Raw genomic sequence first — 115,343 nt, 5'->3', positions numbered from 1 at the left:
TTGCTGGCCGCTGGCCTGAACCATGCCAAGGGCGATATCAAGAACAAGGATACCGTCATTGAGGGGATGGAACAGGCCAAGGTGGATAGCCCGCGCGGGCCATTCACCATGTCCAAGGCGCACAACCCGGTGCAGAATATTTATCTGCGCGAAGTCGTGGGCAACCATAACAAGAACCTGGGAATCGCAGTAGCCAATCTGGAAGATCCGGCCAAAGGCTGCAAGCTGAGCAAGTAAACCGAAAATGCAGGCGTACGGCTGAACCGCGCGCCTGCATTTTTCTTCGGATCACATATGGATATAACAACATTTCTGATTCAGTGTCTGAACAGTGTGCAGTACGGGCTGCTGCTGTTTCTGATCGCCAGCGGGCTGACACTGATCTTCGGCATTATGGGTGTCATCAACCTGGCGCACGGCAGTTTCTTTATGATCGGCGCGTATCTCATATACGCACTGGGCATGTATATCGATAACTTCGTCGTTGCGCTGATGCTGGGCATTATTCTGGCCCTGGCTTTCGGTTACCTGCTGGAGTGGGGCTTTTTCAGCTTTCTGTACGAGCGTGAGCATCTGTTGCAGGTGTTGATGACCTACGGGCTGATTCTGGTGTTTGAAGCGCTGCGCAGCATTCTGCTGGGCGATGATGTGCATGGTGTCAGCCCGCCAGGCTGGCTCGCCGGCTCTATCGCATTGGGCAATGGGCTGAGCTATCCGGTCTACCGCCTGTTCATATCGCTTGTCTGCCTGGTTATTGCGATTGGCATGTACCTGTTGATCAAGCATACCCGGCTGGGTATGAAAATCCGCGCCGGCGCCACCAATCGCGAGATGGTGCAATCGCTGGGAGTCAATATCTCGGTGCTGTACCGCACCGTGTTTGCAGCCGGCGTTGCCCTGGCCATCTTTGCCGGCATGCTCTCGGCGCCGGTGTCATCGGTCTACCCTGGCATGGGCGGCAATGAACTGATTATCTGTTTTGTGGTCGTGGTCATTGGCGGTATCGGCTCCATCAAGGGCGCGCTGGTCGCAGCCCTGCTGATCGGCTTCGTAGACACGTTTGGCAAAGTGCTCTGGCCCGAAGGTGCAGGCGCACTGGTCTATCTGCTTATGGTGCTGGTGCTGCTGTTCAAGCCCCAGGGCCTGTTCAAACAGGGAACCTGACCATGATTACAAAAAACAATCTGTTCTGGTGGGTAGTCGGCCTGGCCCTGCTGGCACTGCTGCCGCTGCTGCCCGAGCCCATTGGCAGCAAATACCACGGCGATCTGGTCACGAAAATCATGATTCTGAGCATCTTCGCGCTCAGCCTGCAGTTGCTGGTGGGGTTCACTGGCCTGGTGAGCCTAGGACACGCCGCCTTTCTTGGCTTTGCCGCCTATATGGTCGCGACCTTCTCGCCCGAGTCGGAGGCGGGCAATGGCTGGCTGCTGATGGCCATCTGCATTGGCGGCGCCGGGCTGCTGGCGCTGTTAATCGGCCTGCTGGTCATGCGCAGCTATGGCGTCTATTTCATCATGGTTACGCTGGCCTTCGGTCAACTGGTCTACTTCGTCTTTCATGACATCAAGATCTTCGGCGGCTCCGACGGCACCTATATTTATTTCAAACCTGATTTTTCCATTTTGCAGTGGCAACCCTTCAATCTTGAATCGGGCAATACCTTTTACTGGTTCACGCTGGTACTGCTTATTATCACCGTTATCATTCTGCAACTGATCCTGCGTTCCCGCCTGGGTCATGCCTTTGTGGGTATCAAGCACAACCAGCTACGTATGCGTGCCGCCGGGTTCGAGTCGACCTCATACAAGATTGCAAGCTTTGTCATCAGCGGGATGCTGGCCGGCCTGGCTGGATTCCTGTACGCATGCCAGTACGGTTATGTCAATCCGGAATTGTTGTCCTGGCATCAGTCAGGCAATGTATTGCTCATGATTATTCTGGGTGGCCTGGGCAGCCTGGGCGGGGCCATTATTGGCGCCTTCGCTTTCGTGCTGCTATCAGAATGGTTTACAACCATCACCAAGCACTGGCAGTTGCTGTTGGGCGGCTTTATTATTTTCGTGGTCATGCTGATGCCCTATGGCCTGGCTGGACTGCCCCGGCAACTGCGGGAATGGCGCGTTCGCAGCGCAAGCAAGGGAGGCACAACCCGATGACAACTGCATTGCTTGAAGCCAGGAATGTGACCCGCAAATTCGGGGCGCTGGTCGCGGTAAACAATGTATCGCTGCAACTGTTCGAAGGAGAAATCCTGGCGGTGATCGGCACCAACGGAGCCGGAAAATCGACACTGACCTATCTGCTGTCAGGCGAACTGCCTCTGAGCGATGGTCAGGTGTACTTGCGCGGCAAAGATATCAGCAAGTGGTCACAGCCGGCAAGATCACAAGCAGGCCTGGGTCGCAGCTATCAGCGCAACAATATTTTTCTGCCACTGAGCGTGCGCGAAAACTGCCGCCTTGCTGCTCAGGCAAAAATCCAGAAACCGTGGCAGTTCTGGGCGGCCGCGCAACAATGCCAGCGCAGCCTTGAGATGGCCGACCACGCACTGGAACAGGCCGGCCTGAGCGGACAGGCCGCGAGCATTGCAGCCAACCTGTCGCACGGGCAGAAACGACAGCTTGAAGTGGCCATGTGTCTGGCCCAGCAACCCGAGGTGCTGCTGCTGGACGAGCCGCTGGCAGGCATGGGGGCTGAAGAGTCTGAACGCATGCTGGCGCTACTGCACCGGCTGAAAAAGAATCTGGCTATTTTGCTGATCGAACACGACATGGATGCCGTTTTTGCCGTTGCAGATCGCCTGACGGTGATGGTCAATGGCGCGGTGCTCGCTAGCGGGCTGCCCCATGACATTCGCAACAATACTGCCGTACAGACCGCCTATCTTGGCGAGAGTGATCACGCCACAGACCACTCGAACACCTTACCGTTATGAGCAATGCAACGATGACAGATGACATCATTCTGGCCCGCGATATCCATGCCTGGTACGGTTCCAGCCACGTGCTGCACGGCATTGACTTTAACCTGCGACGCGGTGAGACGGTCGGCCTGTTGGGTCGCAACGGCATGGGAAAATCCACACTGATACGCAGCCTGCTGGGTCATGTCAAACAACGCAGCGGACTGATCGAACTGCAGCGGCAGCAGATGTCTGGCGCCCGCCCCTATCAGGCTGCCCAATTGGGCATTGCCTACGTACCTGAAGGCCGCGGCATTTTTCCCAACCTGACGGTCCGAGAAAATCTGGTGATGTGCGCTCGCGCCAGCCGCGACGGGCATATGGCATGGGACCTCAATCGCATACTGGAGACCTTCCCCCGGCTCGCAGAGCGCCTGGACAACATGGGCGATCAGCTCTCCGGTGGCGAACAGCAAATGCTCTCGATTGGCCGGGCGCTGATGACCAATCCGGATGCCATCATTCTGGACGAAGCCACTGAAGGCCTGGCGCCGCTGATTGTGGAAGAAATCTGGCGTGTCATCGGGCTTATCCGCAGCAGTGGCCTGGCCACCATGGTGGTCGATCGCAATTATCGCAAAGTGATGGAGCAGGCGGACCGGTTGGTTGTGCTGGAAAAAGGCCGGGTTGTGCTCGAAGGCGACGCCAGTCAGCTACGCGAAGACCCTTCGCAGATCCATCGGTATCTGGGCGTCTGATAGTCAGGGCGTCAGGAAAAAATAACCGTAGCCTGGCGGGCCCAAGCCTTGCCAGGCATCAACCAAAGCGCTGCCGGCGATCGGCGATAGCGCCCTGGTCGCGGGCACAGTTCTGAGAGACAGTATAAAAAAAGGAGAGAATGATGAACAAAACGGGCACACTCACATGGGCGACAGGCATGCTGCTTGCCTCGACAGGCGCGACGCATGCCGCCGGCATCTCCGATGATGTCATCCGTATCGGTTTTCTGACCGACATCTCGGGGGTTTACGCCGACTATGATGGCCAGGGCGGTGTGCAGGCCATCCGCATGGCGATCCGCGATGCCGGCGGCAGTATCGACGGCAAGAAAATTGAACTGCTTTATGCCGATCATCAGAACAAGGCCGATGTTGCTGCCGCCAAATCGCGCGAATGGGTGGACGTGAACAAAGTAGATATCCTGATTGGCGGGACCAATTCGGCGGTCAGCCTGGCCATGGCCAATGTCGCCACTGAAAAGAAAAAACTGTTTATCTCTACTGGCGGCGGCACATCGGCCCTCACCGGCAAACAATGCTCGCCTTACATTATCCACTACACCTATTCGACCGATGCATTGGCCAACGGCACGGGCAAATCTGTCGTCAAAAACGGCGGCAAGGACTGGTTCTTCATTACCACCGACTACGCCTTTGGCCATGCCCTGGAAGCGGCCACCTCCAAAGTCGTCAAGCAAGCCAACGGCACCGTCAAAGGATCGGTCAAAGTGCCGCTGGGCGCCTCCGATTTTTCTTCCTACATATTGCAAGCGCAATCATCAGGCGCCAAGATCCTGGGCATGGCCAACGCCGGCGGTGATTTTGTAAACGCAGCAAAATCTGCCAACGAATTTGGCTTAAATACCCAGATGAATCTGGTGGGCCTGACGGTACTCATTCCCGACATCCATTCCCTGGGCTTGCAGGTCACCCAGGGCATGTACCTGACTACGCCGTTCTACTGGGACCTGGACGATGACACCCGCAAGTGGACCGCCGAATACAAAAAAATCACCAATCGCATACCGACCTACATTCAGGCAGGCACTTATTCGGCAGTCAGCAATTATCTTGCGGCAGTCGCCACATTAAAAACCGACGATGCCGACGCAGTCATGAAGCGGTTCAAGACCGAACGCATCAAAGACTTTTTCGCCAAAGACGCCATCGTGCGTGCCGATGGCAGACTCACCAATCCGATGTACCTGATGCAGGTAAAAAAACCGGACGAATCCATTGCCCCCTGGGATTATTACCGGAAAATTGAAACGCTTTCGCCCGATGATCTTTACGGAAAACTGGAAGACTCCGCCTGCAAACTGGTGCAACAATCTGCAGGAGCGCAATCATGAGTACACCCAAAGTCATTATCACCATTGCCCCGACCGGCGGCATGGCCTATAAAAGCCAGAACCCGAACTTGCCCACGCAACCGCAGGAGATTGCAGACGACGTTTACGACTGCTATAACGCCGGAGCGAGCATTGTGGCGCTGCATGCGCGCAATCCAGATGACGGGGCCACCTGCAATCCCGATATTTATTACGACATGAATACACGCATTCGCGCCAAATGCGACATCATTTTGAATAACTCCACCGGTGGTGGTGTCCATGGCGAGATGATCGGACAAAACGAAAACGGCATGTGGGAGCTGCTTTGGGAAGAACGCATCAAAGGCATGGAGGCCGGCGCCGAAATGTGCACGCTGGACGCCACCACCATTATTGCCAGTTTCGATAACAAGGAAATTCTGATGAACACCGCGCCCTCGCGCTGCCGCTTCTTGGCCGACGAGATGAAAAAGCGCGGCATCAAACCCGAATGGGAAGTGTTCAGTCCCACGCATATTTTGCAGGACACAGCGACGTTGCTTGCGATGGGCGCAGATGAAGAACCGGCCTATGTCAATTTGGTCATGGGAGTCCACCGGGGTTTTCAGAATGCCATGCCCTACTCGCCGAAAAATCTGCAGTTCATGGTGGAGTGCCTGCCGCCGGGGACCATCTTCGGCGCCAGCGGCATCGGCCCGGCACAGTTGCCCTGCGCCATCAACTCGTTGCTGCTGGGTGGACACGTCCGGGTCGGACTGGAAGACAATCTTTATTACTCGCAAGGCCGGCTGGCCAGCAATATCGAATTGACTGAACGAATTGTCCGGCTGGTGCGTGAAATGGGCTATGAGCCGGCAACGCCAAAGGAAGCCCGACAAATGCTCAATTTGCCACGACCTGGCGCGCCCGTCAGACCGACGTTTGCGCTGTGATCGCTGAGGCCGGCGCCGACTGACACCCGGTCTTGCACTGCACAGGAAGACGCCACAAGCAAGCTTATTGCTATGCTTGGGGCGTCAAACAATCAGAGGTGTTCTGCTCAGTTGCTAAAGCGTTCGATGGCCAGCAAATAGGGTGCAGGATTCGCGCGATTAATGAACTCATATTTGAGCACCCGGTATTGCTCAGGCGACAGTTGTGCAACGAACGGTTCAAGCGCTTCTTTCTCGCTGGCGCCTGCCGGATGTCCCCAGTAAACGGCAATCAGCAATAGACCGCCGGGCGCAAGCAGTGTCAAAGCACTCCTGACAGCAGCCAGGGTGTTGGTGGCCTGCGTGGCGCAGGCTTTATCGGTGCCAGGCAGGTAGCCCAAATTAAAGACGATGGCACTGACCGGATCCGATACGTGCTCGTGCATGCAGGCATGGTTATCTTGAATCAGGGTGGCACGCGCTTGCAGATGCTCGCGATCCAGACGCGCGGCCGTGGCCGCCAACGCCTCGCTCTGGATATCGAAGGCGTACACATGCCCGGCGTCCCCTACAAGCCGGGCAAGTGCTAGCGTGTCGTGTCCATTTCCCATCGTCGCATCAATGACGCGCGCCCCGGACACCACGTGGCCGGCAAGCAGCATATGAACAAAGGCAACAGTCTTCAGTAGCGGCATGGTGTTTTTCCTGGTGCCTTGCGCTACGCAATATCGGGCTGCATCGAACCGGGCTGCGCCAGTTCGCGCTGCATCAACACCGCATCGCCGCCAAACGCCGGATCTGTGTTGCCGGTTGGGAGCGCGACAAAGCCCAGTCGCGACCAGTACCCTTGCGCGCCTTCGACCGCAATCAATATGGCACGCGACAGACCAAACTGTTGCCCCTGTCGCATCAGTTGCGACACGAGTTCGTTTGCAATGCCCCGGCCCGCATAGGCAGTCGATACCGCTACATCATGCAGATAAAGCACATCGCAATCCTGTTGCCGCGCAAGCGGACGATTCCAGCAGGGCTGCTGGTCCGAGCGCCAGGGGTAGCCTAGCGCATAGGCGCATAGCGTATCGCCATCGGTGGCCGCCAGTGACATCCAGCCAGCCGGAACGGCGCCGATCTTGCTGGCCAGCACCTGAGCGCTTTCCAGCAGCGCCGACGGATACACGCTGGCCTGCAATGCTAGCATCTGCGGCAGGTCATCGACGTGCAGCGCTCGCATGTCGATGGACGGCGGCCACACACGGGTACGTTTTTCAATTGACATTATCATTCATTCGACATAATCAGCAGGTATGCGTCGTATCGCCTGACACGATCACCATGCCTGACCCCAACATGGAGTCGCACATCAGCGCCCTATTTTTTATCCAGACTTTTAAGAATATCGATCAGATGGCTATCGCGATAGCGCAGCAGCGATTCAAACGATTTATCTTCCCTTGCCTGTTTCGTCCCCTGGACCATACGCTCTCGTAACTCAGGGGTCATGCGTGGATTGCCCAGATCATCCATCCAGGTTTCAATAGCCGGCTGCAAATGATCGATCAGATGCGCCAGCCCTGCCCGGCCGCCAGCCAGATCAAAAACCATTTGCGGACCGAAGATGGCCCAGCGCAGGCCCGGGCCCTTGCTCATGGCCGCGTCGATATCCTGCACGCTGGCCACGTTTTCGTTGACCAGGTGCATGACCTCCCGCCACACCGCTGCCTGCAGGCGGTTGGCGATATGCCCGGCAATTTCCTTGTTCAGACGAATCGGATGCTTGCCTATGGCGCGATAAAATTGCAGCGTACGCTCGATCGTGTCTTCAGATGTCTGCTCGCCCCCGACCACTTCCACCAGCGGAATCACATGAGGCGGATTGAATGGATGGCCCAGCACACACCGTTGCGGATACCGGCACTGCGATTGCATGCGACTGACCAGCAGACCCGAAGAGCTGGAAGAAATAATAACGTGTTCTGGCAGCACTGCGTCCATTTTTGCAAACAGCGATATTTTAAAGTCTTCACGTTCCGGCGCATTCTCCTGCACGAAATCGACATTTTCCAACGCCTTGTTCAAATCGGACTCAAAGCGAAGATTATCCAGAAATGACTCATTCTTCACTTTTCCCAGTTCACGCAGGGTCTGCCAGGCCGAATCGATCAGCGTCCGGGTATTGGCCTCAACGTCTGGTGCCGGATCCGACACCACCACGTGATAACCATGGGCAAGAAAAAGGGCAGCCCAGCTGCTGCCTATGGTTCCGGCGCCGATAATGGCGATTGTTTTGATGTTGCGATTGTCCATGACTGAATTTGTTATTTGCTTCGTATTGCAATAATAGTGAGAGAGACCACGGCATTGCTGTGCCGGCATCCATCAACGGTCGTACCGTGCAGCCGCTGCAAGCGTTTGGCGAACGCCCGCTTCGTGTTGCCATGTGAACCGAACCAGCGCTACCAGCTGCGTACGCGCCCGGTATCCATGTGTACGAACCCGTCTTTTGGGTAATAGCCAACGCCGCCCAGCGCAAGTTCCTTGGCCGCATCCCGCAATTCATCAAGCGGTACGCCTTTCAGACGCAAGTCCATGGCCTGTCCTACCATGTGAAGGCTGCGTTTGGCTACGCCGCCGCCACGCGTCTTACGCAGACGTTCGTTGGTATGCGGGTCGCGATAGCCTGAAATGACCTCGATGGCCACATCGGTCTTGAGCGATGCCCTGACCTTGTTGATCAGATCAAACAGCGTCGGATCCATGTGTCCGACCACACCCGAATAATGGTCCCGCAAGAAACGGTTCAGCCGTTGCATCGCGGCGGGAATATAGGCGTCGCCGTTGGCGTAAGCCAGGGTGATTTTCTCATTGGTATGCAGGTGGTCGAGCGAGATTTGCCTGAAACCGCCCCCGCCGATACTGGCGCGGGCGGAATTGGTGCCAATGGAGAACATGGCACCGGCAACAAGCAGAGAAGAAGAACTTCTTAAAAACTGGCGGCGGTGTAACTGAGGGGGCGTAAACGTCATACCGTACTGGCTCCTGAAAATATTACGAGGCAGGTGGAATGTTACGTGAGGCGGCCATCTTCTTGATGGCATTGTCCAGAATCTTGTCCTGTCCGTAGATGTCGGGGAAAAAGTGAATTTTATTGTTTTTAACTACCACGGTACTATAACCCAATACAACAGGAACAGGCTCCAATACGTTGATTGTTTTGGATTTTTTTGCTGTCATGGCCTTCTCAATAGCGCCTGCAGTCCACTGCGGTTGTTTTTCCAACACAAATTGCGCCAGTTTCACCGGTTCTTCCACCCGGATGCAGCCGTGGCTCAGATCGCGCCGCGTGCGGTCAAACAGCTGCGTGCTGGGGGTATGATGCAGGTAAATGGCATCGTTGTTGGGGAAAATGAACTTGATATCGCCCAGCGAGTTTTTTGGCCCGGGGCGCTGACGAATACGCGCCTGGCCATTTAACACCGCGTTCAGGTTGGCGTCGCTGACGGTTTGCGACACGCCCGACTGGGTGACAAACTCAAATCCCTGGCTCTGCAGATAAGAGGGATTACTGCGCAAACGCGGGATGAGTTCCTTGCGGGAAATGGAGATAGGCACATTCCAGTACGGGCTGAACTCGATTTTGCTGACCGCGCCATCGAACAGCGGCGTGCTGGTGTTGAAGGATTTGCCCACAATCACTTTCATTTCAATGATGTTTTCCGCCTTCTGATTGCGGATGTGATAGGCGCGCAGCACGAACTCGGGCACATTGACAACAATGCGGCGCTCGCCTTCTATCAGCGGGGTCCAGCGTAGCCGTTCCATACTGATCTGGATCTGGCGGATGCGGTCAATGGGACGCGTATTCAACTGCTCCAGCGTTCCCTTGCCGATCACGCCATCGGGCTCCAGCCCATGGCGTTGCTGGAAATTTTTGACGCCTGCCATGACCGCGGCGTCGTAGATCGGCCGCGCCGGTGTGCCTTGCGGCAGGTCACCCAGCAGGACCAGTCGCTCAATCAGTGCGGGCATACCCGGATAGGGCTGGCCTTCGGTCAGTTTGCCGCCAGGTACCGCAGGCAGCGCCTGGTTCATTGTCGGATTTTGCTGTAATTGACGAAATACAACCAGCGCCTGCATCAGCGAGTTGTACATGGGAATGCTGTCGGTGAGCGCCTTGATCGAGGCCTTCAGATTGCCATTGCTGATCGCCGTCGCCAGAAACAGATCGGCATCGGCATCAGAAAACATCGGTTTGGAATAGCGGTTTTTGATCAAGGACGGCGAAATACGACCGTTTTTCAGAAATTTGACATAGGTACGCATCTGCGTGGTCAGATTGCCGTCAAACTGCGCCGTTTCTTCGGCAGAAGCGGCGTAGCTGACCCGTTCCCATTGCGACTGTAATTGTGCAATATTAAACCAGCGAGGATCCAGGCCATGTTTGTCTGCGGTTGCCAGCAGTTCAAGGGCATCTTTGGCCTGTTCGATCGGACGCCCGTCTTCAATCCAGCTTACTGCAGGTGCATCAAAGGTCGCGCTGGAAAAGTCCGGCGGGATGGTAATCCCGCTATCCGGAACTTTAAACGGCGCTGCTTCACTATTCTGCGGCGCCTGCGCATGCACGGTGGTGGCAAGCATGAGAGAAAATGATACCGCAGACAGCATTGTCGAAAACGTCATAAATTTTTTCACCTGTCGTGATTTAATGGCCGGCCGGGACACACCTGCGCCCGACGCCTGCACAGCGCCGATAATCGGGCGTATGACATTGCATTGGCTGCAAGGCAAGGTTACAGATGCGCCTTGAAAAATTCCACCGTGCGCGTGCGCGCCAGTTCACTGGCAAACGGATCGTAAGAGCCGCGCTGGTCACATCCGAAGCCGTGATCCGCATCATAGATGCAAACATCGACGTCTGGCTGGGCAGCGCGGATAGCCTGGACATCTGAAGGCGGAATGGATTTGTCTTTTTCGCCGAAGTGCATCTGCACCGGGCATTGAGCCTTTTCCTCGCGCAACTCGGCAATGCCGGCGCCATACCAGCAGGAAGCTGCCGAAAACGCGGCGCTTCGGCAGGCTGCAAGCCATGTCAGGGTGCCGCCCCAGCAAAAGCCGACCACGCCGATTTTTTTCTGCGTCGACAAGGCCGCTGCCGCAGCCTCGATGTCCTTGAGCGCATCCTCGTAGCTTACCTTGGCTTTCAGTTCTTTGCCGCGCTCGACGTCCTGGGCGGTGTAGCCCATTTCTAAGTCCGGCTCGATGCGGTCAAACAGCGCCGGCGCAATCACGCGATAACCCTTTGAAGCATAGAAATCACAGACATCGCGAATGTGGCTATTGACGCCGAAAATTTCCTGCAGGACCACAATGCCCCGTTCCGCATCTTCGGCGCCGGCTGTATAGGCCTGCAGAATATGCCCGTCTGCTGCTGTCAGTGTAATGGTCATGCATGTACTCCTTCTGGAAATCAGGTTGTCACAAATCACTTTTCAATTGTCATTGTACCTGCTGCACCGGCATCCTGCCCTGTACCAGCAATCGGTTATTTCCTATGATGTCACATAAGTGTTCCGAAAGCATCACAATACGTTTCAGCCGTTTCAGTTCTTCATGATAGTAAATCCAGAAACTGCGCGTGATCCCGATTCTGTCCTGCAGCACCGGAATAAGCTGCGGATTCTGGCCGGCCAGAAAACACGGCAGAATGGCCAGCCCATGGCCTTGCAGACAACTGTAATATTGCGCAATGACACTTGTGCTTTTTATGACAGGTTTGGTAAACGGCAGGATATCCTCAAGATAGCGCAATTGGTCGCTGAACAGCAGCTCATCCACATAGCTGATAAAACGATGATGATGCAGATCCGCTTCGGTATTGACCACGCCGTAGCGATCAAAGCAGGACTGAGTGCCATACAGCAACAGCGTATAGTCGGTCAGTTTGCGGGTTACATAAGGCCCGCGCGCCGGGCGTTCTATGGTAATGGCGATATCGGCTTCGCGACGGGTCAGACTGACAAAGCGGGGAACCGGCAGCACGTCTATGGTCATGTCGGGAAACTGGCTCTGGAACTGCGCGCACAGGGGCGCAATAATGCACGAGCCGAAGGCTTCTGTCGCTGCCACCCGCACATGCCCGGCCGGACTCTGGCTGACCCCCAGAATCTGCTCCTGCGCATTGTATAAATGCGTTTCCATCTGCTCTGCATGCGTGAGCAGTTGCTGCCCCGAGCGCGTCAGGGTAAATCCGGAGCTGCGCGATTTATCGAAAAGCAGCTGCCCCAGATCCTCTTCCAGACGGCCGATGCGTCGGGTGACGGTGGTGTGCTCTACCCCCAGCCGGGCTGCCGCGGCACTGGCTCTGTGTGTTCTGGCCACTTCCAGAAAATAGCGGATATCGTCCCAGTCAGGCATGCGTTGTTGTGTAAAGGTTAGGTAACGGGGTTATGCAATGGTTGTGCAAAAATGAACATTAAATGTGCAAATATTCTATTGCAAAATTGATTTATACACATCAAACTGGATACGTTTTGCAAACAAAACGATAAAACTATTAAAAAATTCAGGAGACCCCTTTATGTTGATCAGGAAAACAGTACTGGCAGCAGCGTCATGCTTGGCGCTTAATGCCTGGGCCGCCGATGCGCCCGAAGTAAAAGTGGGCGTGCTTACCGATATGTCGGGCACCTATGCATCCATGGGCGGCGCCGGTTCGGTTGCGGCAGCGCAACTTGCCATCGATGAATGCCTTGCAGGTCCATGCAAGGGCATGAAAATCGAGCTGGTGTCTGCCGACAACCAGAACAAGGCCGACGTAGGCGCGGCCAAGGCCCGGGAATGGTTTGACCGCCAGGGTGTCACCGCCATTGCCGATCTGACCAATTCAGCGGTAGCGCTGGCGGTGCAGAACGTAGCCAGGGAAAAAAACCGCATTGCGCTGTTCTCGGGGCCGGCCACCACTGCCCTGACCAATAAATCCTGCTCTGCCGTGGGCTTTCACTGGATGTTCGATACCTATTCCCAATCGGTGGGCGGTGCAAAAGCCACGGTTCAGGCCGGCGGCAAATCCTGGTTCTTTCTGACAGTGGATTACGCATTTGGTCATTCGCTTGAAGCCGATACCGCGAAAATGGTCAAGAAACTGGGCGGCACGGTGGTTGGCCAGGTGCGCCATCCATTGAACAACAGCGACTATGCCTCGTTCCTGTTGCAGGCGCAAAGCAGCGGCGCGCAGGTTGTCGCCTTGGCCAACGGCGGCCAGGACACGGTCAATGCTGTCAAGCAGGCTAAGGAGTTCGGCGTCAGTGGTGGTGACCAGCGCCTGGTTGCGCTGCTGATATTCCTGTCGGACCTGCGCGCGCTGGGCAACGACAACGCTCAGGGCCTGACCTACGTGGACGGCTTTTACTGGGACTTTGATGACGGCACCCGCCAGTGGTCCGAGCGCTTTGCCAAAGCCTATAAAGGCCTGAAACCCACCATGACCCAAGCCGGCGTGTATTCAAGCGTACTGCATTACCTCAAAGCCGTGGCCGCTGCCGGCACCACGGACGGCGCCAAGGTTGCAGAACAGATGCGAAAGCTGCCGATCGAGGATCCGATCATGCATAACGCCTCTATCCGTGCCGATGGCCGGGTTATTCACGATATGTACCTGTACGAAGTCAAAAAGCCGGGTGAGAAGAAAGGCGAATGGGACTATTCGAAACTGATCGCCACCATTCCGGCTGCAGAAGCATTTAGCCCCCTGTCCGAATCTACCTGCCCTCTTGTAAAAAATTAAAGGATTGATGTTATGAGTGCCATACCCAATATTCCGCTGCTGATCAACGGAAAAAAAGTCCAGTCTTCGGCCAAGGATTGGCTGGATGTCGTTAACCCGGCCAACCAGGAAGTGGTGGCCCGCGTCCCGCTGGCGCCGATCTCGGAAGTGGATGAGGCGGTTGCCAGCGCCAAGGCCGCATTTGCGACCTGGCGCAATACCAGCCAGGGCAACCGCATGCGCGTCATGCTCAAACTGCAGCAACTGGTACGCGACAACACGGCAAAACTGGCCGAACTGATCACGCTGGAGCATGGCAAAACGCTGCCCGATGCAGAAGGTGAAGTGGGCCGTGGTCTTGAAGTCATCGAACACGCATGTTCAATCGTCAGCCTGCAGATGGGAGAATATGCAGAAAACGCCGGCACCGGAATCGATGTATATACCTTGATTCAGCCACTTGGTGTGTGTGTCGGGATTACCGCTTTCAATTTCCCGGTCATGCTGCCCTGCTTCATGTTTCCCATTGCGGTGGCCTGCGGCAACACATTTGTGCTGAAACCATCAGAACAGGACCCCAGCGCATCGCTGTATCTGGCTGAACTGGCGCACGAAGCGGGCCTGCCACCCGGCGTGCTCAATGTAGTACACGGTGGCCCGGACGTGGCCAACCGGCTTTGCGAACATCCAGATGTAAAAGCAGTGTCGTTTATCGGTTCCACGCATGTGGGCACGCAGATTTATCAGCGCGCATCCAATGCAGGCAAACGCTGCCAGGCCATGATGGGCGCCAAGAATCACTGCGTCATCCTGCCCGATGCCGATAAGGAAGTGGCCCTTAACCAACTGGTCGGCGCCGCATTCGGCGCAGCGGGTCAGAGATGCATGGCCACGTCGGTAGCCGTCATGGTGGGCCAGGCCCGCGAATGGATTGACGAGTTTGTAGAAAAATCCAAAGGTCTGAAAGTCAATGCCGGCATTGATCGCCAGGCAGATCTGGGCCCGCTGGTCTCGCCCCGCGCAAAGCAGCGCGTCGCACAGCTGATCCAGAGCGGCATAGACGAAAAAGCCACCTTGCTGCTGGATGGCCGCAACGTCGTTGTCAGCGACTATAAAGACGGCAACTTCATTGGCCCAACCATTTTTTCCGATGTCAAAGAGAATATGGCGATTTATCGCGAAGAAGTTTTCGGCCCGGTCCTGTGCATCGTGTGCGTCGATACTTTGGAAGAAGCCGTGGAGTTCGTCAACCGCAATCCGAATGGCAATGGCGTTGCCGTATTCACGCAAAGCGGCGGCAATGCGCGCTATTTCCAGAACAATATCGATGTGGGACAGATCGGCATCAATATTCCGATCCCGGTTCCCGTCGCATGGTTCAGCTTCACCGGTTCGCGCGGCTCCAAACTGGGCGATCTGGGGCCTAACGGCAAGCAGGCGGTCATGTTCTGGACCCAGACCAAGTCGATTACCGCGCGCTGGGCTTCGCATGATACGGGTGTCAACACCACCATCGCGCAAAAATAGCGTTTTATCAACATAATTGCATTTATACCGACCCGGTTGCCCCAGGCAGCCGGGTTTTTTATCGACCGAGGAAAAGTGCTGCGCCCGCAAACAGCCTGGCGGCCAAAAAGGCAAGCCTGTTTCGACATGGCGAGCGCTTGTACGCCTTTACCTGCAAGACCGCGCAGTAGCTTTCTCTATTCGTATCAGTCCGACACATTTTATAATTTGCGTCAATTCATATTCATGCCACAATACGGTCATAAACTGTTCATCTGAACCATTGAGAGAAAGCCATTTATGAATAAAAATATTGACTTGATCTATTTCAATGCGGGCGGCGGTCATCGGGCATCGGCCCGGGCCCTTGAGGCGGTGCTGAAAAACAGCCATCCTCACTGGAACGTCAGGCTCGTCAACCTGTTTGAAGTACTCGATTCACGGCAGGTATATAAACGGGTTACCGGCGTCGCTCCCGAGGAATTTTATAATCGGCAACTGGCCAAAGGCTGGACCATGGCCATGACGCCGGAACTGCGTATTCTGCAGGCATTTATCCGGCTGACCCACCAGGTGATGGTCAAACGGCTGCAGGAACACTGGATTGAAACCGAGCCAGACATGGTAGTCTCGCTGGTCCCCAATTTCAACCGGGCCATGTACGAAAGCTTGGTTTCATCGCTGCCAGGCGTGCCTTATGTCACGATTCTGACCGATCTGGCTGACAATGCACCCCATTTCTGGATTGAAAAGAACCAGCAACAACATTTCATCTGCGGTACGGACAAGGCACTGGAACAAGCGCGTGCCGCAGGCCATCCCGATTCCCATATCCATGCAAGCTCGGGTATGCTGCTGCATCCTGATTTCTACAAAAAGCCCGAGATCGATCGCCGCGAACAGTTGATCGCAGCAGGCTTTGATCCGGACAAACCGGTGGGCCTGGTCATGTTCGGCGGTCACGGTTCAAAGACCATGATCAAGATCGCCAAACAACTGTCTGATGTACAGATGATCTACATTTGCGGCCACAACGCGGCGCTGGCCAAGAAAATCAGCAAGATGCAGACGCGCGCGCACAAGCTGGTGGAAGGGTTCACCACGCAAATGCCCATCTTCATGGAAATGGCCGATTTCTTTATCGGCAAGCCCGGCCCCGGTAGCATCAGTGAAGCCATCCGCAAAGATATGCCCGTCATTATCGTCTGCAACAAATGGACCATGATCCAGGAGCGCTATAACGGCGAATGGGTCACGAAGAACGGCTTGGGCATTGTGCTGCCCAGCTTTGCGAAAATCAACACGGCGGTGCATTACTTACTGGAAAATCTCGATAGCTATCGGCAACGGGTTAAAGCGCAAGACAACCAGGCCGTATTCGAAGTACCCGACATTCTCGCGCGCATCCTGGCGCAAAACGAGATCGCAGAACAGGCGCCCCTGCCCTCTGCCAGCACCACCGACTGAACTCGAAGGGGGCAAAAGCCTCCTTTTTTTTCGGCTACATTATGGGCTACTGTTATGGAGCACATTAAGAGCCACGTAATGGGCCGGGAACGAAGGGTTGCCATTTAACGGCTGCATTACGGGCCGCCGATGGGAATATCCACATTGAACTGCAATAAGCCGTTGTCGCTGTTCACGGCGCGTTGTGCCTTCAATTTGAGCAGAACCGACTCCAGCTTGTAGCTTTGTTCCACACCGAAGCGCTGTTCTGAAGCACCGTTAAACACCCGGCTGTTTTCAAACGTGCCCGACACTTGCGACTGCGTATCCAGCGGATAGGTCAGCTTGACCTGGTTGCGAATGGCGCGGTCCGACAACGGATCCTGCGACAGCCTGGACAAATCCATGTAGTGAGCGCTGGTCAGCTCGTTGGAGAACTGCAAGGTGGCCAGATCGAACACTTTGGCCCGATAGGCAAACATTGAGCGCCAGTTTGAATCGTCCTCGTACTTGCCCGCATTCACGGTCAGTCGCAAATCACCCATGTCATCCAGGGCGTAGCTGGCGCCAAGGCCAACGTTCTTGAGCGAGCGGGCCAATTGCACTTGCGTGTCTACCGAAGCCGAATCGCTCAATCCATAGCGCACAGCGGTATTGGCGGCGCCACTGCCGAAGTGAAAGCTGGCATTATCGCCAGAGGCAGCCGAATAATCCATGGCCCCCGCCGCCGTGGAATAGGCCAACTGGTTACTATCGATAAACCAATTGTCCTGCGTGCCATCCGGCTGTCGGCTCAACTGCATGCCGCCGATTCGAAAGCCACTCTGGCCGATCGGGTTCACGACCTGATTGGACCCCAGTGAGATCCGGTTTCGGTCCTCGGTCGTCAGATTCCAGCTGCGCGTACCGGTGGAAAAATTTTGCACGGGCTTGAGCGTTATTCTGGATGAAGGCCTGCGCAACTCGACGGCGCCCGGGTTCGTCATGAACGGACCGCCACCAGATTCGTACTGATAATTTTCCCAGTTGTCTACGCCACGCAACGCATCGGCAGTAACCAGTTGCTCAAGCGGCACGGCCTCTCCAGGCACAGGTGCATCGATTGGTTCATCCACTGGAAGCAGGATAATTTTGTTTTTTTCCGGATCGAATGGCCAGGCGGGCTGCAGCTCGGTCGCAGCCCCCGATGCACTCTCGGGGCTAACAGTCTGCACACTGCGCGGCGCATCATCGCCCATTGCATATGTGATGGTTTGGGCGGACAATGAGCCGGCAGGAAAAATCAGAAAAGAAATAAAGCTAGCAAAAATTGTCCTAAGTTTCAAACTTGTCACTATCCTCGTTTATAGACTTACTATAAAACGCCGCTATGACACTGGCGCTACACCGCGATTAAAACCGGTTGCGCAAGCTCATCAAGGCATTTTTATAGACGGAAAGATCAACGCCAACACCCACGAAGCTAAAGCCCTGCTGGATATAAGCGGCAGCCTCATCCGGCACGACCGCAAGGATACCACTGGCTTTGCCGGCGGCGGCGGCCACTTTATGAACATGGGCAATGGCCTGTTGCACTTCTGGATGCTGCGGTTGCCCCAGATACCCATATGCGGCCGACAGATCGGAAGGACCAATGAATATGGCATCCACGCCATCTACGGCAACAATGTCTTCTACCGCTTCCACGCCCGCACGGCTCTCAATTTGCAAGATCACGCCGATATGGTCATTGACCTGCTTGAAATAATCTGCCTCGGTGCCATAGGCACTGGCCCGGGTCATGCCGGCAACGCCACGTACCCCTGCCGGCGGATAGCGGGTTGCCGCCACGGCATATTCAGCCTGCTCGCCAGACTCAATGAACGGAATCAGCAAGTTGTAAAAACCGATATCCAGATACTGCTTGATCAAGGTCTGGTCATTGACAGGCGGACGGCCGATACCCGCACTGTTGCTGGAGTTGATGGCCTGCAGCTGAGCGGTCAGCGAAGGGATATCGTTGGGCGCATGCTCGCCATCCAGCAGCAGCCAGTCATAACCGCAAACGCCCGCCACTTCAGCAAGCATGGGACTGGTGGTGCTCAGCCACGTGCCGATGAGTGTTTCACGGGCCAGCAATTTCTGGCGAAAGGTATTGGGTATCTGCTGTTTCATGTTAAGACGTATCTGCTCGGTTAATAGAATATTGACTAATGAATGTTAAATGCCCGGCTGCCACTTGCATACCGGGCGCAGGGTTTTATCAGATACCGCCCATCAACATATACTTGATGACCAGGTAATCGTCGATACCGTAGTGCGAGCCTTCACGACCCAGACCGGATTGCTTGACGCCGCCGAACGGGGCTACTTCGGTCGAAATCAGACCCGTATTGATACCGACAATGCCGTATTCCAGCTGCTCTGCAACCCGCCAGACACGTCCCAGATCGCGCGCATAAAAATAGGCAGCCAGGCCGAACTCGGTATCGTTAGCCATTTTGATGACATCTTCGTCCGTTTCGAATTTGAACACCGGCGCCAGTGGGCCGAATGTCTCTTCACGGGCAAACGCCATATCCTGCGTGGCACCACCGATGACCGTAGGTTCAAAAAACAACCCGCCCAGCTTGCTGCGTTTACCGCCCGTCAGAACCTTGGCCTTGTGTCCCAGGGCATCGCTGATGTGGCTTTCCACTTTTTCCACCGCCTTCTCGTCGATCAGCGGACCAATCTGCACATTCTTGCCGGTGCCGTCGCCCACGACCAGTTTTTCAACTGCAGCTACCAGTTTTTTGACAAATTCCTTGTACACGCCTTTTTGCACATAGATACGGTTGGCGCATACGCAGGTCTGACCGGCATTCCGGTATTTGGAAATCATGGCGCCTTCGACCGCCGCATCAATGTCGGCGTCGTCAAAAACGATGAATGGCGCATTGCCGCCCAGCTCCATGGACACTTTCTTGATGGTGCTGGCCGACTGCTCCATCAGAAGGCGCCCCACTTCAGTTGATCCTGTAAAACTGACCTTGCGCACCAGCGGGTTAGTGCACAGCTCCGTGCCAATTTCAGATGAATTACCGGTAATAAGAGACATAACGCCAGGTGGAATGCCCGCCTGTTCGGCCAGTTCGATCAACGCCAATGCGGTAAGCGGGGTTTGCGATGCCGGCTTGATCACGACCGTGCAGCCGGCGGCCAGCGCAGGCGCTACCTTGCGGGTAATCATCGCCGCCGGGAAATTCCAGGGTGTGATGGCGGCACATACGCCGATAGGTTCCTTGGTCACGACAATGCGCTGGGAATTTTGCGGCGCAGGGATCGTATCGCCATAGACACGCTTGGCCTCTTCGGCAAACCATTCGACGAACGAGGCGGCGTAGGTGACTTCGCCTTTTGCTTCGGCCAAGGGTTTGCCCTGCTCGGATGTCATGATGTAAGCCAGGTCATCCGCATTTTCATTGATTAGCGTGAACCACTTGCGAAGAATGGCCGCACGCTCTTTGGCCGTCAGCCCCTTCCATGCCGGCCAGGCCTTATCGGCCCCCTTGATGGCCTCTGCCGTTTCCTTTTTACCCAGTTTGGGTACCGTGCCAACGCGCTTGCCGGTTGCCGGATTGGTCACCTCGATGACCTCCTTGCCACCGATCCATTTACCGTTGATATAACATTTGTCTTTAAGCAGACTGGCATTCTTAAGCTTCATAGATTGACTCCCGATCCTGTTATTGAACGACTCTATCACTGAATATTCAAAGAGTACCATATCCCCCGGGCCGAACTCACACCGATGCGCAATCCTGATTCGGGAGCCGCCGCAGCAAGGCAACGATGAGCGCTTTTATCGACAATGGTGTGCCCTTTGATCATTAACTTTAAGTAAAAAATATACTGATTGCACACCCAATATTACCTTCTTAAGAAGAAAGTATAATGGAGCACCCTTCTTACCTTTGTCCCAGACAATTGACGCTCATGCTCGTATCTCTCCTTGTGATTGCAGTTTTCTATTTTGCCGGTGAAGGTGTCAGCCGCGTGCTGCCCCTGCCTCTGCCCGGCCCTATTGTGGGCCTGCTCCTGCTACTGCTGGCGTTTAAACTTCGGCCAGCCCTGTTTACGCTGATGGCCAGACATATACCCGCCCTGCTCTCGCATCTGGCACTCCTGTTCTTACCTGCGACGGTAGGCATCATGGTCAGCTACAGGCTGCTGGATGGATACTGGCCCGCCGTTATCACAGCTGTCATTGTCAGCACGGTCCTCTCGCTACTGGCGGGTATTCTGGTATTTCGTTATGCAGACAAGCAGCGTTAAAACCTGTCGACACCTGCCCGGGCTGATCGCGCCGCAGCGGCAAACCTGTCGACCCTGGCTCGCTGCTGCGGCTCCCTCACGTTCGTGCACAACGGCTAGCCAGGCGCAACTATGCGCTGAGCGTGAACAGATGACAATCTTATTATTGGAGTTACCGTGCTTGCCGTTCTAACTGGTTTGCTGCTGACGATCATGGCCTATTGTCTGGCGTCCTGGCTGTTCGCCCGCAGCGCTTACTTCCCGTTGCTCAATCCCGTGCTGGTGGCCACCACCCTTATCATTCTGAGCCTGCAGCTCCTGAATATCGAGTACAGCAGCTATCTGCTGGGCGCCCATTATCTTTCGCTGTTGCTGGGACCTGCCACCGTCGGACTGGCGGTGCCGATCGCCATGCACAGCAGGACCATCAAGAAAAAGCTGCGTCCCATTCTGCTGGCTCTGGTGGTCTCTTCGCTGGTTGCCGTGTGCACTTCGGTCGGTCTGGCCTGGTTGATGGGAGCCGATCGCAACATTTTGGTCGGCCTGTCGGTCAAAGCAGCCACCATGCCCATTGCACTGGAACTGGCCCGTTCGCTCGATGGTGCAATTGCACTGACCGCCGCGTTTGTTTTTTTTACCGGTATTCTGGGAGCCACCATCGGCCCGTTCATTTTCAAATGGATGAACATCCAGCATGATGACGTGCGCGGCCTCGCCATGGGCGTGACCTCACATGTGATCGGTACGGCCACGGAGTTCAAGCACAGTCAGGAGGCCGGCTCTTACGCCAGTCTGGGAATGAGCCTGAACGGCATCTTTACCGCCATTGTGATACCGGTGCTGTACTTCCTGTTCTTCTGAGTGCAGGCCAGTAGCAAGCCGTCGGATCACGCGCGATCATTTCTATATTGTGCTCGCGGCGCAGATATGGTCCGGTACTGCCGACGGGGTAATCGATGGCGCTTGAAGGTAATCAATAGCGCCCAGTCGCCCCTTACGCAGCAACAAGATGAGGCACAGCAGAAGCAAGCAGCGCCAGGCCCGAGACCGTCAGCAGCATCAGCACCACCAGGCGAAAGCGCTCCGGACTGAATCCCGCATACACTCGGGTACCGATAAAGGACGGAATGAGAATCGCCGGCACCACCAGCAGAAACATGGGCAGCATGGGACGCGTTACCATACCGGAAACGATGTAGGACAGCATCGTCAGTGACAGCATGGAGAGATTGAAATTCTGGATAATGGCCCGCTGCGTATCACGATTGGAATAGCGCAGCGTACACCACAGTGTGGGCAATACACCGGAAAAACCACCCAACCCGCCCATAATGCCGCCCCCCAGGCCCACAACGGCATTGGCAATATTGCCGCCAAAGGTGATTTTGGGAAGCTGCCTGGCAAATATCATGACCGGGCACCAGACGATCAGCAGGCATCCCAGCGCCGCCTTAAACATGTTTACATCAAGCATGGGCAATAGCATAACGCCCAGCGGGATGCCTGCTATCCCACCCAATACATATGGCACCAGAATGCGCCAATCAAACCCGCGTCGCAGCGACAATGCCCCCACGATTTGCCCGGTCATCCCGCCAAACACCGCCAGCACGGCAGCCAGACGCGGATCCAGCACCCACGCCCACAGTGCCATGGACACCAGGCCGAAGCCAAACCCCGACAGACCCTGTACAAACCCGGCAACCACTGCCCCCAGGATCACATAAACATAAATTGTATCCATTACCACTCCCTGCCGCAGATCAGCGCAAAGGTGGATCGCTGGTGTGCATCATTGCATGTATGTTTATCGGTCACGACTGTCCAGCAAAATCGTGACGGGGCCGTCATTGATAAGGGACACCTGCATATCGGCGCCAAAAACGCCAACAGGCACCGCTTGCCCCAGGCCTGCTGAAAGCAGCTGCACGAAGCGTTCAAAATACGGTTTGGCAAACTCAGGACGCGCCGCTGCCGTATAGGACGGGCGATTGCCCTTGCGCGTATCGGCCATCAGGGTAAACTGGCTGACAGCCAGAATCTGTGCACCCACATCCAGTACCGAGCGATTCATCACGCCATTGTCATCGTTGAAGATACGCAACGCCAGCGTTTTTCGCAGCAGATACTGCGCATCCTGTTCTGTATCATCCTGCGCGATGCCAACCAGCAGCAACATGCCGGCACCAATTGCGGAAACCTCGCTGCCATCGACGCACACGCGCGCCTGACGTACTCGCTGAACCAGCACCTTCATAACTCAGACTTGCTCCAGCGTGGCAGTATGAAACGTTGCCGGCGCGACCACTTCCAGCATTTCCAGATCGGCGCTGTGGGAAATTTCGCGATGACGGATGCCTGGGGGTTGATAAACCGAATCGCCCCGCTCCAGGCGGACCACACCCGTTTGTTCGTACTCGAACTGAACCCAGCCTTGCAGCACGTATACGAACTGAAAATCCAGTTGATGCAGATGCGGCACACCCGACGCTTCATGGCCATCCAGCGCACGAATCACGTGCACGGAATAGGCGCCGGCCGTTGCCTGGGCCACCCCCAGATCGCGGTACTCAAAGAACTCCCGCAAGCCGCGGTCGAACGTCGCGTCTTTCAGATGCGAGATGATCGCGCGCGGCGCGGGCGATGCAGCCCCAGGTTGCGGTATCGGTGCTTGAGCGGTCGACATTGATGGCTCCCCATTCGTCAGCTAGTCGTGTGCATAACGTGTACGTTTCGTTGGTCTGTCCGATTGTACCGCCAATGACGCAGCCATACCGCGGTTTGTACAGCGGCCCGCACAGCCCGAATGATGACTGAACGCTGCAGCGACATCAACCAGGCAGTGACCACTTTTACACCGGGCAAATCTATTTAACCCGGCTGGGCAGCGCTATTGCCCCGGCAATGATCAGTATCCCGATTCCCGGAAGACTTCGCCGCTGATAGGTTTACCCTGCAATGCATTCTGCAGCTTGTCGCGAATCTGCCTGATCGCCAGATAATGATTGGTGGGTCCGGAAATATGCGGTGTCAGCGTGATCGCCGGGTGGGTCCAGAAAGCATGATCGGCTGGCAGCGGTTCTTGTCGTGCCACGTCAAGAACCGCTCGCGACAGATGCCCCGAGTCCAGCAAAGCAATCAGGTCGGCCTCTACCAGATGTTCGCCCCGGCCGATATTCATCAGTACAGCGCCCTTTGGCAAATGCCCCAGACTGTCACGATTAAGGATATCGCGCGTCTGATCGGTCAGTGGCAGTACGTTGATCAGAAACTGGCTTGACGCCAGAAAGGCCGCAAACTGGTCTTCACCATGAAAACTCCTGATTGCCGGCAATGCCTTCGGGCTACGCGACCAGCCCTGGACGGGATAATCGAGCGCACTTAACGCCTGCGCTATCCGCGCACCAATTACGCCCAGTCCCATGACGCCGATCGTGCAATTTTGTACTGGTGTCTGTTCTGCTCCCTGCCACAGGCGACTTTCCCTGTGCTGCTCATAAACGCCGAAATTACGCGTGATGCCCGACAGATAATGGATGACGTATTCGGTCATGGGATTGGCCAGCCCTGCGTCTTCCAGGCGAATAATGCGGGTAGTGTCGGCAATCTCGGGCTGACGCAAAATAGCGTCTACACCTGCGCCCATATTGAATACCAGATCCAGGGCGCGATAACGCGCGAACAGCCCTGCCGGCGGCTTCCAGACGATCGCAGCGCGCACGTCCGGCGCCGGGGATGTTGCCTGAGGGTCAAAGATATGGGCATCCAGATCAGGAAAGTGCTGCTGAATCACCTTCAGCCATTTCTGCACGGCGGCACCGCTTTCCGATGCGAGTACGACGGGAATCATATATTGTCCTGCTTTATGTCAAATTCGATAATAATGAGTAAATGGCCGCAAGCCTAGCTGCGGCTGTCCAGATAACGGTACCAGGAAATCAATGCGCCGACATACAGCTTGCGCAGTCCGTAAAACGGCAACCGTTGCACCGGGGTAAATGGTACAGGAAGCGCAGCTTCATTGCCCGATTGCAGATAGTTCGCTATGGCTTTGCCCATTGCTGTCTGCAAGCCGATGCCGCGTCCCTGACAACCGATATTGAGGATCAGGCCCGGTTCAGGTTGATGCAAATGCGGCATATAGTCCTGCGTCACCGACACCCGTCCACACCAGTAGTATTCAAATTCAATATCCTTCAGTTGAGGATAAAGCAATGTAATGGCCTTTTTCAGATGATCCCAATCCTGTTTGCCGCGCGGTTCACGAAAGGGTCCCCGGCCTCCCATCAGAAAGCGGCCGGTATGGTCCTTGCGAAAATAAAGCAGCAAATTGCGTGTGTCCGACACCGGCTGCCCCTGCGGTAGAATGGTCCTGGCGATATCATCGGGCAACGGCGCGGTCGCCACCTGATAGGTATTCGGATCTACAACCGTCTCTTTCAGGTTTTTCCAGATCCCGTCGCTATACGCATTGGTGCAGACCACCACGCGGCGGGCCTGGACGACATGCCCGCTGTCGGTGGTCACCTGCCAGCCACTGCCTTTTTTTTCTATAGACAGCACTGGCGTACCGGTATGCACCGGCACCCCGGCTGCAAGCGTGACACGCGCCAGTTCACGTACATAGCTTAGCGGTTGCAATGAACCGCCGCGCTCATCGAACCAGCCGCCGTAATACTGGTCTGTTCCCAGCAAATCGGCAACCTCGCTGCGCGACAAGGGTCTGACCGGCGCATCTTGATTTTGCCAGTCTGCAACACGCTTTTTTACAATCGCCAGCGCCGACTGGGAGTGCGCTGGCTGTATCCAGCCATTGCGCGTATGCGGCACATTCAAGTTGTAGTGATCAATCAATGAGAAAACAGTACTGGCGGTGGTGCTGGCAAACTCGATCAATTGCCTGCCGCGCTCGGGCCCGTAAGCGCTAAGCAATTGGGCAGGATCTTTTTTCAAGCCTGGCACCAGTTGCCCGCCATTGCGGCCGGACCCGCCAAACCCGATTTCCCTGGCATCGAGCACCATGCACTGCTCTCCCGACTGTGCCAGATGCAACGCTGTGCTCAGGCCCGCATACCCTGCCCCGATAATCAGCGTATCCGTGTCGGCCGCTGCCTTCAGCGGAGTGGTTACCGGAGGCGCGACGGCAGTATCGTGCCACAAAGCGGGAGCCAGGGGAAACCGGTTAGCTGGAAACATGGTACGTCCTTTAATACAAATGCAATAAAATCAGAACGGGTGCAGTACCCGTCGAAGAAAATCCTGGGTCCGCGGATGCTGCGGGGCATTGAGGATATCCGTGGCTTTGCCCTGTTCCACAATCACGCCCTGATCAAAGAACAGCACGCGATCGGCCACCTCTTTGGCAAAAGCCATTTCATGGGTCACCACGATCATGGTCATGCCTGCGCGTGCCATATCGGCCATGACATTGAGCACTTCGCCAACCAGTTCCGGATCCAGCGCAGACGTGGGCTCATCAAACAGAATGGCCTGCGGCTCCATGGCAAGCGCACGCGCAATCGCGACCCGTTGCTGCTGTCCGCCCGAAAGCTGCTGTGGGTATGACGACAGCTTGTCTGCCAGCCCGACCTTTTCCAGATATTGCGTTGCCGCTTCCCGTGCCTGTTTCCGTTCAATGCCTTTGACGTAGATGGGCCCTTCCATGACATTTTCCAGCGCGGTACGATGTGGAAACAAATTGAAGCGCTGAAACACCATGGCCACTTCCTGACGAATCTGTCGCAGATGGTTGCTCTTGCGATCGACTATTTTCTCGTCAATGTGGATAGCCCCTTCTTCGTAGCTTTCCAGCCCATTGATACAGCGCAGGATGGTTGATTTGCCCGATCCAGACGGACCCACAATGCAGACGACTTCACCGTTTTCAACTTTTGCGTTGACGCCGCGCAAAACATGATTCTGCCCGAAGCGCTTATGAACATTTTCAAGTGTGATCATGCTTTCTTTGTCCGTTTTTCCAGGTACTTCACAAGAAAAATAAGTGGCATGCACATCACCAGATACATGATCGCAACCATGGTAAATACGGTGACATTGTCAAAATTTGATGTTGCCAGCAGCTTGCCCTGCATGGCCAGCTCCGCCACGGTAATGGTTGACGCCTGAGACGAATCCTTAAGCATCATGATCATGGTGTTGCCATACGGCGGCAATGTAATGCGCACCGCCTGCGGCAGGATCACCCGACGCATCATGGTTGCCCAGGTCATACCCATGGACTGCGACGCCTCTACCTGACCATGGTCAATTGCTTCGATCCCAGCCCGGAAATTTTCTGACTGGTATGCCGAATAGGCGACGCCCAGACCCAGAATGGAAGCCTGGACTGCATTGACATCGATGCCGATATCGGGAAAGACAAAATAGACGTAGAACAGAATAACGATAATAGGAATGCCGCGAATAATATTGACGGCGCTCTCGCTTAGCCACGCCAGCCAGCGTATACCGGAACTGCGCATGAGCGCCCAGATCAGACCAAGCACCGTAGAGAGCAGCAACGAGCCTGCCGTGACAATAAGGGTTGCCTTGACACCCTGCAAAAGCACAGGGAAATACTGGGCAATGCGTACCGACAATTCATCCATAGGGAGCCATTATTCCTGTTGCGTGTGGCCGTCGAGGTGCCGGCACGCATTGGTGCCGGCGCCAGCGGCATGATTATTTTTCAAGCTTCCATTTTTTCAGAATGGACGCAATGGTGCCATCGGCCTTGAGCGCATCAATCGCCGTATTGAGTTTCTGCTGCAGTTCAGTCTCACCCTTGCGTGTAATCAACCCCAGGTCGCGCACCACGACCGGCTTGTAACTTTCCACCAGCCGCACATTCTTGAACATATTGTTGCTCAGGTACGCCGCAGCAATCGGCTGATCCACCAGTACAGCCTGCACCCGGCCTTTTTCCAGATCACGCATCATATCGGTTGATGCATCATACAGTTTTACATCCGTCACCCCGGCTTTCTGCGCCGGTGCAATATAGGCGGTACCAATCTGGATACCCACAGTTTTATCCTTCAACTGCTCCAGGCTGGTGTATTGCGTTTTGTCGCTATCGGGCACCACCAGCCCTTCTCCATAGCTGAAGATGGTATTGGTGTAGTCAATGATTTTTGCACGTTCATCTGTCTTGATCATGGCTGCCGAAATAATATCGATCCGCTTCGATTGCAGGGACCCGATCAGGGCCGAAAACACCATGGGGCTGATTTCATAGGTAAAGCCGGCTTTCTTTGAGACCGCGTCAATCACATCGACCATCACACCCGCAATTTTTCCTGACGTGGCATCCAGATAGGTAAAGGGCATGCCGGTGGGTGTAGAGCCGACCTTATAGTTGTCTGCAGCCAGTGCAACCGAGCCGTTCAGACATGCCGCCAGCATACATACAGATAACAGTTTTTTCATTCCCATGAAGTTCTCCTATTCCCTTTCGGGTTTGGTAATAACCCACAGCACACATGTGTCCTGATCGGTCGGATTGTTCCACTTGCGTGGCATATCGCTCGTATAGCAGAACGTATCGTTCTGTTCGAGCTTCACGTAACGTTTGTCAAACCACAACTGCAATTGTCCATAGATCACCAGCCCGCTGATTTCTCCGCTGCGCGTGGTGATCCATTCATCGCCCGAACTGCCACCTGGCTGGATAATGGCCTGATACAGATCCACCGAGCGGCAGCGCAACGGTGTGATAATTTTCTTGATGATCTTCTTGTCTTTCATCACCACCTGCTTGTGCGAAGCGGCCCTGGCAATCCAGCCATCGGTCTGTTCATCAGTGCACTCGGTGTTACTGAGCAGTTCCCCAAGTGAAATATTGAGTGCCCCCGAAATCCGGTTCAGCATATTGACGGTCGGAGAGGTCATGCCGCGCTCAATCTGACTGAGCGAACCAATGGAGATATCTGCCTTGCGTGCGACCTGTTCCAGCGACAGGTTTTGTTCGCGTCTGATCTCACGCAGTTGTTGCCCCAGCCAGAAATCGACGAATGACACGATTTTTCCAGTGAATTTAGCACCTGAAGGCGGCGTAACGGTGTCCATGATCTTCACCCATTGTGTCCGTTATATTCAAAATGAAATTTTCATTATTATGAATAATATACATATTTGAAATATTCAACGACCGGAATAACCCTATGTGCCCGTGCCTGCCAGACGCAACTTACTGACCGGCGCCTCTGCCACGGCCTACTTAAGCCAGATACGATATTTTTCTCTTTAAAAAAATAAATTTTTTCTCCGCAAAATTTTGTATTGGCCTTGACTTCATCACCATGTGGGTTGCAGTTGTAAACAAGTTGGCATACCCAGCACCGGCCGATGTTTCGGTCAAAACGCTATACCAAAGCGTTGAGCCCGCACGTTTGCTTTGCCTTGCCGCGTTTGATCAGGGGAGCTGGCGAGCAATGTATTGATCCGGGCTAACGCTCCCCATTCTAGGGTTTACCAGCGTTAAGTAAATTATTTTCTTAATATATACTTTATGAAAATAATTTACTTATGCTCTCTTACGCTGGACTACTTAAACAGGATTTTTCCTATATGAGCACAGCTTCGCCGACAATTGCCGAACGGGTGGAGTCCACCTCCTCGACGATGAGCCGTACACAAAAACGCATGGCAGATTATTTACTGGCTCATCAGTTTGAAGTGGCCATGATGACCATTGACCAGTTTGCAGCCGCGGTTGGCGTATCCACAGCTACAGCCAATCGGCTGGTTCGCCACCTGGGCTTGCCTGGCTATCTTCAATTTCGTGCCGAATTGGCTCGTGGATTTCAGACAACGCTGGATCCGATTGAAAAATTGCGATCCGAACTATCGCATCCAAGTAGTGCAGCAGATGTATTCGCAGCGTCGCTGCAAGAAGATATTCATAATTTTCAACACACGTGTCGCACACTGAACCAGCAGGCATGCGAACAGGCCGTGGATTTGATTTTATCTGCCGATAGAATTTTTACCGTCGGTTTTGGCGGCAGCGGGTTTCTGGCTGGCTTGCTGCATCGCGGCCTGTGTTTCTCATGTGACTACGTCGAGAGTTTGTCTGGCGCCGGCGGCGCCTCCCATGCCGCGCGCCGCATGTCCCGATTAACCAAAAAGGACCTGATTATTGTCATTTCCTTTCCACGATACCTTGCCGACAGCATCGCATTGGGTCGTGCCGCCATTAAAGCGGGAGCATCGCTGATCGTTTTGACCGACAAACCGACAGCACCCCTGGCCTCAGAAGCGTCCGTTGCGCTCTACGCCCATAGCGAGCGCCGCTACAGCGCGGCTTCTGAAACTGCTGCACTTGGCTTGATCGAAGCCTTATGTGCCGCCACCGCATATAAGGCAAAAGATACGCTCGAATCAGCAACCGGGCTGGCCGTGTCGGTGTTGCCATGGCTGGCGTATGAAAAAGATCCGGAATGATCAACCTTGCAACAGCCTGCCGCCTCATTGCCCATCACTGACAAAGTAAAAACGACATGACCACTCTTGCCCCGCGTATTGGCACCTTGCAATCAGGCGCCAGGGACCTCATTTCAGACGTAGGCGGGATCACCGTCGGCCATGTCACCAAATCGGACGGCGCGATACAAACCGGCGTGACTGTGGTTCAACCACATCCCGACAATATTTTTCTGCATAAGGTTCCAGCAGCGGTCACCGTGCTCAACGGTTTTGCCAAGAGCATTGGCCTGCTGCAAATCGAAGAATTGGGCGTACTGGAAACCCCCATCGCCCTCACGAATACATTCGCGGTCGCCACGATGGCCCAGGCCCAAATCCGTCAGGCAGTGCGTGCCAATCCGGAAATCGGTCGAACGCTGCCTACCGTCAATCCCCTGGTATTTGAATGTAATGATGGCTATCTGAACGATATCCAGGCAATGGACCTGACACAGGCTGATTATCTGACAGCACATGCCGGCGCGCAGCCCGATTTTGAACTAGGCTCCGTTGGCGCCGGACGAGGCATGTCCTGTTTCCAGCTCAAGGGTGGTATTGGTTCTGCATCGCGTATTGCACCGGTCGTCGGTGTTGGCCATTACACCGTAGGCGCATTGGTGCTTGCCAATTTCGGCAAATTGCCGCTGCTCACGATTGCTGGACAAGCGATTGGAACTCGACTACAGGCTTTGCAGGACGCTCACGACGACTCGCCTGAAAAAGGCTCCATCATCATTCTCATTGCAACAGATGCGCCCCTGGATGCACGCCAGCTGCGCCGCGTCTCTTCCCGCGCGGCGGCCGGCCTGTGCCGGACCGGTTCAATATTTGGCCATGGCAGCGGCGATATAGCGCTCGCCTTTTCAACCGCCTATACCGTTCCCCATATACCTGGCCCGGACATGCCGGTTTTGCAATTGCTGCATGACGCGCTGCTCGATCCACTATTTCAGGCATGCGCAGAAGCCGTAGAACAGGCGATCCTGAAAGCCCTGTGGAGTGCAGAATCGGTCACCGGGAGAAATGGGCATACACGTCAAAATATTACCAGCTTGATTACTGATTGGCCGTGCTGATTCCAAAGCGGTCAATCGGTACGTATGCAGCACGATCTGATTATTTCATTTGCATTTACTCGGGTGAGGAAAATTACCATGGTAGTGAAGCTTAAAGCGCAGCACCCACTGAAAATATGGCAACCAGTGGCAATCCGTTCAGTAATGGCACCTTCGCCGCCAACGGCCGCAAAGCCTGGGCCGGGTGGCCGGATGTACCCGAGATTGAAGCACTACGAAGCAAGTTTGCCTTTGCCGCTGATACGGAGCAAAGCAAGCGCATCACCGAGCAGATACAAAAATTGGTGATTGACGAAGGCGTGGCCAGGACCACTGGGCAAATTCGTGGTCCCGGCAGCCTACAGTACGACGTTGAGCGACGTTCCCCATTCGCCCATCACGGTTTTCTGGAATATCAAAAAAGCCGATTAATCTGATCAGCAGGCCAGGTGCCACCCAACAGCCGTGGTCAGCCTGACTGCTACCTGATTCGCGATGAATTATCGCGAGGAGACCTACCATGTCATTCAAGCTCAGTTCCTTTTTCACCGCACCCGCGCTGGCACTTGGCGCAACGTGCGCTGCATTCTCATTTTTGCTGGCTTCAGCCGCTACTGCGCAAACCGTGACCACCGTGATGCAGTCAGGCCTGCGCGTCACTGACCCGGTTTTGACCACGGCCTACATTACACGCGATCATGGCTACATGATTTACGACACGCTGGTTGGTCTAAATGCCAATTTCGAGGTCAAGCCACAAATGGCCGATTGGAAAGTGTCAGCTGATGCAAAGGTCTACACGTTCACATTACGGGATGGCCTTAAATGGCACGATGGCGCGTCTGTCGTCGCAGACGATTGTGTCACATCGATCAAACGGTGGGCCCAAAAAGATTCTATCGGCATGGTGCTCATGCCCATGATTGCCGAAATGAAAGTGCTCGATGAAAAGTCATTTCAGATCGTACTGAAAGGGCCGACAGACCTGCTTCTGCAAGGACTGGCAAAACTGAGTTCGCGCCCGGCGTTCATGATGCCCAAACGTATTGCCGAAACACCCGCTACGCAGCCCATCAAGGAATACATCGGCTCAGGGCCGTTCAAATTTGTCAACTCAGAGTTTCAGCCTGGCCTTAAAGTCGTTTACGAAAAAAACAAAGCGTACGTACCACGCAAGGAACCGGTCAATTGGACCGCTGGCGGCAAAGTCGTCAATGTGGATCGCGTCCAGTGGATCAGCATGCCCGATCAGATGACCGCCATCAATGCCTTGATGAACGATGAGATCGACTATATACAGCAAGTGCCTTTCGATCTGCTGCCCATGCTTGAAGGCAACAAGGACATCAAGGCGACCGTCGTCGACAAACTGGGAAATTGGGGCTATTACCGCTTCAATCACCTGCAGCCGCCCTTCAATAACAAGCTCATTCGGCAAGCTGCCATGTATGCCATCGGCCAGAAAGAGATTCTGAGCGCGATGATAGGCAACCCTGACTACTACAAAACGTGTGCGGCCATTCTTGGATGCGGCACGCCATACGCTAACGCCTATGGCGAAGACATCGTTGTTCCCTCGAACATAGAAAAAGCTCGACAATTGCTCAAAGAAGCCAAATATGATAATACCCCGGTGGTGATTATGCACCCGACTGATATCGCCATGCTTTCGGCCCCGCCCGTGGTCATCGCAGCAGCCTTGCGCAAGGCTGGCTTTAACGTGCAGCTCAAGGCAATGGATTGGCAAACCCTGGTCGCGCTGAGGGAAAACAAAAAACCGGCCAGCGACGGTGGCTGGAGCCTGTATTCAACGTACAGCACGCTTGCCACAAGTGGCGATCCATTCAGCAACGGCACCGTCTCTGCGCCCGGCGCAAGTGGTTGGTCCGGGTGGCCCAGCGTGCCAGAGATAGAAGCGCTGCGAATGAAATTCGCCCGCGCTACGGTGCCCGCCGACCGCAAGCAGATTACCGAACAGATTCAAAAACTCGCTATAGACGAGGGGGTCATTGGACCGATGGGTCAGTTCGTGGTGCCTGCCGCCTACAACAATAGGCTAAGCGGTGTGCTCGATTCACCGATCACCGTGTTCTGGAACATGAAAAAGGCAGAAGAGTAAGACTTCATCGTTCAAATGGCACGAAAATTGCTTTGCTTTTGTTCGTTCATTTGTTCGCAACACTATCTACAGTACGCTCCAAAAGGTAAACCATGAATACTCATTACGATGTCCTGATCCGCAACGCTTCAATCGTTGATGGAAGCGGCGCCCAGCGCTATGACGGCGACGTTGCCATCAAGGGCGACCGCATTGCGCGCATCGGCGATCTGGCCCAGGCCACCGCTGACGCCGAGATCGATGCTGCTGGCCTGGTTCTTGCTCCCGGTTTTATCGACGCGCATACGCACGACGACCGTCTGATGCTGTCGCATGGAGACATGGCGCCCAAGATCAGCCAGGGAGTTACCACCATCGTGGGCGGCAATTGCGGGATTTCGCTGGCGCCCATGCCGCGTCCCATTCCTGATCCCGTCACACCGCCGTTGAATCTGCTTGACGAAGCAGGAGAATGGTTCCGCTACCCCCGATTCTCCGATTACCTTGAGGCATTGCGAACGCAGCCAGCGGCCACCAACTGCGCCATGCTGGTTGGCCACTCCACGCTACGGGTGGCCACCATGGATGATCTGGATCGGCCCGCCAACGAAAGCGAAATTGCCGCCATGCGAGAACTGGTGGACCAAGCCATGCAGGCCGGCGCAATCGGCGTTTCAACAGGCTTGTCGTATGCACCTGCGACGGCATCCACGACAGAAGAAATTATCGCGATTTGCGAACCATTAAATGCGCACGGCGGTATCTATTGCACGCATATGCGCAATCAGGGCGATCACATTCTGGAAGCATTGACGGAAACATTTCGCATCGGTCGAGAAGTCAACGTACCCGTGGTCATTTCCCATTTTAAAGTTGCCGGCATCAAGAACTATGGCCGCGCAGCCGAGACCCTGAAATTCATTGAAGGCCATATGGCATCGCAGTCCATCTGCCTGGATTGCTACCCCTACGCGGCATCCTCCACGATTCTTACATCAAAAATGGCCAATAACGCCAACCGAGTCACTGTGACATGGTCCAAGAGTCTGCCGCAGTACGCTGGCATGGATCTGCCCGATATCATGAAACAGCTGGGTGGCTCCCAACAGGAGGTGATAGACAAGCTCTCGCCGGCGGGCGCCATTTACCACCAGGCCAATGATTCCGATGTTCAATACATACTGGCATTCGATCAGACCATGATTGGCTCTGACGGCTTGCCGCATGACGAAAAACCGCATCCGCGCCTGTGGGGCTCTTTCCCGCGTGTACTGGGCCACTACGGCCGCAAGCTGAACCTGTTCCCACTTGAAACTGCTGTACACAAGATGACCGGCCTGACCGCAGGAAATTTCGGCCTGAGAGATCGCGGCATCATTCGAGAAGGCGCATTTGCCGACATCACCCTGTTCAACGCCAGTACCATCGAAGACGCGGCAACGTATGCTGATCCCATCCTGCCCTCAATAGGCATCAAAACGGTGCTAGTCAACGGCATCGTCGCATGGCAAGACGGCAAGCCAAGCGGTGCCCGCCCGGGCCGGGTCCTGAACCGAACCAGCTGATTTTTTTTGCGTGCTCCGCCGTCGTCGTTTGATCGCCTGCTTGGCTAACTGATCACCATTTGTCCAGGCCGACATAGCAACCATACGTCGCGTACAAATCAATGCGCGAACTTAGCCGCAAGACCTTGAACAGGCCGAGCATCGGGCTTGGCAATCATTGTGTAGGCGTGTAAACGCCAGGCTCGACGCGCCAGCAAGCACATGCCCATGACACCTTATATCCGGATTTTTTTTCAGCTATTTTCAATTTATTGTTGTTCTTTTTTTGGAGATCCAAATGCGCTGTGCTGCACCAAAATTACTTTCAGTCCTGTTAGCCTCTGTCTTGGCCTGTGCTCACGTACAGGCACTTGCCAATGACAATGACAACCGCCCACGGGCGCGCGATATCGGTCTGATCAGCGGCGTGCTGCCGCCCGGCAAACTGAATGCAATCACAGACGTCAACGGTGTGCTGGTAGGACAGACCACACTGAACAAGGGCGACGACATACGTACCGGCGTAACGGCAATCCTGCCCCATGCGGGCAACCTCTTCAAAGAGAAGGTGGCAGCCGCTGTTCATGTCGGTAACGGGTTCGGTAAACTCATGGGCTCAACCCAGATCAGCGAACTGGGCGAGATCGAGACGCCCATCCTGTTGACCGGCACGCTTAACGTGCCACGGGTGGCCGACGCCTTGCTGGACTGGATGCTCGCGTTGCCGGGCAACGAGGACGTAAGGTCGATCAATGCCGTGGTGGGCGAGACCAATGATGGCCAGCTTAACGACCTGCGTGGCCGGCACGTTGGCCAGGAGCAAGTATTCGCCGCATTAAAATCGGCCAGTAATGGACCCGTCGAAGAAGGCGCCGTGGGTGCTGGCACTGGCACAGAGGCCTTCGGATTCAAGGGCGGCATCGGCACGTCATCGCGGATTGTGCCTGAAAGCGCAGGCGGCTATACGGTGGGCGTGCTGGTGCAGACCAACTTCGGCGGCGTGCTTACCATGAACGGCGCACCTGTAGGTAAGGAATTGGGCCGCTACTATTTGAAAGAAGCGCTTGAAGGTAAAAAGGTCAGCGCGCATGCCGGCAATAGCGCATTGATGCTAACGCAGAATGATCCGATCCAGCTTGATCACGTCAGCGATCGTGCGGATGGCTCCATCATGATGATTGTTGCCACCGATGCACCACTGGGTAGCAGAAACCTGGAACGACTGGCCAAAAGAGCGATGCTCGGGCTGGCCCGCACGGGATCGCCGGCGACCAATGGCAGTGGAGATTACGTCATTGCTTTTAGCACTGCACCGGAGGGCCGGATCAATTCGTCTGATGCAATACGGGAAACGAAAGTGCTTGGCAATAACGCCATGTCACCGCTCTTTCTGGCGACCGTAGAAGCAACCGAGGAAGCCATTTATAACTCGTTGCTTAAAGCAAAAACAACCACGGGCAGGGACGGCCGTGTTGTGGAGGCATTGCCGATAGACAAAACCGTCGACATTCTGAAAAAGTATGGCGCCATAAAATAGGATACGGCTTGTAGACAAGGGTGGATATGACCGCTATGCTTGTGGCGGCCATATCCACCTCCAACCCTATCTGTCAGCTTGACACCTAGTCCAGGGCAATATTGGCCTTCTGTACGATCTGGCCAAAATGTGCCGAGTCCTCATCCACCGCCCGCGCCAAGCCAGAGGCATCGACAGACCATGCATTAAAACCAAAGGTTTCAAAACGCTGCTTGATGGCAGGTGTGCGTAACGCAGCAGCGATCGCCGTATTGATGCGCTCAATGACATCTTGCGGCGTACCCCGAGGGGCAAACGCAGCCACCCAGGTCTTCAGTTCGAAGTCATTCGGCCCACCTGCCTGTGCTACCGTGGGCACATCAGGATACGAAGCCAGACGGGCAGGAGCCGCCAGCGCGAGCAACTTCACCCGCTTTGCCTGATAGAGATTCTGTACTGTCGCTGCTGTACCAAAAGCCCAGTCCACATCGCCATTTGCCACTGCGGTATATAACTGTGACAAATCCTTGTATGGAATGTGCGTCATGGTCGTCTGTGTCCGTTGCTGCAAAATAGTCGACCCCAGATGCGCAACGCTGCCTATCCCCCAGGTACCGTACGTGAGATGTCCGTTCGCTTTGTTCGCGGCCTGGACCAGATCCTCAACATTGCGCCACGGCGAATTGGCTGAAACGACAATGAAAAAGTGCGTAGAGTAAATGGGTGCTGCCGCGACAAAATCTCGCGCAGGATCAAACGGCATTTTTTTATACAAATGAGGCTGCAGCGTCATATGGGTATTATCCACGATCGCCACGGAGTACCCGTCCGCTGCAGATCGTTTGACCTCTCCGAGAGCAAGCCACCCATTGGCGCCGGGTTTATTCTCGACAATGAACGGCTGTTTCCATGCCGCCGACAATTGCTCCCCAATCATTCTTGCGACCGTGTCCGGACCGCTTCCGACCGAATAGGGCAAAACGGCACGAACACTGCGAGTCGGATAGGTTGAGGATTGCGCCTGCGCCGAACAGGTCAGTACGCCCAGGATGAGCGTTGCCAGAGTAAGTATTTTTTTCATGTCTCCTCCAATTGAATGGATGGTTATCGGGTCTGTTATTTAATTGTTTACGTCATATGCATTCTGTGGAAACTCGGTGGGATGCCTTAGCTCATAGGCGGCAGTAAAACCCGGATCCCGTTGGCGCAAATCATCATGGCTGACCTGCCCGGTGCGTCTCATGTAGTCATAGGCAAAGGACACCGGATCCAGCTGCATCTTGTCCGCGACGTTCTCGTACCAGTCCAGGCTGCGTGCTGCTGCATGCTGGAAATTGGATGAGGCCTGCCTGCGCCGGGATTCGAATACGCCAAATGCAGCCTGGGCATCGCCCGGATATTGCCGCAGTCCCTCATTGAGTGCGATGGCATCCTGCATGGCCATGCGGGTACCTGAACCAAGCGAAAAATGAACCGTCCGCAAGGCATCGCCCAGCAAGACGATGTTACGGTATGACCAGTTTTCATTACGAACGATATTTGCTTCAAACCACAGAGAGCGATTGGTCAGCAGTTCGTTCGCGCCCAGATCGGCGCGAAAAACCTCGGCACAATAGCGACGACTCTGCTCTTCGCTGGCAACATCCAGGCCAGCGCGGTGCCAGGTATCCGGGTCTACCTCGACCAGAAACGTACTTAACGTCGCACTGTATTGATAACTGTGCGCAATAAAAATGCCATGGTCCGTTTCACGAAAGATCAGCGAGACAGGATGAAAGCGCTGATGCGTTCCATACCAGGCAAATTTATTGCGGCGGCGCTCAAAACTCGGGCGGAATTGATCGGTGTATTGCTTGCGAACTGCGCTATTGCTGCCATCTGCCGCCACCACCATATCAACCTCGGCAGCCAGCTGTTCAATATCGTCAATGCGACAATCGTGCTCGATTTGCACGCCGGCCCGCAGGCATGCCTGCTCCAGGACATCCAGCATATCCAGTCTCGCGGTGCGTGAGAAATGATTGCCGTGCACCTGGACACTCGTACCCTGGTGAATAATCTGCATATAGTCGCAGCGCTCGTGATGCGCCACGAATGTGTCGAAAAATGCAGGATCGGCCTCACGCAGGAAAGCCAGTCCCACGTCGGAAAATACCACGCCCCAACCGTAGGTGGCGCCTCGCGGATTTTGCTCATAAACCCGTATATCATGGGCAGGATCCTGTTTCTTTGCCAGGAGAGAAAAATACAGGCCGGCGGGGCCGGCGCCAATAACTGCAATCTTCATTGGTTCGTACTCCCATATGGCGCCTGCTGTTCGCAGTCATGCTGATAGCCGAGCAGCGCATCGCGCAGTATGTCGGGCAAGGCAATGGCCCGGCGCTCGCCGCGAGCCACACAAATGGGCGTCAATCGTGCATCGAACGCTGCCTGACCACGCACACTACCGGCGATGTGCAAGGTATAAGTTCGCTGGCCGATATTTTCAACATAGACAGCCATGTCAAACTCTTCATCAGGCCAGAGTGAGGCGCGAAAATCAAAGGCCAAAGCACGCGTTGGCGTGCCAAAGCCATGCTCGTCCTTCACGCGCTGCGGTGTGCCACCCAGCAGGTGGCCGTAAAAAAGCTCAGCAGCCGAGATGACATACTCGCTGAATGTGACGGTGTAGACCACCCCTGCAGGATCGCAATCGCCCCACTTGACCCGTCGACGAATCACAAACGGCGCTTCGTTCACAACGTACTCAGTACTTATCATTACGTTCCCCCGTGCCCTGCCGGGCCTCGTGATTGATTAATTCTGCAATCATTCTGCGCAACATCATTTTGTCCAGCTTGCCCACTTTGGTAACCGGAAAGGCCTCAATCACCTCGACGCGTTCGGGACACTTATATTTGGCCAAGCCCTTTTCAACGAGAAACATCATCAATTCCTGGACAGAAGGCGCGGCGTGACCAGGCCGCAATGTGATGAAGACGCAGCCCTTTTCTCCGTAAATGGGGTCTGGCATGGCGACAAGACGTGCTTCGGAAATGGCCTGATGTGCACTGACCAGTGATTCAACCTCTTCACATCCGATCTTTTCGCCGCCGCGATTGATGTTGTCGCGCAACCTTCCTTCAAAGCTGTAATAGGACCGGCCATCAACAATCCGCTCTATCATCATGTCGCCTGTTCGGTAAAAGCCATCAGACGTGTACGCCTGGGCATTGGCTGCCGGTGCGTCGAAGAAGCCGGGAACGGTAGCAGGACCGCGAAAACACAATTCGCCCATCTGTCCCGTTTCAACGCCCACTTCTGTCCCGGGCACCAGCAAGCGGATTTCGTCATCGGCGCAGCCCGAGCGGCCCTGCGTTTTGTGGCGCAGGTAAGGCGCTGCACCGGCTGGTGATCCAAGCAGCAAGCCCTCGGTAATACCGAACAAGTTGGAGCATGGAATGCGCAAATGTTCTTCCAGTCGCTCGGCTGCGCTCATTGTGATAAATAGACGTAGCGACGACAAGTCATGCCGCGCCAGATCGGAATAAGCCATCAATTGTGGGGCGATCGGCCCAATTGAAATTGCCCGCGTCACCCGATACCGCTCAATCAGCGTCAACATAAGCGGCACATCGACCCGGGGCATGAGCACTGCTGACACGCCCATCGCGATGACCGGCATCAGGACATACACCTGCGCGGCATTGTGCAATAACGGCAAAGCCCAAATGAAACGATCATCTTGGCCAAGTTGATAGTTCTTCGCACAGGCAAGTGAGTGCGCTATGTACTCAGCATGAAAACGCGGAATGATTTTTGGAATGCCGGTCGTGCCACCAGACAACTGGAACGCCAGTACATCCTCGCAGGCTGGTGCGTGCTCGGCGACAATTGCCTGCGCTCGCGCGTGCGGCATGGCCTCGATCAGCGCGCGCATATCGTTGCCGGCCGATGAAGTCCCGCGCGCCACAACCAGTTGTGTCAATCCGGCATGCTCGGACATCATCTGCTGCGCGAAAGCAACCAGATCAAAGGCGCTAAAGTCAGCCTGCACAAAGTATCCGCGTGCGCCAGACTGACGGACCAATTGACCAATTTCCAGTTCCCGGTGCTGCGGCAATGAACACACTGGTACGATGCCCGCTTTATAACAGGCCAGCAACGCAATGACGGTCTCAAGCGTGGTGCCCATCTGAAAGATAGCACGATCGCCAGGGTCCAGGCCCAGGTTCAGCAGCGCCGCAGCCAGCCGCTCGGTTTGCTCATCCAATTGCGCAAACGTGACGCTGCCCTCCTCGGTGATGATCGCTTGTCGTTCTGGACACCGACGCGCCGTGGCTTGCAGCAAGTGGCCAACCGTCTGCTGCTGCCACGCACCATTGTCATACCAGGTGCGTGCGCGCTCCTTTTCATGATAAATAACACCCTCTATGGGGTAACGAATATTTTGCATGTCTGTTGTCTCCTGCCAATAAATCAGCCTGCCGCGGGCACGATTCGGACCCGGTCCCGGTCCAGCACTTCAATGACGCCGCTGACACCGCCTGTGAACAGGCCATACCACACAGCGGGTTTCAAGCCGAGCACCTTGCGGCGAAACTCCAGCGGCTCGTCCGCACAAATACAATCGAAATATTCACTCTTGATAACCTGACAGTCATCGCGTTGTTCTGCATCACGCACCAGCGGCGCAAACTCCTCGACGCAGGGCACAAAGATGCGAACGCCCGCAGTCGGCATTTGAGCCATTGCGCCTTGCTGCTCAAGCAATGTCGCCTTGCGGGCCCATACTTCGTCAATATGACGGATGCGCTCGCCTTTGGAAAGCGCGCTGTCTTCGGCCTGTATCGCTGCCTGTATCGTCAGATCGGCGTCAACTTCGTCCACCCGACCCAACGGTCTCAATTTACGGGTAAATTCAATGAAATAGCCATTGGGATCGCGAACATAGATCGACTCAATCACCTCATGACGCGTCTCGACCGAGACGTCCAGATTCGCATCCTCAAGCCTTTGTTTCCAGGCTTTGAGCTCGTCTTCACTGCGCACCAGCCAGGCAGTATGCGTCGCGTCTGCGACATGATCTTCAGGCAATGGTCGCATACTGCTGCGCCCCCGCATGGTTTCAGGTTCCTGAGAGCCCAGATAGTAGAAAAACGCGATCGTGCTGCCATTGCCGCTATCGAAAAAGAAATGCAGAAAATCCGGGTGGCTCGCTGGCCCCCACCCGCGAGCAGAAATAACATGGGCCAGACGCAAGCCAAGCACATCGCGATAAAACGCGACCGTCTCGCGCAAGCGCCAGGTCGGTCTCGCAGTATGGTCAACGCCATGCAGCCGCAGTGCACCAGGCGTATCGTGAAAAACAGTCATGTCAAATCTCCATTAGGCATTAATCAAAGAAAACGCGCCTGCAACCAGCGAGCCAGATCGCGACCGGCCTGATAGCGGCCCGGCTCCTCATCGTCGGTCAGGGCGCGGCCATGGTGGTCGCCGCGAATGCGAAGATGCTGCTTATCGTTCGCCGCCAGTGCGTCGTAAATCGTCTGTACATCACCCGGAAAGCAGGCCTGATCACCCGTGTATTCGATCACCAGTGATGGTATGTCGATCGCCGGGGCGGTACGCGACAGGCTGGCATTGGATGAAAGCGCAGACCAGGTTGACAGCCAGCTCTCGGGCGTACAAAAACGGGCGAACCCCACAGCACCATAGTTGGAGGAATAAGGATTTTTTCCCCATAAGGAGCCGGGGTGCCGGTCAGAAGGATCCAGGCTAAGATCCAGGCAACGCAAGTCTGCATCTGTGCGCCAGACGATCAACACCGGTGTATGAGCGGCCAGCCGTTTGCCATCTGCAGAACTGTCAGCCTGCGTTTTCACCCGTTCTCGCGCCTTTAGCCGCGTGTCGATCATTTGATGCGCGATCGCATCCAGGCGAGCCACCCTGGCGTGCTGGCCGGCGCGGTAGCGTTCGATAAATTGCGCCGAGTAACGCGCCTGCCCATTCGGCTTGTAGCCGTTTGCCGGATCCAGCGGGTCCAGGTGCGGCACGACAGACAAGGCATCACCCTCCTGTGCGACAGACGGGTCAATACAATTCATTAACAATGCACCCTGACCAGGATGCGGGCCGACCAAAACCATGCCCTGAACGCAAGGCATGTCCAGCTCGCCCAAGCCGGTGCGCTTTCCTGCCGGGCTGCGCGCAATCCGTTGTGCTCCAGGCAGTGCCGATTGTTCAGCGTAAAGCGAATACAGCCCCGCGCCGCCCGAATTGCCCAGCAGAACAATATTGTCGAATCCCTGTTCACGCAGAAAGGTCAGGCCTGCGGTGACATCATGCAATGCAAATTCATGCTCCAGGCGCAGGTCATTGCCCACTGATCGTGCACCCTGAGACCAGGCGGCACAGCCTGCCGCAACAATATCTGGAATAAGGTAGTGGCATGCCATGAACTCACGTGGATGCATGATGCATACTACCGTCCTGCAGCGCTTGCCGGCTGGCTGATACAGAGAGCCAGAGGTGGCGGCGCCATCGGCGCAGCGCAGGACCACGTTGCGTGTCGAGGCGCCTGCGGGCAAATCGCGTGGATTCCAGTCCGTGTTCAGAAACCCCGCGGTAACCGGATTTGCAGATGGGTTTGTTGCCACAATCGTTCTCCTTTCCAAATATCATCGATGTGTTATTTGACATATTAGATAATTATTTGACTTTAATGTCAATTAAATTTTAATATTTGACGAATCCGTCAAATCAAGGAAAATAATGGGCTATACAACCGGCAGCCAACTAGGGTTTAATGGCTGCGTTGCGACAGGGAGTACCACATGAACGACATTTCTACAAAGGCTACGCTCAAAGGAGAAGCGCTACGCAGTGCCATCCTGGATGTGGCGGCAACGCTTTTCATTGAACGAGGCACCGGCGGCACCAGCATCCAGGACATTGCCGAAGCGCTGGGATTGAGCCGTACGGCGGTGTATTACTATTTCAAGAACAAGGAACAGATTCAGCAATCGCTGACAGAGGAAGTGCTCAGTGCGGCGCGCAAACTGGCCGGCGACACGGTTGCCCGCGACGATCTTGACCCGGTGACGGCGTTGCGCGCGCTGGTCACCCAGCACGCCGACCTGATACTGTCCCGCCCTGCAGAGTTTCGCGTTGCAGATCGTACCGAGGCCGACTTGTCACCGAAACAACGCATATCAGTGCAAAATGCACGCCGTAATGTGCTTGAGAACTTCAGCCATGTCATAGAAAGAGGGATCCGGGAAGGCGTGTTTCGCATGGTTGACGCACATGTAGCCGCTTTCAGTCTGATTGGCATGTGCAACTGGTCGGCTTGGTGGTATAAGCCCGAGGGCAGACTGGATCGCGCCAATGTCGCCGGGATCATGGCTGACATGGCTGTCAATTCGCTGTTGCGTGATGCAGCAAGGCGACCCGAAGTGCCGGATGTAAGGGAATCGCTGCGTCTGGTACGTGAGGATCTGGATTACCTGGAAAAATTGGTTCTGTCCGACAGCAAATAACGCCCCAACTGATATTCAGCCTGCCCTACTGCTTTGTTGAGCCCGGTTGAGATCTCAATTGTGGTCAAATCAAACACAACATGTAATGCCCGAACTATCGATGCATGCGCGCCCGCTTGCGGCCAGGCGCCTGCATCGGGCGGCATCACCTCCGGTACGGCCTCTGGCCTCGTGATTGATCATTGGAAACAATGAAGACCGGGCAGAATCGGCCAAGTGCCCGCCGCGCAAAGGACTGCTGGATAAGAACACCAGCACAAGAGCGGTTCAATGTATTTTTCAGGAAATTCAGTTAAGCTCGTGTTTCCACGATTGTTTATCCAAAAACCTGACCCATGAAACAATATAGCCATGGTTTGATGTGGTTCCGTCGTGACCTGCGCATGACTGACAACCGCCCCCTGTTTCAAGCGCTGCGTCAATGTGACACGGTGTTCTGCCTGTTTATCTTCGACACCCATATTCTTTCTACCCTCCCCCCTGACGATCGCCGCGTGGCATTCATTGATGCATGCCTGGACGATCTGCAGCGCCAATTGCAGCAAGCAGGTTCGGGGCTGATCGTGTGTCACGGTACACCACAGCAAATCATCCCGGCCATCGCACGGCAGTTGAACGTAGAGGCAGTGTTTGTCGGCAGTGATTACGAGCCACAGGCAAAAGAGCGCGACCAGCAGGTTGGCACAATGCTGCAGTCGGAGAACCGTGCGCTTCTCCTGTTCAAGGATCAGGTCATTTTTGAAACCGACGAAATACTCAACGGACAAGGTCGCCCGTACAAGGTATTTACCGCTTACAAAAACGCCTGGCTAAAAACCTTGCACAGCGAACACTACGCTGCTGTGCCCGTCGAATCATTGGTGGGCGCATTGGCGCCTGCCCCGCAAGCACTGGCGCAACGCCCGTGCCTGGAAGAGATCGGCTTCAAACCGCCAGCGCAGCCGGTGCCGATGCCGGCCGGCAGCAGCGGCGCCCAGGATGCACTGCAGGATTTTCTGCCCCGCATGAAGGCCTATGATGCCAAACGTGATTATCCGGCTCTGCGAGGCCCAAGCTATTTATCTGTGCACCTGCGGTTCGGCACCGTATCTATTCGCACGTTGGTCAAGGCCGCCTTTTCGGCAATGTCCGCGGGCGACCAGGGCGCTGAGACTTGGTTGAGCGAGCTGATCTGGCGAGACTTTTATTTCATGATCCTGCATCATTATCCGCAGGTGGTCGAACACGCTTTCAACGCCAAATATGAGGCGATTGAATGGGAAAGCGGACCGCAAGCCGAGCGCCACTTCCTGGCGTGGTGCCTGGGCGAAACAGGTTATCCGATTGTCGATGCAGGCATGCGACAGCTTAATCAAACGGGCTATATGCACAACCGGTTGCGCATGATTGTTGCCAGCTTTCTGACCAAGGACCTGGGTATCGACTGGAAGCGCGGTGAGCAATACTTCGCGTTGAAGTTGAATGATTTTGATCTGGCCGCAAACAACGGCGGCTGGCAATGGGCCGCCTCTACCGGTTGTGACGCCCAGCCCTATTTCCGTATATTCAACCCAATCACCCAATCACAGAAATTCGATCCGGACGGAAAATTCATACGTCGTTATGTGCCCGAGCTGATGGCCTTATCCGGTAAGCACATCCATGCTCCATGGACGGCAGGCGATCAGATACTGGCGAGCGCGCAGATTGAGCTGGATAGAACGTATCCACGCCCTATTGTGGATCACAACGCTGCGCGCAGAATTGCGCTGGCCAGATATGGGGAATTGACAGAAAAGAACGCAATATGAAATATCCATTTATGCTGACACCCGATGGCCCGGGGTTTATGGTGACAAAGGTCGATACAATCGACCAGGCATTTAAGACACTTGGTAAGTCGTTGGCGTTTCACGTTGTCTGATCGCTCCCAAAGCCATCCGCATAGTGGGTTGCATTTTCATTCGTACTCATCCATAACTCTGAAAGAGCGAAACAGCCGATCCTGTTGAATGCCTGCGCGTGTTTCAGGAAAGAGACGGGAGCTCGACCCTTAAAGCTTACAAGCTAACCTACCATTCGCACATTAATACGTGATGGTTACCGTGATGGTATCCTTGTAATCGGCTGCCCTTAACCCGGCCTGCGGTGGGACGCTGCCATATACAGTCGCATTTTGCGTTAATCCTGTTGCCACGCCGGCAAGCGTCTCGGCCGTATTGAGCGCAGCCCCCCAGCGCTGCGCACGGGCCGCATCTTTGTACAACTCGTAATTGATGAACTGACCATCTCCCGCTTTCATACGCCGCTGATTCCCCATAGCATGCAAACCATTATTCAAGCCAATTTGATAAGGCGTGGCTTTGGTGCAAGATGAAGCGATCGTCGAGGTTGATGTGACGTTTGCGGAAAAGTTACTTGGATGAATACCGAAACTCAAAGGCTGGGCACTGATCTTGCAGGCGCTGATCAAGGTTGCTGTAATTGACAACGGAATGTTCGCAGGTGATAAATCCAGGCAAGGGCTCTGGCCCGCTACCGACACAAGCGCCATCCGCACGGTGACGGGCAGCGTCGAAGTGTACTGCCCAATGTTGCGTTGCATAAACGGATTGGCCGCTGCCAGCCGGCCATAAACGGTTTGCGAACCACTGGCAGTCGCAAGCAATCCGAGGGTGTACGGACCATGAAGAATTGTGACCGGCGGGCTACCCGATCCGTAAACATTACCAAATACTGTTGTTCTTGCGGGATTGGAATAGACGTTATATGTCAACTTTTCAGACGAGATGGCAGAATGGGTCAATACTCGGTTGGTCACATCAGCGTCTTGCGGACCTGGCCCGATTTCGATGCACACCTTTATATAGCTCAGTAAGGAAATCAGTGAGCTGCAGCTATAGCTGACCGTTGCGTTGACATCAAAAGAACCTGGGGACACCGGATTGATCGGCCCAAAATTGAGCGCAGTTACTGTCGCGGTACAGGCCGCCTGCGCCTTCCCGGCCACAAACAGCGAAGCCAACACGAAAACAAATGACAGGCTGAGCAATTTAAGCATGCGCATGATGTTTTATTCCTTGCATACCAGCGGCCCAAGCCGTGGTATCGTGTCTTCTGTATTAGTGAACTCAAAGCCTACCCGGCAGGTGCCAGAGGGCAATGATGCTACAACTTGGTTGCGCGACTGCAATTGTTCCAGATACGCAATACCGTCATAACCCACAATGGTTTCCGAGCCGCCATTGAGCACAACCCGTGTTCCCAATGGCAGCGGCTGACCGTTACGATCATGCAAAATCACCGTTGCCGCGCGGGCTGGTGCAATCTTAAAGAGGACCCGCGTACCCGATCCTCTTTCCGGCGCGACGGTCGTATTCACTTTATCTATCATCATGTTCGCCGGCAGTACCGACGGGTCAATGGCAATTTGATTTTTTTGATACGAATTCAAAGGCGTCACGATCAGCAAACCGCTATTATTGGTTGTGCCATAGTTGCGGTTCTCCAGCTGGACTGGCACATCCTTGACACCATTGGTCGAGACTACGGCAAACCCGTCTGTAATCTGCCGACTGGCAAACACGCCACCGGACATCAGCACCAGCGAACCCGTCGTATTCGCGTATGCGGCACTGTTGCCCCGGTCGCTCTGGACCCCGGCTGAATATTCGCCATAACGGCCACGATAATTTGCGCTTGCATACAACCCAGCAGACTGTCGTTCGTATTGCGACTGCACCATCCATGACAACCCTTCATCGTCTTCAGAGCGCCGGAATACACTGGCCGTGTAGCGATTGGTGTCATTGAGTGCGGTGGCCGACACATAGGCCGAATAGCGTTTATCAAAACTGAACGAGACGCCCAGAAACAGCGTCTGGCGCCCGGATTTGTTCAAATCCTTGTTGTAGTTCAGTGCCACATTCACTGTGTCATTGATCTGCTTGCTCCAATAAACATTCAGGTAGCGATCTGCAGGTTGTCCGAAATACTTGAGGTTAATGTAGCTCACGCCCAGTTGACCCCATTGATCCATATTGACACCAGCCGACAAAATCCGGTTGGTTTCAGGCACTTCTGAGCCGTACAGCGAGGCAACATCACGATAGGTCTTCTGTGCTTTTTTCAGATCAGTACTCACATGGAACCGACTGCCCTGCCACTGATATCCCCAACTGTACATGCCGCCTTTGACATGATTATGCCTGCTGCTTGCATAGGAACCGGTCACCACACCGAATTGGCCGAGACGCACGTTTACGCCGGCACCGTAATTGACCAGTTTCTTTGTACTTTCTGCATGAGCTTCGGCAGTGATTGCATTGGTAACCCCGTAGCGAATTGAACCTGAATACATGGGATCATGGCCGTAATCAAATGATTTTATCCCATATGATTTGCGCACATAACCGGCCTCGATGGACCAGTCGGCCAGTCCTTTTTTCAATAACGTTGTGCTGTTGTAAAACGGCAGTTCCACTGCCCGCTGCTTGCCCATTGCATCGGTCAAAACCAATGTGGCATTGCCTGCCCCGCTGATATAAGGCATCGTCTGAATATTGAAGGGACCTGCAGGTACCTCTTGTTCAAACTGTTTAATCCCATTCACATAGAGTTCAGCATTGGAAGGAATATCTGCAGACCCCAGAAACGACGGCAAGGGTGCGGTGGAAAAATACGGCTTCAGGGCAAAATTGCGACTCAGCTGAATACCGCCAATGCGCGTCGCCCGCGACCATGGTACTGCCGCGGTATGGGTATCGCCCAGCCGCAGGCTCACGGCGCTGCCAGGCCAGGAGGTTTCCCATTGCGTATCCAGGCGTACCGAATCGCTCTGCCCTGCAATCTGCTGAGTGCCTGATTCTTTCTTGAACAGCGCCGTATTGCTTAACACGCCCAGCGGGCTGAAAAACCTTAACTCGGAAAAAGCGCTGATGGATTTATAGCGATGTGTTGAGTGCCATGCGTAAATATCATAATTGAGCAACAGCCCTGTGCCAGTAGACACATCAATATCAGGGGAGCTTTCATTGGTCAGCTCGGTGGCTTCCAGATCCAGTTCATCCAGTGGTGCTGTCATAGAGATTCGCTGTACGTCCTGGCTGTAACGGTAACTGAGCCGATCAATATCATCCAGCGCAATGGGTGACGAGGAATCGTCAGGCACGCGAAAACCCATGCTGCGCAAGACGCTAGGACTGGCAGACAATTTGCCGTTTTTCTCTATGAAGGGGGTCAGATTGCCGATAGGATTGCCGTTCAGCGAAGTCTCAAGATAAACAGTATTGAATCCCGCCTGAGCTGGTGCGTAGCCATCTTTCTGGCGGACCGGTGGCGGAATATGTTGTGCGTTGGCCGATTCAGCAAGCGCGCAACATATCGTTAGCAGAGCAACAACCTTTCCCGGTCTTACCCATTCAACCATTCGCAGTCATAGTCATATTCCTAAGACCTATTGGTTTAACAGGCGATCAAAATGTCACTGTAGCCGTAATGGTGTCTTGATAATTTCCGACAGTGTAGTTGGTGCTTGGAACCCGGCCATATACGGTGTGAGTATCCTGCGTGCCGGTTCCCGTCGCAGCTTTGGTATTGGTATCAAGCGTGTTGCCCCAGACAGTCGCATAGCTCGCATCCTGATAAAGCTGATAAGGCACAAAATCCGCGGTATTGTCTGGTGCAGTGCTGACACCGATCATCCGCCGGGTGTTGACATCCGCTGCCGTACTGGCATGCAGCCCTTCGTTCAAGCCCAATTGATAGGCGGCGCCATTGGTACAAGTGACGACCAAATCAGTCGAACCCGCGACCTGCGTCTGGAAAGAATCATGCGAGCCAAAGGCCAATGTTGATACGCCATTTCCCAATGTGCTGATATTGCACGAAGGTGTGATGGAAATAGTAACATCAAACGTCGTAGCCTCCGATGCCGCTCGGGCACTCATGGAAACCAGCGTGACTGCCATCCCCACACACATGACCATTATCTTGGTTTTCATTATTATTCCTATTATTGGTTGGTGCTACATTTATGATAAAGCCCGTTGCCTTACCTATTGAGCCACAATAGCAAATGTGATAATTTGATTCAAGCACCAAAATGGCGCAATGTTGCATTTAAACAATACTGTTACAATAAAGTTACCTTTCAATCAATAACCAGAGCACTCGCTCAATCGCCCACGGTTTTGCAGTATTTACCTGATGCCAGGAACAGAGATCTCTATTGCCTTGCCGTTCATGACTGCTTGAAAGGTTCCCCCTCTCGAAAACAAACGGGTATTTGTAGAAATAGACCACTGTCTGCCACTATTGGCCAGCGCGTAACCAAACAATCCTTTGTTTATCGCAAGGGTCTGCCCGCTTTTGCTTGTGAAGGTCAAATCACTCAATTTTGCCCGGGTTGTTCCTGAATTGTTTACCGTTAACAGTACACCGCCTTTGGGATCCGCTGCCAGATACCAGCTCAGTTGCGGCGACGTGGGTGCATTGGCTCCGTGAATAAACACCGGGATGGAATATCTCAGGGCGAATGTCAAGCCTTTGCTCGTGGCGCTCTCCAATGGCAATTCATCCACGACAATACGGTATGAACGCTCTATCGGAACTGCAGGCTGCCCCACTTTGACCAAACGGACAAATTGTTTGCCACCGCCGGGGATTTTTGCCATGGGAGGGCTGGCCACGAAGTCTGTCGTTGGTGCAAGTACATCCGTTTTATGATTTTGCACCCATTCAAACACCCGAACCTGCACGTCCATTGCAGCATTTGAAGTATTGGTCAGCCACAAGCCATCGGATTTTTGTGTCTGCTTGATATCCAGGACAATGGGTGTGACCTGCAGGCCAGCCCCAATGGCAAATTGTCCGCTCGCAAATAAAACCGCAAGTACTATATAACGAAACAACGATCGCATTGAACAAGCTCCTTGGTATCACGCCAGATTTGAACTCATGGTAACGTTGATCATGGGTATTGCCAAGTCATTAAAATAACCAGAATGCCAACTCCAATCATGACAAAAGCAATATCATCTGAGCGGATCAAGTATCCGCCAACCGTTCGGTTGGTTGATAAGCGCAATTACTTTGGCAAGGCTCCCGTGGCGTTCAGCACTCGGTTCCACATGCGAGAAATTCGAGGAATATGATAAATACGAACCATGATGATGGCCCCATGTTGGCCGAATGACCAGCTGATGGTGCTCGCTACCCAGGCGCAGGTATTTTTGCGCTTGCCAATTGCGTGCGTCAACATGACCGCAGTGCGTCATTCCCGGTCGCATCGATACCGGGAATCGCTAGAAGTGTGCTGTTAGCTGGCTTTGGACGCCAGATACATTTCAGTCAGGCGAATCCAGTAGCTGGCGCCGATCGGGATCAGATTGTCGTTGAAATCATAGCTCGGGTTGTGCAGCATGCAAGGGCCCAGACCATGGTCCGGCTCGCGGTGGTTACCCTCGCCATTTCCCAAAAAGACATAACTGCCAGGCCGTTCGCGCAGGAAGAAAGAGAAATCTTCGGAGGGCATGACCTGCACATTCTCTCGCACCATCTCGGCGCTGCGCTCGCCATACAGGGACTCCATGACCTGGCGGCAGAACTCGGTTTCGTCGGGCGTGTTCACCAGTGGCGGATATCTGCGGTCAAATTCAACTTCGCAGGTACAGCCAAAGCTGCTGGCAATCTGCGTAGCCAATTCGCGCATGCGTTTTTCCATCACGTCAATCACGTCATCGGAAAAACAGCGCACAGCGCCGGCAAGCCAGCCACTGTCGGGAATGACATTATTGGCCGACCCGGTATGAATTTGCGTAATGGACAAGACTGCCGGGTCAATTGGACGAACCGAACGCGATACGATGGTTTGCAGCGCCACCGCAATCTGGGCAATCGCCGGCACCGGATCGGCGCAATCGGCGGGCGCTGCCGCGTGACCGCCTTTTCCAGAAACGGTGATTCTGAATACATTACTGGAGGCCATCAGCGGCCCGCTGCGATAGCCGAATGCCCCTTCGGGCAGCCCAGGCCAATTGTGCATGCCGAAAATGGCTTCGCAGGGAAACCGTTCCAGCAACCCGTCGTCAAGCATGGCTTTGGCGCCCGCGGCACCCTCTTCGGCTGGCTGAAATATCAGGTGAACCGTACCGTCGAAATTGCGTGTCTCGTTCAGGTAATGCGCCGCAGTAAGCAGCATGGTGGTATGCCCATCGTGGCCGCAGCCATGCATTTTGCCATCATGCTGCGAACGGTGTGCAAAACGGTTTTCTTCCTGCATGGGTAGCGCGTCCATATCGGCGCGCAACGCAATGGCCTTGTCGGCGCTGCCAGCCCGGATGGTTGCAACCACGCCGGTTTTGCCGATGCCCGCTTCGTAAGGGATACCCCATTCCTTGAGCTTGCGACAAATGACCTGTGCGGTCCGATTTTCTTCGTAAGCCAGTTCGGGGTGGGCGTGGATATCCCTGCGCACATCCACCATTTCCTGAAGATTCTTGATTTCTAACATATTGTGTTCCGGAGATTCCAATAGAATCATCATAATCCGGTTTAGGCCAACTGGCAAAGCGGCCATGCGTTTTCCAGAATAAACTGCTGCAATTGGCGTAACAGACTGGAAAATAAAGCATTCCTGACCAAACCCGTGGCCGGGAATGCTTTATTCGAAAGCGGCGGCGGCGCGCTGCAGGCGATCGGCAACCGCATCCCACCGCTGGTCTGCGGGCAGGCGCTGGATCAGCAAATGGTCCAAATTCTGCTGGTCTGCCTCGCGCAGCAGTGCATACAGGTCATGTGCATAGCGGACCGGGTCAGAAGACACCTGGTGCCACTGCAGCTGTGCAGGCAAGGCCGGTGGCGGCGCGTCAAACGCATAGATGGCCCAGCGCTCGTGCCCGGGTCGGGCGGCCAGCATGCCTTCCAGGTTTGTGGCGTCGAACAGGCTGAGCCGGGTTTGCGGCGCGTAATGGGCCTTCAGCGTGCCCGATGCACGAGGAACCGCAGCGTCCGGGCTGGCCGGGGTATAGCCCAGTACCTGCGCCAGTTGCGCGGCGGAAATATGACCAGGACGAAGCAGTACGACCGGCATGCCCTGCGCAATGCGCGAGACGTCCACAATCGTCGATTCAATGCCGATGTCGGTGTCGCCGCCTTCCAGTACCGGCATGCCATCAGCACATTCCTGGGGAAATTCGTCGCGTACGTGCTGGGCTTTGGTCGGAGACACATGGCCGAACCGGTTGGCAGAAGGCGCTGCAATACCGGCCTGCCCCGAGGGGCGCAGGCGGGCAAAAGCGCGGATCAGCGCCAGCGCGACCGGGTGCGACGGGCATCGCAGGCCGATACTGTCTTGTCCGCCGGTCACCGCATCGGTGATGGCCGGGTTTTTCGGCAGGATCAGCGTCAATGGTCCCGGCCAGAACGCCTGCATCAGCTTTTGCGCTTCTGCCGGAACGTCCCGCGTCCAATAGGACAGATCCGCCTCCGGCGCGATATGAACAATAAGTGGATGGTTGGCTGGCCGCTGCTTGGCCTGGTAGATTTTGGCCACGGCCTGCGCACTCTCGGCGTCGGCGCCCAGACCATAAACCGTCTCGGTAGGCAGCGCCACCAAGCCGCCTTCGTTCAAAACGCGCGCGGCATGGTCAATCGAGCTAGTCATATCGGTCATGGAAAGGTTCTGTGTCGCGTGGTGATCGGGTGCAATCCAGGATTGCCGGGACTGCTTCTTAAGATTACAGGGTATAGGTATACGGTTAAAGCAGGTCAGGACAAAACGGTGCGAATTCCCATTTTACGGATTACATCCCGTGCCCGTTCCTTGGCCTGCTCAATGGTGGTGCCCACAACGTTGATATGCCCGACCTTGCGTCCCGGGCGCGGCTCGTCCTTGCCATACAGATGCAACGATACACCCGGGATGGCAAGAATGTCATGCCATTGCGGTTCCCGCGCATGGCTGGCATTGCCATTGAACCAGCAGTCGCCCAGGATATTGAGCATGACCACGGGCGTGAGCAGGTCTGTCGCTCCCAGCGGCATGCCCGTCATGACACGCACCTGCTGTTCAAACTGGCTGGTGACACAGGCGTCCATCGTGTAGTGGCCACTGTTGTGCGGACGTGGGGCAATTTCGTTTGCAATCAGGCGACCGTCGGACAGCACAAAGAATTCGACACACAACACGCCCTGGTAATTGAGTCCTTCGGCAATGCGCAGGGCGGCTTCCCTGGCCTGCCTGGCCAGGTCTTCGTTGATCAGACCTGAGGCGACAACCGTACTGGCAAGAATGCCGTTTTCATGGGTATTAATGCCAATCGGAAAAATCGCAGTCTCTCCGCTGATCGCCCGCGCCATGACAACTGAAATTTCATGATCCAGCGGCAACATGGCTTCAAGCACGCAGGGTATTTGACCAAAGTCACGAAAAGCTTCAATGGCTTCAGTGCGGGTCGAGACCCGTTGCTGGCCCTTGCCGTCATAACCCAGGCGCGCTACTTTCAGAATGCCGGGAAACAGGGCGTCCTGCGCCTGCTCCAGGTCACTCACCTCGCGAACCTCGCAATAAGGCGCAACAGGAATATCCTGGGCACTGATAAATGCCTTTTCGGCAATCCGGTCCTGCACGACGGCGACCGCCGCCGCGCCAGGCGTCACGCGGCAGCTCGCAGATAGCTGCTTCAGACTGCTGGCCGGCACGTTTTCAAATTCCGTCGTGACCGCGGGCGTGATCGCGGCCAGCTCCCTGAGTGCAACAATATCATCGTAGGCTGCGGCCATATGCCGCTCGGCCACCATGCCAGCAGGACTGTTGCCGGACGGATCCAGAACAACGACCTTGTATCCCAGTTTCTGCGCTTCGTGGCAGAACATGCGACCCAGCTGGCCGCCGCCCAGCATGCCCAGCCATTCGCCAGGCTGAATGCGGTCAGAAAGTGCTATTGGTGTGTGCATTGCGAAAATTCTCTTTCAGTTCTTAGTAGCCGGTGGCAATGTCATCGCCCTTGCCGTATTGGTCTGTTTCTCGCGGAACGCGCGCAATTGTTCGCGCAACGCCGGATTGTTCATGGCCAGCATGGCAATCACATGTAGTGCTGCATTGGCTGCGCCGGCTTCACCGATGGCAAACGTGGCAACAGGTACTCCCTTGGGCATTTGCACAATGGATAGCAGGGAATCTTCGCCGCGCAGATAGCGCGACGGGACCGGCACGCCAAACACCGGCACCTCGGTCAGCGCGGCCATCATGCCAGGCAAATGCGCTGCACCGCCGGCGCCAGCAATAATTGCCCGCAGGCCGCGATCATAGGCTGTCGCGCCATAATCGGCCATATCTTGTGGCATACGATGCGCTGAAATGACCTGGGCCTTGTAAGACACGCCGAATTGCTCGAGCATGTCCGTGGCATTTTTCATGACGTCCCAATCGCTGGACGAACCCATGATGACACCGACCTGCGCCTGATCTGCCTGTCTTGAATCGGTATTGTGATTACCTGAGTTGACTGTTTCGTTCATAACGTCCTGCTTATCCGATCAGGCGGGTGGCCGCCTCACGATATTTGTCGGCCGTTTTCTGCAAAACGTCCTGTGGCAGCCGCGGTGCGGGCGCTGTCTTATCCCAGGGCTGCGTTTCCAACCAGTCGCGCACAAATTGCTTGTCGAAGGATGGCGGACTGATGCCCGTCTGATACGAGTCTGCAGGCCAGAAACGGGAAGAGTCGGGCGTGAGCACTTCGTCCATCAGATGCAGGACACCCTTGTCGTCCAGGCCGAATTCAAATTTGGTATCGGCAATGATGATGCCTTTTTCTGCGGCATAATCGGCCGCCTCTGTATAAAGACGCAGCGTGATATCACGAATCTGCTCGGCAACCTCTTGCCCGACTTCGCGCACGACATGGGCAAAGTCTACATTCTCATCATGAGAACCCATTTCGGCCTTGGCCGCCGGCGTAAAGATAGGCGCTGCCAGTTTCTGCGCCTGCACCAGACCAGCAGGCAGGCTAACGCCGCAGATGGCGCCGGTTTTCTGATAGTCGTTCCAGCCGGACCCGATCAGATAACCCCGGGCGACGGCTTCCACCAGCACAGGCTTCAGGCGCTTGACGACCATGGCCCGGCCGCGGACTTGGTCTGCTTCCGAAGGCTGAACGACCTCTTCGGGAGCGATGCCAGTCACATGGGTGGGAATGATATGTCCCAGTTTCTTCAGCCAGAACTCAGTGAGTTCGGTAAGCACCTGGCCCTTGCCGGGAATAGGATCATCCAGAATCACATCAAACGCAGAAATACGATCAGAAGCAACAATCAACAGTTTGTCGTCGCCCACGGCGTACATATCACGGACTTTGCCGCGTGCCAGCAGTGGCAGGGACTGAATATCAGATTGAAGAAGCGCAGATGTCACCGGAAATCCTTTGCAAGGGAAAATATCATGCGGTACGCCGGCGCGTGAAATACTGGCGCGGGCGTACGATCATGGAATAGAAATGGGAATAATCCGTTATTTTACCGCCATATGCCGCGCTTGAATGTAAAAAACCCCGCCAGAACGCATCGTCGTGGCGGGGTCCGCTAGCGGCCCGCAACATAAGCGTGCTCCCTCATACGGCAAGAGCATCTTACAGAATGGCTTGCAGCCCCTTGTCGGCGATCACATTGAGCAATTTCAACGCAGGTCCGGACGGGCGCGTATGACCCTGCTCCCATTTACGTATAGTAGAGGCCGTGGTATGTAAATGAAGCGCAAAGACAGGCTGGCTGATATTAAGTGACTCGCGCAACTTTCGTATATCTGTCGCCGTAAAATTCCTCACAGGCAACGGAAAAAGCGTATCAAACTCGCGCATTGTCGTCTTGCTGATCGCACCCACAGTCTGTAGTTCAGCCAGTTCACCGCGCAATGATTCAATGATTTTTCCTGTCACAATGCAACTCCTGTAGGACGCCGGTTTGCAGGGCAAGAACCAAATCGTCATCTGATAGGGCCAGAAATACCTGGCCGGCATAGCTTAAGGCCTGCTTTTGTTTCGGAGAAATATTGGACTGCTCACTTTTGAGAAAACCATGCAGGAAAATGTACCGACTACCTATTCGAGCCGAAAGCAATGTTCGGTACCCCCGGCTTTTACCGCGACCAGTGCCAGGCACCCGTTTTTTATAAAGTTTTCCACCCAAATCGGCGTCGATCAGCCCGTGCTCCATTTCCATGACCGCCCAACATAAAACAGCGTCAGGCAATTTTTCACGCAATTGCCACTTCGCAAACGCTCTGCGCTTTAACACTCTCATACTGCCACTGCGTCTTGCTAAATTATAGCAGTGTACCCGTTACGGGTATCATTTACTATTACGGAAACCCACAAGAAAAACCCCGCCACAACGCATCGTCGTGACGGGGTTTCCCTGACAGGCCGTCCCAGGAGACGGCGCAATCGTCTTATTTGATCTGTTGAGACAGCTTGCCTGCAGCATAGGCTGCGGCCATTTCAGACAGAGCAATCGGCTTGATTTTGCTGGCGTTGCCGGCGGTACCAAATTCCTGATAGCGCGCCACGCAGATTTTCTTGGCGGCTTCGCGGGCAGGCTTGTTGTATTCACGTGGGTCGAATTTGCCGGGGTTTTCGCCCAGGAAACGGCGAATGGCGCCTGTCATGGCAAGACGGATATCGGTATCGATATTGACCTTGCGCACGCCAAACTTGATGGCTTCCTGAATTTCTTCGACCGGCACACCATAGGTTTCTTTCATGTCGCCACCGAACTCACGGATTTCGGCCAGCAATTCCTGGGGAACACTGGAGCTGCCATGCATGACCAGGTGCGTGTTGGGCAAGCGGGCGTGGATTTCCTTGATGCGATTGATAGACAGAATATCGCCTGTAGGCTTGCGGGTAAATTTGTAAGCGCCATGGCTTGTACCAATCGCGATCGCCAGCGCATCCAATTGGGTGCGACGGACAAAATCTGCAGCCTGCTCCGGATCGGTAAGCAATTGCTCCATGGTCAGGGTGCCTTCTGCACCGTGGCCGTCTTCCTTGTCGCCTTTCATGGTTTCAAGCGAGCCCAGGCAACCCAGTTCACCTTCTACGGTGACGCCGACCTTGTGTGCAAGATCAACAACTTTCTTGGTTACTTCCACGTTGTATTCATAATCGGCAATGGTTTTACCGTCGGCCATGAGAGAGCCGTCCATCATGACACTTGAAAAGCCAAGATTGATGGCGCCCTGACAGATTTCAGGTGACTGGCCATGATCCTGGTGCATGACTACCGGGATTTCCGGATAGCTCTCTACCGCAGCCTGGATCAGGTACTTGAGAAAACCTTCGCCTGCGTATTTACGCGCACCAGCAGACGCCTGCATGATGACCGGACTGTTGGTTTCCTTGGCCGCTTCCATGATGGCCTGCACCTGCTCCAGATTGTTCACGTTGAAGGCGGGAATACCATAGCCGTTTTCCGCGGCATGATCCAGTAATTGGCGCATAGAAACGAGTGCCATGTAACGATCTCCTGAAATTGAAAAATATCTGAACAGCCACTATTTTAAGTGGGAAACCGCATATAAGGCGCTGGAACCCGCCTTTTTACCAAATTTACCAATTGTGACATCACAACTGTCAAGCTTTGGGCTCACGCCGGGCCGATTTTGGCCTAAAAGCCGCGACCACATCGTCTCGGGTCTCTATATAGGGACCGCCGATCAGGTCAATACAATAAGGCACGGCGGCAAAGATGCCCGGCACTTTTACTTTGCCCTGTTCATCACGCAAGCCTTCCAGGGTTTCCTGTATGGCTTTGGGTTGCCCCGGCAGATTGATAATCAGCGCAGCATGTTCAGCCGCTTCGCGGATGACAGCGACCTGTCGGGACAAAATGGCGGTAGGCACAAAGGCCAGGCTGATTTGTCGCATCTGTTCACCGAAACCGGGCATGTGCTTGCTGGCAACCGCCAATGTCGCTTCGGGTGTAACGTCGCGCCGCGCCGGGCCCGTGCCACCAGTGGTGAGCACCAGATCGCATCCCTGCTGGTCCACCAGCTCGATCAGCGTGTCGGAAATGGTCTGCTGATCATCTGCAATCAGCCTGGGGCAGATGCGAAACGGCGACTGCATGGCGCGCTCCAGCCAGGCCTGCAGCGAGGGGATGCCTTTGTCCTCGTAGACGCCGGATGTTGCCCGGTCCGAGACGGAAACCAGCCCGACAATGAGTTCGTCCGGATGCGTTCTTTTTATTGCAGTTGTATTCATTTCAATCCTGATACCTGATAACGACGATTTTGCAGACATGGCAACAGCTCGCGAACTTCAGCAATGCGTTGTGATGACAGAGTATGAACAGCCAGACCCGGGTCAGCGGTGGCAGTGCCCAGCACCATACCCAGTGGATCCACAATCATGCTCAGGCCGCAATTGCGTGGTGCAGTCTGCCCCGATGCCAGCACATAGCTGGTGTTTTCAATGGCGCGTGCCCGCAGCAATATTTCCCAATGGTTTTCCTTAAGCGGGCCGGCAAGCCAGGCCGCACTGACCGACAGCACATCTGCTCCCTGGTCAATAAGCGCGCGAGCCATTTCCGGAAAACGCAGATCATAGCAGTTGATCAGGCCAACCCGAAACCCTTTGATATCGAACAGACCCAGTTCGGCGTTTTCCTGGCCAAAACTGCCGGGCCGCACTTTGTCTGACTCCTTGAACTTGAATGCATCATAGACATGCATTTTGGTATAACGAAGCACCTGCGCGCCGGTATCGTCAAGAACCAGCAACTGATTGGTCACCCGTTCATCGCCCGGCTGGTCTGCCAGGCTCAGCACACCAACCACGATGTGCATGTTATGGTCGCGTGCCAGATCCTGCATGTAGCGAACAAAGGCAGGCGAGTTGTTGCCGGCCGTCTCGCGCAATTGCGGCAGCGGCGAGCCGAAAGAACACATGGACGCCTCGGGCAGGACCAGCAGTTGCACGCCCTGCTCTGCCGCCTGCGTTACCAGGGTGTGGATATGTTCCTTATTGGGTTCGATCTCGTTGACGGCAGCAAACTGGCCGACGCCAACTTTCAGTTGTGAGTTGCTTGTATTGGTTTTCATTGAGGCACCACCTGATTGGACTGTTTATTCAATTATGCAACAGATCGCATGGCGTGTGTCCGATAGGCATCGTAACGGCCGATCAAGGCTGCTGTCCCAGTTGCTGTCGCAACTGCGCGCCGCGTATATTGACACGCACCCGATCCTGCGTCTGGTCGTTTTCATCGCGCGCTTCAATCAGGTGGCTGCCAGGTACGGGATACCAGGCAAAGGGATTGGTATCGCCCAAAAAACGACCGTCGACGTACCAGCGCACGGTTGCGTGCCTGCCACCGGCCGGTGTTGTAGTCAATAGCTGCAGGCGTTGATTATCTGCCGGGATATCCGGATCTAGAGCGATAATGGTACCGTCAGCCGGCGTGCGAATGACCATGCGCCCGGAAGCCGGTGCCGCGGCCGAAGACGCCAGCGCGATGCGCGACATCTCGGTGCCCGGCAGAAAATATTCGGCCCGGGCTGCTTCCAGATCATTTTCAAATGTGATGTCGCGTGCGCTCAACCCGGCGGGCCGGGTTGGTTGCATACTGGCGTGATCCTCATGCAGATACCGCATGATGTCGTGCCATGCAGGTCCTGCTCCGGTAACACCACTGACCTGGCGCATGCTGGCGCCGGTACTGTTGCCCACCCAGACGCCCACGGTATATTTGTCAGACCAGCCCACTGTCCAGTTATCGCGCATATCCTTGCTGGTGCCGGTTTTTACCGCCGTCCAGAAAGGGGTGGACAAGGCACTGTCCAGGCCAAAGGTGCGGGCCCGGGCCTGCCGGTCCGACAGGATATCGCCCACCAACCAGGCCGCCTCTTGACTCATGACCCGATTGGCCGGCGGCGCCGCACCAACACCCCAATTCACTTCGCTGTACATACCCTGATTGGCAAGCGCCCGATACGCGTTGGTCAGCGACAGCAGCGTCACATCGGCGCTGCCCAATGCAAGACTGTAGCCGTAATAATCGCCCGACTGCGCCAGCGGCAATCCAAGCTGGCGCAGTCGCTGATGAAAGACATCGGGCGTGACCATGACCAGCAGGCGTACGGCCGGAATATTCAGTGATGAAGCCAGAGCAGTACGGGCACTGACCCAGCCGCCAAACTGCTTGTCATAATTTTGCGGCACATACAACCCATTGCCTGTAGACAGATTGACCGCGCTGTCGTCCAGCAGGGAGGCCGCCGTGATCCGGCGCTGCTCCAGTGCCTGAGCGTACAGGAAGGGTTTAAGCGTGGACCCGGCCTGCCGCAAGGCAGCTGCGTTATCGACATAGCGGGCTGTGGCCAAGTTGCCGGATGAGCCCACGTAAGCCAGAATACGACCAGTACGGTTGTCCAGCACGACCGCTGCGGCGTCATTGGCATGACTATGGCGAATCTCATGAACCACGCGATTGACAATGGTCTGCGCAGTGCGCTGTAGCCTGCCATCAATCGTGGTGACTAGATGCGCCTGCTGCGGCATTCCCAATGCCAACCGACGTCGGGCAAAATGAGATGCAGTAAAAGGATCGTCCAGCAAGGCGCTGGTCGTATGGCTCAACTGATATTCGATCATGCCCGCAAGATTGTCGCAATATTGCGCTTGTGATTGCGCCTTCAGAATGCCACAAGCCCGGCGCGCAATAACGGTTGGCGCAGCATTGGGTGCACGTAGCATGGCCGCAAGAATCGCGGCTTCGCGACTGTCCAGTCCAACAGGATATTTACCGAAAAGACTGCGGGCCGCAGCAGTCACCCCGGACAGCTCGCCGCGCCAGGGCACCAGGTTCAGGTAGGCCTCAAGAATCTGCGATTTGCTCCAATGCAATTCCATGGCCAGTGCCTGAACCATCTGCCTGGTTTTCTGTGCCAGCGTACGCCTGCCGTTGCGCCCATCGCGCTCGTCCAGCATGCCGGCCAGTTGCATCGTAAGTGTCGAGCTGCCGCGCACGCTACGCCCGGTGAGCCGGTCACGCACCGCTGCACCCAGCGCAAGTACATCGACACCGGCATGGCTGTAAAACCGCCGGTCTTCGGACTGCAGCACAGCGCTGACCAGGGCAACAGAGATCTCGCCCAGCGGCGTCCAGTTGTCACGCCGCTCATGAAAGTCGTTGCGTACCCGCTCCAGCACCGCCCCATCGCGATCAAGCAAAGTGATATAGGACGCACGGTACCCGCTGCGCACCTGCTCGTACTCCGGCACAGGCAGACGGGCGATATAGACAGCCAGCCCGGCAATAACCACGACCATCAGTGCAACCAGGCACAAGCCCAGCAGTCTGAATGGCCGGCGCCGGCGCTCTGCTGCCTTTCCGACTGCCCGTGCCATCATGGGGTTGCCGCTGCCGAAGCGCTGGGCCCTTGTGCGGGTGCGGCCTGTTGTGTTGAATCCGCCATTGGCTCGCCGGCCGATTCAACAATAGTAAACCCGCCGGTGTTGGGCAATTCGCCGTAAACCTGCGGCGCATACATGGCCTGAACCCGCGTGGCCGGCAAACTATAGCTGCCAGGTGTATTGAGCCTCACTGTGTACTCCAGCGATGTCTTGCCCGCCGGCAACCATGCATAATAGGCACGATACAGTTCGCTTTTGCGTTCGGCAAAGCTGGGCGACATGCCATTGTCGTCCTGCTTCTCACCCTGGGTTGCCACAGCGGAATCCCGGCCCAGGCCGCCACCCAGAACCGTCGCACCGGCCGGCACCGGATCACTGAGCACCACCCAGTTCATCGCAGTCTTGGCAGTGATATCCAGATGGACGCGATAGATGTCGCCCACTGACCATTTGCCGTTTACCGCCTGTGAAACCGGAACGATATTGCGACTGAGCGTATAGCCCGCGTAGATTGGTTTGCTTACCGGCACCGCCGCCTGGGCTGCCATGGATGCCCAGACACGCCCGGTTCCCTGCAGCGAAAGCGACAGTTGCTGGGGATCATTGTTTTTCCATGGCACCAGGATTTTTTGCGTCGGCAGCAGCCCTTCCCACTGCTGGTCTGCTGATGCCGTGGCGGCACCGACAGATTGCAGCGACATGGACAGCGTTCCCTTGACCGGCGTTTTTTCAAAGGTCGCGGAAAAGGCGCGAACCGCCAGGGTACCCCAGACATTCGCCGTTGTCGTAGACCAGGCGCCGCGCTGCTGCTGACCAAGCAGACCGGTCAACAGCACGGGAATATCCTTCTCCCAGGCCTTGTTGTTCATGACCGCAACAAGCAGTTTGGCCGTTACCGTGGCGCGATTGCTCATCATCCACCAGGGATAGGCATCATCGTCATCTGCCAGCACCAGGCTGGTGCCCTGCCGGCTCATGCGTGACAGCAGGGCCGAACGCAGTGTGGACAGCGTTTGGGCCTGATCCGGCAAGTTCTTGACGCGCGACACAATGCTGAGCCAGTCTACCAGCGCAGCCGTACTCATGTGCTCACGATCAAATTCAACGGTGGATAGCAAGCGGGGGGTAACCATGCCGGCACGTGACAAGGCCTCCAGCACCATCAGCCTGCGTTCGCCGTTGTCCTGTTTGGGCTGCCATGCAGTCGAACGGATTTTGCCGGTTACATAGGCCATCAGGCCTTCCAGCATTTTTTCACGATACGCTTTTGGAATGGCGTAAGGCTGGTCAGCACGACTGGCCTCCTGGGACACGGCAAGCAAATGAGCGGTAAGCACTTCATCGCCTGCCAGGCCGGGGAAGTACGCCACCAGCCCATGCTCATCCATGTATACGGGCAACCGGTTCATCAATGCCGACCAGCGCTGCGGATTGTCAATACCGATGGCAATCGAAGACAGTTGCTCCAGGCAGGTAAACTGATAATCGGTAAACCAGCGACGCACCGGCTCCAGCCCTTTTGCCAGAGACGTGGACAGTTGTACTTGTACGCCGCCCAGCGGCACACCGTCGGCCCCGTTGATCGCGCCTGTCGGCGGCTGCACAGGCAATGCCTGGATGGGTTCTTTGGCGCGCACCGATTGCAAGGTGGCCTGTCGCACCGTGACCGGTACGGTAGGAATCAACAGTTGCGATACTTCAACACTGTCCGCCGCCGCTTGCGCTAGTTCGCCGCCGGTTTGCCCATTCTGTTCCCGGGCATCAAAACGCCACTTGAGGGTCTGCGACGCTGGCCCCGGCGGCAGGGTACGCATGTTCATATCCCAGGCGACCTTCTGCGAAGACTGCGCGGCGATGGACACAGTTTGCTGCTTGAGCGTTACCGGCGCGAGCGCCGGACCACTGAGGCGCGCGCCCACTTGTACCGTCATGACGCGATCGGTCGCATTGCGCACGGTGACCGCCGCAGTGTAATGATCATCACTGCGGGCAACCAGCGGCAAACCGGAGATAACCTGCAAATCCTGCGTGGTCACGATATGAGCACTTCCCTGACCAAACCGGTCCGCCCCCAGTTCGGCAATGGCTGCCAGCCGAAAACCCGAGATCGCATCATTTAGGCCGAGCGCGACGGTGGCCTGACCCTGCGCGTCCAGCACAATATCGGGCTTCCAGAATACCAGGCTGTCCAGCAGTTCGCGCGTGGGAGCGCCGCCATTGCCACCGCCACCGCCCGGCGGCAGGGCCTTGCGACCATAGTGACGCCGTCCCACCACTTCCATCTGGGCAGTGGATGTTTCCACCCCATAGGCGCGTTCACCCATCATGGCTTTTACAATATTCCAGGTATCATTGGGCGCAAGTTCCAGCAACGCTTCGTCCACCACCGCCAATGCAACACTGGCATTGGCCGCCGGGCTGCCATCAGGCAAGGTGCCCCGGATCGTGGCGGTGGCCTGGTCGCGAACCTGATAGCGCGGCTTGTCTGTGGCCACACTGATGTTCAATGCATTTTTATCACTGCGCACACGAATCGCCGTCAACCCATAGCGATACGCCGGCTTGGCCAGATCAATTAAAGCGGTAGGCAACGCAGAAGCCGATTCTCCCCAACTGAGATCCGGATTCTGCGCCGAGTCGCGGATTCGACCTCGCAGCGCCAATACTGAAACATAGACGTTCGGTCCCCATTCAGGCTTGATCTGAACGGTAAATGTTGGATTGGTGCCCGACAGGGCTACTTGCCTGGTTTCCAGAACGCCTTCCCGCTCGATGGCAACCAGTGCGTTGGCCTGGCGAAACGGCATGCGCACCTGGAACTGTGCAGTCTCGCCGGGTTGATATTCTTTCTTGTCGGCAATAATGTCGATGCGGTCATTGTTCTCGCCCGAGAACCACATCTCGCCTGCGCCCACCACATAGACGCTGGACTCGGCCTGGGCACGGCGACCTGCGCTATCGGTAACCTCGGCAATCAGGCTGACCCGCCCCTGCTCTTTCAGGCTGATATCGCAAGCGAATTTGCCGTCAGCGCCGCTGGTGCCAGTGCATATCGTGCCCAGATCTTTGGCGACGCGCTGGGTGTCATAACTGTAAAATCCGCCGACCAGACGCTTGCGCACAGTCTGATAGATATAGCTGACGGCACGTACCTTGACGGGGGCCGTTGCTGCCGGCCTGCCCTGCGTGTCCAGTGCAATAACCGATATCGCCGCAGCCTTTTCCTGCTGCACCAGGTAACCACTTCGAATGCCCGCCACATAGGCGGCGGGCCACACGGCCACAGTCCGGCTCAGCGTCTGAACCTGACCGTTAGGATCCATGAAGCTGCCTTCAAAGGTGATGTTGCGCGCTCTGTCCGATGCTGGCAAGGCATCCAGCGCCAGCGTGCCGTGCCCTTGGGCATCCAGCGTCATCTTCTGCTTGTTCACGATAATGCGGCTGGTGTCGCTATGGTCTGCCCCCTCCTCTTGCTCGTTATCGGTATCGACCGCGAGCTGTTGTGGTGGATCGAAAGAATAATCGTCATAGTCGCGAAATGAGATTGTGCGATCGCGTGACAAGGCAGAAATATCCACGGGCAGCCGTCCGGCAGCACCGCCAGACAAATATCGCATTTGCATATCCAGTCGGACCGCCTTGGGTGATATCAGCGGCCCTTTGTCGCCCGCAGTATCGGTGATCGATAGTTGTCCTGCCAGCAAAGGTAGTTTGAAGTCCTCGACACGAAACTGACCGGTTTCGTATGCCTGACCATCGGGGTCCAGCACAATTCGGTATTGTCCGCGCTTGATATCTTCCGGAATTTTCCAGTCTGATGCGCTGAACACGCTGCCGCCCGGCGTTTGTTGCCATTTGATGGGGAACTTGTATTTGTCTTCCCCACCCACCAGCTCAATGCTCATCTGTTCCGGCAGCGTATTGATGTCAGGCAGCGCAAACCCGTCGCGTGTCAGCGTGCGCAGCAGATGCTTCATGGACGCAGTTTCGCCTGCACGGAACAGACTGCGATCCAGAATGGTGTGGGCACGCACGGTAGGCTGGGCGGAACTGTCTGTCGGCACGTTGAAGCGCCAGGATTCAATGCCATTGTCCCATGAAGTAAATGCAAATGAATAATCGCCTGCGCCAGCGGCCTGCGGATGATCTGGACCGATGCGCGCCGAGACAAAAAGGCCGGACAATTCTGTCGTGTTGCAATAGTCTTCGCCCTTGACCGCCTTGCGATAATGCCAGATGCCATCGCTACCGGTCTGACCAGTCAGCAACGTTTTACCGGAACAATCCAGAACATTGACCTGCGCATGCGCGACCGGTTTGGCCTCGTCCAGCGTGGTTACCCACACCAGCAAATCGTCCCGGCCTTTTTTGACATGCACGGCCATGTTGGTTACCAGCACCGAACTGCGCACATACATGGGATTTTTATTGGCAAGCAGCGCCTGCCCAAGGCTGGCGGATTTGGCTTCGAGCACATGAAAACCCGGCTGCTGCAATGGCACACCCAGCACTTCAAAATCGCGACGCTTGGCCGCCGTTTTTACACCAGGCAGCGTGATGGTTGTTGCATTCGGGTTTTCGGCCAGCATGGAAACGGATCGGGTGTCTATATAGACTGGATTGCTTTCCGTGTGGCTGTCGGCCTGATCATTCATGACTGCTCGAATATTGCTTGCCGTCATCGAGGTTTCGTCCAGCCTGCGGACCCGTGCAAATGCCTTGAGCACGTCGGCATCCTCCTGCGGAACGTAGTCACTGATAGTGCCAGGTGACAGCGCACGGTCTTTGATAGACAGTTGATTCTCTACATACCTGACGGTCAAGGGCACCAGCCACGGCGCCTTGCCCTGAGTTGATTCGGCCTTGCGCTCGATAATGCCGAACGTGGACGAAGCAAACTTGAGCATGGGAGAGTACGAGGCCATGCGAACCTTCATGGGGAACTGGCCTGCGTTGCTCAGAACGCGTCCCGACTCGTCTTTCAAGCCGGCAGGAACGTTGAGCGTGAGCGTTTCGAGTTCGGCAAACGGGCCTGAGAACTTCACGCTGCTTACGGTGCTGTCGCTGTCGTCGATGTCGGATGGATACTGTTTGCCATTCGCGCCGACAAGCGTAATACCTTGTATGTCTGCCCTGGAGATTGATTCACTGAGTGTCAGATACACCGGCCTGGCCGGTGAACAATCGGCATTCTGATTTTCACGCGAGCAGGAAAAGCCGGCGGCAAAGTCCTTGCGCACTTCAAATTCGAAATCATAGGGTTTGCTCATGGACGTGCCGCCCAGGCTGGTGACCGCCTGTCCGATGACCAGCCTGCCTTTGGCGGCTGCCGGCAGCCGGCGCGCGCACTGAACAAAAGCAATGTTCTCTGCCTCGTCTGCCAGATAGGGCCGGGCCTGGCTGATGATGAGTTTCTTATCCTGTTCGGACAGCACCTTGACCGGAATTTGTTCCCCCAGGCCCTGCACGACGCAACTTGCGTGCGCCTGCAGACTGCTTGCCTGCACCGGCAGGTTGAACCTGACAGTAAAAGCCTGATCTTCATCGATTCGTCCAGAGGGGCCGACTGATGTCACGGCGAGCCTGCCGGTATCAAACTGATATTGTTGTTTGCCTTGCACCGGTTTGCCGGCGGTATCGCGAAAGGCCGTATCCGGGGTAATCGTGCATTGCACGCCTGCCGGCAGCGTGTCTTCAAATTCATAAGACCAGTGTGCGCCATCGGACCATTTGCCATGCCCCTTTATCTGGCTCCCCTTGCAACTGACCGAGACCGGTGGCGGCAAATCGTTGCGCCCTAACGGAATGACGTTAGTGCTGAACACGATATCAATGGCGGAGACCTGGCTTTGGCTACCCGTGGGTGAGACTGATGTGATATTGGCGGCGCCTGCGGTGCCCATAATTCCGGACAGAGCCAGTGCGACTCCAGCGACAAAGATGCGTTTCATAGTTACCGCCTTCCCAAAAAAACCAAGGCCACACGCCGAACCGGTGGCTGCCTGAAATCATACCAGAAGTCGGTCTGGTTCAGCTATCTGCCAGACGGGGTAATATAGCGGGTCAAATGCGCGTGGCGGGCTCTTGCAGCACAGACTGATCAATACGGCAATATCAGTCTCGCTTCGCCCATGAAAAAAGCCAGCGACAAGATCGCTGGCTTTGATACGTTATGGCTGTTGTCTTTCGATTCTGATGCTGATACTACAATGGCGCATCGGTATCGAGCAGGACCACTACACGTTTATGCTTTGTTGCGTTGCTCAAGAATGTCTACCGCAGGCAACACCTTGCCTTCAAGAAACTCCAGGAACGCGCCGCCGCCGGTAGAGATATAACCTACCTGGTCGGTAATGCCGAACTTGGAAATGGCTGCAAGTGTATCGCCGCCGCCGGCAATGGAAAAACCATCAGATGCGGCAATGGCTTCAGCCACCTTGCGGGTGCCATTGGCAAAGGCATCAAATTCAAACACGCCTACCGGGCCATTCCATACGATCGTACCGGCATTTTTCAGAATGCCGGCCAGTTCGCTGGCCGTGTTCTGGCCGATGTCGAAAATCATATCATCGTCGGCAACCGCATCGGCAGATTTGGCTTCACCCTTGGCCTGAGCGGAAAATTCCTTGGCGCAGACAACGTCTGTCGGGATAGGAACACTGGCGCCCCGTTTGGCCATCATATCGATCACAACTTTGGCCTGGTCGATCTGATCGGGTTCGGCCAGTGATTTACCGATTTTCTTGCCGCTGGCAAGCATGAAGGTATTGGCAATGCCACCACCGACAACCAGTTGGTCTACCTTGTCGGCCAGCGACTGCAGAATCGACAGCTTGGTCGAGACTTTAGAACCACCAACAATAGCCACCAATGGCCGCTTGGGATTCTGCAATGCTTTACCCAGGGCCTCCAGCTCGGCTTGCAGCAAAGGACCGGCGCAGGCAATAGGTGCAAATTTGGCAATACCATGTGTAGTGGCCTCGGCACGATGGGCCGTGCCGAATGCGTCATTGGCATAGACATCACAAAGCGCAGCCAGTTTCCGGGCCAACGCTTCATCGTTCTTCTTCTCGCCTTTATTGACGCGGCAGTTTTCCAGCAACACGACTTGACCAGGCGCGACGCTGACGCCGTCGACCCAGTCCTGAACCAACTGCACGGGCTTGCCCAACAGTTCGCTCAAGCGCTTGGCTACGGGAGCAAGCGAGTCCTGGGCCGTCAATGTACCCTCTGTCGGGCGACCCAGATGCGATGTCACCATGACGGCAGCGCCTGCTTCCAGCGCCATCTGGATGGCTGGCACGGACGCGCGGATACGGGTGTCTTCGGTGATGCTGCCGTCGTCGGCCAGTGGCACGTTCAGATCGGAACGGATGAAAACACGTTTGTCTTTGAGCTGGCCATTCTTTGCCAGGGCGGAAAGCGTTTGTACATTCGCCATATTGTCACTCCTTGGTGTTATTGTGAAAAACGGCACTGCCCGCCGAAGCGCGCAATGCCGTTTGCAATGTCTTTGACAGACACCAACCGATTACTTGGCAGACATCAGGGCTACCGTGGTATCGAGCATACGATTGGAGAAACCCCACTCGTTGTCGTACCAGGACGCCACTTTGACCAGTTTTCCAGATACTTTGGTTTGGGTAGCATCGAATGTGCTGGACGCCGGATTGTGATTGAAGTCTACTGATACCAGCGGGGCTTCGTTGTAATCCAGGATACCTTTGAGCGAACCTTCCGACGCTTTCTTCAGAATGGCGTTCACCTCTTCCACCGTCGTATCGCGTTTGGAAACGAAAGACAGATCGACAAGAGATACGTTGATCGTCGGAACGCGAACAGAATAGCCATCCAGCTTGCCGTTCAGTTCGGGCAGAACCAGACCAACAGCAGCAGCCGCACCGGTTTTGGTGGGGATCATGCTCATGGTGGCTGAACGGGCACGACGCAGGTCTTCGTGATAAACGTCAGTCAACACCTGGTCATTAGTGTAGGCGTGAATGGTTGTCATCAGACCGTTTTCCACACCCAGCGCTTCATGCAGCGGCTGCACCAGTGGAACCAGGCAGTTGGTGGTGCATGAGGCATTGGAAATGACGGTGTCGCTTGCCTTGAGCACTTGGTGGTTGACACCGTAAACAATGGTGGCGTCCACGTCTTTGCCGCCCGGAGCGGAAATAATGACCTTCTTGGCTCCGCCTTTGAGGTGGGCGCTGGCTTTTTCCTTGGAGGTGAAAAAGCCTGTACATTCCATGACGACGTCAACGTTCAGCTCGCCCCATGGCAGTTCTGCCGGATTGCGGTTAGCAAGGACACGGATCTTGTCACCATTGATTACCATGTAATCACCATCTACGGCGACAGTACCAGGGAAGCGGCCATGCGCAGTGTCATACTGAGTCAGGTGGGCATTGGTCTTGGGATCGCCCAGATCATTGATCGCGACGATTTCAATATCATGCTTTTTGCCACCTTCATAGTGAGCGCGCAGTACATTACGGCCGATGCGGCCGTAGCCGTTAATTGCAACACGAATGGTCATTACATTCTCTCCTGTTTTATAAAACCTGTTTAACCCTGTTCGCCACGTTCTCCGCGGTAAACCCGAAATGCTTGAACAGTACGCCTGCGGGCGCCGATTCACCGTAGGTATCCAAACCGACGGCAGCGCCGTTGCGCCCGATATATTTGTACCAGCCTGACGTGACCCCTGCCTCGACAGAGACAGCAGGCAAGGTCGGCGGGATCACACTGTCGCGCCATTCGGCGCTCTGGCGATCAAATACGGACGTGCTGGGCATAGATACAACACGGACGGGAATATTTTCCTGCGCAAGCAAGGCCTGGGCTTCGAGCGCCAGGCCGACTTCGGAACCGGTAGCAATAATAACGGCTTGTGCTCCCTGAGCGTCACGCAAGACGTAACCACCTTTTTCTATTTGTTCGACGGTAGCGTCATCACGTTCAACAAAGGGCAGATTCTGCCGCGATAAAAGCAAGGCGCTGGGACCACCCTCTTGCACCTGCATGCCAACACTGACAGGACGCGATACGGCAGACTTCCAGGCAATCGCCGTTTCAGTCGTGTCGCAAGGACGCCAGACATCAAGATTGGGAATCAGGCGCAGGCTGGCAGCATGCTCGACCGATTGGTGCGTGGGACCATCTTCGCCCAGGCCAATGGAGTCGTGCGTGAAAATGTGCACAACGCGCTGCTTCATCAGCGCGGCCATGCGGATGGCATTGCGAGAATAATCTGAGAAAGTGAGGAACGTGCCGCCAAAAGGCAGGTATCCACCGTGCAGGGCAACACCATTCATAATGGCCGCCATGCCGAACTCGCGCACGCCATAATTGATATGACGACCGAAGCGCAGATGACCGTCTGTACCACAACGCACTGCGCCTGCGCCTTTCCAGTCCGTAAAGACCGACCCGGTCAGGTCTGCCGAGCCGCCCAGCATTTCAGGCAGGATGTCCACCAGCGCAGTAATGGCAAACTGCGATGCCTTGCGCGATGCGACGGTTTCAGCCTTGCTGATGGTTTGCTGCAGGAATGCCGCGAATTTTTCGGCGAAGCCTTCTGGCATCTGACCGTTCATCCGGCGGGTAAATTCCTGAGCTTCCTGTGGATAATCTATGCTATAGAGCGCAAACTGTTTTTTCCAGTCGCGCTGGATCTGATCACCGCGCTCGCGTTGGTTCCAGCCGGCATAGACGTCTTCGGAAATTTCAAAAGGTGGCAGCGTCCAGCCAATGGCTTCGCGCGTGGCGGCAATTTCCGCCGCGCCCAGGGGGGCGCCATGAACCTTGTCGCTGCCCTGCAGATTGGGAGCGCCCTTGCCGATCGTTGTCTTGCAGATAATGATCGTTGGGCCCGAAGAGCCGCGCTGCGCCTGCTGTTTGGCTTTGGCGATGGCGTGGTCGACGGCAAACACATCGTGACCATCAACGCCACGAATCACATTCCAGCCGTATCCTTCAAAGCGTTTACCGGTATCGTCGGCAAACCAGGGTTCAACCTTGCCGTCGATAGAAATACCATTATCGTCATACAGAACAATGAGTTTGGACAGCTTCAGGGTCCCGGCCAGCGAGCATACTTCATGGGAAATGCCTTCCATCAGGCACCCATCGCCAACGAAGGCATAGGTGTAGTGGTCAACAATTTTGTGTTCGGGTTTGTTGAACTCTGCTGCCAGCAATTGCTCGGCCAGCGCAAAGCCTACCGCATTTGACAGCCCCTGGCCCAGCGGGCCGGTCGTCGTTTCCACGCCGGGGGTGATGCCCACTTCGGGGTGTCCCGGTGTTTTGGAATGCAATTGGCGGAACTGGCGCAACTCTTCAATAGGCAAATCATAGCCGGTTAAATGCAGCAGCGAGTACAGCAACATGGAACCGTGACCGTTGGACAGAACAAAACGGTCCCGGTCAGCCCAGGCCGGATCTGCAGGATTGTGACGCAAGTGGCGCGTCCACAGCGCTTCGGCGATTTCTGCCATGCCCATGGGCGCGCCGGGATGGCCGGAATTGGCCTGTTGCACGGCATCCATGGCCAGCGCGCGGATTGCATTGGAAAGGTGAGAATTCGATGTGGCGGCCGTGGTGGTCATGCGGATCCTGTAGAAATCACGGTTTAGTTACGATTAACCAGCGATTTTAACACTCCATGTTTTGTCCGTGACGCTCTCGCTAAATAAAGTAAAATTTAGCCATGCAAACGTTACCTCGCTTCTATTGTCCAATACCACTGCAGGCGCATACCCGTGTCGCCCTGCCCGATGCCGCTGCGCATCATGCTTCCCGCGCCCTGCGCTTGCGTGAAGGCGACGCGATTGTGCTGTTCAATGGCGACGGCACCCAGTTTCCGGCACAGCTGCGCTTCGAACAAGGAAGAGCGATGGCCGACCTTGGCCAGCAACAGCATACCCGTACTGAGCTGCCAGGCAGAATCGGTCTGGTGCAGGCGCTGCCATCGGGTGACAAAATGGACTGGATTATCGAAAAGGCAGCGGAACTGGGCGTATCTGATGTGTTTCCGGTCAGCGCAGAACGCAGCATTGTGCAACTGTCCGGCAACCGGTTGGAAAAACGCCAGTTGCATTGGCAACGCATTGCCGAATCGGCCAGCGAGCAATCGGGTCGCAACTGCATTGTGCAGGTTCATCCGCTGCAGTCACTAAGCGCGTATCTGCAACAAGCCAACGGGGCACTCGGATATCTGTGCCACCCCCAGGGCGAGCGCTCGCTTTTGCAGGCACTTGCAACGCTGCCACAGGCCACTTGCACGACTTCGTCCAATGCGTTGGACTCAAGCGTGAGTTTGGTCGAGACCCCGCCAGAACCGCTCGCGTTTCGTCTGCTGATCGGACCGGAAGGCGGATGGTCGCAGCAGGAGCTTCGCAAGGTGCAGGCAGCCGGCATAGAAACCGTCACTTTTGGCGCGCGAATTTTAAGAACGGAAACCGCCGGCCTTGCCATGACCGCGGCAGCCATCGCTACGCTTGGCTGGCTGTAGGCAAACTGCCCAGCGGGCCGCAGGACGGGTTAATCAGGGGTTGCCGCCGACGGGTTCGCTCGGCTATGGCGAAACAGCACTTCCCTGGGATAGGGAAAAGCGAGCGTGGGCATCTGCGATCTTGAAAAGTAGCGCAATGCTCCCGTCTGTCCGTCCGGTGCGCTCAGTTGCCCTTCGGTCACGCAATAAAACACAATAACGGTGTACTCCACCTCATCGCCATTGGGGTAAATATAACGAAACGCTTTGCCACCGAACACATCCAGAAGCTGCGAAGAAAGCAGCTCAAGGCCGGTGTCCTGCCTGACCAGCCTGGTCAGCGCTTGCTGCGGCGTCTCTGCCAGCTCAATGACACTTGACGGCAGGCTCCACTCTTGAGCGGCATCTTTTTCCTGCAACAGGATTTGGTCATTCGCGTTCAGAATGACGGCAGCCACAGAGGGCAGCTGGATGAGTTCATTACCGATTTTTGCCCGCAGATTCCATAAATAATCAGATAGCATAGGTACCCTCCGTTTATATGATCAGAAACTGGCGCGCTTGGCCTGTAGTAGCTGATATCACCCGATCCCGCGCCGCAATGCTATAAAGACAATAAAAAAAACAAGCCGGTGACGGCACCTATTGTGTTACGCCTTTTAGCAGCGCTATCTGGTAGCTGTAATTGGGTGTTCCTGTCGTGCAGTCATCAAGTTACAGTAATCGGTCGCTCTATCAGTTGCTTTGTATTCGTTGCTTTGTATCAGTTGCTTTGTTCGGGTTGTGACGACTCTTCACTTGCAACGCGTTGTCGCTGCCGCGTAAAGGGCAGACATCAATCGGGCAAATATCAATCGCTTTGCGCGTAGGGCCTGGGAGCACGGCCTGGCTCGGGCGCTTCGTGCTTGCCTGCGTGTTCTACCATGTACGAAAAGACACGCCCATTATCGTCGCCATATTCCACGGTATCATTAAGTACACCCTTGAGCGCATCGATATGTTCAAGCAGCGAATCATCTTCGGAATGCAGGCGGCGCAATGCGAGCACCATACCACCCTTCTGCTCAAGCAGCGTCTCGCCCAGACAGTCCAGCAAGGCGTCCATATTGCTGCCAAAAAATACCGGATAATCTACCGCCTTGGCAATGGCACGCAACACGGCCGAGCAGCTGCGCGCCTTGTCGCAATCGGCCTCAAAATAGGCCAGGCCTGCTTTTTCAGCATGCGCTTTGAGTTCATCAAGACCAATCGTTTTTTCTTTTATGGCGCCACCCGTTTCCAGGTTAGCTTTCAGTGGGGTACCTGTTTTTTTATTCATTGACCTCTCCATAAAAAAACGCTTTGATTTCTTCCTGACGTGCCATCACGTCATTAAAGGCCAGTTCGATCAGCTCACCCGTAAAGGCTGACTCAAAGAGCAGGAACGAGGCAAGCAATCCGCCTGACTCTTTTTCGGGTCGTCCGGAAACGCCCAATACCCGCAAAAAGGCCCGAACCGACTTAGGCATGAAATTTAAATGCTTCAGGGCAATTTCGTCAATAGATTTACTCGGACTTATCGTTAAAACATCAATTTTTTTCACACCTGTATTTAACTGTACACCAGGAGGTACAGATTCGAGCAGCGTATTGATGCGACTGATGCGCTCCAGATCGATAGACAGACCATCAATGAAGATGTCCGACAAGGCATGACCGCCAATTTGCGCCAGCGTAGGATATTGGTCGCTTTGATGCACCGGATCGTCTTCTACCGGCGCATCGCCGTGGGCGCTGGTGCTGATCACCAGTACCCGGTCTGCACCCAGGTGAATGGCCGGGCTGATGGGCGCCAGCTGGCGCATGGATCCATCACCGCACCACTCCCATTTCTCTTCGAGCGGCAGGCGGGCCGCCGGAAACACGAAGGGGATGGCGCTGGACGCCATCAAATGGTCCAGCGTGATGGGTTCTGCAATGGCATAGCGACGACGCCCCTTCCAGGCATCCAGCGGGCCGCTGGACTGGTAAAACGTCAGATGATTGCCACTGGTATAGCTGGACGCTGTAATGGCCAGTCCATGCAAATGGCCCTTGTGCAGATTCTGCTGCAAATTGGGAAAATCAATACTGTCGCACAGCAGTTTGGCCAGCGGACGATTATCCAGTAAAGACTTGGGTGCATTATCGCGCAGACCCTGCAGCGCCCAGCCGAACGTGAGCATGCCCAGCCAGCGCATACCGTTACCGAATACCCCCACCGGATCAGAACGATAGACGCTACCTGTATGCAGGCTGCGCCAGATTTTTTCAAGCCGCTTGAGCGCTGCGTGTGGGTGTGCGGCACGACAAGCATAGGCGGTGGCATTGATTGCCCCGGCTGACGAGCCGCAAACAATAGGGAACGGGTTTGTGAAGTGCGCAGACTTATTGGGATCAAGAATCGCCAGGATAGCCTGTAATGCCCCTACTTGATAGGCTGCCCGGGCCCCGCCCCCGGTCAGGACCAGGGCGGTCTGGGGACCAGTGGTAGCATCAATCATGCCCGACAGGGACGGATCGTTCATTGGCGGTTGCCCTTGTTGCAAACGCCCTTTTCGTGATGCTCAAGGGCCTGGACACGGAAATGTTGATCCATTCTAATTCCTGGGAAATATGGCGTTTCATGGCAAGTGTGACGCAGGGCACACACCGGACTGTCGGTTCACAGCGGTCTGACAGCTATCATACGAAAATTCACCCGGAAATGCATCCGGTAATTCCGACACCGGTTTATCGCCTATTGCCGCTAACAGTCTCGTTTGTTTCGTCCTGGCGGTGCCCTGTGGCGATCACAGCCCGGCACAGCCCGGCAACAATTCGTCAGGATAGACAAACAGCCCGCCCGGATCAAACAGGGCTTTGATATTGCCCTCGATATGATGATGCACCCCAACAGCAAAGTCATGATCGGCATCGCTGAGCGCCGCATCAGTCACTATGGCGTTGTGCCGCATGCGGCGAATCACCAGTTCCTGGCACCAGATGAGTGTTCCGCCATGCCCCAGAAAGAGTTGCGCCAAATTGATATCGCCCAGCCGGGGCTTGAGCGCATCCAGCCTGTAGTTCAGCGGCCAGCGCGGCATTTGAGCGCAACGGGCGATATCGGGATCGGACAACTGTTCAAACAGGGCCGGAATCAACCGCTGTAGTGCGGGCAGGCGCAGTGGCGACTCGTCATTTACGCCAAACCCGCCCAGTACGGCGGTCTGGCCGTCGGCAAATAGTGCATGCACCCGCTCCAGCCCGGAATTGGCAGTGCAGCCGGGCCTGCAGTCGTGCCACTGTGGCATGGCCAGCCATTGCGCCAATGTAAGTTCAGACGGTACGTGCGAGAATTGTTCATAGCCCAGCGCCTGCATATGCGCGACCGCTGTGCCGGGCAATGCCAGACAGGCATGTTCGCCCAACGCTTCAGTACCATGCAGTCGCGAACCGGCGCTGACAATCAGGCTGGACCGGCCAATGATGGTGGCCGCCGTCGCTGTGCCTTCCAGCACCATCGCCACATCGTACTCCTGGCAAAGCTGCCTGAGCGAGGGCAGATCGCCCAGGTCTTGCAATACGACGCGCGCGCAATAATATCCGTCCGTTTCCTGCTCATCGGTAAGGGGCGCTTCCAGCGCCCGCTGCACCCTGCGGCAGAAGGCTGGCCACGGCCCCTCCTGCGGGCGTTTACTAAGGGTAAGGAAGCGACGACGATTCACATGCATGATCAATTGCAAAAGCCTTTGTGGCAACAGCGGTAAAACAGTCCGGCAAGGGGACGGATAACGTGCCGGCAGGCGTTTACCGTTACAATGGGCGCTCACCACACGTATTCATTCTGATCTATTTTACCTTGCGCAGTTTCATCATGACCCGTTTTGCCCACCGAATCGACCAGGCCCTTACTTTTCACGCAATCGAGGTCACCAAGGCCGCCCAGCAACTGCGTGAACAAGGCCGGGACATTATCAGCCTTGGTATCGGAGAACCCGATTTTACGGCACCTCCGATCGTGGTCGACACGCTGGCCAGAGCGGCGCAGGCGGGCTTGAGTGGCTACAGTCCGGCACTGGGCATCATGCCGCTGCGCTCGGCCATTGCCGATTATTACAAAAGCCATTGGGGCGCAGAAGTGGATCCGGAGCGGATCATCATTACCGCAGGCGCTTCCGGCGCGCTGTCGCTGGCCTGCATGGCGCTGCTCAATCCGGGTGACGAGATTCTAATGCCGGATCCGGCCTATCCCGCCAATTCGAATTTCATCCTGTGCTCGGGGGCCACGCCGCGGCTGGTGCCCTGCACGGCGCAAGAACGCTTTCAGCTGTCGGCAGACAAGATTGCCGCTCATTGGACTGATAAAACACGCGGCGTGCTCATTGCCTCGCCCAGCAACCCGACCGGCACCTCCATCGAACGCGAGGAACTGGTCCGCATTATCCAGACCGTCAGGGAACGCGGCGGCGTGGTCATCATGGACGAGATCTATCTTGGCCTGTGCTACGACCGCGTACCGCGATCTGCGCTGACACTGGATCCACAGATTGTCGTCATTAACAGTTTTTCCAAGTACTTCAATATGACCGGCTGGCGACTGGGCTGGATGGTTGTGCCCGAAGCCATGGTCGGCCCGGTCGAAAAACTTGCCGCAAGCCTGAACATCTGCCCGCCCACCCTCGCGCAGCACGCGGCCATTTCATGTTTTACCGAAGAGGCGCTGGCCATTTACGAACACCGGCGCCTGGCGTTCATGGAACGGCGTGATTATCTGCTGCCGGAGTTCGAAAAACTCGGCATCCATGTGCCGGTCAAGCCCGATGGCGCATTTTATATTTATGCCGATATCAGCCAGCACGGCATGAACAGCGATCAGTTCGCCCACAAACTGTTGCACGAAGCCGGTATTGCGGTTGTTCCCGGGCTCGATTTTGGCCCTGCCTATGCGCAAAAAATGATCCGCGTTTCATACGCCACGGCGCTGGACAGGCTGCGTGAAGCCATTGAGCGACTGCAAAAGATCCTGTAGCATCCTGGCACGATACGCCGGCTGGTTGCCGGCGCCTTGTTCCCGGGCCCCGTTTATTGATATTTGCCCAGGTTACGCTTGAGCGCGATGCCCGATTCCAGCGCAATGCGACGCCGCTCGGCCTGGACCTTATCGGCATAACCGCCATCATTGGGGCCAATCGCACCCACGTAACAACCCAGCCCCCGATCCACGGAACCGCGCCGAGCAATGCAATCGTGAAGAATTTTCGCGCCCACCTGGATATTGGCTACGGGATTGAGCGCTGACAATACTCCCCCGTGAAACACATCGAATTTCTCCGCATGCACGTTGGGCATCACCTGCATGAGCCCCTGCGCGCCCACATGGCTTTCCGCAAACGGATTGTAGCGTGACTCGATCGCGATGACCCCAAGCATCAAAATTGGATCCAGTTGCTGCTTTTCGGCGACCGAATAGACTACGCGGATCAGCGCGCCGGTCACGTTACGGGCAATTCTGAACTTGCGCGCGACATATTCGCGCAACGCCAGCGCCTGGCTGTTGCTTAAGCCGGGAACGGTGAACTGGCTGTCTGAAATACCAAGATTGGCAAAAAAGCCCTCGTCCGTATAATCGAGCTCTCTGGTCAGCGCCGCGTTGTGCTGCTGCTCTGGTGATGTGGCCGGCGGCGGCACCAAATCCCCCGTGCGCACATGCGGCGAATTGAATATGGTGAGCAGGTCCTTGTCGGACATGACGGTGCTGTCGGGCATCAGGGCATTCAACGACGCCTGGTGAATGACCCTGATCTGGTCACGGATGGCCGGTAAAAGCGCCGCCGCCAGCACGGCAACAAGCACGGCAATCCCCAGATAGGAGACCATCAGATGGATAATATCGAGCGCAATCCGATAAACGGAACCGAAATAGCGGGAAGCAACAGGACGGGTTGTCGCAGAATTCATGTATGACAAAGTCCGGATCGCCTCACGCAAGGGTCCGGAGAGATTTGAGGAAATTTACTATACCCCAGTTTTGGCTGGCCCGCATCCTTCCCTGCCTTTCTCCTATAATGCACTATCTGAGTCATCAATAGGCTGTCTATCGTGAAATATGCGGATCTGCGGGATTTTCTAAAGCAACTGGAAAAGCGGGATAATCTCAAATCCATTCAAGTGCCGGTACAAACCCGGTTGGAAATGACCGAAATCAGTGATCGGGTGCTGCGCGCCGGCGGCCCGGCCCTGCGGTTCGACCAGCCCGTCCACCAGGGACGCACGTCGGACATCCCGGTACTCACCAATCTGTTTGGCACCCCCGAACGCGTGGCCTGGGGCATGGGCGCAGAATCGGTCAGCGCCTTGCGCGATACAGGCACACTGCTGGCCAGCCTGCGCGAGCCCGAAGCGCCAAAAGGCATCCGCGAAGCGATCGGGACCGTGTCCATGCTCAAGTCCGCACTGTGGGACATGGCGCCGAAAATGCAACGCCATGCAGCGTGCCAGGAAATTATCTGGGAAAAAGACGAGGTCGACTTGTCACGCCTGCCGATCCAGCTGTGCTGGCCCGGCGATATCGCCCCGCTGATCACCTGGGGTCTGGTGGTAACGCGCGGACCAAAGGCCAAACGCCAGAACCTGGGGATTTACCGGCAGCAGGTCATCGGCAGAAACAAGGTGATCATGCGCTGGCTATCCCACCGTGGCGGCGCATTGGATTTTCGTGACCACGCGCTTGCCCATCCGGACCAGCCTTTCCCCATATCAGTGGCGCTGGGCGCAGATCCGGCCACCATTCTGGGAGCCGTCACGCCGGTGCCTGACAGCCTGTCCGAATACCAGTTCGCCGGCCTGCTGCGCGGCTCGCGCACCGAACTTGTCAAATCGATAGGCAATACGCTGTCTGTGCCGGCTTCTGCGGAAATCGTGCTTGAAGGTCACATCCTGCCAGCCGGCCATCCCGATGCCATTGCCCCCGATCCAGCAGCGGGCACCACCGCCCCGCGTGGCAACGGTTTCGAGATGGCGCTCGAGGGCCCCTATGGCGACCATACGGGCTATTACAACGAGCAGGACTGGTTTCCGGTGTTCACCATTGACCGCATCACCATGCGTAATAAGCCGATCTACCACAGCACCTATACTGGCAAGCCGCCAGACGAGCCCGCAGTACTGGGTGTGGCGCTCAATGAAGTGTTCGTGCCGCTTTTGCAGAAGCAGCTACCCGAGATTGTTGATTTTTATCTGCCGCCTGAAGGCTGCAGCTATCGCCTGGCAGTCGTCTCGATCCGCAAGCAATACGCCGGCCATGCCAAGCGTGTCATGTTTGGCATATGGAGTATCCTGCGCCAGTTCATGTATACCAAATTCATTGTCGTTGTCGATGACGATATCAACGCACGCGACTGGAAGGAAGTGATCTGGGCAATGACTACACGCATGGACCCGGTGCGCGATACGGTGCTGGTGGAAAATACGCCAATCGACTATCTGGACTTTGCCTCACCCGAGTCCGGGCTGGGTGGAAAAATGGGCATGGACGCCACCAACAAATGGCCGGGCGAAACGCATCGCGAATGGGGAACGCCCATTGCCATGGATCAGGATGTCAGGCTCAGGGTCGACGCCCTGTGGCAGGATCTTGGTCTTGATACGTGAATGTGCCATGATCGACCGGGAGATCCTGCTCCGCATAACTGCGAGACGACGCCCGGCGCCCTGACTCTTGCTTCGAGCGGAATTTATTATAGACAAACCATGACGTCGCGGCCAGGGCGATCGGCTTGATCAGCGCCGAACGGGACTTGGCGGCGCGCAGCAAAAAGCGAGCGATGGTCAGGCTGACAAGCGGATTTTTTTCGATCAGTGAAAAAAGGCCGCTGCGCCTGCGCGTAAAGCCCATAAGCGTTTCGCCGCCGGCATCCAGCAGGGCCGTTTTGATGGCGTCCGGGGAGAGCGAATGACCGAGTGCGTTCACATCCTGTCGCAATTGTTCGCGCTCGGCCAGCACCCGGGCGGTGAGTAAGGCCTTGCGTAAAGGCTTTTTCAGTACTGGCTCATTCATCACCGACTCCTTTGTTAGCAGCAGGTGCCGGCGCACTACGCCCGCGCAGGGCCTGCGCATCATCCTGCAAGGCATTGATGGTTGCAGCGAAAGGCGTCGTCGCCAGCCCCAGATGTTTTTTCATCAAAAGCAAGCAACCCAGGCCAATCAAGGCATAAACCAGCACCAGAACTGCCAGGGCAATGTAACGATACTCGGTGCCCCAGAAAAAGAGCCCGACCAGGACCGCCACGACCGTAAGCGCCAGATGCAGAAACAGCAAGCCAACAGCGCCGAACAAAAGAACCGACAACAGTCGGTCCTTTTCTTCCGTCAGTTCCAGAGACAGCAGTTCAAGGCGCGTTTTGACCAGCGAGGTAAAACCGCCGGTAACTGCACGCAGATTCTGTTTGACTGACATGGTTGGTCCGCGTTACTTGCGGCCGATGATGACACCCAGCAGAACCCCTGCAAGCGCAGCAAAGCCAACCGTACGCCATGGATTATCATGAACGTATTCATCGGTCATCCGGACTGCTTCCTTGCTTTGTTCTACCGCGCGCTCCTGCACATCCTTGAACGAACCGGTTGCTTTTTGCAGGGCATTCACCGCACGATCGCGCAACTCACTCGCTTTGTCACCGCCGATTTCGGAGGCTTCCTTGAGCATGCCCTCTGCTTCAGCGATACTGGCGCGCAGATTGTTCAACAGCTGTTCCTGAGATTGTTCGAGACTTGATTTACTAGCCATGTGACTCTCCTGCAATGATTATCTGAAATAGCCGGCTTGCGGAATACCGCTATGTCCGGGTCCTGCTTTCTTATATTACGCCATTGTTGGAAATTTCAAGTTCATCATAGCGCATTCCAGGCGCTTATCGACCAGACTTTAAGATTGTTTTCATTTGCACAGGTCCTGACATCCACCGCAAGTGGCCAAAAACGCTTGGATTTTTGATTTTTATATTTAAATACAATAACTTGCTTCTTCTGGCATACAACATGCAACGCAACACTCTGAAAAGAATCGTAGCCTATACTTTCTGTCTTGTTCCGAATATACGGTCACCGGCATCGCCCAGGCCGGGAATGATATAGCCGTCCTGGTTCAGGCGTTCGTCAATGGATGCCGTGTAAATCTTGACGTCCGGATGCGCATTCAACACCCGCTCAATGCCTTCGGGTGCGGCAACCAGAACCAGCGCCTTGATTTCCCGGCAACCCGCCTGCTTGAGCATGGTGATGGTCGCCTCCATGGAACCGCCGGTCGCCAGCATCGGATCGATAATAAGCGCCAGACGTTGGTCCAGATCGCCAACCAGTTTCTGCAAATAGGTGCCCGCCTCCAGCGTCTCTTCGTTTCTGGCAATGCCCACGGCACTCACCTTGGCGCCGGGAATCAGGGACAAGACGCCATCGAGCATACCAATGCCGGCGCGCAGGATCGGCACGACAGTCACTTTCTTTCCGGCAATTTTTTTGACTGTGACGTTGCCGCACCAGCCTTCAATGACGGCATCCTCCAGGGGAAAGTCCTTGGATGCCTCGTAGGTCAGCAACGCCCCAATTTCCTGGGCCAGTTCCCGAAAACTCTTGGTGCTCAGATCGGCTCGCCGCATGATGCCCAGCTTGTGCTGGATCAGGGGATGGCTGATTTCGTGAACGGACATGTTTTTTTCTCCGAAAAATTATTGTGCAATGAGCCACTGGACAAGGCTGTCGACAAACGATTTGGTTTTAAGGGCTGCAACGTCATTGACCAGGCTGACCAGGATATATGTTTTGCCGCTAGCCGCGGTGACATAACCGGACAGTGCACTGGCGTTGCCCAGCGTCCCTGTCTTGAAGTGCCCCCGGCCCTTTGCCGACTGATCTGTCAGGCGGCGACGCATAGTACCATCGACACCGGAGACTGACAATGAATCCATGTATGTGTCGCGCCACCCCGAAGTCCAGATGGTGTCGAGCATCTGGGCCTGCCCGCCGGCCGTGATACGCCCTGTCCGGGACAGCCCGGAGCCATTGACGACGGTGTACGCGCCAATATTAACACCTTGTTTGCGCAGTATATCCAGAACGGCCTGGCTGCCCTTTTCGAAGGTTGCCGGCGCGCCATACAGCTCCTGCCCCAACGTCAGAAGCAGTGTTTTGGCCATCACATTATTACTGTATTTGTTGATCGTCTGTATTACCTGCCCCAGCGGCGGTGACGTGCGAGTCTCCAGCAGTACGGCGCGATCCGGCACCAGTCCGTCGCGTATCACGCCTGAAATAGTCCCGCCCTCGGCCGTCCACAAGCGCTCGAAAATACTGGAAAACATATAGGTTTGCGATCCGACGAGCCGGTAAATGGAAAACTCCCCACAGGCAGAAGACAGTTTGCCCTTCAGTTGCAAGGCGGGACCACTGTCGGTCTGCACCGTGCCTGTCAGTTCCGAACCGGTTCGCGACTTGATACACGCGCCCGAGGTCAGCCCCAGGTGGCCCGCTATGGGCGGATTCTGTATATCCGGTTCAAACGATACCGCCCAGTTGCCGGACTGCCGATCCGGTTTCAAATTGAGCATGATCGCGCCAAGATTGACCATCATGGCGTCCGGATTGGCGTTATAGGGGCGCTCGGGCGAACCGTCAAAATCGCCTGGATCAGTAAAAATAGGCGCGAACAGTGAGCGATCCACGATCACATCCGACAGATGCCGCAGGCCTTTGGCCTGAATGGCGCGAATCATCTGTCGCAGATCCTGATAGTTGAGCGCCGGATCGCCGCCGCCCTTGATATACAGTGGCGTACGCATGGCCTGCGACACATCAAAGCGCGCTCTGCGATCAATATAGACACGTGTCTTCCAGGTGTACTGGCTGCCCAGCCGGTTCAGCGCTGCCCAGGTAGTGAGCATTTTCATGACCGAAGCCGGGTTACGCGGCGTGGTCGGATTGATCGCCAGAATAACCGGACCGCCGACCTCCTTGATCAGCAGCGACAGCGACGATAGCGGCACACCGGTTTTGTCCCAGCGCGCTTGTATGGCGTCGGGCAGATGACCGGCCGATTTGATCGAAGCGATGGGAAAGCCGTAGACATTCAAGAGGTCGCCAGCATCAGCCTCGCTTTGGGCCGCGGCCGCCGCAGCCAGACCGGTTGCCCCTTTCTTTACACCCAGGCCGCCCTTCTGGGCGGGCGGCAGGATCTTCACGTCAAGGGCGCCTGGTCGGTTGAACTCGAACGTCGTGCCGGGCGCAACCCGAATGGTTGCGGTCTTTCCCTTTTTGCCAGACGAGGCCTTCTTTTTTGTCTGCGACTTGCTGCTTGTGCCGCTGTCGCGCGCGCAGGCGGGGGTGGCCAGCGTCAGGCTAAGCAGGAGCAGACAGGCCACCATGGACAGACGTGCTGCTGCAGGGCGCATAATCACATTTGCTATTGGCATACAGTGGCGTCAAAAGCACAAAATGAATGCCACGCTTGCCCAATCGCATCGGCGCAGGCCACGGTGCCCACCACAGAACGCGGCTTCAGATAAGAAGGCTTGGGGTGGATCATTGTAATCTGGCTCTCCTGTTGCAGTCCGGAACGAAAAAGACACTTTATAATGGTTAATTACGACAAACCGGTTAAAACCGGCAAAATTCGTCCACCAACCTATCCTGATATTGCGAGCCCAGATTCGTGCTGTTGCGCGCATCGATGCCGTCGATACCCTGCTTTCCGTTGCTTTTTATTCATGTTACCCATAGATCCCTCGCTGAGTATTGCCGACTTCGACTACGAACTTCCCGAAGACCTGATCGCCCAGGTCCCGCCTGCCACCAGAACCGACAGCCGCCTGTTGCTGGTGCAAAACGATGGCGCGCTGCAGGACCTGAACTTCAGCGCCCTGCCCGACTTGCTACTGCCTGGTGACCTGCTGATTTTCAATGACACCAAGGTGATCAAGGCAAGACTATACGGCCAAAAGGACAGCGGCGGGCGCGTGGAAGCGCTGATCGAACGCATTATTGAACCGACCCGCGCCCTGGCACATGTTCGCGCCAGCAAATCACCACGCCCGGGCACCAACCTGATCTTTGATGGCGCCATTACCTGTTCAGTCGTGGCGCGGCATGACGATCTGTTCGAATTGCAGTTCGATACCGATATTCTGCCCGTGCTGGACAAACACGGCAACCTCCCATTGCCTCCGTATATCAAACACAGTGCCGACCAGCAGGATGAAACCCGTTACCAGACGGTCTACGCCCGCCACCCCGGCGCGGTCGCCGCACCCACTGCCGGCTTGCATTTTGATGCAACGCTGCTGCAACGGCTGCAAGACAAAGGCATAGATTCGGCCTGGGTCACCTTGCACGTGGGCGCCGGCACATTCCAACCGGTACGGGTAGAAAAAATCAGTGAGCATATTATGCACGCAGAATGGTATACCGTACCGGAAACGACCGTCGCCGCCATTGCTGCGGCCCGCGAACGGGGCGGACGCGTTATTGCGGTCGGCACTACAAGCGTACGGGCACTGGAATCGGCCGCACAGCAAGGCGGCACACTGAACAACCTGCGCTGCCCCGTCGCCCACAGCGCCGATACGCAGCTATTTATCACGCCAGGTTACACGTTTCGCGTGATCGACGGACTGATCACCAATTTTCATTTGCCCCAGTCAACGCTACTGATGCTGGTTTCCGCCCTGACAGGTCGCGAGCGCATGCAGCAAGCCTATCGCCATGCCATCGAACAGCGCTACCGGTTCTTCAGTTATGGGGACGCGATGTTTATTGCGCCAGGCTAATCGGACCCGTCCTGTCCGAAGCAGTTGGCGGCACATTTACAACCTCAACTTTACGACCCTGACCCAAGCGCAAGGGAACGAATCAGTGCTGTTTCTGTCATACTTGACTCTTTGCCGTACGCGCACCCCCCTTTCATCACTCGATTATCATGCCAGGACTTTCCTTTTCTTTAATAAAAACCGAGGGTAAAGCCCGCCGGGCCAGCATCACTCTGAATCACGGCACCGTCCAGACACCCATGTTCATGCCCGTGGGTACCTACGGCAGCGTCAAGGCCATGCTGCCGCATGAACTGGAAGAGATCGGGGCGCAGGTAGTGCTTGGCAACACCTTTCATTTGTGGCTGCGACCAGGCACCGAAGTCATTGAAAAACATGATGGCCTGCATGGTTTCATGCAATGGAAAAAACCGATACTGACCGACTCTGGCGGCTTCCAGGTGTTCAGTCTGAGCGACTTGCGCAGCAAAATCACCGAAGAAGGCGTCAAGTTCTCATCGCCTATCGACGGCTCAAGACTATTTCTGACACCCGAAGAGTCCATGCGCATCCAGCGCGCACTCAATTCGGATATCGTCATGGTATTTGACGAATGCACGCCATACACCATCGACGGGCGTCCCGCCACGCATGATGAGGCAGCGCGTTCCATGCGCATGTCGCTGCGCTGGGCACAACGCTCCCGGGATGCATTTGACACGCTGCAAAACCCCAACGCGCTGTTCGGCATTGTCCAGGGCGGCATGTTCGAGGATCTGCGCGACGAATCGCTGGCCGGACTGCAGCGCATTGGTTTTGACGGATACGCTATCGGCGGCCTGTCCGTTGGCGAACCCAAACCGGACATGCGTCGTATACTGGCACATATCGCCCATCAGTTGCCCGACAATGCCCCGCGCTATTTAATGGGCGTAGGCACACCGGAAGACCTGGTCGAAGGCGTCAGCCAGGGCGTGGACATGTTCGATTGCGTCATGCCATCGCGCAACGCGCGCAACGGCTGGCTGTTTACCCGCTTTGGCGATATTAAAATCCGCAATGCGCGGTATCGCGACGATACCCGCCCGCTGGATCCAACCTGCGCCTGCCATACGTGCCGGCATTTTTCACGGGCCTACCTGCACCATATGCAAAAGGCCAATGAAATTACCGGCGCTCGCCTGAACACACTGCACAACCTGCATTTTTACCTGCGTATTATGGAAGAAATGCGGGAAGCGCTGGAACAAAACCGTTTTGCCCAGTGGCAGGAACAATTTTTCACCGATCGGTCAAAAGGCATTGACTAGCCCAGAAAAGGCTACAATATTCGGTTAATTTACACTTACGGGAGTCTTTCTTATGCTTACAAGCAATTTATCTACGCTGGTCCTGGCACAGGCTGCGCCAGCCGGCGGCATCATGGGCGGTCTGACAAGTTTTCTGCCTATCATCCTGATGTTCGTGGTGCTGTACTTCCTGATGATTCGTCCGCAAATGAAACGCCAGAAAGAAACCAAGGCCATGATCGACGCCCTGGCCAAGGGTGACGAAGTGATTACTGCCGGCGGTATTCTGGGCAAGATCTCCAAAGTCACGGACAACTACCTGACAGTGGAAGTATCCAACCTGGCAGACAAACCCGTCGAGGTGCTGGTACAACGTGTCGCAGTGACCACCGTACTGCCAAAAGGTACAGTCAAATCGCTGTAATCCGGCAACAGGCGGGCGGTAATCACCGCCCCGCTTTTTGTCCGGCCCCCTGTTTCAACCCCTTATCGAAAACGGCTACGGTATGAACCGCTATCCCCTCTGGAAATACATTACGGTACTGGTTGCCCTGATTATCGGCATTCTGTATACCGCCCCCAATTTTTTTGGTGAAACACCGGCAGTGCAGGTGTCCAGCGCCAAGGTGACACAAAAAGTCACCACGCAGACCATGGGTCAGGTAGAGGACATACTGCGGCAGAACAATATTGCCTTTTCCGGCACCTATTTTCAACAAAACGGCCCTGCCGGCACCGTTCGGGTACGCCTGGCCAATACCGACGCACAGCTGAAGGCGCGCGACGTACTGGACAACGCGCTCAATCCCGTCAAGGATGACCCGTCCTATACCGTGGCGCTGAACCTGCTATCGGCCTCTCCGGACTGGATGACCGCAATCGGCGCCAACCCCATGTACCTGGGTCTTGATTTGCGCGGTGGCGTGCATTTTCTCCTGCAGGTAGATATGCAGGGTGCACTGACTGCCCGCTATGAGTCCCTCACAACAGACATCCGTTCCATTTTGCGCGACGCACGTGTCGCAGTGGAGTCGGTCAACAACGCAGACAGCCGCATTACTGCCACCTTTGCCACTGAGCAAGACCGGAACAAGGCGCAAGATGTGCTGCGTACCCGCACCAATGAACTGGAATTTACCTCCAGTCAGTCCGGCGGCAAATTCCTGCTGACCGGCACCATCCTGGCTGCTGAAATTGCCCGGGTCCAGGACACCGCACTCAAACAGAATATCCTGACCCTGCACAACCGGATCAACGAACTGGGCGTAGCCGAGCCGATTATTCAGCAGCAGGGGCTGGACCGCATCATCGTACAACTGCCTGGCATTCAGGATGTAGCCAAAGCCAAGGAAATTCTGGGCCGCACCGCCACCCTGCAATTGCGCATGGTCGATGATTCGCCAACCGCGCAAAACGCCATGGCCACCGGTACCGTCCCTTTCGGACTGGAAAGTTTCAAGGATACCGACGGTCAGACAGTGCTGGTCCGCCGCCAGGTATTGCTAACCGGCGAGAATCTGGAAAATGCCCAATCCGGGCGCAACCAGCAAACCCAGCAGCCGACAGTCAACCTCACGCTGGACGACAAGGGTGCACGTATTTTCCGTGACACAACCCGCGACAATATCGGCAAACGCCTGGCCATCATTCTGTTTGAGAATGGCAAAGGCCAGGTCGTGACGGCCCCGGTTATCCGTAGTGAAATCCCTAACGGCCAGGTCGAAATTTCAGGCAGCATGGATGCCACGCAGGCTGCCGATACGGCCCTGCTGCTACGCGCAGGTTCGCTGGCTGCCCCCATGTCCATTATCGAAGAGCGCACCATCGGCCCAAGCCTGGGCGCCGATAATATCCGGATGGGATTCGATTCCACCCTTTACGGTTTCCTGATGATCGCGGTCTTCATGATCATTTATTACCACGTGTTCGGTGTGTTCTCTACCCTGGGCCTGGCTTTCAACGTCCTGCTGCTACTGGCGGTCCTGTCGCTGCTGCAGGCCACGCTTACGCTGCCGGGCATCGCCGCCATTGCACTGACGCTGGGTATGGCGATTGACTCGAACGTACTTATCAATGAACGGGTCCGGGAGGAGCTGCGCAATGGCGCCTCGCCGCAGCAAGCCATCAATGCCGGCTTTAGCAAGGCGTGGGCCACCATTCTTGACTCGAACCTGACGACCCTTATTGTGGGCCTGGCGCTACTGGCTTTCGGTAGCGGCCCGGTTCGCGGCTTTGCCGTGGTTCACTGTATTGGTATCCTGACCTCCATGTTCTCGTCCGTGGTCGGTGTACGGGCCATCGTGAATTTGTGGTACGGCCGGCGCAAGAAACTCAAGTCGGTCTCCATCGGTACCGTCTGGCGTCCCGAGACAGATGACAAGAAAGACATCGCCAAGAACTGAATAGCGCAGCACACTTTTTCTGTCCGGGCTGACCGGACAGAGCAGGAATAAATATGGAATTTTTCAGAATCCACAAAACCATCCCGTTCATGAAGAACGCGCTGGTCCTTAATTTGATCAGCGCCATCACCTTCGTGCTGGCGGTATTTTTCATCGTGACCCGCGGCTTTCATCTGTCCATCGAATTTACCGGTGGCACGGTCATGGAAGTCAATTACCAGCAGGCCGCCCAGCTTGAGGAGGTGCGCAGCAGCATCAGCGCGCTCAACTATAGCGACTTTCAGGTGCAGAACTTCGGTACTTCGCGCGACGTCATTATCCGCCTGCCGGTAGACAAGAGCATGTCTTCGACGGAACAGAGCAATACCGTGATGGCCGCCCTCAAGAAAGCCAGTCCCGATGCAGAACTGCGCCGGGTAGAGTTCGTCGGGCCGCAAGTGGGTAACGAGCTTTTTTCCAATGGTCTGAAGGCACTGGCGTTTGTGGTGATCGGGATCATGATTTATTTGGGGATCCGCTTCGAATGGAAATTCGCGTTGGCCTGCGTGGTTGCCAACTTGCATGACGTGGTGATTATCCTCGGATTTTTCGCATTCTTCCAATGGGAGTTCTCACTGCCTGTACTGGCCGGGGTGCTGGCGGTCCTGGGTTATTCGGTCAATGAGTCAGTGGTGATCATGGACCGGATCCGCGAGAATTTCCGCAAGCAGCGCCGTGCCAGTGTCCGTGAGGTCATCGACGGCGCCATTACGCAAACCATTTCCCGTACGGTCATTACCCATGCGTCTACGCAAATGATGGTGCTCTCCATGTTCTTCTTTGGTGGCCCGTCCCTGCACAACTTTGCGCTGGCGCTCACCATCGGTATCTGGTTCGGTATTTATTCATCGGTATTCGTGGCGGCAGCCATCGCCATGTGGCTGGGCGTCAAGCGCGAAGACATGATCAAGACGCCGAAAAAAGAAGATCCGGCCAGCGAAGTGATCTTCTGATCAAAAGACTGTACCGTGGGCGCAACACCTGCTTGTGCCCCACCCCGGAAAAAAGCGCCTGCGGGCGCTTTTTCGTTTGAAAAAACAACAGGATAAGGTGTAATCTGGGCAAACACGTTACAATCACGTTTTCCAAATTTTACCCCCGGGACAAAAACCCGCAACGGTACCCATATCATGCAAGAGACCCCACTCAAACGCGGCAACGCGCCCGCTGTTACCACCCCTGTTCAGGAAGTGCCCATCCGTATTCACCCCTCCGCCAGAAAGCTGTATATCAAGACGTTCGGCTGCCAGATGAACGAATATGATTCGGACAAGATGGCCGATGTATTACGCGAAAACCAGGGACTGGAACTGACCAACACGCCTGAAGACGCCGATGTCATTCTGCTCAATACCTGTTCCATCCGCGAAAAAGCGCAGGAAAAAGTATTTTCGGATCTTGGCCGCATCAATCAGCTCAAAAAGAAGAACCCCAATCTGGTCATTGGCGTGGGCGGCTGTGTCGCCAGCCAGGAAGGCGCTACCATTATCCGGCGTGCGCCGTACGTGGACGTGGTGTTCGGCCCCCAAACCCTACACCGCCTGCCCGAACTGCTTGAACGGCGCAAAAGCACCGGGCGCGCCCAGGTGGATATCAGTTTCCCGGAAATTGAAAAATTCGATGCGCTGCCCCCGGCCCGGGTCGATGGCCCCTCAGCTTTCGTGTCGATTATGGAAGGTTGCAGTAAATACTGCAGCTTTTGCGTTGTCCCCTATACCCGTGGCGAAGAAATTTCCCGGCCGTTCGAAGACGTCCTGACCGAAATTGCTGATCTGGCCGACCAGGGCGTCAAGGAAGTCAATCTGCTGGGCCAGAATGTCAACGCCTATCGCGGCACACTGGGCGGCACCACCGAACTGGCTGATTTCGCCATGTTGCTCGATTACGTGCACGACATCCCGGGTATCGAGCGCATTCGTTATACGACCTCCCATCCCAAGGAAATGACCAACCGGCTGATCGAAGCCCACGGGCGCCTGCCCAAGCTGGTTCCTTTCCTGCATCTGCCTATCCAGACTGGGAGCGACCGGATTCTGGCCGCCATGAAACGGGGCTACACCGGGCTGGAGTTCAAGTCCATTGCCCGCCGTCTGTATGCAGCCCGGCCCGGCATGACCTTGTCTTCAGACTTCATTGTCGGTTTTCCTGGCGAGACAGAAGCCGATTTCGAAGCCACCCTCAAGCTGATCGCAGACGTCAATTTCGACACCTCGTTCTCGTTCATTTATTCGCGCCGGCCAGGCACGCCTGCCGCAGACCTGGAAGACGATACGCCTTACGAAGTTAAACTGGCGCGGCTGCAACGCCTGCAGGCCCAGATTACGGCTCAGGCCAGCGCAATTAGTCATGGCATGCTTGACACCATACAACCGGTGCTGGTCGAGGGCCCCTCGCGCCGCGATGCCAGCGAACTGACCGGCCGTACCGAAAACAATCGGATCGTCAATTTTGCTGCGTCCGAGCAGTTGATCGGCCAGATTGTCAACGTGCGGATTGCTGCCGTATATACCAACTCTCTGCGCGGCGAGCTCGCGACTGGGGACGCCGCTTCATGACGGGAAAACGTACCTTGCCCGTGGTCTTCCATCTGGAAGGCGACAACACTCAGTTGGCCAATCTGTGCGGGCCACTGGATGAAAACCTGAAGCAGATTGCACAGGCTTACGATGTTACTATCGGGCGCAGCGGCAACCGGGTGATCGTCGAAGGCGAGCAGGCCCAGGATGCAGCAGGCGCCGTCAACCTGTTCCACCGCCGCGCCCGCCATCGCGACCTGACCATTGACGATATCCAGTTGGGGCTGGTCGAATTGCGGGCCAATGCAAAACCTTCGGGCAGCACTGATCGCAGCAAGGCCGAAACCGATGACAGCCGGCACCGGCGTCCGTCGAGTGCCGCCGGCCTGCCCGAGCTGCCGCCACTGGATGATGACAGCGGCACCATAGCGCTGCGCACCCGACGCAATGACCTGCGTCCGCGTACGCCACGCCAGCGTGATTATCTGAACAATATTTTGCGGCATGACATTACCTTCGGCACAGGTCCAGCCGGCACCGGCAAGACCTGGCTGGCTGTTGCCTGTGCCATTGATGCGCTGGAACGGGAACACGTACAGCGCATCATACTGACTCGACCTGCTGTAGAAGCCGGTGAACGCCTGGGTTTTCTGCCCGGCGACCTGGCCCAGAAAGTCGACCCCTACCTGCGCCCGCTGTACGATGCGCTTTATGATCTGATGGGGTTTGACAAAGTCATGCGTCTGTTCGAGAAACAGACCATCGAGATCGCCCCGCTGGCCTACATGCGGGGCCGCACCCTGAATCATGCTTTTGTCATTCTGGACGAAGCCCAGAATACAACCCAGGAACAAATGAAAATGTTCCTGACTCGCATTGGATTTGGCAGCAAGGCCGTGATCACGGGAGACCCATCGCAGATCGACCTGATCAAGGGCCAGAAAAGCGGTCTGGAACACGCCCTGCGCGTGCTATCCCATGTCCAGGGCATTGCCATGTCGCGCTTTACCAGCGAAGATGTGGTGCGGCACCCACTGGTGGCCCGCATCATTGATGCCTACGATCTGGCCGAAGGCCGCACCCCCAATGAGTAAACCGGCCACGCCCCGTTCTCGCGGCATGCGCGACACCTCTTATCTGCGCACGACGGTCCAGCACGTGGTGCCGGTTCCTGAAATCACCCACCAGCGTATTCGGGGCTGGATGCTGCGGGCCGTCGACGCCGCCATGGCCGACAACCCCGACATTATCCAGGCGGAACTGGCCCTGCGACTGGTTGATGCCGACGAAGCGCGCGAGCTTAATAGCCAGTTTCGCGGCCGCGACTATGCCACCAACGTGCTTACCTTCGAATACGGGATCGATCCCGATGGCACGGCGCGTGGCGACATCGTACTGTGCGTGCCGGTTCTCAAACGAGAAGCGAGCGAACAGGGCAAATCTCTGCGACAGCACGCGGCCCATCTGGTGATACACGGCGTGCTGCACGCGCTGGGCTACGATCACGAAGACGAAGACGACGCCGTCCACATGGAGTCGGTGGAAACTGCCCTGCTGGCCAGCCTGGGCTTTCCGGACCCGTACCAGCCGCACTGACCTGATCCGCCGTTCTGCGCCAGCTTTCTGCAACATGGCGCTTTCCCCACAACTGCCTGCTTTCTATAAGATTCCGGTTTCCTGTAATCTTCGGGTTTGCTACGACGTTTCAGCAGCAACACTGACCCCATCGGAGCGAAGTCACCTCCGGCAAAGACTTGACCTCAATCAAGACCCGATGTCGGCAAAAGCCGGGTTTACCCAAAGTAACGCGCTTTTTTCATCAAATAGACGCAAATTTGCGTTATCCTTATAACTTCCTAAACTAGACGTCCAGAGATGTCAGATCCATACCCTTCCAACGATGCCGAGGCAGACAGTCAGCCAGGCAAAAAGCACACCTCCCGCTCACTTCTCCAGCGAATAAAAGGCCTGCTGGGCCAGAACGAACCCGAAGACCGGGAAGATATCCAGGAGATACTTTCTTCTGCGCATGATCGGGACATCATCGACGACGATTCCTATTCCATGATCGTCGGCTCAATTTCCTTCACCGAGAAAAACGTCAGCGACATCATGATCCCGCGTTCGCGCATGGATTTGCTGGATATCAGCAAGCCGCTGCAGGAACTGCTCCCTATCGTTCTCGATACGGCTCATTCGCGCTTTCCGGTATATGAAGAAGAAAAAGACAATATTATCGGTATCCTGCTGGCCAAGGATCTGCTGCGCTTCATCAACAACCCGCAAACCGATATCCGCAGTCTGGTCCGGCCGGCCAACTACATTCCTGAAACCAAGCGGCTGAACCAGCTGCTGCGGGATTTCCGCGAGAACCGCAATCATATTGCCATTGTGATTGACGAATACGGCAGCATTGCCGGCCTGGTCACCATGGAAGACGTCCTGGAACAGATCGTGGGCGATATCGAAGACGAATACGATGAAGATGCGCAAATGACCATCTTCCCGGAAACCGATACTTCGTGGCGTGTGATGGCCATCACCGATATCCGACAACTGAACCAGACACTGCAGGTTGCCATTCCCGAAGACGATTACGATACCATCGGCGGCTGGCTGGCGGCAGAGCTGGATCATATCCCGCAACGCGGCGACAGTCACGACTTCCAGGGATTGCGATTCCAGGTCCTGCGTGCCGATGCCCGGCGCGCCTTGTGGCTGCATGTCAAACGTCTGTCTGCCATGAGCAGCAGTCATAGTAAAACAGAATCCTGAGAACATGGTCTGGCTCCTTCTTATCGCGGCTGGGGCCATTCATGCCCTGAGTTTTTCTCCCGATCCCCTGCCCGGCTGGACCTTGCCCTATATTCAGGTGCTGTCCATGGCGGTACCGGCATTTATTGTCTTCAGCACAAAACATATCAAACGCGCCGCCCTGGCCGCCTTTGTCTTTAGCACCAGCAGTTTCTGTGTAGGTGTGTACTGGCTGTACATCAGCATGAACCATTTCGGCGGCCTGGCAGCTCCGCTTGCCGCTTTGGCCGTATTGCTTTTTGCGCTTTATCTATCTTTGTATGCCGCGCTTGCGGGGGCATGTACCGCCTGGCTAGGACGCGATCTGAATGTCATGCGGGTGCCGCAGGCGCTGGGCCGTCCGCTGCTGTGGGCCTGTACCTGGACGCTGGGCGAATGGCTGCGCGGTTTTATATTCACCGGCTTTCCCTGGAACAATATCGGTTACGCCCATACCAACAGCCTGCTGTCGGCCTGGGCTCCCGTCGCGGGCGTCTATGGCGTGGCTTTTCTGGCTGCGCTGGCCAGTGGGCTGGTTGCCTGTATTGTTTATTATGTGAAACACAATCGTCCCGGCATCATGGCGGCCATGGCCAGTGCACTCCTGGGCATGTTCATCGTCAGTTTTGCACTGTCGCGCATTACATGGTTTGACAACCATGGCCCTGTCATGACGGTAAGGCTGGTGCAAGGCAATATTGCACAACAGATGAAATTTGACCCGGCGCAATTGATGAGTTCTCTGCAAGCCCAGTTTGCACTGGCTACGCGTCCTGCAACAGACGCTCAACGGGCTCCTTCAGTGATTATTTTCCCCGAAACCATTCTGCCGACATTTCAGGACAGAATGGCGCCAGAGTTCTGGCAGTCGGTTGTCGAGCTTGCTGATCAGATGGAAGCGACCCTGTTCCTGGGTACGCCCATGCACACGATAGTCGATGGCCAGGATCGCTATACCAATAGCGTACTGACGATAGACAGTGATACATCGGTTTCAGCCCTGATGCAGGGCCAGCAGGTACCGGTTTATGACAAACAACATCTGGTGCCGTTTGGCGAATTTGTTCCTTTGGGTTTTCGCTGGTTTGTTGATGCCCTGAACATTCCACTGGGCGACTTTGATCGCGGCGGCCAGGGCCAGGAAAGCTTTGCCGTCCATAATCAGCGGTTCGCGCCCAATATCTGCTATGAAGATGTCTTTGGCGAAGAATTGCTGCCTGCCTTGCGCACCCAGGCAGACGGCACGCCAGGCGCCAGCATATTGTTTAACGTCAGCAATCTGGGCTGGTTTGGCAATACCTGGGCGCTAAGGCAGCATTTGCAGATCTCGCGCATGCGCAGTATGGAAACCGCAAGGCCCATGCTTCGCGCCACCAATACCGGTTCGACGGCGGCCATTGACGCCAAGGGTCGTGTATTGTCGCAATTGACCACGGCAACAGCCGGTATCCTGGATGTGCAGGTACAAGGCACGCAAGGCCTGACGCTATACACCCGGATTGGAAACGGGTTGATCGTTGCCATCAGCCTGTTGGGTTTGATCGTTGGTTTTATTCAGAAGCGGCGCGCGCGCGCAACAGGTTCCGGCAGATCCTGAGCGCTATGTCCGATAGCGGCACAGCGGGTGTCGCGAGTGTTAGACGACGGCCCCCAGGGCCAACCGCCGGAGCAACGAACCTGCTTAATGGAAATTGCGGCTGCGCGTCTGCAATTGACCCAACAAATGCGTCAGATTGACCAACCGCTCCACAATCACATGTTGTACGCCATTGGCTGACTGCCAGCGTCCGTAGGCGCCCATCAGACGGGAAGTGAGCAGTTCCTTGCGCTGGCGTTCTACCAGCGCCGGTCGCACCAGCAAATTGATCTGCCCATATTCATCTTCCAGCGTCACAAAAACGACTCCCTTGGCTGTACCAGGACGCTGCCTGACCGTGACAATACCGGCCGCACGCACCAGGCGCCGATCGGGTTGTTCCTGCAAGACCGCAGAAGAGGAAAACCGCAACTTGCTCAATGTGTCACGCAATAATTCCAGGGGATGACGCCCCAGCGTCAGGCCCAGCGAATCATAATCGGCCACCATCGATTGCCCTTCCGTGAGTAACGTCAATTGCGGACTCACCGTTTCATACACTGGCGCTTCCCGCAGAATATCTTTATCGGGCACACTGACAACCGCATCCCACAAAGCAGCCCTGCGGTGACCGGCGAGGCTCTCCAGCGCATTGCCAGCAGCCAGCGCATTCAGGTCATGCCGGCTCAGGTCAGCGCGTCGCGCCAGATCCGCAACAGACTCAAAGGGAGCCTGGGCACGCGCCCTTACGATCCGCTGCGCCGCCGCCTCTTGCATTCCCTTAAGCTGATTCAACCCAAGTCTGACCGCCGGCTTGGGTTTGGACTGGGGCTGGCTGGAAAGACAATCAGAAACGTATTCTGTGTGTTCTGTGTGTTCTGTGTGCCCTATCGCCGGTTCAGCAGTAGCGGTATCTGCAGACTGGGCAGCGTCAAACGCCAGCGTTGCTTCCCAGTTACTGACCTGTACATCGACAGGCAGTATCTCTACCTCGTGCCGTTTGGCATCCTGGATCAGCGTTGAAGCACTGTAAAACCCCATGGGCAGGCTGTTGAGCAGCGCGGCCAGAAAAGCCTGAGGTTCATGACGCTTGAGCCAACTGCTGGCATAAGCCAGCAGTGCAAAGCTGGCGGCATGGCTTTCTGGAAAACCGTACTCGCCAAACCCCTGGATCTGGCGGAAAATCTGCTCGGCAAACTCTCTTTTATAGCCATTGGCTAACATGCCATCTATAATTTTGTTATAGAATTTTTCCAACCCGCCCTTGCGTTTCCAGGCAGCCATGGAGCGCCGCAAGGCATCGGCTTCCCCACCGGTAAAGCCGGCCGCCTTCATGGCAATTTGCATCACCTGCTCCTGAAAAATCGGTACACCCAGCGTACGTTCCAGTGCTGACTTGACCGCTTCGCTTGGATAGCTAATCTCTTCGAGCCCCTGGCGTCGCCGCAGATAAGGATGCACCATTCCTCCCTGTATCGGACCGGGACGAATAATGGAAACCTCTATGACCAGATCGTAATAACAACGCGGCCGCAAGCGCGGCAGCATAGTCATTTGCGCGCGCGATTCAATCTGAAATACACCGATAGTATCGGCTTTGCAGATCATGTCGTAAGTATCGGAATCTTCCAGGGGGATGTCCTGCATTCGAAAAAATGGCCTGCCGTATCGCAATGCCACAAACTGCAGCGCCCGGCGAATAACACTGAGCATACCCAGCGCCAGCACATCAACCTTCAGAATACCCAAGGCATCCAGATCATCCTTGTCCCACTGCACCACGCTACGATTTTCCATGGCGGCATTCTCAATGGGAACCAGTCGGCAAAGCGGACCGTGAGACATGACAAAGCCGCCTGGATGCTGCGAAAGATGCCGCGGAAAGCCCATGATTTTTTCTGCCAGATAAACCCATTGCATGGCAACAGACGAGGTTGGGTCCAGGCCGCTTTCCTGCATGCGCGCCATCAGATTGGAACGGCCATCCCAGTAGTGATAGGAACGCGCCACTGCTTCAATAATGATGGGATCGACGCCTAACGCCTTGCCCGTGTCGCGCAATACGCTCTTGACCCTATAAGTGATCACCACAGCAGTCAACGCGGCTCGATCCCGACCATATTTTTTATAAATATACTGGATGACTTCTTCGCGACGCTGATGTTCGAAATCGACGTCGATATCGGGAGGCTCATTGCGCTCCTTGCTGATAAAACGCTCGAACAGATTATTTCCCAGCACAGGATTGACTTCGGTAATACCCAAACAATAGCAAACAGCGCTATTGGCCGCCGATCCTCTGCCCTGGCACAAAATGCCCTGGGCGCGGGCAAATTTCACAATGTCGTAGACCGTCAGGAAATAGGCTTCGTATTCCAGTTCAGCAATGAGCTGCAACTCATATTCCAGCTGGCGTGTGACGCTGTCAGGTATTGCATCCCTGAAGCGCTGCTGTGCCCCCGCATAGGTTTGCTGGCGCAGATAATCTGTCGGACTCAGGTTTTCAGGACAGATGCCGCCAGGGTATTCATATTTGAGCTCTTTCAGATTGAACTGACACTGAAGCATCACCTCAAGAGTTTGCTCCAGGGCAGCGGGCGGATAGAGATTGGCCAATGTCACCAGCTGACGCAAATGGCGCTCGGCATTGGCCGCAAGCGCAAAGCCGCACTCCTGCACACTTTTGCCTAGTCGGATCGCAGCCAGTGTGTCATGCACGGGTTTGCGTGAGCGCACATGCATCTGCACCTGTCCGGCTGCCACCAACGGCACCCCGGTGGCCTCTGAGACCGCCATGAGCCTGCTCCTGTGAGCCGCATCCTGACCCTGGTGCAACAACGTGAGCGCCAGCCAGCAACGCCCGGAAAATGCCTGTGCAATCCATTTGGCCTGGGCCAGCATCTGCTCATAGGATGAGCCATACTCTGGCACCAGTAGCCCCAGGCACTCAGGCAGGTTCTGCAAATGGGCCAGAGAAGGATCGGCAGGACTGGTAATGTCGCTGGTCGTCAAATAATAATTGCCTTTGGTGGCACGCCGTCGCCCCAGGGTGATGAATTCGCACAGGTTGCCATAGCCCTGACGGGTTTGAGCAAGCACGACCAGTTTCAGGTCGGGTGAATGTTCATCTGTATGCAGAGAAAAAACAGAACCCACAATCAGTTTCAACGGCAGACGTAATGGCGTTTCGGTGGAGGGTACTGTCGATAGTGCCGAGCCCGAGCCTGCTGATGCTGATGCTGATGGCGAGCCAGTGGGAGCAATAGATGAATGCGATGAAGCGGACGATGGTGTCTGCGACAGTTGCGATAACCACACTGGCGAAGACGCAAGTGATGGCACGGCCTGCGCCGGGTCGGCTTGCCCCAGCGCGTAGCCGGCCTTTCCCAATGCGATTTTTTTTCTGCGCTCCGCTTCGTCCAGCATGGGCTTGTTCAGCCTTTCTACTTCCGCGTGGGCACGCACCACGCCTGCCACGGAACATTCGTCTGTTATGGCCAACGCCATATAATTGAGCTCGAACGCCTGCTGCACCAGCTCCTCAGGATGAGACGCGCCCTGCAGAAAACTGTAATTGCTCTGGCAATACAGTTCGGCATAGCGGGGCAGCGCGTATGAAGAAATAGAAGGTGTTGTCATGACCTTGTCCGGTTACCCGAAAACCCCGTGCAGAAACCAGCGCCATTGACCATAGCGTTCACGAAACAGCCAGTAACGTACGCCAGTATTGTCTTGCGCAACAAAATAATCTCTTAGCGCCCACCCTTCCCACCAGCCATCTTCGATTCTTTCCGGACCCTGCAAAATATGCAATGGCGACCCATACCAGGGACGATGCTTGCGCACAGACAGGAGCAGCGGTTTTTCCAGCAACCAACAAGGCCGCACCACGCCTTCGACAACAGGCCCTGCGACGCCAGCCGTGTTTGCCGGCCCCCACCGGTTTGCAACCTCGGGGCGATGATCGGCGATCGGCGCAGGCGCCAATACCCGATCATGTCCCAGCCTGGCCAGAATGATTTCAAGGACCCGTTGACGATCCTGAGGCGTTCCCCCTCGCTCAGGAAACAGATCGTCGGCAACCGGCGTCGTCTCCTGCACTCTGGCAGCTTCAAGGGTCACGGCAATAATGGGCGCAACCAGTTTCAGATGATGCAGGTGTTCCTGCAACAAGCGCATCAGGTGGGCCGGCTCCCGGGTGGGGGCAGCGGTAGCCAGCTCCACGCGGGATGGCTCGCGCGCATGACGACCACGCTCATGTTCAAGAAGCAGAACAAGCTGTGTGACTGCCCGCTGATGCCCCGCCAACCAGCCGCAAAGCTGCTCGATCAGCCGACCGGCCACCCTGCTAACGGCTTCTGCATATTCAATTCGTTCAACCAGTTCTATCCGCCCCTGAAACTGCAGCGGCGCGACAACCCATTTGAATATTTCAGGTGCGTTCCCGTAGGCGGCATCAAGGACCTGCAAAACCTGCCGGCTGGTGCGTCGCTGCAACCCGGCGCGCGGCAATTGTCTCATGGCCCCCAGGGTGGTGCAGCCAATGCTGCCCAGCCAGGCTTCATAAGGATGCGCAGCCGGCAACGACCCGACTGGTAAAGCGTCCAGTCGGCGGATCTGGGTGCCTGGTTTCAGACAACGGCGCAAGCGCGCACACGCGCAGGTTGCCAGCAGCCAGGCGCCACCAGCCGTTGTGCCAATCGCGCAGCTTGCACTCAGGCAGAGACCATGCAAGGAACCCTGGATACGTCGGTAAAGCCGCTGGATGCCGCCAAAAAGACTAAGACTGGCGGTGACATCCAACAACAAGGTATCCCGTTCCCCCAGCGCGAGTTCGGGTGTGTACTGCAACAGCGCCAGCGACGCCGCCTGGATTGCCGAATGGTGAATATGCTCATCATATTCGGTAAGAACGGCCTGGGGACACAAGGTATTGACGCCACTGATGCGCATGCCCGGTTGTACACCTGCCGCTCGGGCAGCAGGCGAACACACCCGGACCTGGCCATGATCAATCACAACGGCTGCGGTGTTGCGCCAGTCAGGGCAGAGTGTGTCCAGCGTGGGGTGTAGCAGATGTACGGCTATCCATGTTCGCATGGCGGGACTCGGTAAAAGCAGCAGAATAGGAATCGGCAGCGACCCCAGGATAGAGGCCCCTTCCGGATGCATCCGGATAAAGTGAGATATGGACAGGATGTTCACTGACACTGCCACGACGTTTGACAATATGCACGTGAAGCCCCCTGGGCACCGGGTGCAGCGCAAGCCGCAAGGGTGCCGGGGAAGATTGTCGGGCAGCGGACAAGTCCCGCACCAGCACGAATAGCGTGTCACCCTTTTGCGCCGACAATTGCAAGCGACGCAGGGCGCCATCGCGCAGAGCATGTTGCCATAACACCAGCGCCGCAAAGGCCCCGCTGTTCAGAATATGCTCGGCCGCCCACAGGGCATCGGCAGTGCTTTGCGGAGAGAGCCAGAGCAGGCGGGAAGGGGCTACCCCCCAATGCGCCCACGCACAGATCTGCGGCGCATATGGTGGCTGAAGAAGCACGATGGGCCGTTGCTCGGGGCTGGCGCTTTCCTGGCCCGCAGCCGTTGAAGTATGAGGCAACTGACACACCCGGTGTCCACAAAAAACGGGCTTGAACAACTGGATCTCCCCAATACCGGCGCGAGGCGTCATGACCTCGATCAGGTTGCCCAGTGGCCAGCCGCCACCGGGCAATTGGGCCGATATTTCAGGATAGCCGGTATTGGCGTAAAGGCCTGGGGAACGGGCAATTTGCGACGCTCGCCACAGCGAGGGATGAATGCGCTCCGGCGCAGTCAGGATAGAAGGCGCATCAGCACTCTGCCCGCCCCGTTGCGCCGGCATTTCTTTGGATGGCGCCCCTGAACAAGACGTTTCTGAGAATAACACCCTGGAAGCGGGCGAGCCGGCCAGGGAATCTGAGCGCCCGGATCGTTGTGAAGCATTCACAACGCCTTTGGGCACGCTTTCGGAGATGCTTTCGGAGACGCTTTCGGAGACGCTTTCCGGCAGATTGCCAAAGAGAGAGCCCGACGCCGTTTCAACGAGTATTCTGGAGGGTGTTTGCGCTGTGTTTTTCATCATGGCAATTCCTTTAAGTACTGTATAAGTATACAGTACTTTTAAATCACCACATCTTCGGAAAACCGAGGTATCTGAATCAAGACGGTCTACACAAGCGTGCAGATGCATTACACTTATCGTGCTGTACTTTTTCCCTTTACTCTCAGGAATGACTTATGAAAATTACCTCTTCCCTGCTTTTTTCACTGTTTATCATCGTGCCTGGCATGGCCGCTGCACAATCGAATCACCAGCAGGAAGCCCAGGCCATCAATGAGGCGAAAGTGACGCTTGCGCAGGCAGTGCAAACGGCCGAATCAGAAACCGGCGCCAAAGCGGTCGAGGTGGATTTTGATCGGGAAAACAATGTCTGGTCGTATGAAGTGACAACTCTGAAGCCCGGCACCAAATATGAACTGCTCATAGATGCCAATACAGGCAAGGTCATCTCCCGCAAGGAAGAACAAAAGCAATAACGGTCAGACAGGCGCCCGATATATTCGGGTGCCAACAGCGACCCATTACATCTGTCATTATTACAATAACAACAACACCAAGACCACCATCTGACAATTCAGATCAATTCAGATATTACATCCTGCTATCACAACTGCGATTTCGCGATTTAGATATCACAGGCGTCATTGCACTATTTTCTTTGCCCAACAAGCGCTTCCCGCCTTGCCCGCGCGCAGATCATGCCGGCAACGACGCCTGACCCAGCGCCCTAACGGCCAATAATTGCCGCCTGCTCATCGCCTGCCTTCAAATGCAAATCCGAATACGGATCCTCCTGCTCAATATTGATGCGCATGCGGATGGGTTTTATATTGCCGAAAATAGTGGCAAAGGGCGTATCCTTGGCATCGTTGCCACGCGCAATAACCACCAGACTATCGGGCGGCGCCAGCCTTGTGGGGTCAAACTTGATCCATCGCCCTCCCAGGTACGCCTCAAAAATCGCGTGGAAATCCTGAGGGGGCTCTTCAAAATATACATAGCCCACGCAAAAGCGGGCAGGTATATTCAATGCACGGCAAAACGTGATGGCCAAATGGGCAAAATCCCTGCATACGCCTTTGCGCTTTTCAAATACATCCACGGCTGAAGTAGTTGAATTTGAAAATCCCACTTCATATTGAATATTTTCCTGTATCCAGTCAATAATTGATTCGACCAGTACGATGCCGTCGCCCTGCGCACAGAAAAGAGCCTGCACCTGAGATGAGAGCTCATCCGATTGACAATAGCGGCTTGGCCGCAGGCAGGGAATGGTTTTTTTTGGCAGACGCCCGATGGGATAAATGGCGGCCTCGGACACTCGCCTGGTATTGTTGGTGACGACGTTGACCGTGTAATCGACATTGATCGTTCCTTGGTTGGCAGGAAACGAGACAAAGCGTCCGCCCACGGCATCAATATTTTTCTGAAAATGCACAGGCGCCTTGATCCCATTGCCGTCGATATAATCCACACTCAGGCACTCTTCCAGAATCAATTGGCTTTTTTTGGAAACCAGCATATTCAGAAAAAACTCACTTGCCGAAAATATTTCATATTCCAGCGAGGTTCTAATTCTTGTTACCAGCATCCCAGTACTCCATTTATGTAAATGATCCGGCGCTCTACTGCCGCCCCTGTGAATCTAACCAGCTTACATGAAAAGAGGCAACCAGCGAGCTTGCGGACGCAGACTATTGCGGATCTCTGGGAAAACACCCATATGGGGCATGTGTGCCTCATATGGGAATGCTATAGTTCAGCCTGCGGTCCTGTGTGAGGCGCCACGATTGCGCCTTTGATGCCATGCTTGTTCATAGCGTCCTGGATGAACCCACTTTTTTTCATCTCTTCTACGAATTCTGCCAGGTACCCCAGTGCACGGGACCCTCGGCTGCGTGGCACCCCCATTGCCTGACGGATAGTCATGAAGCTACCAGGGATCAGGCGCAATCCGGGATGCTTCAATGCGTCGGCTTCCAGTTGTTGACGAACGCCCGCAGCGACATCCGTATTTTCACTCAGAAACGTTTCAACTACAGTCGGGGACGTGAGCGCGCGCGTGATTTCGGCCCGCTTGAACTCACGACTAAGGAACAGGTCGTATGCGCTGCCCTTTCCGACCGTAACGCGGACACCCTGTTGGTCAACCGCCTCCAGCGAGTCAATAACTGATTCTTCTCTCACGAGATAGGCGCCCTCAATGTGAATATAGGCAGCGGTGAAGGCGATTTCCGCTGCACGCATAGGATCAATGGCAAAAAAACCGATATCCGCTTTCTCACCGGATACAGTTTCAACAGAGCGGCCAGCGCTCTCCAGCACGACGAGGTCGAGGGGAACGCCCAGCCGGTCGGCAAACGCATGAGCCAGGTCAACAGATATTCCGGTGGCATTGCCTTGATGATCGCATCCGGCAAGAATGGGATTTCCAAGATTAATAGAAGCTCGCAACCGACCAGTAGGTGTGAATGCAGCGATAATAGCAGAGTCAGTTTTCATAGGATGGCAAATAATTGATGATGATTCAGACATTGTAACGGGCAGAATGTCCGCCGCAACACAGGTTAATGCGGGTGGGTTCAAGCGTGTCGCCAAACCACGCGTTGATGGCAGCAAGTCTCTCTCCCATATAAAAAGGTTCACCGGATTCGTGCAGCCTCATGCCCAGATCATGGCCTGGAACCAGCAAGGTATCGGGAACTCGTTTCCAGATATCCCATATCCGTTTCAGGGTATCTGCGCTGGCCTGTACATCGCAGGTATCATTGACACTGCCGGATAGAAGTTCCGCCCGGTTCTTGGCGGCATCCCCGGTAAAAAGAATGGCCTGATCCGGTAGGTCAACATAGAACAGCAGATGACCCGGTGTATGTCCCGGTGATGCAATGGCTGTTATACCGGGCAAAAAAGTGTCTCCGTCCTGAACACGCCGGACGTTGGGCGAATGTGTCAGTTCACGCACGTACAGTTCCGGCAGAGGGTTGAATCCCGGCGGCTGCGCAGATGCCCAGGACAATTCCTTTGCGCCAATCCATACCGTCGCATTCGGAAACAGAACGAAATTGACCGCATGATCATAATGCGCATGTGTCAAAACCACATCCGTGATTTCCTCCGGTGATACGCCGCGACTTTTCAGTTGCTGCTCCAGAAAATGACGGACGCCGAAAGCCCCTACATCCACCAATATTTTGTGTTGTTCACTGCGCAGCAGGGTTGTTGTACTCCAACCCAGGCCACCGTTGCAAACGGAGCGCCCGGGATAGCCTTGCACCAATACGTCTACCTTGTACATGATTCACTCCGCCTTTATGTTGGCATCAATAATGAGCTTGCGATATCTATCCAAATCGGCTTTGATCTGCGCAGCGAACTCATCCGGTGTGCCTGCGATGATTTCGTTGCCACCCTCTTTCCCCAGGCGCTGAATGACGTCGGACTGGCCAGACGCATACACAACAGCTTCATGCAATTTTGCAATGATGTCGGGTGGAGTACCGGCAGGCGCCAGCAAGCCTTGAAATTGCGTAATGTCAAAACCCTCGTAGCCGAGTTCCTGCATCGTCGGGATATCGGGCAGGGCCTCGGCCCGTACCGGACCGGATACCGCATAACCCCGTAATTTTCCCGACTGGATGTGAGGCGTCGCTGTCACAACCGTGTCGAACGTGAAAGTGAGCAATCCGCTCAGTATATCCGTCAGCGCTTGCGCGTTGCCCTTGTAAGGTACGTGAGTCATTTTCGTATGCGTCATGACAGACAGCAGTTCACCTGCGAAGTGCCCGCCCGCACCGATCCCGGCTGACCCGAAAGTGACCTCTTCAGGCTTTTCTTTTGCCTTGCGAATCAGGTCATCGACACTGGCAATGGGTGATTTTTCGGGGACGACCAGTACGTATTGGTAGCGTGTGATCTGGCTGATGGGAACCAGATCGACAACCGGGTCATAGGGTGTTTTTTTGTACAGAGATGGATTGACAACCAACGGGCCACTGGCCGTCAGCACCAGCGTATAGCCATCAGCTGGCGCCTTGGCGACGGCATTCGTACCGATCATGCCGTTCGCCCCCGGCTTGTTTTCCACGACAAAGCTCTTTCCAAGATGCTCGGACAATTTGTGCGCGATGAGCCGCGCGGTAATGTCAGCTGCACCACCGGCAACGTAGGGAACAATCACGCGAACGGGTTTGGCGGGGTAGTCGCTGGCAATTGCCAGCGAAGGAATCATGGTTGCCACAACCAAGGCTGCCGAGATCATCGAAATTTTCATGATTATGTCTCCTGTGATACTCAGTCAATCAGATTGCAGCAGTGGGGTTGCCGTATTGCTGCAGCAGACGCAGCACATCCGCGTCGACGGTGATGCCTTCGGACTTCTGGCGCCTCAGATTATTCAGCTCAATCTCTCCCGGCTGGATAACCGGACGTGCCTGGTCTGCAGGCGGACTGTCATGCAAAATGGTGGCAAAATCATTCATACGTTCTGTCAGCCACTGCGTTGAGCCGAGCTTGCGCGTGTCAATCAGAATAAAGAAATGCCCCAAGTTCTGTGGTTCATCGGGTGCGTCAACCCAGGATTTGACATGTGTAAGGTATGCGGCATTCGATAACAGACCCGCGAACAAATCCACCATCAGCGCCAGGCCATAGCCCTTATGCCCCCCGATAGGCAGCAGGAATCCGCCCAAGGCTTCTTTGGGGCTATGAGTTGGCTTGCCCGAGGCGTCTGTTGCCCACGTGTCAGGGATATCGCTGCCTGCCTTGAGCGCATTGCGAATTTTGGCGCGAGCGACAACGCTCATGGCCATATCAAGCAGAAAGTGATTGCCTGTCGGGTTAGGCACAGCAAAGCCGATAGGACTGTTGCCAACCCGCGCGTCTGTTCCCCCCCAGGGAGCAATCGTGGTTGTAGCATTGCTGCCGATGATACTGGCAAATCCGGCCTGCGCGGCAATCAGCCCATAGGGCGATATCGGACCAAAATGGTTGCTTTGTCGTGCCAATGCCATTCCAATACCACAATCCTGCGCGGCCTGCATGGCGGCCCGCAGTGCATGCATGCCAACCAGCGGACCGATACCGTTATCACCATCTACCAGGCGCAGACCCGCAGCCGGCTTCTGGATCGTAATATTTGCATTTGCATTAATGCCGCCCACCTGAATGCGGGACCCATAGGATTCGATCCGACTCAGGCCATGTGTGGAGAGCCCGAACAGGTCCGCCAGTACCAGAATGTTCACCACATCTGTCGCGTTTTCGGGTGCCAGCCCCAGGTTCTGAAAAGCGGCAACGCCGAGCGTGGTCAATTCATCTTGCGGGACAATAACCTTGTTATTTGTTCTGTTGTTCATACGGGTTTCCTAAAAAATAAAAGATGACTATTGGACCGAAAGCCTGGCGCTATGCACCACTTGGCGCCAGCGATGCTCTTCAGCATTGATAAAGGCTGCGAACTGCTGCGGGCCTGCGCCAGAGATCTCGCTAGCGTCATATTCCATGCGCTGGCGGACTGACGTCGATTTCAATGCCACAAGCGCGGACTTGTGCAAACGTTCGACGACGCTCCCCGGTGTTCCGGCAGGCGCCAGCAGACCGAACCATTGGGAACTTTCAAAACCTGGATAACCCTCCTGCTCAACCGTTGGAATATCAGGAAGAACGGCAAGACGTTTTCTGGAGCCCACGGCAATGATTTTTATTTTTCCAGCCTTGGCAGCCGGCAACAAGCCTGGTGTGCCTGCTGCCGCGGCATCAATAAAGCCGCCAAGAAGATCGTTCAATTGCGCTCCTGTACCTTTGTAAGGAACATGGACCACATTGATTCCAGTCGCCATCTTGAGCATTTCGAACGCAAGGTGGCCTGCACTGCCATTGCCCGCCGAGCCATAATTCATGACGCCTGGCTTGGATTTGGCAAGTGCCACGAATGACGAAAAATCCGCCGCATCAACACTATTGCCCAGTGCGAAAACCATCGGGAGCTTGGCCAGCAGTGTGATTGGAGCAAAATCCCGACGAGGATCATATGGCAACTTGGGGATCATGGACGGATTGACGGCCAATGTGCCGACATGCCCCAGAATGAGGGTATAGCCGTCAGGTTTGGCCCGAGCCACTTCCGTTGTCGCAATCATTCCCTGGGCACCACCTTTGTTCTCTACGACCACTTGCTGACCCAGATCCTTGGACATTTCTGATGCGACCGCCCTGGCGACGACGTCCGAGCTTCCTCCGGGCGCGTACGGAACCAGCAGGCGGATGGGTCGTTCAGGCCAGGTCTGCGCCTGTGCTGCGGCAACAGGCAAAAGAAACAAGGCACTGCTCAAAAGGCACATCAGGGGCTGGCTGAACGAACGGTTTTTTCTCATTGGAAGGTCTCCTCTGCGGTATCGCGTCTTATGAATTTTTCTAAGCGATATGATAGATAGAGGTTGAATTTGAAGTAAAGTGCAAAAATTCGATTGATTATTGATGAAAACGCATGAAATTTGATTTGATAGATTTACGGACATTCCTGGCAGTCGCCGATCTTGGCAGTTTTCGTGCTGCATCAGAAGCATTGCATTTGTCACAGTCCGCCCTGTCGCGTCGCATAGACAAACTTGAAGCGGCCCTGGGCGTACAGCTGCTGCTGCGTACAACACGCAAAGTCGAATTGACAACAATCGGTCGTGGCTTTGTACCCCGAGCGCGCAACGTGCTCAATGAACTTGAAAATGCGCTTGTCGGTATACAGGAGGTATCGGAGCGTCTGTCAGGACTGGTGACCATCGCCTGCGTTCCCTCGGCGGTGGCCTATTTCCTGCCAGGCGTTGTCCGCACATTTCATGAACGGTATCCCCGCATCAGTATTCGCATTATTGATGAGTCGTCGTCACAGGTTTTGACGGCAGTCGCGCGAGGCGAAGCCGACTTTGGCCTGACTTATATTGGCGTGAATGATGCAGACATTGATTTTACGCCGCTGCTTGAAGAACCTTTTGTTGCAGCAGTTCGACGAGATCACCCCCTGGCACAACAGAAGACGGTCGATTGGGCCGACCTGAGCGCATACGAATATATCAGCCTTGCCCAGGGCAGCGGAAACCGCTTTCTGATCGACCAGGCGCTGGCACATGGCGGGGTGCGGCCGCGCCATTTTTGCGAAGTCCAGCACGTGCCCGCTTTGGTGAGCATGGTGGAAGCAGGACTAGGTGTGGGCGTTGTTCCACGGTTTGCGATGCCCGGTGCGGAACACGCCTCTCTGGTGAGCTTGCGATTATGCAACCCGCAAGTGACCCGCAGCATAGGATTGATTCACAGGCGAGCCAAGCAGCTGAATCCCGTTGTCAAATTGTTCTACGATTTATTGGTGAGCAGTGCTAGCACACGTTGATCAAGCATACCCATAGTAAAGGAGGGAGATCGAATTTATCCTCATGAAATTCATGACGATCCATCCCCCCTGCATGCGCTTGAACGCATCGCGCGATAACCCGATCATGGGCAGCACTTGTCATGCACGCCAGTCGGAAAGCGCAATACCGGGGCGGGAATTGGTCCACAGGTACGGGTTCGAACCGTAAACCTCCTCGTGAAGTACTCGGATACTCTACCAGTTGAGCTACCTGTGGATTTCCTATTTTCCGGCAAACCGGTGACCGCATCAACTAAAAACGGGAGTGTAAAAATATATAACAGAAATACCCGTGGCAAGCCATCGACCCAGATGTGTCTGCGCCGCCCAGACACCAGTTCATTTGCATGCAGCCAGCCCTCAGCAGTTAACGTCAAACTCGCAGATGGCACTCGCAGTGCCGGTCCACCCGCCACCGCAGATCACTCCCACGGTTTGAACGCGGTTGGCGAGCCTTCCCTGCCGCATACCCATCGCAAGCCTGTTGACATTCTATCCTGACCAATCCATACACCTGATGCCGTGTTTGCTACGAACCGTTGAACACACCCTCTGTGCGCAGCAGGTCGGATACCCAATGCTGGAATATGCGGATACGCGCAGGCACATTGCGCCGCCGGGCATAAAGAAAAGTCAGTGGCATGGATGGCGCACGAAATTGCGGCAGCACTTCGATCAGTTCAGCAGATTCAAGCAGATCGCGCACATCAAATGCCGGAATCTGGATCAGTCCCATTCCGGCAAGCGCGGCCGCCAGATAGCCTTCCACATTATTGACCGAAATCACACTATTCATGGCGACCACATCCCGTTTGCCGTGAGCCACGTATTCCCAGGCCGGCATGGCCGTTGGAAACCGCGAGGCATAGTTCACCACCTGGTGCGTACCCAACGCGTCAGGTGTTGCGGGGGTGCCCATGCGTGCAAGATACGCTGGGCTGGCACAAGTAATAATATCGATATCACCGAGTTTTCGGCAAATCAGATCGGAGTCACTCAGTTCTCCCACCCGTATGACACAGTCAACACCCTCGGAAACAAGATCCACCATGCGATCGGTCATACTCACTTCCAGTTCAACCTCAGGGTGCATCGCGATCAGCGAAGGAAGCGCGGGGATGATGATGCGCCGGCCGATGCGGCTGGGCATATCGATTCTGAGCCGACCTGTCATTTGCTGTGAGTCCGGGTGAAACATCTGCTCGGACGCTTCGATCGCATCCACGATCTCACGCGCAGTCTTGACAAATTGTGTTCCCTCGAAGGTGGGTGTCATGCGACGCGTTGTACGACGCAAAAGCTGAACACCCAATCGATCCTCCAATTCCTGGATCAGGGTAGACACCGTCGAGCGCGGCACACGGAGCGCTTCGGCCGCACGCGTGAAATTACCGCTTTTCATCACCTGGATGAAAGCCTGCATCTGCCTGATCTTATCCATGAGTACGCTATTGTTCGTAAATATTGACGTAAGACGTCAACAATAACAGCTTTATTTGGGATTTGCGATCAATTAATCTGTATGACAAACGTGGCAATACGTCGCGTCCCAACTCCAGAGGAAAAACATATGTCCCGAAATACAATTGAAGGAAAAGTGGTTCTGATCGCAGGCGGCGCAAAAAACCTGGGCGGACTGCTGGCACGCGAATTCGCGCAGCATGGCGCAAAAGCCGTAGCCATTCACTATCACGGCAGCCAGGCCAAATCTGAGGCCGACCAAACAGTTGCTGCAATCGAACAGGCTGGTGCCAAGGCAGTTGCCTTTCAGGCTGATCTGACTAGCGCAGCCGCCATGGAAAAACTCTTTGCCGATACCATTGCCGCAGTGGGACGACCAGACATTGCCATTAACACAGTTGGCATGGTTCTGAAAAAACCGATGGCCGAAGTCACAGAAGAGGAATTTGATCAATCCAGCGCGGTGAATGTCAAATCTGCCTTCTTCTTTCTAAAGGAAGCAGGCAAAGCGGTCAATGATAATGGCAAGATCTGCACCCTGGTCACCTCTTTGCTGGGCGCCTATACGCCTTTTTATGCAGCCTATGAAGGACTGAAAGCACCCGTTGAGCACTTTACCCGCGCAGCGTCAAAAGAGTTTGGCGCGCGGGGCATTTCGGTTACTGCCATCGGCCCGGGGCCCATGGACACGCCGTTCTTTTATCCGGCCGAAGGCAAAGAAGCGGTGGAATACCACAAGACAGCGGCAGCCCTGTCACCCTTCTCCAAAACCGGACTTACAGATATTGAAGATATCGCGCCATGGGTACGCTTCATTGTGTCTGAAGGCTGGTGGATGACCGGCCAGACCATTCTGGTCAATGGTGGCTACACCACAAAATAATAGCTCGCTAACCTGAACTGCATCCCACTGAACTGGGCCCAAAAGCCGGACACTGAGCCGGTTTTTGGGATCAGTTCGATCCTGTAAGAACGGGTATATCGCATCTGTGTCTTGTCCCCCCAGGAAAGTGATCCAATACAGCCCTCCAGCGCTTAAAGTGCGGGGCGGCCAATAAATTCCATAATGACATGACACTCATGCTGCCAGACGATAAGCGGCAGACGGTCTGGTATAAACCAGAAAGTTAAAAACACTGACGCAGTGCGCGAAAAAACGTCAGGCCGATTTTTTCTGGATAAGTCAATTGACGGTATTTGTTGTTATGTTATAACATTGCAACAACTTACCAACCCTCTACAGGATAGTCAATGTCATGAGTATTTCATCCAAGTTAATCCAAATCGCAGTATTCTCTTGCGCACTTACCGCAAGCGCCAGCGCCCAGACACATCAACATGACCACGGCCATTCACACGATCACGCGCATGGCGCCGAGACAAATAAAAAGACCGCCGCTAAAGGGTTTTTTGCCGATACCGATGTAAAGGATCGCAGCCTGTCTGATTGGGAAGGAGACTGGCAGTCCATCTACCCGCTCCTGCAAAACGGCGCGCTCGATGAAGTAATGGCGCATAAGGCAGAGCAGAAAAAAGACAAAACCGCAGACGAATACAAACAGTATTACGATGCTGGATACAAGACCAACATTGATCGCATGGTCATCAAAGATGACGCCTTCACTTTTTATCAAGACGGTAAAAATTACAGCGCACAGTATAAATATGATGGCTACAAGATCCTGACGTACAAAGCCGGCAACCGGGGCGTGCGTTACCTGTTTACCAAGCAACAAGGCGCAGCACAGGCGCCGGGTTTTATACAATTTAGCGACCATATCATTGCCCCGAAAAAGGTCAGCCACTTTCATATTTACTTCGGCAATGATGGCCACGAAAAGCTAAGTGAAGAACTGCACAACTGGCCTACCTACTTCCCATCTAAGTGGAAATCCAAAACCATTGTTCACGACCTGATGCACCATTAAGATGGCAGCCGCCCGCCACACCGCCCTCCCAGGGCTATGGCGGGCCCAGATCAACAATCGGCACCTTTGGCGCGCCTTGCCTCCTGCAAAGCTACGCCGCTTGCTTCCAGCCTGTGTTTGTGTCCTCAAATACAAGCTTTTGCCCCCAACTTCTGTGTCGAGTTCGATGAGTCGCTTCAGGACTTCACAAATAGTCCCAAAACTAATTAAGATAAAAACAACAATATGATACGGGTACTGTTTTAACTCAATTCTCGCAGCACTTCAGGATGGCTTCCCGCGATTTTCAATAAAGTTTGGGCCGCCCCACTTGGCGCGCGCCGTCCCTGCTCCCATTCCTGCAAGGTGCGTACAGAGACACCCATCAACTTAGCAAATGTGTTCTGCGAGAAACCAGCATCAATACGGGTTCGGGCGATTTCTGTCATATTGACTTTGGTAGCGCGAGCAAATTTGTGATCCTTCATTTCGCGTACAGATTGTAGTAAGTCCGCCTCAAATTGCTTCATTTCTTTGTCGCTCATCTTGCCACCTCATTTTTCAGTTTCAGCAAAAATTCGGTCGATAAATTATCGAATTTTGCCTTGGAATAAGCAATCATCACGCTTAAGTCCTGGTTGGAGCCGATTGTGCGGATGTGGCGTTTTTCCAAATCGAACGGCATTACCGAGGACTTCCATACCAAAATGGAGATGCTCTCGCGACGTGCGTATGGGTTCAGGAATTTTGAGAATGACCGGCTGAGGGGGCTTGGCCCAATGCGGTTGGAATGGAGTGATTAATCGAGTTTGGTGAATTCCCATCCCCCGTTTATGAGGTAGAGCCCGCACACTCAAGTGCTACAACAGGCGCAAAAACACTCACCAGTGGCTTGATCGCTCTGGAGGTTGTATATGATTTGTTTGGGAATGTACTGCAGATAATGGCGGAGCGGACGGGACTCGAACCCGCGACCCCCGGCGTGACAGGCCGGTATTCTAACCAACTGAACTACCGCTCCGCAGCGGTGAAATTTTTCAAACAATCTGTTTATAAAACAAAATGTC

At 55.4% G+C, this 115,343-nt stretch carries 102 protein-coding genes, 2 tRNA genes and 1 pseudogene (1 of these 105 cut by a window edge); 38 read left to right on the top strand and 67 right to left on the bottom strand.

Annotated elements, in window-relative coordinates; all coding sequences use genetic code 11:
• The 7 genes from EV681_RS07070 to EV681_RS07040 all read left to right on the top strand — a co-directional run.
• Positions 1-237 carry the 3' portion of an ABC transporter substrate-binding protein gene (locus tag EV681_RS07070; RefSeq protein WP_130303600.1) on the top strand. It extends 933 nt beyond the left edge of the window, so 237 of the gene's 1,170 nt are visible here — the last part of the coding sequence; its start codon lies beyond the left edge, outside the window; its stop codon occupies positions 235-237.
• 57 nt (positions 238-294) lie between these two features.
• Complete coding sequence (locus EV681_RS07065) at positions 295-1,164, top strand: branched-chain amino acid ABC transporter permease (protein ID WP_128395352.1); 870 nt, start codon at positions 295-297, stop codon at positions 1,162-1,164.
• Positions 1,165-1,166: 2 nt separating this feature from the next.
• Positions 1,167-2,159, top strand: a complete 993-nt coding sequence (locus EV681_RS07060; RefSeq protein WP_130303599.1) for a branched-chain amino acid ABC transporter permease — start codon at positions 1,167-1,169, stop codon at positions 2,157-2,159.
• A complete protein-coding gene (locus EV681_RS07055) occupies positions 2,156-2,938 on the top strand; it encodes an ABC transporter ATP-binding protein (protein WP_130303598.1) in 783 nt (260 codons plus the stop codon). The genes EV681_RS07060 and EV681_RS07055 overlap by 4 nt, the downstream gene beginning before the upstream one ends.
• An 11-nt stretch (positions 2,939-2,949) precedes the next feature.
• Positions 2,950-3,663, top strand: coding sequence for an ABC transporter ATP-binding protein (locus tag EV681_RS07050; protein ID WP_207227017.1), 714 nt, complete (start codon positions 2,950-2,952; stop codon positions 3,661-3,663).
• Positions 3,664-3,842: 179 nt separating this feature from the next.
• The gene (locus EV681_RS07045) at positions 3,843-5,036 is read left to right on the top strand and encodes an ABC transporter substrate-binding protein (protein WP_242612221.1); all 1,194 of its coding nucleotides are present in this window, start codon (positions 3,843-3,845) and stop codon (positions 5,034-5,036) included.
• Positions 5,033-5,950, top strand: a complete 918-nt coding sequence (locus EV681_RS07040; RefSeq protein ID WP_014750015.1) for a beta-keto acid cleavage family enzyme — start codon at positions 5,033-5,035, stop codon at positions 5,948-5,950. Before EV681_RS07045 ends, EV681_RS07040 begins: the two co-directional genes overlap by 4 nt.
• Positions 5,951-6,057: 107 nt before the next feature.
• Here the strand turns inward: EV681_RS07040 and mnmM are convergent, their stop codons facing one another.
• The 7 genes from mnmM to EV681_RS07005 all read right to left on the bottom strand — a co-directional run bounded on the left by mnmM (position 6,058) and on the right by EV681_RS07005 (position 12,340).
• Positions 6,058-6,624: a tRNA 5-(aminomethyl)-2-thiouridylate-methyltransferase MnmM gene (mnmM, locus tag EV681_RS07035; RefSeq protein ID WP_130303597.1), complete on the bottom strand. Its 567-nt coding sequence runs from the start codon at positions 6,622-6,624 to the stop codon at positions 6,058-6,060.
• Between the two features lie 23 nt (positions 6,625-6,647).
• Positions 6,648-7,205, bottom strand: a complete 558-nt coding sequence (locus EV681_RS07030; protein ID WP_165392967.1) for a GNAT family N-acetyltransferase — start codon at positions 7,203-7,205, stop codon at positions 6,648-6,650.
• A 92-nt stretch (positions 7,206-7,297) separates the two neighbouring features.
• Positions 7,298-8,233: a 3-hydroxyacyl-CoA dehydrogenase NAD-binding domain-containing protein gene (locus EV681_RS07025; RefSeq protein ID WP_130303595.1), complete on the bottom strand. Its 936-nt coding sequence runs from the start codon at positions 8,231-8,233 to the stop codon at positions 7,298-7,300.
• Between the two features lie 149 nt (positions 8,234-8,382).
• Positions 8,383-8,952 carry a YcbK family protein gene (locus EV681_RS07020; protein ID WP_128395345.1) on the bottom strand — a complete coding sequence of 190 codons (570 nt, stop codon included), beginning with the start codon at positions 8,950-8,952 and terminating at the stop codon, positions 8,383-8,385.
• 22 nt (positions 8,953-8,974) lie between these two features.
• Positions 8,975-10,606 (bottom strand): L,D-transpeptidase family protein, encoded by a 1,632-nt coding sequence (locus EV681_RS07015; RefSeq protein WP_130303594.1) that lies wholly within the window; start codon positions 10,604-10,606, stop codon positions 8,975-8,977.
• A gap of 110 nt (positions 10,607-10,716) precedes the next feature.
• Positions 10,717-11,373: a dienelactone hydrolase family protein gene (locus tag EV681_RS07010; RefSeq protein WP_130303593.1), complete on the bottom strand. Its 657-nt coding sequence runs from the start codon at positions 11,371-11,373 to the stop codon at positions 10,717-10,719.
• A 49-nt stretch (positions 11,374-11,422) separates the two neighbouring features.
• Complete coding sequence (locus tag EV681_RS07005; RefSeq protein ID WP_130303592.1) at positions 11,423-12,340, bottom strand: LysR family transcriptional regulator; 918 nt, start codon at positions 12,338-12,340, stop codon at positions 11,423-11,425.
• Positions 12,341-12,503: 163 nt separating this feature from the next.
• Here EV681_RS07005 and EV681_RS07000 point away from each other — a divergent pair, with 163 nt between their 5' ends.
• The 3 genes from EV681_RS07000 (at position 12,504) to EV681_RS06990 (ending at position 16,661) form a co-directional block, all read left to right on the top strand.
• The gene (locus EV681_RS07000; protein WP_130303591.1) at positions 12,504-13,709 is read left to right on the top strand and encodes an ABC transporter substrate-binding protein; all 1,206 of its coding nucleotides are present in this window, start codon (positions 12,504-12,506) and stop codon (positions 13,707-13,709) included.
• Between the two features lie 12 nt (positions 13,710-13,721).
• A complete protein-coding gene (locus EV681_RS06995; RefSeq protein ID WP_128395340.1) occupies positions 13,722-15,215 on the top strand; it encodes a CoA-acylating methylmalonate-semialdehyde dehydrogenase in 1,494 nt (497 codons plus the stop codon).
• 279 nt (positions 15,216-15,494) lie between these two features.
• A complete protein-coding gene (locus EV681_RS06990; protein WP_128395339.1) occupies positions 15,495-16,661 on the top strand; it encodes a glycosyltransferase in 1,167 nt (388 codons plus the stop codon).
• 116 nt (positions 16,662-16,777) lie between these two features.
• Here the strand turns inward: EV681_RS06990 and EV681_RS06985 are convergent, their stop codons facing one another.
• From EV681_RS06985 to EV681_RS06975, 3 genes are all read right to left on the bottom strand, one after another.
• On the bottom strand, positions 16,778-17,965 hold the full coding sequence (locus EV681_RS06985; protein ID WP_128395338.1) for a hypothetical protein: 1,188 nt from the start codon (positions 17,963-17,965) through the stop codon (positions 16,778-16,780).
• 67 nt (positions 17,966-18,032) lie between these two features.
• Positions 18,033-18,794, bottom strand: a complete 762-nt coding sequence (locus EV681_RS06980; RefSeq protein WP_128395337.1) for an aldolase/citrate lyase family protein — start codon at positions 18,792-18,794, stop codon at positions 18,033-18,035.
• 88 nt (positions 18,795-18,882) lie between these two features.
• On the bottom strand, positions 18,883-20,328 hold the full coding sequence (locus EV681_RS06975; protein WP_128395336.1) for an NAD-dependent succinate-semialdehyde dehydrogenase: 1,446 nt from the start codon (positions 20,326-20,328) through the stop codon (positions 18,883-18,885).
• A gap of 227 nt (positions 20,329-20,555) precedes the next feature.
• Between EV681_RS06975 and EV681_RS06970 the strand changes: the two genes are divergently transcribed.
• Entirely contained in the window at positions 20,556-20,936 is a 381-nt protein-coding gene (locus tag EV681_RS06970) for a CidA/LrgA family protein (RefSeq protein WP_128395335.1), read from the top strand.
• A gap of 156 nt (positions 20,937-21,092) precedes the next feature.
• The gene (locus EV681_RS06965; RefSeq protein ID WP_128395334.1) at positions 21,093-21,776 is read left to right on the top strand and encodes an LrgB family protein; all 684 of its coding nucleotides are present in this window, start codon (positions 21,093-21,095) and stop codon (positions 21,774-21,776) included.
• Between the two features lie 133 nt (positions 21,777-21,909).
• Here EV681_RS06965 and EV681_RS06960 read toward each other — a convergent pair whose 3' ends face one another.
• From EV681_RS06960 to EV681_RS06920, 9 genes are all read right to left on the bottom strand, one after another.
• Complete coding sequence (locus EV681_RS06960; RefSeq protein ID WP_128395333.1) at positions 21,910-22,659, bottom strand: sulfite exporter TauE/SafE family protein; 750 nt, start codon at positions 22,657-22,659, stop codon at positions 21,910-21,912.
• A 63-nt stretch (positions 22,660-22,722) separates the two neighbouring features.
• Complete coding sequence (gene dtd / locus EV681_RS06955; RefSeq protein WP_128395332.1) at positions 22,723-23,172, bottom strand: D-aminoacyl-tRNA deacylase; 450 nt, start codon at positions 23,170-23,172, stop codon at positions 22,723-22,725.
• A 3-nt stretch (positions 23,173-23,175) separates the two neighbouring features.
• Positions 23,176-23,601: a cupin domain-containing protein gene (locus EV681_RS06950; protein ID WP_128395331.1), complete on the bottom strand. Its 426-nt coding sequence runs from the start codon at positions 23,599-23,601 to the stop codon at positions 23,176-23,178.
• Between the two features lie 222 nt (positions 23,602-23,823).
• Positions 23,824-24,765: a 2-hydroxyacid dehydrogenase gene (locus EV681_RS06945; protein WP_128395330.1), complete on the bottom strand. Its 942-nt coding sequence runs from the start codon at positions 24,763-24,765 to the stop codon at positions 23,824-23,826.
• A gap of 53 nt (positions 24,766-24,818) precedes the next feature.
• Positions 24,819-26,111, bottom strand: coding sequence for an NAD(P)/FAD-dependent oxidoreductase (locus EV681_RS06940; protein WP_128395329.1), 1,293 nt, complete (start codon positions 26,109-26,111; stop codon positions 24,819-24,821).
• Positions 26,112-26,141: 30 nt separating this feature from the next.
• Positions 26,142-26,873: an amino acid ABC transporter ATP-binding protein gene (locus EV681_RS06935; RefSeq protein WP_128395328.1), complete on the bottom strand. Its 732-nt coding sequence runs from the start codon at positions 26,871-26,873 to the stop codon at positions 26,142-26,144.
• Complete coding sequence (locus tag EV681_RS06930) at positions 26,870-27,523, bottom strand: amino acid ABC transporter permease (protein ID WP_014749992.1); 654 nt, start codon at positions 27,521-27,523, stop codon at positions 26,870-26,872. The genes EV681_RS06935 and EV681_RS06930 overlap by 4 nt, the downstream gene beginning before the upstream one ends.
• Before the next feature lie 73 nt (positions 27,524-27,596).
• A complete protein-coding gene (locus EV681_RS06925) occupies positions 27,597-28,349 on the bottom strand; it encodes a substrate-binding periplasmic protein (RefSeq protein WP_341273434.1) in 753 nt (250 codons plus the stop codon).
• A 9-nt stretch (positions 28,350-28,358) separates the two neighbouring features.
• Positions 28,359-28,934, bottom strand: coding sequence for a helix-turn-helix domain-containing protein (locus EV681_RS06920; protein WP_165392966.1), 576 nt, complete (start codon positions 28,932-28,934; stop codon positions 28,359-28,361).
• A 549-nt stretch (positions 28,935-29,483) separates the two neighbouring features.
• Here EV681_RS06920 and EV681_RS06915 point away from each other — a divergent pair.
• The 6 genes from EV681_RS06915 (at position 29,484) to EV681_RS06890 (ending at position 36,614) form a co-directional block, all read left to right on the top strand.
• Entirely contained in the window at positions 29,484-30,359 is an 876-nt protein-coding gene (locus tag EV681_RS06915) for a MurR/RpiR family transcriptional regulator (protein ID WP_128395326.1), read from the top strand.
• A 56-nt stretch (positions 30,360-30,415) separates the two neighbouring features.
• Positions 30,416-31,456, top strand: a complete 1,041-nt coding sequence (locus tag EV681_RS06910) for a DmpA family aminopeptidase (RefSeq protein WP_130303590.1) — start codon at positions 30,416-30,418, stop codon at positions 31,454-31,456.
• Between the two features lie 116 nt (positions 31,457-31,572).
• The gene (locus EV681_RS06905) at positions 31,573-31,872 is read left to right on the top strand and encodes a hypothetical protein (protein WP_128395324.1); all 300 of its coding nucleotides are present in this window, start codon (positions 31,573-31,575) and stop codon (positions 31,870-31,872) included.
• Between the two features lie 83 nt (positions 31,873-31,955).
• Entirely contained in the window at positions 31,956-33,554 is a 1,599-nt protein-coding gene (locus EV681_RS06900; protein ID WP_130303589.1) for an ABC transporter substrate-binding protein, read from the top strand.
• Positions 33,555-33,646: 92 nt separating this feature from the next.
• On the top strand, positions 33,647-35,098 hold the full coding sequence (locus EV681_RS06895; RefSeq protein ID WP_128395322.1) for an N-acyl-D-amino-acid deacylase family protein: 1,452 nt from the start codon (positions 33,647-33,649) through the stop codon (positions 35,096-35,098).
• Positions 35,099-35,375: 277 nt separating this feature from the next.
• Entirely contained in the window at positions 35,376-36,614 is a 1,239-nt protein-coding gene (locus tag EV681_RS06890; RefSeq protein ID WP_128395321.1) for a DmpA family aminopeptidase, read from the top strand.
• 85 nt (positions 36,615-36,699) lie between these two features.
• Here the strand turns inward: EV681_RS06890 and EV681_RS06885 are convergent, their stop codons facing one another.
• The 6 genes from EV681_RS06885 to EV681_RS06860 are packed head-to-tail and all read right to left on the bottom strand — an operon-like array spanning position 36,700 to position 43,234.
• Positions 36,700-37,674: a Bug family tripartite tricarboxylate transporter substrate binding protein gene (locus tag EV681_RS06885; RefSeq protein ID WP_130303588.1), complete on the bottom strand. Its 975-nt coding sequence runs from the start codon at positions 37,672-37,674 to the stop codon at positions 36,700-36,702.
• 39 nt (positions 37,675-37,713) lie between these two features.
• Entirely contained in the window at positions 37,714-38,880 is a 1,167-nt protein-coding gene (locus EV681_RS06880; protein WP_128395319.1) for an FAD-dependent monooxygenase, read from the bottom strand.
• Positions 38,877-39,353, bottom strand: a complete 477-nt coding sequence (locus EV681_RS06875) for an acyl-CoA thioesterase (RefSeq protein WP_128395318.1) — start codon at positions 39,351-39,353, stop codon at positions 38,877-38,879. The genes EV681_RS06880 and EV681_RS06875 overlap by 4 nt, the downstream gene beginning before the upstream one ends.
• Positions 39,340-41,028, bottom strand: coding sequence for an AMP-binding protein (locus EV681_RS06870; RefSeq protein WP_130303587.1), 1,689 nt, complete (start codon positions 41,026-41,028; stop codon positions 39,340-39,342). The genes EV681_RS06875 and EV681_RS06870 overlap by 14 nt, the downstream gene beginning before the upstream one ends.
• A gap of 23 nt (positions 41,029-41,051) precedes the next feature.
• A complete protein-coding gene (locus EV681_RS06865) occupies positions 41,052-41,948 on the bottom strand; it encodes a VOC family protein (protein WP_128395316.1) in 897 nt (298 codons plus the stop codon).
• A 23-nt stretch (positions 41,949-41,971) separates the two neighbouring features.
• The gene (locus tag EV681_RS06860; protein WP_130304041.1) at positions 41,972-43,234 is read right to left on the bottom strand and encodes an alpha/beta fold hydrolase; all 1,263 of its coding nucleotides are present in this window, start codon (positions 43,232-43,234) and stop codon (positions 41,972-41,974) included.
• A 174-nt stretch (positions 43,235-43,408) separates the two neighbouring features.
• Between EV681_RS06860 and EV681_RS06855 the strand changes: the two genes are divergently transcribed.
• Both EV681_RS06855 and EV681_RS06850 read left to right on the top strand, forming a co-directional pair.
• Positions 43,409-44,113: a TetR/AcrR family transcriptional regulator gene (locus EV681_RS06855; protein ID WP_128395315.1), complete on the top strand. Its 705-nt coding sequence runs from the start codon at positions 43,409-43,411 to the stop codon at positions 44,111-44,113.
• A 335-nt stretch (positions 44,114-44,448) separates the two neighbouring features.
• On the top strand, positions 44,449-45,903 hold the full coding sequence (locus EV681_RS06850; RefSeq protein WP_165392965.1) for a cryptochrome/photolyase family protein: 1,455 nt from the start codon (positions 44,449-44,451) through the stop codon (positions 45,901-45,903).
• Positions 45,904-46,178: 275 nt separating this feature from the next.
• Here EV681_RS06850 and EV681_RS06845 read toward each other — a convergent pair whose 3' ends face one another.
• The 19 genes from EV681_RS06845 to tkt form a co-directional block, all read right to left on the bottom strand.
• Positions 46,179-47,159 (bottom strand): Csu type fimbrial protein, encoded by a 981-nt coding sequence (locus EV681_RS06845; RefSeq protein WP_130303586.1) that lies wholly within the window; start codon positions 47,157-47,159, stop codon positions 46,179-46,181.
• Positions 47,160-47,165: 6 nt separating this feature from the next.
• Complete coding sequence (locus tag EV681_RS06840) at positions 47,166-49,520, bottom strand: fimbria/pilus outer membrane usher protein (protein ID WP_128395313.1); 2,355 nt, start codon at positions 49,518-49,520, stop codon at positions 47,166-47,168.
• A 46-nt stretch (positions 49,521-49,566) separates the two neighbouring features.
• Positions 49,567-50,094: a Csu type fimbrial protein gene (locus EV681_RS06835; RefSeq protein ID WP_128395312.1), complete on the bottom strand. Its 528-nt coding sequence runs from the start codon at positions 50,092-50,094 to the stop codon at positions 49,567-49,569.
• A 198-nt stretch (positions 50,095-50,292) separates the two neighbouring features.
• Complete coding sequence (locus EV681_RS06830; protein WP_128395311.1) at positions 50,293-51,012, bottom strand: fimbrial biogenesis chaperone; 720 nt, start codon at positions 51,010-51,012, stop codon at positions 50,293-50,295.
• A 398-nt stretch (positions 51,013-51,410) separates the two neighbouring features.
• Positions 51,411-52,604: a M20 aminoacylase family protein gene (locus tag EV681_RS06825; RefSeq protein WP_130303585.1), complete on the bottom strand. Its 1,194-nt coding sequence runs from the start codon at positions 52,602-52,604 to the stop codon at positions 51,411-51,413.
• A 150-nt stretch (positions 52,605-52,754) separates the two neighbouring features.
• Positions 52,755-53,765, bottom strand: a complete 1,011-nt coding sequence (locus EV681_RS06820) for an L-threonylcarbamoyladenylate synthase (RefSeq protein WP_128395309.1) — start codon at positions 53,763-53,765, stop codon at positions 52,755-52,757.
• Between the two features lie 95 nt (positions 53,766-53,860).
• The gene (locus EV681_RS06815; protein WP_130303584.1) at positions 53,861-55,048 is read right to left on the bottom strand and encodes a 5-(carboxyamino)imidazole ribonucleotide synthase; all 1,188 of its coding nucleotides are present in this window, start codon (positions 55,046-55,048) and stop codon (positions 53,861-53,863) included.
• Between the two features lie 15 nt (positions 55,049-55,063).
• On the bottom strand, positions 55,064-55,612 hold the full coding sequence (gene purE / locus EV681_RS06810; protein ID WP_278044077.1) for a 5-(carboxyamino)imidazole ribonucleotide mutase: 549 nt from the start codon (positions 55,610-55,612) through the stop codon (positions 55,064-55,066).
• 10 nt (positions 55,613-55,622) lie between these two features.
• Entirely contained in the window at positions 55,623-56,504 is an 882-nt protein-coding gene (locus EV681_RS06805; protein WP_130303583.1) for a phosphoribosylaminoimidazolesuccinocarboxamide synthase, read from the bottom strand.
• A gap of 214 nt (positions 56,505-56,718) precedes the next feature.
• The gene (locus EV681_RS06800; RefSeq protein WP_130303582.1) at positions 56,719-57,075 is read right to left on the bottom strand and encodes a helix-turn-helix domain-containing protein; all 357 of its coding nucleotides are present in this window, start codon (positions 57,073-57,075) and stop codon (positions 56,719-56,721) included.
• A complete protein-coding gene (locus tag EV681_RS06795) occupies positions 57,005-57,388 on the bottom strand; it encodes a type II toxin-antitoxin system RelE/ParE family toxin (protein WP_130303581.1) in 384 nt (127 codons plus the stop codon). The genes EV681_RS06800 and EV681_RS06795 overlap by 71 nt, the downstream gene beginning before the upstream one ends.
• Positions 57,389-57,536: 148 nt before the next feature.
• Complete coding sequence (gene fba / locus EV681_RS06790; RefSeq protein WP_128395304.1) at positions 57,537-58,601, bottom strand: class II fructose-bisphosphate aldolase; 1,065 nt, start codon at positions 58,599-58,601, stop codon at positions 57,537-57,539.
• Positions 58,602-58,719: 118 nt separating this feature from the next.
• Positions 58,720-59,349, bottom strand: coding sequence for a molybdopterin adenylyltransferase (gene mog / locus EV681_RS06785; protein ID WP_130303580.1), 630 nt, complete (start codon positions 59,347-59,349; stop codon positions 58,720-58,722).
• Positions 59,346-60,188, bottom strand: coding sequence for a carbon-nitrogen hydrolase family protein (locus EV681_RS06780; RefSeq protein ID WP_130303579.1), 843 nt, complete (start codon positions 60,186-60,188; stop codon positions 59,346-59,348). The genes mog and EV681_RS06780 overlap by 4 nt, the downstream gene beginning before the upstream one ends.
• Before the next feature lie 82 nt (positions 60,189-60,270).
• On the bottom strand, positions 60,271-62,496 hold the full coding sequence (gene pbpC, locus EV681_RS06775; protein WP_423191199.1) for a penicillin-binding protein 1C: 2,226 nt from the start codon (positions 62,494-62,496) through the stop codon (positions 60,271-60,273).
• Positions 62,496-68,453: an alpha-2-macroglobulin family protein gene (locus EV681_RS06770; protein ID WP_130303578.1), complete on the bottom strand. Its 5,958-nt coding sequence runs from the start codon at positions 68,451-68,453 to the stop codon at positions 62,496-62,498. Before EV681_RS06770 ends, pbpC begins: the two co-directional genes overlap by 1 nt.
• Before the next feature lie 293 nt (positions 68,454-68,746).
• On the bottom strand, positions 68,747-69,943 hold the full coding sequence (locus tag EV681_RS06765) for a phosphoglycerate kinase (protein WP_128395300.1): 1,197 nt from the start codon (positions 69,941-69,943) through the stop codon (positions 68,747-68,749).
• A 90-nt stretch (positions 69,944-70,033) separates the two neighbouring features.
• On the bottom strand, positions 70,034-71,044 hold the full coding sequence (gap, locus tag EV681_RS06760; protein WP_128395299.1) for a type I glyceraldehyde-3-phosphate dehydrogenase: 1,011 nt from the start codon (positions 71,042-71,044) through the stop codon (positions 70,034-70,036).
• Between the two features lie 16 nt (positions 71,045-71,060).
• A complete protein-coding gene (tkt, locus tag EV681_RS06755; protein WP_128395298.1) occupies positions 71,061-73,115 on the bottom strand; it encodes a transketolase in 2,055 nt (684 codons plus the stop codon).
• Between the two features lie 101 nt (positions 73,116-73,216).
• Here tkt and EV681_RS06750 point away from each other — a divergent pair, with 101 nt between their 5' ends.
• Positions 73,217-74,020, top strand: coding sequence for a 16S rRNA (uracil(1498)-N(3))-methyltransferase (locus tag EV681_RS06750; RefSeq protein WP_130303577.1), 804 nt, complete (start codon positions 73,217-73,219; stop codon positions 74,018-74,020).
• A 29-nt stretch (positions 74,021-74,049) separates the two neighbouring features.
• Here the strand turns inward: EV681_RS06750 and EV681_RS06745 are convergent, their stop codons facing one another.
• The 4 genes from EV681_RS06745 to EV681_RS06730 form a co-directional block, all read right to left on the bottom strand.
• On the bottom strand, positions 74,050-74,523 hold the full coding sequence (locus EV681_RS06745) for an NUDIX hydrolase (protein WP_130303576.1): 474 nt from the start codon (positions 74,521-74,523) through the stop codon (positions 74,050-74,052).
• A 326-nt stretch (positions 74,524-74,849) separates the two neighbouring features.
• Positions 74,850-75,317 carry a barstar family protein gene (locus EV681_RS06740; protein ID WP_128395295.1) on the bottom strand — a complete coding sequence of 156 codons (468 nt, stop codon included), beginning with the start codon at positions 75,315-75,317 and terminating at the stop codon, positions 74,850-74,852.
• Positions 75,310-76,545: a patatin-like phospholipase family protein gene (locus tag EV681_RS06735; RefSeq protein ID WP_128395294.1), complete on the bottom strand. Its 1,236-nt coding sequence runs from the start codon at positions 76,543-76,545 to the stop codon at positions 75,310-75,312. The genes EV681_RS06740 and EV681_RS06735 overlap by 8 nt, the downstream gene beginning before the upstream one ends.
• A 264-nt stretch (positions 76,546-76,809) precedes the next feature.
• Positions 76,810-77,730: a hypothetical protein gene (locus EV681_RS06730; protein ID WP_130303575.1), complete on the bottom strand. Its 921-nt coding sequence runs from the start codon at positions 77,728-77,730 to the stop codon at positions 76,810-76,812.
• Positions 77,731-77,873: 143 nt separating this feature from the next.
• Here EV681_RS06730 and EV681_RS06725 point away from each other — a divergent pair, with 143 nt between their 5' ends.
• Complete coding sequence (locus EV681_RS06725; RefSeq protein ID WP_130304037.1) at positions 77,874-79,028, top strand: pyridoxal phosphate-dependent aminotransferase; 1,155 nt, start codon at positions 77,874-77,876, stop codon at positions 79,026-79,028.
• A gap of 53 nt (positions 79,029-79,081) precedes the next feature.
• On the opposite strand, the gene EV681_RS06720 is transcribed toward EV681_RS06725, so the two are convergent.
• Complete coding sequence (locus EV681_RS06720) at positions 79,082-79,957, bottom strand: lytic transglycosylase domain-containing protein (RefSeq protein WP_128395292.1); 876 nt, start codon at positions 79,955-79,957, stop codon at positions 79,082-79,084.
• A gap of 141 nt (positions 79,958-80,098) precedes the next feature.
• Between EV681_RS06720 and ubiD the strand changes: the two genes are divergently transcribed.
• A complete protein-coding gene (gene ubiD / locus EV681_RS06715; protein ID WP_130303574.1) occupies positions 80,099-81,649 on the top strand; it encodes a 4-hydroxy-3-polyprenylbenzoate decarboxylase in 1,551 nt (516 codons plus the stop codon).
• Here the strand turns inward: ubiD and EV681_RS06710 are convergent.
• From EV681_RS06710 to dacB, 5 genes are all read right to left on the bottom strand, one after another.
• Positions 81,606-82,055 (bottom strand): hypothetical protein, encoded by a 450-nt coding sequence (locus EV681_RS06710; protein WP_130303573.1) that lies wholly within the window; start codon positions 82,053-82,055, stop codon positions 81,606-81,608. The genes ubiD and EV681_RS06710 overlap by 44 nt on opposite strands.
• A complete protein-coding gene (locus EV681_RS06705; RefSeq protein ID WP_128395289.1) occupies positions 82,048-82,455 on the bottom strand; it encodes a phage holin family protein in 408 nt (135 codons plus the stop codon). The genes EV681_RS06710 and EV681_RS06705 overlap by 8 nt, the downstream gene beginning before the upstream one ends.
• 12 nt (positions 82,456-82,467) lie before the next feature.
• Positions 82,468-82,785, bottom strand: a complete 318-nt coding sequence (locus tag EV681_RS06700; protein ID WP_128395288.1) for an ElaB/YgaM/YqjD family protein — start codon at positions 82,783-82,785, stop codon at positions 82,468-82,470.
• A gap of 283 nt (positions 82,786-83,068) precedes the next feature.
• Positions 83,069-83,704 (bottom strand): uracil phosphoribosyltransferase, encoded by a 636-nt coding sequence (gene upp / locus EV681_RS06695; RefSeq protein ID WP_128395287.1) that lies wholly within the window; start codon positions 83,702-83,704, stop codon positions 83,069-83,071.
• Between the two features lie 18 nt (positions 83,705-83,722).
• The gene (gene dacB, locus EV681_RS06690; protein ID WP_165392964.1) at positions 83,723-85,441 is read right to left on the bottom strand and encodes a D-alanyl-D-alanine carboxypeptidase/D-alanyl-D-alanine endopeptidase; all 1,719 of its coding nucleotides are present in this window, start codon (positions 85,439-85,441) and stop codon (positions 83,723-83,725) included.
• A gap of 315 nt (positions 85,442-85,756) precedes the next feature.
• On the opposite strand from dacB, the gene queA reads away from it, so the two are divergent.
• The 10 genes from queA (at position 85,757) to lnt (ending at position 97,430) form a co-directional block, all read left to right on the top strand.
• Positions 85,757-86,815, top strand: a complete 1,059-nt coding sequence (queA, locus tag EV681_RS06685) for a tRNA preQ1(34) S-adenosylmethionine ribosyltransferase-isomerase QueA (RefSeq protein ID WP_130303572.1) — start codon at positions 85,757-85,759, stop codon at positions 86,813-86,815.
• Between the two features lie 149 nt (positions 86,816-86,964).
• Positions 86,965-88,104 carry a tRNA guanosine(34) transglycosylase Tgt gene (gene tgt / locus EV681_RS06680; RefSeq protein WP_128395284.1) on the top strand — a complete coding sequence of 380 codons (1,140 nt, stop codon included), beginning with the start codon at positions 86,965-86,967 and terminating at the stop codon, positions 88,102-88,104.
• A gap of 52 nt (positions 88,105-88,156) precedes the next feature.
• Positions 88,157-88,507: a preprotein translocase subunit YajC gene (gene yajC, locus EV681_RS06675; protein WP_128395283.1), complete on the top strand. Its 351-nt coding sequence runs from the start codon at positions 88,157-88,159 to the stop codon at positions 88,505-88,507.
• Between the two features lie 82 nt (positions 88,508-88,589).
• Positions 88,590-90,485, top strand: coding sequence for a protein translocase subunit SecD (secD, locus tag EV681_RS06670; RefSeq protein ID WP_128395282.1), 1,896 nt, complete (start codon positions 88,590-88,592; stop codon positions 90,483-90,485).
• A 53-nt stretch (positions 90,486-90,538) separates the two neighbouring features.
• Positions 90,539-91,477 (top strand): protein translocase subunit SecF, encoded by a 939-nt coding sequence (gene secF, locus EV681_RS06665; protein ID WP_128395281.1) that lies wholly within the window; start codon positions 90,539-90,541, stop codon positions 91,475-91,477.
• 177 nt (positions 91,478-91,654) lie between these two features.
• Positions 91,655-93,079: a tRNA (N6-isopentenyl adenosine(37)-C2)-methylthiotransferase MiaB gene (miaB, locus tag EV681_RS06660; protein WP_130303571.1), complete on the top strand. Its 1,425-nt coding sequence runs from the start codon at positions 91,655-91,657 to the stop codon at positions 93,077-93,079.
• Entirely contained in the window at positions 93,076-94,134 is a 1,059-nt protein-coding gene (locus tag EV681_RS06655) for a PhoH family protein (RefSeq protein WP_130303570.1), read from the top strand. Before miaB ends, EV681_RS06655 begins: the two co-directional genes overlap by 4 nt.
• Complete coding sequence (gene ybeY, locus EV681_RS06650; protein ID WP_242612159.1) at positions 94,127-94,636, top strand: rRNA maturation RNase YbeY; 510 nt, start codon at positions 94,127-94,129, stop codon at positions 94,634-94,636. Before EV681_RS06655 ends, ybeY begins: the two co-directional genes overlap by 8 nt.
• A gap of 279 nt (positions 94,637-94,915) precedes the next feature.
• Positions 94,916-95,815, top strand: a complete 900-nt coding sequence (locus EV681_RS06645; RefSeq protein ID WP_130303569.1) for an HlyC/CorC family transporter — start codon at positions 94,916-94,918, stop codon at positions 95,813-95,815.
• Positions 95,816-95,819: 4 nt separating this feature from the next.
• Positions 95,820-97,430: an apolipoprotein N-acyltransferase gene (gene lnt, locus EV681_RS06640; RefSeq protein WP_128395277.1), complete on the top strand. Its 1,611-nt coding sequence runs from the start codon at positions 95,820-95,822 to the stop codon at positions 97,428-97,430.
• Between the two features lie 84 nt (positions 97,431-97,514).
• Here the strand turns inward: lnt and EV681_RS06635 are convergent, their stop codons facing one another.
• From EV681_RS06635 to EV681_RS06625, 3 genes are read right to left on the bottom strand one after another with little or no spacing between them, the layout of a single operon-like run.
• On the bottom strand, positions 97,515-101,048 hold the full coding sequence (locus tag EV681_RS06635) for an error-prone DNA polymerase (RefSeq protein WP_130303568.1): 3,534 nt from the start codon (positions 101,046-101,048) through the stop codon (positions 97,515-97,517).
• A gap of 12 nt (positions 101,049-101,060) precedes the next feature.
• On the bottom strand, positions 101,061-102,509 hold the full coding sequence (locus EV681_RS06630; RefSeq protein WP_130303567.1) for a Y-family DNA polymerase: 1,449 nt from the start codon (positions 102,507-102,509) through the stop codon (positions 101,061-101,063).
• Entirely contained in the window at positions 102,451-103,527 is a 1,077-nt protein-coding gene (locus EV681_RS06625; protein WP_242612158.1) for a hypothetical protein, read from the bottom strand. Before EV681_RS06625 ends, EV681_RS06630 begins: the two co-directional genes overlap by 59 nt.
• Positions 103,528-103,682: 155 nt before the next feature.
• On the opposite strand from EV681_RS06625, the gene EV681_RS06620 reads away from it, so the two are divergent.
• On the top strand, positions 103,683-103,982 hold the full coding sequence (locus EV681_RS06620; RefSeq protein WP_128395274.1) for a PepSY domain-containing protein: 300 nt from the start codon (positions 103,683-103,685) through the stop codon (positions 103,980-103,982).
• Between the two features lie 251 nt (positions 103,983-104,233).
• Here EV681_RS06620 and EV681_RS06615 read toward each other — a convergent pair whose 3' ends face one another.
• From EV681_RS06615 to EV681_RS06590, 6 genes are all read right to left on the bottom strand, one after another.
• Positions 104,234-105,097 (bottom strand): transglutaminase-like domain-containing protein, encoded by an 864-nt coding sequence (locus tag EV681_RS06615; protein ID WP_130303566.1) that lies wholly within the window; start codon positions 105,095-105,097, stop codon positions 104,234-104,236.
• A 161-nt stretch (positions 105,098-105,258) separates the two neighbouring features.
• On the bottom strand, positions 105,259-106,008 hold the full coding sequence (locus EV681_RS06610) for an ABC transporter substrate-binding protein (RefSeq protein ID WP_130303565.1): 750 nt from the start codon (positions 106,006-106,008) through the stop codon (positions 105,259-105,261).
• A 25-nt stretch (positions 106,009-106,033) separates the two neighbouring features.
• Positions 106,034-106,804 carry an MBL fold metallo-hydrolase gene (locus EV681_RS06605; RefSeq protein WP_130303564.1) on the bottom strand — a complete coding sequence of 257 codons (771 nt, stop codon included), beginning with the start codon at positions 106,802-106,804 and terminating at the stop codon, positions 106,034-106,036.
• Positions 106,805-106,807: 3 nt separating this feature from the next.
• On the bottom strand, positions 106,808-107,779 hold the full coding sequence (locus tag EV681_RS06600) for a Bug family tripartite tricarboxylate transporter substrate binding protein (RefSeq protein WP_130303563.1): 972 nt from the start codon (positions 107,777-107,779) through the stop codon (positions 106,808-106,810).
• 28 nt (positions 107,780-107,807) lie between these two features.
• Positions 107,808-108,863, bottom strand: a complete 1,056-nt coding sequence (locus tag EV681_RS06595) for an Ldh family oxidoreductase (protein ID WP_130303562.1) — start codon at positions 108,861-108,863, stop codon at positions 107,808-107,810.
• A gap of 27 nt (positions 108,864-108,890) precedes the next feature.
• Positions 108,891-109,880, bottom strand: coding sequence for a Bug family tripartite tricarboxylate transporter substrate binding protein (locus EV681_RS06590; protein WP_130303561.1), 990 nt, complete (start codon positions 109,878-109,880; stop codon positions 108,891-108,893).
• 113 nt (positions 109,881-109,993) lie between these two features.
• Between EV681_RS06590 and EV681_RS06585 the strand changes: the two genes are divergently transcribed.
• A complete protein-coding gene (locus EV681_RS06585) occupies positions 109,994-110,887 on the top strand; it encodes a LysR family transcriptional regulator (protein ID WP_130303560.1) in 894 nt (297 codons plus the stop codon).
• A 161-nt stretch (positions 110,888-111,048) separates the two neighbouring features.
• Here EV681_RS06585 and EV681_RS06580 read toward each other — a convergent pair.
• A tRNA-OTHER gene (locus tag EV681_RS06580) sits at positions 111,049-111,125 on the bottom strand.
• Between the two features lie 312 nt (positions 111,126-111,437).
• On the bottom strand, positions 111,438-112,349 hold the full coding sequence (locus EV681_RS06575) for a LysR family transcriptional regulator (RefSeq protein ID WP_242612157.1): 912 nt from the start codon (positions 112,347-112,349) through the stop codon (positions 111,438-111,440).
• Between the two features lie 129 nt (positions 112,350-112,478).
• On the opposite strand from EV681_RS06575, the gene EV681_RS06570 reads away from it, so the two are divergent.
• Positions 112,479-113,252, top strand: coding sequence for an SDR family oxidoreductase (locus EV681_RS06570; RefSeq protein WP_128395272.1), 774 nt, complete (start codon positions 112,479-112,481; stop codon positions 113,250-113,252).
• 373 nt (positions 113,253-113,625) lie between these two features.
• Positions 113,626-114,297, top strand: coding sequence for a metal-binding protein ZinT (locus EV681_RS06565; RefSeq protein ID WP_130303559.1), 672 nt, complete (start codon positions 113,626-113,628; stop codon positions 114,295-114,297).
• Positions 114,298-114,539: 242 nt separating this feature from the next.
• On the opposite strand, the gene EV681_RS06560 is transcribed toward EV681_RS06565, so the two are convergent.
• Positions 114,540-114,821 (bottom strand): helix-turn-helix domain-containing protein, encoded by a 282-nt coding sequence (locus EV681_RS06560; RefSeq protein WP_130303558.1) that lies wholly within the window; start codon positions 114,819-114,821, stop codon positions 114,540-114,542.
• 78 nt (positions 114,822-114,899) lie between these two features.
• On the opposite strand from EV681_RS06560, the pseudogene EV681_RS06550 reads away from it, so the two are divergent.
• Positions 114,900-115,079, top strand: a pseudogene (locus tag EV681_RS06550) (transposase); the annotation flags it as partial.
• A gap of 141 nt (positions 115,080-115,220) precedes the next feature.
• Here the strand turns inward: EV681_RS06550 and EV681_RS06545 are convergent.
• Positions 115,221-115,297 (bottom strand) — tRNA-Asp (locus EV681_RS06545).
• Positions 115,298-115,343: the final 46 nt, after the last annotated feature.

Origin of the sequence: Advenella incenata, assembly GCF_004217095.1 — a bacterium.
GTDB classification, from domain to species: domain Bacteria; phylum Pseudomonadota; class Gammaproteobacteria; order Burkholderiales; family Burkholderiaceae_B; genus Advenella; species Advenella incenata.
This window is presented reverse-complemented; position numbering and strand designations above follow the sequence as displayed.

Bases quoted from the DNA above. Each gene is read 5' to 3' on its own strand.
- EV681_RS06845 (WP_130303586.1), bottom strand. From the start codon at position 47,159: ATGCGCATGCTTAAATTGCTCAGCCTGTCATTTGTTTTCGTGTTGGCT.
- EV681_RS06605 (WP_130303564.1), bottom strand. From the start codon at position 106,804: ATGTACAAGGTAGACGTATTGGTGCAAGGCTATCCCGGGCGCTCCGTT.
- EV681_RS06615 (WP_130303566.1), bottom strand. From the start codon at position 105,097: ATGCTGGTAACAAGAATTAGAACCTCGCTGGAATATGAAATATTTTCG.
- EV681_RS07025 (WP_130303595.1), bottom strand. From the start codon at position 8,233: ATGGACAATCGCAACATCAAAACAATCGCCATTATCGGCGCCGGAACC.
- EV681_RS07005 (WP_130303592.1), bottom strand. From the start codon at position 12,340: ATGCCTGACTGGGACGATATCCGCTATTTTCTGGAAGTGGCCAGAACA.
- EV681_RS06565 (WP_130303559.1), top strand. From the start codon at position 113,626: ATGAGTATTTCATCCAAGTTAATCCAAATCGCAGTATTCTCTTGCGCA.
- EV681_RS07000 (WP_130303591.1), top strand. From the start codon at position 12,504: ATGTTGATCAGGAAAACAGTACTGGCAGCAGCGTCATGCTTGGCGCTT.
- EV681_RS06915 (WP_128395326.1), top strand. From the start codon at position 29,484: ATGAGCACAGCTTCGCCGACAATTGCCGAACGGGTGGAGTCCACCTCC.
- EV681_RS06855 (WP_128395315.1), top strand. From the start codon at position 43,409: ATGAACGACATTTCTACAAAGGCTACGCTCAAAGGAGAAGCGCTACGC.
- EV681_RS06900 (WP_130303589.1), top strand. From the start codon at position 31,956: ATGTCATTCAAGCTCAGTTCCTTTTTCACCGCACCCGCGCTGGCACTT.
- EV681_RS06840 (WP_128395313.1), bottom strand. From the start codon at position 49,520: ATGGTTGAATGGGTAAGACCGGGAAAGGTTGTTGCTCTGCTAACGATA.
- EV681_RS06890 (WP_128395321.1), top strand. From the start codon at position 35,376: ATGCGCTGTGCTGCACCAAAATTACTTTCAGTCCTGTTAGCCTCTGTC.
- EV681_RS06750 (WP_130303577.1), top strand. From the start codon at position 73,217: ATGCAAACGTTACCTCGCTTCTATTGTCCAATACCACTGCAGGCGCAT.
- EV681_RS06935 (WP_128395328.1), bottom strand. From the start codon at position 26,873: ATGATCACACTTGAAAATGTTCATAAGCGCTTCGGGCAGAATCATGTT.
- pbpC (WP_423191199.1), bottom strand. From the start codon at position 62,496: ATGGCACGGGCAGTCGGAAAGGCAGCAGAGCGCCGGCGCCGGCCATTC.
- secF (WP_128395281.1), top strand. From the start codon at position 90,539: ATGGAATTTTTCAGAATCCACAAAACCATCCCGTTCATGAAGAACGCG.
- EV681_RS07030 (WP_165392967.1), bottom strand. From the start codon at position 7,205: ATGTCAATTGAAAAACGTACCCGTGTGTGGCCGCCGTCCATCGACATG.
- EV681_RS06885 (WP_130303588.1), bottom strand. From the start codon at position 37,674: ATGAAAAAAATACTTACTCTGGCAACGCTCATCCTGGGCGTACTGACC.
- EV681_RS06940 (WP_128395329.1), bottom strand. From the start codon at position 26,111: ATGTTTCCAGCTAACCGGTTTCCCCTGGCTCCCGCTTTGTGGCACGAT.
- EV681_RS06590 (WP_130303561.1), bottom strand. From the start codon at position 109,880: ATGAGAAAAAACCGTTCGTTCAGCCAGCCCCTGATGTGCCTTTTGAGC.
- EV681_RS07045 (WP_242612221.1), top strand. From the start codon at position 3,843: ATGCTGCTTGCCTCGACAGGCGCGACGCATGCCGCCGGCATCTCCGAT.
- EV681_RS06930 (WP_014749992.1), bottom strand. From the start codon at position 27,523: ATGGATGAATTGTCGGTACGCATTGCCCAGTATTTCCCTGTGCTTTTG.
- EV681_RS06780 (WP_130303579.1), bottom strand. From the start codon at position 60,188: ATGAAAACCAATACAAGCAACTCACAACTGAAAGTTGGCGTCGGCCAG.
- EV681_RS06875 (WP_128395318.1), bottom strand. From the start codon at position 39,353: ATGATAAGTACTGAGTACGTTGTGAACGAAGCGCCGTTTGTGATTCGT.
- EV681_RS06980 (WP_128395337.1), bottom strand. From the start codon at position 18,794: ATGAAACAGCAGATACCCAATACCTTTCGCCAGAAATTGCTGGCCCGT.
- queA (WP_130303572.1), top strand. From the start codon at position 85,757: ATGTTACCCATAGATCCCTCGCTGAGTATTGCCGACTTCGACTACGAA.
- EV681_RS06630 (WP_130303567.1), bottom strand. From the start codon at position 102,509: ATGCGAACATGGATAGCCGTACATCTGCTACACCCCACGCTGGACACA.
- EV681_RS07010 (WP_130303593.1), bottom strand. From the start codon at position 11,373: ATGACCATTACACTGACAGCAGCAGACGGGCATATTCTGCAGGCCTAT.
- EV681_RS06910 (WP_130303590.1), top strand. From the start codon at position 30,416: ATGACCACTCTTGCCCCGCGTATTGGCACCTTGCAATCAGGCGCCAGG.
- EV681_RS06850 (WP_165392965.1), top strand. From the start codon at position 44,449: ATGAAACAATATAGCCATGGTTTGATGTGGTTCCGTCGTGACCTGCGC.
- EV681_RS07040 (WP_014750015.1), top strand. From the start codon at position 5,033: ATGAGTACACCCAAAGTCATTATCACCATTGCCCCGACCGGCGGCATG.
- EV681_RS06595 (WP_130303562.1), bottom strand. From the start codon at position 108,863: ATGAACAACAGAACAAATAACAAGGTTATTGTCCCGCAAGATGAATTG.
- EV681_RS06735 (WP_128395294.1), bottom strand. From the start codon at position 76,545: ATGAACGATCCGTCCCTGTCGGGCATGATTGATGCTACCACTGGTCCC.
- EV681_RS06795 (WP_130303581.1), bottom strand. From the start codon at position 57,388: ATGAGAGTGTTAAAGCGCAGAGCGTTTGCGAAGTGGCAATTGCGTGAA.
- upp (WP_128395287.1), bottom strand. From the start codon at position 83,704: ATGTCCGTTCACGAAATCAGCCATCCCCTGATCCAGCACAAGCTGGGC.
- EV681_RS07020 (WP_128395345.1), bottom strand. From the start codon at position 8,952: ATGACGTTTACGCCCCCTCAGTTACACCGCCGCCAGTTTTTAAGAAGT.
- EV681_RS06600 (WP_130303563.1), bottom strand. From the start codon at position 107,779: ATGAAAATTTCGATGATCTCGGCAGCCTTGGTTGTGGCAACCATGATT.
- EV681_RS06880 (WP_128395319.1), bottom strand. From the start codon at position 38,880: ATGAAGATTGCAGTTATTGGCGCCGGCCCCGCCGGCCTGTATTTTTCT.
- EV681_RS06635 (WP_130303568.1), bottom strand. From the start codon at position 101,048: ATGACAACACCTTCTATTTCTTCATACGCGCTGCCCCGCTATGCCGAA.
- ybeY (WP_242612159.1), top strand. From the start codon at position 94,127: ATGAGTAAACCGGCCACGCCCCGTTCTCGCGGCATGCGCGACACCTCT.
- EV681_RS06905 (WP_128395324.1), top strand. From the start codon at position 31,573: ATGGCAACCAGTGGCAATCCGTTCAGTAATGGCACCTTCGCCGCCAAC.
- EV681_RS07060 (WP_130303599.1), top strand. From the start codon at position 1,167: ATGATTACAAAAAACAATCTGTTCTGGTGGGTAGTCGGCCTGGCCCTG.
- EV681_RS06575 (WP_242612157.1), bottom strand. From the start codon at position 112,349: ATGGATAAGATCAGGCAGATGCAGGCTTTCATCCAGGTGATGAAAAGC.
- EV681_RS06950 (WP_128395331.1), bottom strand. From the start codon at position 23,601: ATGTCGACCGCTCAAGCACCGATACCGCAACCTGGGGCTGCATCGCCC.
- EV681_RS06560 (WP_130303558.1), bottom strand. From the start codon at position 114,821: ATGAGCGACAAAGAAATGAAGCAATTTGAGGCGGACTTACTACAATCT.
- EV681_RS06820 (WP_128395309.1), bottom strand. From the start codon at position 53,765: ATGACCGATATGACTAGCTCGATTGACCATGCCGCGCGCGTTTTGAAC.
- EV681_RS06925 (WP_341273434.1), bottom strand. From the start codon at position 28,349: ATGGGAATGAAAAAACTGTTATCTGTATGTATGCTGGCGGCATGTCTG.
- dacB (WP_165392964.1), bottom strand. From the start codon at position 85,441: ATGCGCCCTGCAGCAGCACGTCTGTCCATGGTGGCCTGTCTGCTCCTG.
- purE (WP_278044077.1), bottom strand. From the start codon at position 55,612: ATGAACGAAACAGTCAACTCAGGTAATCACAATACCGATTCAAGACAG.
- EV681_RS06585 (WP_130303560.1), top strand. From the start codon at position 109,994: ATGAAATTTGATTTGATAGATTTACGGACATTCCTGGCAGTCGCCGAT.
- EV681_RS06730 (WP_130303575.1), bottom strand. From the start codon at position 77,730: ATGCATGTGAATCGTCGTCGCTTCCTTACCCTTAGTAAACGCCCGCAG.
- EV681_RS06970 (WP_128395335.1), top strand. From the start codon at position 20,556: ATGGAGCACCCTTCTTACCTTTGTCCCAGACAATTGACGCTCATGCTC.
- EV681_RS06720 (WP_128395292.1), bottom strand. From the start codon at position 79,957: ATGAATTCTGCGACAACCCGTCCTGTTGCTTCCCGCTATTTCGGTTCC.
- tgt (WP_128395284.1), top strand. From the start codon at position 86,965: ATGCCAGGACTTTCCTTTTCTTTAATAAAAACCGAGGGTAAAGCCCGC.
- EV681_RS06945 (WP_128395330.1), bottom strand. From the start codon at position 24,765: ATGATTCCCGTCGTACTCGCATCGGAAAGCGGTGCCGCCGTGCAGAAA.
- EV681_RS06990 (WP_128395339.1), top strand. From the start codon at position 15,495: ATGAATAAAAATATTGACTTGATCTATTTCAATGCGGGCGGCGGTCAT.
- EV681_RS06725 (WP_130304037.1), top strand. From the start codon at position 77,874: ATGACCCGTTTTGCCCACCGAATCGACCAGGCCCTTACTTTTCACGCA.
- EV681_RS06610 (WP_130303565.1), bottom strand. From the start codon at position 106,008: ATGAAAACTGACTCTGCTATTATCGCTGCATTCACACCTACTGGTCGG.
- EV681_RS06710 (WP_130303573.1), bottom strand. From the start codon at position 82,055: ATGAATGAGCCAGTACTGAAAAAGCCTTTACGCAAGGCCTTACTCACC.
- EV681_RS06625 (WP_242612158.1), bottom strand. From the start codon at position 103,527: ATGATGAAAAACACAGCGCAAACACCCTCCAGAATACTCGTTGAAACG.
- EV681_RS06830 (WP_128395311.1), bottom strand. From the start codon at position 51,012: ATGCGATCGTTGTTTCGTTATATAGTACTTGCGGTTTTATTTGCGAGC.
- EV681_RS06870 (WP_130303587.1), bottom strand. From the start codon at position 41,028: ATGCAAAATATTCGTTACCCCATAGAGGGTGTTATTTATCATGAAAAG.
- EV681_RS06825 (WP_130303585.1), bottom strand. From the start codon at position 52,604: ATGTTAGAAATCAAGAATCTTCAGGAAATGGTGGATGTGCGCAGGGAT.
- EV681_RS06770 (WP_130303578.1), bottom strand. From the start codon at position 68,453: ATGAAACGCATCTTTGTCGCTGGAGTCGCACTGGCTCTGTCCGGAATT.
- EV681_RS07065 (WP_128395352.1), top strand. From the start codon at position 295: ATGGATATAACAACATTTCTGATTCAGTGTCTGAACAGTGTGCAGTAC.
- EV681_RS06705 (WP_128395289.1), bottom strand. From the start codon at position 82,455: ATGTCAGTCAAACAGAATCTGCGTGCAGTTACCGGCGGTTTTACCTCG.
- EV681_RS07015 (WP_130303594.1), bottom strand. From the start codon at position 10,606: ATGACGTTTTCGACAATGCTGTCTGCGGTATCATTTTCTCTCATGCTT.
- EV681_RS06740 (WP_128395295.1), bottom strand. From the start codon at position 75,317: ATGAATAAAAAAACAGGTACCCCACTGAAAGCTAACCTGGAAACGGGT.
- EV681_RS07050 (WP_207227017.1), top strand. From the start codon at position 2,950: ATGACAGATGACATCATTCTGGCCCGCGATATCCATGCCTGGTACGGT.
- EV681_RS06620 (WP_128395274.1), top strand. From the start codon at position 103,683: ATGAAAATTACCTCTTCCCTGCTTTTTTCACTGTTTATCATCGTGCCT.
- yajC (WP_128395283.1), top strand. From the start codon at position 88,157: ATGCTTACAAGCAATTTATCTACGCTGGTCCTGGCACAGGCTGCGCCA.
- lnt (WP_128395277.1), top strand. From the start codon at position 95,820: ATGGTCTGGCTCCTTCTTATCGCGGCTGGGGCCATTCATGCCCTGAGT.
- EV681_RS06975 (WP_128395336.1), bottom strand. From the start codon at position 20,328: ATGAAGCTTAAGAATGCCAGTCTGCTTAAAGACAAATGTTATATCAAC.
- EV681_RS06645 (WP_130303569.1), top strand. From the start codon at position 94,916: ATGTCAGATCCATACCCTTCCAACGATGCCGAGGCAGACAGTCAGCCA.
- EV681_RS06570 (WP_128395272.1), top strand. From the start codon at position 112,479: ATGTCCCGAAATACAATTGAAGGAAAAGTGGTTCTGATCGCAGGCGGC.
- EV681_RS06835 (WP_128395312.1), bottom strand. From the start codon at position 50,094: ATGAAAACCAAGATAATGGTCATGTGTGTGGGGATGGCAGTCACGCTG.
- tkt (WP_128395298.1), bottom strand. From the start codon at position 73,115: ATGACCACCACGGCCGCCACATCGAATTCTCACCTTTCCAATGCAATC.
- EV681_RS06745 (WP_130303576.1), bottom strand. From the start codon at position 74,523: ATGCTATCTGATTATTTATGGAATCTGCGGGCAAAAATCGGTAATGAA.
- mog (WP_130303580.1), bottom strand. From the start codon at position 59,349: ATGAATACAACTGCAATAAAAAGAACGCATCCGGACGAACTCATTGTC.
- EV681_RS06765 (WP_128395300.1), bottom strand. From the start codon at position 69,943: ATGGCGAATGTACAAACGCTTTCCGCCCTGGCAAAGAATGGCCAGCTC.
- EV681_RS07055 (WP_130303598.1), top strand. From the start codon at position 2,156: ATGACAACTGCATTGCTTGAAGCCAGGAATGTGACCCGCAAATTCGGG.
- EV681_RS06960 (WP_128395333.1), bottom strand. From the start codon at position 22,659: ATGGATACAATTTATGTTTATGTGATCCTGGGGGCAGTGGTTGCCGGG.
- EV681_RS06815 (WP_130303584.1), bottom strand. From the start codon at position 55,048: ATGCACACACCAATAGCACTTTCTGACCGCATTCAGCCTGGCGAATGG.
- mnmM (WP_130303597.1), bottom strand. From the start codon at position 6,624: ATGCCGCTACTGAAGACTGTTGCCTTTGTTCATATGCTGCTTGCCGGC.
- EV681_RS06700 (WP_128395288.1), bottom strand. From the start codon at position 82,785: ATGGCTAGTAAATCAAGTCTCGAACAATCTCAGGAACAGCTGTTGAAC.
- miaB (WP_130303571.1), top strand. From the start codon at position 91,655: ATGCAAGAGACCCCACTCAAACGCGGCAACGCGCCCGCTGTTACCACC.
- EV681_RS06865 (WP_128395316.1), bottom strand. From the start codon at position 41,948: ATGACTGTTTTTCACGATACGCCTGGTGCACTGCGGCTGCATGGCGTT.
- fba (WP_128395304.1), bottom strand. From the start codon at position 58,601: ATGGCACTCGTTTCTATGCGCCAATTACTGGATCATGCCGCGGAAAAC.
- secD (WP_128395282.1), top strand. From the start codon at position 88,590: ATGAACCGCTATCCCCTCTGGAAATACATTACGGTACTGGTTGCCCTG.
- EV681_RS06995 (WP_128395340.1), top strand. From the start codon at position 13,722: ATGAGTGCCATACCCAATATTCCGCTGCTGATCAACGGAAAAAAAGTC.
- dtd (WP_128395332.1), bottom strand. From the start codon at position 23,172: ATGAAGGTGCTGGTTCAGCGAGTACGTCAGGCGCGCGTGTGCGTCGAT.
- EV681_RS06800 (WP_130303582.1), bottom strand. From the start codon at position 57,075: ATGACGATTTGGTTCTTGCCCTGCAAACCGGCGTCCTACAGGAGTTGC.
- EV681_RS06655 (WP_130303570.1), top strand. From the start codon at position 93,076: ATGACGGGAAAACGTACCTTGCCCGTGGTCTTCCATCTGGAAGGCGAC.
- EV681_RS06895 (WP_128395322.1), top strand. From the start codon at position 33,647: ATGAATACTCATTACGATGTCCTGATCCGCAACGCTTCAATCGTTGAT.
- gap (WP_128395299.1), bottom strand. From the start codon at position 71,044: ATGACCATTCGTGTTGCAATTAACGGCTACGGCCGCATCGGCCGTAAT.